The organism is Paraburkholderia sp. GAS82 (genome assembly GCF_050436285.1).
GTDB classification, from domain to species: Bacteria; Pseudomonadota; Gammaproteobacteria; order Burkholderiales; family Burkholderiaceae; genus Paraburkholderia; species Paraburkholderia phenazinium_B.
In genome coordinates, this window is sequence record NZ_JBNDLX010000002.1 from 692060 (window position 1) to 807402 (window position 115343).

Below are 115343 nucleotides of genomic sequence, written 5' to 3' on the forward strand. Positions count from 1 at the left end.
TTACCTCGCCGTCAGTTCGCGCTTCTTCAAGCCGATTGTCGAGCACCTCGGTAAAGCTGGCCTGCTCAAGGAAGGCGACGACGGCAAAGGCTTCCGTCGCATTGTGATCGAGAAGCCGTTCGGTACGGATCTTGCGTCGGCTCGCGATCTGAATGAACATATCCTGAGTAATGCGAAGGAAGAGCAGGTCTATCGTATCGACCACTTTCTCGGCAAGGACACCGTGCAGAGCATCATGGCCGTGCGCTTCGCGAATGCCTTGTTCGAACCGATCTGGCGGCGCGAGTACATCGACTGCGTGCAGATCACGGCGTCCGAGACGATCGGCGTGGAAGGGCGTGGCTCGTTCTACGAACAGACCGGCGCGTTTCGCGACATGTTGCCGAACCATCTGTTCCAACTGCTCGGCATGGTGGCCATGGAGCCGCCCAATTCCTTCGACGCCGAAGCAGTGCGCGACAAGAAAGCCGATATTTTCGACGCTATCCAGCCTGTAAAACCGGATGACGTGGTCTTCGGACAGTACGAGAAGGGACCGGCAGGGCCGGGCTATCGGCAGGAGCCTGATGTGGCGCCCGACAGCCAGACGGAGACGTATGCCGCGGCGCGCGTGCTCATCGAAAACTGGCGCTGGTCCGGCGTGCCGTTCTATCTGCGTACCGGCAAGCGGCTTGCGGCGCGTCGCACGGAGATATCGGTGCAACTGAAGACGGTGCCGTTCCGGCTGTTTCGCGACACTCCTGTGGATGCGCTGACGCCTAACGTGCTGACCTTGCGCATCGATCCGACGCATGGCACGAGTTTCGATTTCAACGTGAAGGCGCCGGGGCCAATCATGCAGATGGGCGCTGTGCAGTCGTCCTTTAACTACGGCGACTTTTTCGATGAACAGCCGAACGTCGGCTACGAAACGCTGTTGTACGACTGCATGCTCGGCGACGAGACGCTGTTTCAGCGTGCCGACAGCATCGAAACGAGCTGGGCCGCGGTGGACGACGTGTTGCATCCGAAGGGCAGTCCGCTTCCAGTGCACGGCTACCCCGCGGGCAGTCAGGGTCCGGCCGAGTCGGATGCGCTGCTGGCGCGCAGCGGCCATGCATGGCGGCCTTTAAGCAAGGACAAGGACGCGGACGCGAAGAAGTAAGGCTCAACATCACACTAACAGGGGACCACCGTGGCGACACGTAAGACCAACGTCAAAGGTAACGTCAAGAGCAGCACCGGCAGCACCGGCAGCACCGTTAAAACCGCTGCTAAACGTGCGGCGAAGAAGACCGCGGTGAAAGCCGCGGCTAAGCCCGCTGCCAGGACTGCGGCCAAACCCGCGGCTAAAAGTGCCGTCAGGCACGGCGGAGGGTACATCCTCTCCATCGATGTGGGCGGTACCGGTCTGAAGGCCGCGATCATCGACACGCACGGCAAGATGGTTACCGAGCGTCTGCGCGTGGCGACGCCGCATCCTTGCACGCCAGATCAACTCGTCGATACGCTGGTGAAGCTGGTCGAGCCGCTGATTGCAGAGCATGCCCCTTCGCGCATCTCGATTGGCTTTCCGGGTTTCGTGCGTAACAACCGGGTGCTCACGGCACCGCATTTCGGCGACGAAGGCTGGCACGACATTCCGCTTGCGGATTCGCTGGCCAAGCGGCTCGGCGGCTTGCCGGTGCGCATGATCAACGACGCCGAGGTGCAGGGCTTTGCAGCAATCGAAGGTCATGGCATCGAGTTCGTGCTGACGCTTGGCACGGGTGCGGGCACGGCGCTGTTTCGCGACGGTGAACTGATGCCGCACCTTGAGCTTGCGCATCACCCGGTCAGCAAGAACCGCGCATACGACGAATATATCGGCGACGCAGCGCGCATGCAGGCGGGCAACAAACGCTGGAATCACCGCGTGGAGAAAGTGATCGGGATTCTGGCTTCGCTCGTGAACTACGACAAGCTGTGGATAGGCGGCGGCAACGCCGCGCGCCTGAACTTCAAGCTGCCCGCGAATGTGGCGGTTGTGTCCAACGATGCGGGTATCGAAGGCGGGGCCAAGCTCTGGCATCCGCGCTCATTGCGTGATACACGGCAGTTGCCGGAAGCGACCCAGCGTACCGGCATTTTCGAGTAATCGATGTGCGAGATGCGATTGCCGGTTGGCAATCGCATCGCCGCTTATGCGCTTTAGGACCTTTAGGCCACTTTGGCCGTTTAGCGTGCCGCGTCACCCCAACGATATTCGTGCGTCACATCGTCAAGTTGCGCTTTCAGTTCGGCATTCAGTGTTAGATCTATCGCGCTGAGTGTGTCCGTCAATTGATCAGGATTGCTTGCGCCGATGATCGCCGATGTGATGTGCGGATTCGCAAGCACCCAGGCGAGCGACGCTTTCGTCAGCGACACGCCGGCGTCCGCTGCGATGCCCTTCAGCTTTTCGATGGTGTCGAATTCGCGCTTATGCCAGTAGCGTTCCTGATACGTCGCCCCCGCTTTGCCCACCGTTTCGGTGAAGCGGCCGGCCTCAGGCTGCGCATCGTGGCGGTGCTTGCCGGTCAGCAGGCCGCCTGCCAGCGGGTTATACGGAATCACCGCCAGCTGTTCCTCTCCGCAGAGCGGTAGCAACTCGCGTTCGATCTGCCGGAACAGCAGGTTGTAACGCGGCTGAACGGAGACGAAGCGCGCCACACGCAGCACATCCGCGCGTCCCAATGCGCGCGCCAGCCGGTAAGCCAGAAAGTTCGATACGCCCACGTAGCGCGCCTTGCCCGAGCGCACGATGATGTCGAGTGCTTCCAGCGTTTCGTCGAGCGGCGTTTCGTGATCGTCGGAGTGCAGCTGGTACAGGTCGACGTAGTCGGTGCCGAGGCGTCGAAGAGACGTGTCGATGGCATCGAGCAGGTGCTTGCGCGACGCACCTTGATCCCATGACGACGGCCCAACCTTGCCCACTGCTTTAGTGGCAAGGATGAAGCGATCGCGCTTTCCCCTCAGCCAGCGGCCGACGATCTCTTCGGTGCGTCCCGCGAGATCTTCGCCGCCGCCCAGCGGATAGACGTCCGCGGTATCGATGAAGTTGACGCCGGCTTCCGCGGCCTTGTCGAGGATGCGGTGCGAGACCGCCTCTTCGGTTTGCAAGCCGAATGTCATCGTGCCAAGACATAGACGTGAAACGCTCAGGCCAGTGCGGCCGAATTTACGGTATTGCATGGTGGACTCCGCGAGAGGAACAGGTTGCCGGTTGCGTGAAACAAAAAGCATAGCGCTTATCGGCAATCTGCGTCCGCGGCGGCGGCAAGCCCGGCAACCTGCGGCTGCTTGCTAAAACGTAAGGCTACAGCCGCAAGGCAAGCCGCCGCGACGCAGCCAAGCACGATGAAGACATCGCTGGTGGACAGCAGACTCGTCAGTACGGCACCCACGCATGGCGCGACGAATTGCACGAACATGCCCGCGGATTGCAGTGCGGCACTGGCGCTCGCCACCTCATCTGCGAGACGCCGGGCGATAAACAGCCGGCACTCAACCCTGAAGCGCGCACTCATGAGGCCGGTCGCGAAGAACGCGAGCGCGAGCAGCCATTCGGCCGGACGCAACGGCAACCGGAAGATGCCGCCAATGGCGATGAACACGGCACACGACACGAACGCTGGCGCAAGCAGTGGTCCGAGGCCGGCCCGCTCGGCATTGCGTCCCATGGGCAGCAGACTGCCGAGCATGCCGCCTAGCGCAGCACAAGAGACCACAATGCCGAGCGCCGATTTGTCGAACCCCTGGTTTCTTAGCATGAGCGGAAACTGATTGTTGACGGCCGCCGCCAGCGCGAAGTAAATGCCGGTGCAAAGCAGCAGCGGCAGGATGGCACCGGTCCAGCGCGTACGCGGTGCAGCCTTTGCGTCAGGTGCAGCGGCAACGGGTAGCACGGCCTTAGCGGCCGGCGCGGCCAGCAGCATCATCACGATGGCTGCGGCGATGAACACGATCGAGACGAGCATCGTGTGATTGTCGCCGGCCCATGCGCCGACGATTCCACCGGCAGCGGGTGCGCAGATCTTCGCCATGCTTTGAGCCAGACTGAGTAAGCGGAACGCGCGGCTTTGCTGCGCCTCGTCGACACTGGTGGTGACATACACGGTTTCGGCAGGATCGGTGAAGCCGAGGGCCGCCGACTTGAACGCGACCACCAGCAGAAAGGCGACGAAGTGGCCGACCCAAAGCAGGGCGGCTGTTGTGCCGAGCGTGATCGCCAATGCGCCGACAAGGACACGTGTGCTGGCATAGCGGTCGCAAACCTGGCTGATGATCCGCGTGAGCAGAATGGGCGGCACCAGCAATGCGGCACTCAGGATCACCAGATCGAATGGGGTCGCGTTGAATCGATAGGTTGCGATGTTCAGTATCGCGAGAAAGTTAATCCATCCACCGAAGCTGGCAAAGAAACTGCCGATCAGAAACATATGGAAGCGGCGATTACCGGACATGTTCATCCTTAATGCATCCTGGTTCTGGATGTCGTAGCGTTTCGATCGCGCGACGGCAGGACGCAACAACGCCTTCGATGCGAGTCGAATAATTAAATAAGGAATGCTAAAAAGGCAGGGCGAAACAATGCGAACCTTTGATGATTCAAAGGTTCAACACTTGCTAACGGGTATGACGGCTAACGCGGATCTTACCGATCGTCGATGCGCCGGCGCCTAGAACAACGCCGGCTGTTGGGCGTTCACCATGGGTACGACGTTGAGTTCGTCGAGCCGCAGGCGCGCCTTCGCGAGATCGTGAAGCACTTGCCTTTGCAACCAGGTTTCCGCGCCGCCGCCGAACGCCTTGTCGAGGCGCAGGGCCATCTCCGGTGAGATACCTGCCTTGCCGCTCAACAGATTCGTTAAAGCCTGGCGACTGACGCCCAGAACCAGCGCACCTTCGGTGACGGTCAAATTGAACCGCTCGAGGCAGTTCTGCCGGACAGTGACGCCGGGATGGATGAATTCTGAATCGGCCATGGACCGAACAATATCGATGAATTGATTGCTCGTCAACTGACAAGCGCTTCTTGTCATGCGGGTCTTTGAGCATTCACGGCGCGTGTTTGAGAATGTATTTACCGCTGCCGATGAAAAATCTGCGGCACGTTGCTTGCTGAAAACGGAACTCAGGCATCCCGCATGGCGAAGCGCCGGAAGTGCACATATCGCTTTCCGGTCTAGCTGCTACAATCCACGCATTTTCCTCGTCGTAGACTGCATCATGGGCTTTGAACAACTCGCGGCACTGAAAGAACAGCTGGCGAAACAGGCTGAAGAGAAACGCGCAGCCAGGCACGCAAAGCACGCCAGGCCGGCGAGGCCAGCGAAGCCGGCTGAGGCAGCAAAGCAGGCCGCGGTAGCGAAGCACGCTAACGGGGGCCGTAACACGCCCGACGCGGCGCGCACCGCACCTGAGCAAAAAGCGGCCGCACATAAGTCATCTGCACCGAAGCAGTCCGCGCAGAAATCGCCGGCGCAAAAGTCAAAGCCGGTAGATCCGGTGGTGCTCTCTATCGGCAAGCTTCAGAAGCGATTCCCGAAGGCGTTCCCCAAAAATCCGGCTCCGAAGGTGCCGCTCAAGGTAGGCATCTTCAAGGATCTGCTCGAGCACTCCGAAGAACTCGGCTTAAACGAAGCGGCTTTGCGCGACGCCATCAAGGTGTGGTGCTGGGGTAGCCGTTACTGGGCATGCGTCACCGAAAACGCCATGCGCGTCGACCTGAACGGTCAGGATGCCGGTCAGGTGCTGCCGGCGGAAGCCGCGCGTGCGCGCGGCTTGCAGGCCAAGCGGCAAAAAGCCAGGAACGCTGCGCAAGGCGCTTCCGCTCCGCAGGGTGCGGCGGCTGCGCAAGAAGGCGCGGTTCAGCAGGAGAGTGGCGCGCCGGAACAAGGCGCGGTTCAGCAAGACGGTAGTGCGTCGGAACAAGGCGCGGCTCCGCAAGACAGCGCAGCCTCGCAACAAGATGCAGCTCCGCAAGAGGCTGCGGTTCAGCAGGCTAACAACGCTGAGCAAAACGTCTCCGCTCAACCGGACCACTCCGCCGCTCAGGAAGGCAGCGCAGCCCCGCAAGGCAGCGCCGTCGAATAAGCGCGCGTCGCCATCGCGCCCTTGTCGTGCCTGCTATCGGGCGGGCAACGGTCGCGATGCAGACAGGAACAGCGCCATCGGCGTGCTCGTACTTAACTGAGTCTTGTCGTCCACCCGCGTGAAGCCCATCGCACTGTAGAACTCCACCGCGTTGGGCGCTGCATTGACCCTCACATAGGGCCGCTCGTTGCGGGCCACACACTGTCTGATCGCTTCCTCAATCAGGCTTCGACCGATGCCGCGCCGATGGTCACTCGGCTCCACAAATAGACTGCACAGATTCCAGAAATTCTTGACCAGCACCGCGCCGGCAATGCGCCCGTCCACGACGCATTTCAGGTGTACGCATTGGTGTGCATGATCGAACGCCCAGTGCATATTTGCGAGAACGTTGGTGATCACGGCGGCCATCTCGTCCGCTTCAATCCGGACACTCGTCCGGATGGTTCTCAACATCATCGACGCTAGCGCGGCTTCGTCGCTGGACTGGACTGCTTCTATTTTCATTCGGTGTCCACTGGAAACCTGTTGAGCGCGACGTTAGCGGATAGCGGTGCGCGCCGGCTTCCAGCCGCTGCCGCGGAATGGCGATGTAGTTCGGCGTCCCCACCATAACCAGATCAACACCGCGGTGATAAGGAGCATTGGGAAGATCAGCAGGCTGCCCTCCGGACCGGTTTTGCCGCCGCTCATCAGGATGTTGCCGAGCGGATGCGCCGTAAAGAGCCGGGTATCTACCAGCGTGCCACTATCGGATGTGCCGTAGAAGTACGACTCACCCCAGTCCCACGCCGCATGAAACCCGATTGCCCAGAATAGCGATCCTGTGTACCAGAGACTCAGGCAGATCACGATCCCGAAGCCGCCGGCGGAGATCAGTCCGATGGGCGTCTCTCCGGGATTGGAGCCATGCAAACCGCCGAACAGGATCGAGAGCAGCAGCACGCCCCACCAGAAGCCGATGCCTCGCGTCAGCGTGTATTGCAGATATCCGCGCAAGGTCGACTCTTCGAAGATCCCGACCAGCAGAAAGAAGCCGGCCCATGCGACCGCGCGCGTCCAGACTGTTACACCGTGGTCCGTGGGCGGGTCGAGCACCAGCAGATGCATTTGCACGAGGACAAGCACCATCAGACTGATTGCGCCGAATCCGCACAGGAGGCCGCCTCCGAAACGCGTCCAGGCGGCGGAATCCCGCAAGCCAAAAGACAGCATTGAGCGTCGCTCGATGGCCGCCACTACGGCCAATGCAGCTATCAGGCCGGCAAGCTGAAACGTCTCGCCTAGATAGGCAACCGGCAGAGTAAACAGGGTGATGGGGTGGTGATGGTGCCCGAAATGCGCCCGCACCGCGGCAATGCCGAAGACGACCGCCACAAACGTCGCGATAAAAACCGCGACGCCCCAGCCGGCCCGCATTCCGTTGCGACCGGTGAATACCCAGCGCACTCTTCGTTTGAAGCGGCTTCCGCGTGTTGCGCTCTTTGTTTGTTCTTCAGGCTGCGTGAGTGAGTCGTCCAAGAAGGCCTCCGTTCGAATGACGACGAGGGAATGCGCGAACCGTGCTTTCCGTTGTTATGCTTTTTCGATAGCACGACGGCCTCAAGGATGTCTGGCGTATAACGCTCGTCGAGCTAAGCGCATTACTTTAACTTCGTTTCATGCGCTCGCCAACGTTGTAAAAAATCATCTCTTTCGGGCGGGGCGACGCGGCTGCAACACCCTTACTCTCCGAGCTTGCGCAACGCCCGCCCATCCATCAGATTTCGTTCGATCTGCTCGAGCGAAACGCCCTTCGTTTCCGGCACGAGCCATAGCGTCAGGAATATAAATGCAGCGTTCATTACCGCGTACAGCCAGAACGTTTGTGCATGACCCAGCGTGTTAAGCAAGGTGAGGAACGTTGCGCCGGCAATCGTGTTGGCCACCCAGTTGACGAAGGTCGAAGCTGCGATGCCGAAATCGCGACCCTTCATAGGCTGGATTTCCGCGCAGAGAATCCAGATCATCGGTCCCGCCGACATCGCGAAGCCCGCGATAAACACCAGCAACATCACCACCGCCGCGATCTGGCTAGCGCCGCTCGTCACGCCTATATGCAGTAGTGCGCCGAGCGTAGCGAGCGCAAGTGCCATCACGGTGAAGCCGGTGTAGAGAATCGGCTTGCGGCCCCAGCGGTCCACCAGACCAATAGCGATAAAGGTTGCCGCCACGTTCACAGCGCCCACGATTACCGTGCCCCACAGCTGGTCGTGCGAGGTGCCGTAGCCGGCGAGCCCGAAAATGCGCGGTGCGTAATACATCACCACGTTGATGCCGGTCAATTGCTGCATTACCTGCAGCATGATGCCGAGCCCCACAGTACGACGAAAGTTCGGATTGCTACGGAATAGTCCCCATCCCTGGAATTCTACTTTGAGCTGATCTGCGATCTCGCTCATTTCGGTTTCTATGCTCTTGCGGTCGCTGCGCAGCTTTTCCAGCACGCGCTCAGCTTCCTCGTTGCGGCCACGGCTCATCAGCCAGCGCGGGCTGCGCGGCAGGAACAGCAAACCGAATAGCAAGGCGAGCGCCGGAAAGGCGATCACGCCGAGCATCCAGCGCCAGTCTCCTGTGCCGCTAAAGGCGGTGTTGGAGAGGAAAGCCGCCAGAATGCCGACTGTCACCATCAACTGATGCAGGGAGATCATGGCGCCGCGCATGGTACGGGGAGCGATTTCGGACAGATAAAGCGGTGCGGTAAAAGAAGCGATCCCGACTGCTACGCCAAGAAAAACGCGTCCGGTAATCAGCATCTCCGGGCTCCATGCGAATGCGCACACGCCCGACGCGCAAGCGAACAACGCTGCGCCGATCATCAACGAGTATTTGCGGCCGATGGCTTTGGCCATCCACCCTGAGCCGAGCGCGCCGAGCGCCGCACCGACCATCATCGAACTGACAATCCATTCCTGCATCTGGTCGCCGACATGAAACTGTCGCGCGATAAACGGCAATGCGCCTGAGATCACGCCGATATCGAGGCCAAACAATAAGCCGGCCAGCGCGGCGATTACGCTGGTCAGCACGACGTGAAAGCGGTTATGCGGGTGCGCAGCGGCGTTCGCTGCCAGCCCATGAGGTGTGGCGGACATGGCTTTTCCTTTTAAGAGGCCAGCGGTACGCCATGGGATGCCTGTGCAGATAGCGCGCAAACGTAGAAGTGCGCGATCTGCGGCTACGCGCTTCTCTCATGGCGGACTGCGGCGCGGCTTGTTTTCTTCAGGGGACATAGCATCCGCCGTGCCCGATCCAGCCATCCGTCCACCGTGCGCAAGGGTCTTTAAACCAGCAGTGAAATGATTCCCCCGATGGTGAGTCCGGCCGCCAGCCATCTGCCCGCAGTGTAGAAAGGGTTGTGATTGTCCTGCGATTGATCGGGGCGCTCCAGCCCCAAGGTGCCGTAGGTAAACGATTTGAGCGGCGAGGCGTTGGTGGTGCCGCCGGAGGTGTCACTATTGCCAGCGGTGCCGGTTGTGCTGGCGTCGCTGGTGCTGTCCGTTGCGCTGGGGTCGCTAGCCGAGTCAGCGTTACTGGCGTCTGTCGTGCCGCCCGCAGTGTTTGACGGCGCTGCGCTCTGCGTCGTCGCGTCGCTCTGGGTGCTGCTCGCGTCCTGCGCGGCAATCGCGGCGCCTTCTGGCGAGATGGTAACGGCCGAGTCCTGGCTCGGACTCGCAGCGGTCGAGCTAACCGATGTCGTTGGCACATCGCTGGTGGCAGACACCGGGGGCGAGTTCGATGCTGTGCTCCCGCTGGCACCCGTTTGCGTCAGCGTAGATGACGCCGCGGCGTTGCTAACTTGCATGGCAATCCTTTCTCATCCGTGTATCCATCTGGGACGGTCTGGTCTCGGGCGACCAGACGCCCATTCAGCGTTGCCGCGGGCCGCCGGAGACGAGAGGCCTTCTCCGCGGCGGGCAGCCGGCACGCAGTGCGATGTCGCCTTGCCTGACTTTTCGACCGCGCAGAAACTTATCTTTAGGGTTGGTAAGGCGATGTAAGGACGCGCGATGCATAAGGGCCGGCAGGGTGGCCTTAGGCGCACCGGGGTATCATGCGGCTCCGGCGGGCATAGGCGCTCACCGGTCAGCGGGCCTGCACGGCGGGTCAGCGAAGACACAAAAAATTCACTGCGCGATATTCGAAGCCACCCATCCGCAGTCATAGCGGGCAGACCCAACACATCATGGTTCACATCAATCTCTCCGACGGCGTTTTGGGCCCCGCTCTGCAGACGCTCGATCCGTACGCGCTAGTCGGTATCCTCGCCGCGTTGTTATTGGGCGGCATGGTCAAAGGGGTGGTTAGCATCGGCGTGCCATTGGTGGCGATGCCGATTCTTAGCCACTTTCTGCCGATCAAGCAGGCGGTGCTGCTACTGTCGATGCCGATCATTCTCGGCAATATCCCGCAGGCGCTCGAAGGTGGCGAGATGCTTGCCACCGTGCGCCGGATCGCGGCGCCGCTGGTCGGCACGGTGCTCGGCAACATCGTCGGGGTGACGATGCTGATTTCGCTTGCGCCTCATCGCGCGCAGGCCGCCGCCGGGATTGCCCTGATCGTCGCGGCGTTGCTGCTGTTCGCTTCGCCCCGGCTCACGCTATCGCCGGGTTTCGCCAAACCCGTGGGGCTGGTGCTCGGTTTCGGGGCGGCCGTGATGGAGAGCATTGCCTCCGTGCCGGGACCGCTACTGGCCATGTACCTGATTGCAACCGGAGCCACCGGCAAGGCCTTTACCAAGCAGATTGCCATCATCCTGGTGGTCTCGATCGTTTCGCTGATCGCCGCGTTTAGCGGCGGCGCCCACGCCAGCTGGGTCGATCTCGCCATCTCGGCCGCCGCGAGCATCCCGGTGATCGCCGGCATGCTGATCGTGCGTCCGCTGCGTGACAAACTGCCGCCGGCGGTCTTCCGCAAGCTCGTGCTGCTGTTCGTTCTCGTGGCGGCCGCGCAGATGATCTGGAAGTCCGGCGTTCTGTAGACATCGCCCTTGGCGCAACGCCGTTTCAGGCGGAGACGTCGACCAGCACGCCCACGGGTTGCCAGTTCAGGCTGCTGGCGGTGTCCGAGAGCCCGTCGAGCACATCGGACAGCGTCACCGTCGCGCCGGGGTCCTGGTCGAGCGCGGCAACGTGCGCCTGCAATGCGTTGCTCAGGTTCGACATGGCGGTGTCGAGCGGATCCTCACCGTCGGCCGCTTCGGCTTCCTCGGGTTCGGAAATCTCTTCTACGTCGTCGACTTCAACGTCCCATTCCCCTGCGTCGGTATCGGCATCGGTATCGTCGACTGCCGGACGCGATGCGGTCGACAGATCCGCAATACGTGAACCCATGTCGCGATAGGCGCTCACACCGCCACCCGAGGTCGCCGCATCGTTAAAGCTGGCAATCGCGTTTGCCGAGCTATCGCCGGATGACGTGGCCCCGTTGCTCGACGCGATCGACTGTTGAAGCGCTAGCGCCTGATAGAGCGCGGCAAGGAATTGCGCGCCTGTGCTGGCCGGGTCGCTGCTGGTCGCGCTGACGGTGATCGTCGTAGTGCCATCGGCGCCGTCTGTGCCGCTAGCGGCGTCCGTACCGCTGGTGGCGTCTGTCGTGAGTGAGCCGGATGGCATGTTGTAGCCGAGCCGCGACAGGGTTTGCTGAAGCGCGGCCATCAGCGGGTCGGTGCTTGCGGTCGAAGTCGACGCCGACGATTCCGTCGAAGTGGAATGCTTCTTCGCGGGCACGGCTTCCACCGACGACGCGGGCGGCGCGGCGGGCGTCGGCAGCGACGCCATCGTCATACCGAACGAATCGATCGACATGGTCCATTTCCTCCAGGTAAACACGTTGGATAGCGCAGGGGCCGGTGACATCGAAGAGCGAACTCACTTCGTCATCACGAGCCTGATCGAACGGTTTATCGGAGGGACGGGTCCAGAGGTTGATGGTTTGTAAGGCCAGGAAAGAGCAATGCGCCGTTCACGCCGCTCGGCAGCGTGAAGCGGGTACCAGGGCGGAACGAGTCCGTGGAGAAGAGAATGTCTACGATTCGCTGCGCGCGAACGATGAGAACTGACCCGGATCGGGAAAGCCGCGCGTCCTGTAGCGCGCCGGATACATGGGTTCTTCTTCGAGCAGGCTGCCCACCAGCGGCGTGATCTGTTGCCACGGGACGATTCGTGTCTCGCCCGTTTCGGGACGCACCAGCACGACCCGATCGGCCTGCGGCAACAAGGATTCGACGCCGGCGGTCCACGTTGCGGCCGAGAACATTTCCCCCGCATCGTCCTTGGTGCCATAGAGCAGATAGTTCGCAACGAACACGTCGCTGCCTTCCTGCTTATGCAGACGATCGAGCGCGGCCTTTTGCGAGTCGTAGTCCTCCTTGTGATAGCGCAAGACCAGCTGTGCGAGGCGGCGTACCACGTGGCCCTGGCGCGGCGTAAAACGTCGCAGGCCTTCGTGGTAGCAGTACATGAACGGCGAAACAGGGCGGCCGCTGTGCGCGGCTTCGCGGCTCAGCTCGACCATGCGCGCGATGCCGCCGTCGTCCTTGTCGCTGGTGACGAGCAGCACGTCGCGCGTGGGGATCATAAAGACAGGAACGCCATGCACCGGCGCGCGGTGCAGCAGGTCGGGAAGCAGCGCACGGCTCGCATCGTAGCCATCGCGCCAGTTGCCGCGATATACGCCGCGGGCCACTTCGACGAACGAGTCGGTGGTGATGTCACGCAGGTTGTCGCGCGCAATCGCGAGCGCGTCATCGAGCGAAATGCCCCACGATTCCACGGGTCCGCTCATAAGCGTCGAGGTGGACTCGGGATAGTCGAGTGCAAGAAGGACGGCACAGTCGTCGCCGAACGGTCGCCACGCGGGTGCGAATGAGGCCTCCCTACCGCTGGTGCGTAACTGATGCAGGCGTACGTCTTCGAGCACACCCCGGCCGCGGATCAGCGGCCGCAACATTGCCCGCGCCTCGGACAGGCGTTCGGGGGCGGCTCGATGACTCGCGCATAGTGTCGCGACGAACCCTTCCATCGCAGCCTCGCGGAATGCCCTGTCGCTACCGCAATAGGCGCGGTATGCGTGATGCAGGTTAAAGACCGCGTTGTCGCCGTACTCAAGCCGGAATTCGTCGGCGTTGTAGTTCAGCGAGGCATCGAAGCCCCGATGTTGGACGGCTTCAATGAACAGGGCGGCGAACGCATCCGGTGAGGGTTTGCGTCCTAACAGCGCATTGAGAAATCCCATGTTGATCAGTCGTTACGAATCGCACCGGTTGGATTGCCCAGTTTTGGAGCATGTAAGGATTAACGGCCTCGTTCCGCAATTCTTGAAGGTTTCGTGTGAGGGATGTTCGAGGCGGCCGTGCGCCGGGTGGCTGCGGCTTATGGGCCGGGGCTGGGGCGTTTTTACCCCTCACCAGCAGGGCGTGGCGGGGTTGGCTAGAATAGTTTGAAGCAGGGTGCCAGCCGGCGCGTAGATCCTGGCCCATGTGGCGCAGATGATTGGAGATGCTATTCGCATGAATGACACCCCGATGAACGAAACGGTCAACGAGATCGATGCAGTATTGAAGTCGCGGCGTTCGATCCGCGCGTTTTTGCCGACGCCGGTTGCGCGTGAAGAGATCGAAGCGATTCTCGAGGCGGCGAGCCGCGCGCCCTCAGGCACCAACACGCAGCCGTGGAAAGTCTATGTGGTGACGGGTGAAGCGCTCGAAAGGCTTTCACAGGCATTGCTCGCCGCGTACGACGATCCGCAGCGCGACAGCCTGTATCAGGAAGACTACCGGTACTATCCGCGTCAATGGGTGTCGCCGTATATCGATCGCCGCCGCAAGATTGGCTGGGATCTGTACGGATTACTAGGCATCGCAAAGGGCGAAAAAGACAAAATGCATGCGCAGCACGCGCGCAACTATGCGTTTTTCGGCGCGCCAGTGGGACTGTTCTTCACGATCGACCGGATTCTCGAGCGGGGTAGCTGGCTCGACTACGGTATGTTCCTCGAAGCCGTCATGATCTCCGCACGCGGACACGGTCTCGACACGTGCCCTCAGGCAGCGTTCGTGCCGTTTCATCGCGTGATCGCGAGCCATCTCGGTCTACCGGATGAAGAGCAACTGGTCTGCGGCATGTCGCTCGGCTGGGCCGATCAGGACGCGCTCGTCAACCAGTTGAGTACCGAGCGTGAGCCTGTCGAGCGGTTTGCGAAGTTCTTCGAATGACGCGAGTACTCGCGTACCCGCTGCCTCGGCAAGATCAGATCACTTGCCGAACACTTCGAGCTTGAGCTGATGCGAATGACCAATCCACATGGCACGGTCACGATGATCGCGTAAATCGTCGCCGGTATTCGGGTGCAGGAAAACGTCGAGCTCGCCGTGATTGAGCGTCAGCCATTCCACGATCTCGGCAAACTGCGTGGGAGAAAACGCAAGCTGATATGACCATTTTGGATGCGGTCCTACCGGGCGCTCGTGAAAACGGCCCAACTCCAGTTGGTTCGCGAAACGCGCCTCAATCTGTTCGCGCAGAGCCCATGCGACGTCGCGATGATCGCCATCGAAATACACGTGAGCATGCCAGCTATGAACGACGCGTGCGGGTACGACTGAATGGGTCATGTGCTGAAGGTGCTTGAGTCAGGTATTTGGCCCACTCGTGGGCCGCGAGGCAGTGTGCTCTGCCTCGCGCCGCGTGTCAAACTTACCGGCCTATTTCCCGAGCTCGTAACCGATCGCGCCGCCGACTACAGCGCCGCCCACGGTACCCGCTGTGCTGTGATTGGTCGCTTCGTTGCCGACTACACCGCCTGCCGCCGCGCCGCCTAGTGTGCAACCGGTCGCGAGGGAGGCTAAAACCACGAGAGTCAGGATTCCTGTCCACCTGGATCGAATCTTCATTTTCAACCTCGTTTTACGCCTTGATACCTGCTTTGACAGCAAGGCGCGTGCCGTAACAGCGTTTTGCACTGCGGCTCTAGGGCAAGCGACGTTAAGCAAAGGCTGAAGTATCTCGACGTGTTTGCGTCGATCCAGCGGCGCTTGTAGACTGCCTTCGCCAATCGTGCGCAAGACTGCGCATATCCACCGATCGGAGTTCCTCATGGCCTACATGCTGTTCATCGTCGAACCCACTAACCAGCGTAACGAACGCACCGAGCAGGAAGGGCAGGTGCTCTACGAGCGTATGTCGAACTACGCCGACGATCTGCGCGAGCGCGGCTTGCTGCTCGCGTGCGAATCGCTGAAGTCCACGCGAGATGCCGTGCGTGTGGAGGTGCGCGGCGGCCAGCCAAGGCTGCTTGACGGACCCTTCGCCGAGGCCAAGGAAATGGTCGGCGGTTTCCTGCTGCTCAATGTCGATACGCGTGAAGAAGCGGTGGCGATTGCGACGGGCTGTCCGGCCGCGCAATGGTGCACTGTCGAAGTTCGCGAGGTGGGTCCCTGCTATCAATGATGCGGGGTGGGGTGCGTGCCGGGCACTGGCCGCGGCGCGGAGTGTAGTAGGCGCCAGGGTTTTCCCCAGTTAGCGAAATTCGTGTCGATTCAGCGATGAATCGTGCGTCGTGTGAATGAAGAGCCTCCCATGCACTCAAGCAGGCTCGATATCCACGACGACAAGGAGCGATGAAATGCGATTCATGATCATGGTGAAAGCGACCGCGATGAGCGAATCCGGCGCCAGGCCGGACGAATCCCTGATGGCCGTGATGGGCGCGTATCACGAGGAACTGGCGAAGGCCGGCGTGTTACTCGACGCAACCGGATTGCAGCCGACGTCGAAGGGTTGGCGTATCCATTATTCGCAGGGAAAGCGCACCGTAATTGACGGTCCGTTCGCCGAAACAAAGGAACTGTTGGCGGGCTATACGCTAATTCAGGTGCGCTCGCGCGAAGAGGCAATGGAATGGGCGCGCCGCTTTCCGGCACCGTTCGGAGAAGACGCCGACGGCGAGATCGAAGTGCGGCAACTGTTCGAATGGGACGACTTCGAGCCGGGGCCTTCCGTGGACCGCTTTCGCGAACTGGATGAGGGACGGCGCTAGGCCATGTTGTCAGGATGCCGAATCATGTACAAGCCTATTGATCCCGATGGGAAAGCTTGCGCATTGAGCCTCTCGGACGCATGCGAGCGTGCAATGAAAAGCGGTGAACTGAAGTGGCGGTGAACCCGGCGGCGACCCATCGCGCGATCGAAGCGGTGTGGCGCATCGAGTCCGCGAAGGTTATCGCCTGCGTTGCGCGCATGGTGCGCGATGTGAGCGTCGCGGAGGAACTGGCGCAGGATGCATTGGTTGCTGCGCTCGAACACTGGCCCGAACGCGGTGTGCCTGACAATCCTGGAGCCTGGTTGATGGCCACTGCCAAAAACCGCGCGCTCGACCGCTTGCGCCAGGAAGTGCTGCACGCACGCAAGCGCGAGGAGCTCGGTCGTGACCTGGACGCACAGGAGGCCCACCTCGTGCCCGACTTTGTCGATGCGCTCGATGCCGCGCGCCAGGATGACATCGGCGACGATCTGTTGCGTCTCGTCTTCACGGCGTGTCATCCGGTGCTTTCCACCGATGCACGCGTGGCGCTCACGCTGCGCCTGCTCGGCGGTTTGACGACTGACGAGATCGCGCGAGCCTTTCTCGTGCCCGAGCCGACCATCGCGCAACGGATCGTGCGCGCCAAACGCACGCTGACTGCCGCCAAGGTGCCGTTCGAAGTGCCGCAAACGGATGCACGGGTTGCGCGGCTCGCGTCGGTGCTCGAAGTGATTTACCTGGTTTTCAACGAAGGCTATTCGGCCACCGCCGGCGACGACTGGATGCGTCCGGCCTTGTGCGAGGAAGCGCTGCGGCTCGGGCGCGTGCTGGCTGGCCTCGTGTCTGACGAAAGCGAGGTGCATGGCCTCGTCGCGCTGATGGAAATTCAGGCTTCGCGTACGCCTGCGCGAGTCGACGCGCAGGGCCGTCCCGTGCTGCTGCTCGATCAGGACCGCAGCCGCTGGGATACGCTGCTGATCCGGCGCGGCTTCGCCGCGCTTGAGCGCGCCCAGTCACTCGGCGGCGCCAGCGGCCCCTATGCGTTGCAGGCGGCGCTGGCCGCATGTCATGCGCGTGCGCATACCGCTGATCAGACCGATTGGGTGCAGATCGTCGCTTTGTACGACGCACTCGCGCAGATCAGTCCGTCACCCGTAGTGGAGTTGAACCGGGCGGTTGCCGTCGGTATGGCGTTTGGTCCGGCGGCGGCGCTCGAGATTGTCGACCTGCTGGCCGCTGATGCCGCGCTCGCGAACTACCACTGGCTGCCTAGCGTGCGCGCAGATTTGCTGGCTAAGCTTGGAAGAGGCGAGGAGGCACGCGCGGAATTCGAGCGTGCCGCCGCGATGACGCGCAATGCGCGCGAGCGCGAGCTCTTGCTGGAACGGGCTCGCTCGGTCTCCGCTTAAATGGACAGAAACGCTGCCGCACCAAACAGAAGGCCGGCCGCGGCGACGCCTATCGAAAGATTACGCAACCACTTCTTGCGCGTGAGCAAGGTGATTGCGGTCAGCGCGATCGAGATCTGGATCAGCGTGGTGGCCTGCGCCCAACGGTGATGACCGTGCATCAGCGTTTCGCTGCGCGCGTCGTTATCGTTGACCTGCTTTTCGATCGCTTCGGCATTGGCGCGAATCGGCTCTTTCTGCTGCTTGTACTTGTCGACATCGGCGACGAACTTCGCATGTGCGTCGCTGCCCGGCGTCGACAACGAAGCGCCCAGTTCCGCGAGGTTTTCTTTCTCGCCCTTTGCCTGGTAGTACGACCATTGATTGGCGGCCTCGGTCTTCTTGATGGCCGCTTCGTTCTTGTAGTACAGCGCGAGATTTTCGCTGGTGCCGCTCTGATAGGCGTAGATCGCGCCTATGGTCGCGAGAATGGCCGTCATCACTGCCATGCGGCTCGCGAACGGATCGGCGTCCGCGTGAGCGCTATGTCCCTCACCAACGTGCTCTACAGCATGATCGTGCAGACCATGCACTTCATATTCATCAGACATCCAACACTCCCGCGACTAGCGTATTGAGTTTTTATGAAGAATCGTAGCGGCGCAGCGATCTGCGCGGCCCTGCGCGAGCCAGCACCCGTTGGCCGAGGTGCACACTCGCGCGAGGCTCAATCTTAGCGTGTTTGCGTTGAGGGTCGCTTGGCGTTGCGATCAGCGAGTTGCTCGACCAGAAATTCCACGAAGCAGCGCACGCGGGCCGACAGAAGCCGCCCATGCGGATAGAGAAGCACGAACGGTCGCGTGGCGCCGCCGAAGTCCCGCATCACCTCGACGAGATTGCCTTCGCGCAGATCGCGCTCAACCACGAAGCGGTAGGTCTGAAACAGGCCCGCGCCGTGACGCGCGAGCGTCGCTCCGCCAAGGACATCACCGCCGATCGTATAGCCGCTGTCGGTGTTGAAATCGACGAAATCGCCGTCTTTGGCGAGCGTCCACGGAATGCGCCGGCCCGTGCTGGGAAGGTCGAACTGGATGCATTCGTGGTGCTGCAGATCGTCGATCGAGCGCGGCGTACCGGCTTGCGCAAGATAGGCCGGCGTCGCCACGACGACCAGTTCGGCATCTTCGAGTTTGCGTGCGATCAGGTTGGAGTCGGCCGGTGCGCGGCCGCGGATGGCCAGATCGTAGCTGTCCTCAGCGAAATCGATGTTGCTGTTGCTGATGTGCGCGTCGACCCGCACAAGCGGATAGCGTTCGCGAAACAGCGGCAGCAAAGGCAGCACCCGATAGTGCGCATACGGCGTGGGCATACTGATGCGCAGCAAGCCGGATGGCGTCGCTTGCTGTCCGGTGACGAGACGTTCCGCGTCCACCAGTTGTGCGAGTGCACCGCTGCATTGTTCGAAATAGAGACGGCCGGCTTCGGTCAGCCGGATTTGCCGGGTTGTACGGACGAACAGCCGGACGCCCAGCCTTTCCTCGAGACGCGACACCGAGCGGCTGACCGCCGCGGGCGTGACGCCGGCTGCCGTCGCGGCGGCTGTGAAACTCGCCAGCTCCGCGGCGGCGCAGAACAACTCGATGCTGCCGAGCAGCAGATCGTCGAATTGCCGCTTGGTATTCATTGGAAGATGTATGGACTGAGATGCATGAGGGCCAACTTGCCGTCTCAAAGGGCATCAGTATAGTCCGCACCCGGCCCACTGGACGGCCAGGGCTACTGCAGCCCTAGTTCACGCTAAAACCGAGCAGCGTGCGCAGCAGCGGAATCAGATGCTCGCCGCCGAGCATGCCCAGAAGTCCGACCAGCGCGATGGTGGGCGGCGCCGGAGATTTCACGTTGACGACGCTGTAGAACAGGCCGACCACAAGGCCCACTACGAGGGAAACGAAATACGCTTTCATGATGGATCACCCATTAGCCAATTAGCCATTAACCATGGCGGGCGGCGGGTATCCGGACCCACCGCCCGAATCGGACTCACATCGTGATGACGACGCGCCCACGGGTGCCCGCGGTGACCGCCTCATACGCCTCGCGGGTATGCTCGAGTGGGAAGCGCTGCGCGATCGCCGGCGGCTGGAATGCACCGCTCTCGAAGCCTTCGACCAGCGCTGTCATCAGGCGGGCCGACTCGGCGACCCCCAGCTTGGCGCTGTCGACGCCGAGCAGTTGAGTCTCGTTATGGTAGAAGTCGATCATGTCGAACTCGACGCGGCGCTTGCCCGTCGCGCTGATCTCGACCACCCGGCCACGCCGCTTGACGAGGCTCAACGCGGTTTCGAACACCACGCCGCCGACCGCGTCGTAGACCACATCCACGCCACCGTTGGTCAAGGCCTTGACGCGCTCTGCCGCGTGCTCGTCGATTTGCACGAACTCGTCGATCAGACGACCCGCCGGCGAATCCGGCAGCGGCGCATGACGGTCGACACCAATCACGCGGCAACCGCGCGATTTGGCGATCTGCACCACTGCGCCGCCTACGCCGCCGCTGGCGCCGATCACAGCAATCGTCTCGCCGGCCTTCAGTTGTGCATATTCCACCGTGCCGAGCCATGCGACCACGAAGTTCACGCCAATCGCGGCGGCCTGTTCGTGACTCAGCGTTTTCGGCTTGCGCGACAACGCGGCAAGCGGAATCTTGATGAACTCGGAATGCGTACCGTCACGCGTAAAACCGATGTCGCCGCCGGTGCCCCACACGTCGGCGCCGATCCATTCCGCAGGACCGTCCACGACCACGCCGCTGAAGTCGCGGCCCGGCGTGCGCGGCAAAACGGTGTGCTCGAAGTGGCCGGAAACGTTCTTCACGTCGCTCGGATTCACCGAGGCGCTTTTGATCTGCACAACGGCGTTTTCGGCATCGGCTTTCGGTGTCGGGACCTCGACGTATTCCAGTACATCGGGGCTGCCAAACGACTTGAACTGAATGGTTTTCATCGAAACTCTCCTGAGTGGATTGGGCCGCGTGGTGCAGCGTTGAAGCCATTCTAGGTGTCCGCGATGGCCTTGTTGAGACAAGGACTTTCGAGTTTCGGACAGGGCTGAAACTGCTGGTTGGGCTCTGCCCGAACCGGTCACGACGCAATTCCGCGACGGCTCCCACCTGGTCCTGCTGCGTACGCTTCGCTGTTTAGCCGCCGGCGGGCGCGCGCGATTCCTCGCGCCCCGTGCTGAGCGTTTCCTGTGGATCGAATTCGGTGGGTGGGGCGCCGAGTTCACGGCGGAACATATCGCTGAAGCTGCTGGGCAGATAACCGAGCGAGCGTGCGATGCTGCTGACCGAGCGGCCTTCCGCCAGCCCGGAGACGGCCACGGCTAGTTGCACCTGACGCCGCCATTCGGAAAAGCCGATGCCGAGTTCGCGCGTAAACAGCCGCGCGAGCGTCCGCACGCTGGCGCCGACCGAGGCGGCGTGCTGTTCGAAGCTGACCGCAATCGAGGGATTGTCGATCACCGCGCGGCACAGCGCGTCGAGCCGGCGATCCGACGCGTCAGGGAGCGGAATGCGCAGCGAAGAGCGGGGCGCGTGCCCCAGTTCCAGCATGGCGAGCTTGTAGGCCGTTTCCATATACGCGTTGTCGCGTGCGTGGTTGTGTTCGTATTCGGCGATGGTTGTGATCAGCTCGCGCAGCAAACCGTTGATTTCGAAGACGTCGCACTGTTTGCTGAGGTGCTGGACGTTGCGCTTGTGCAGATAGATATTGCGCATCTCGACCTCGCTCATCATATGGATCGAGTGCACGGTGCCGGCGGGTAGCCAGACAGCGCGTTGCGGTGGCACCACCAGCGCCTCGCGGCCGACTTCGACCCACATCACCCCGGCCACCGCGTACAGCACCTGTGCCCAGGTGTGCGAGTGGGGCTCGATGTGCAGCCCGCGCGGGTAACGCCGGGCGAGCGAGTGAGCGTCGTCGTCTTCGGGAAGTTCAGGAGGGCGGGCTTGGGACACGGCGTCGTCAGGTCGGAATGGCTTTGTGGGATCAGGCGCATAAGCATAACGCCGCGAGCGGTTTGGTGCGTGTAGAAGGGGGCAGACGGGGTCGGCGCCGAAGATTGGATGCACATAGAGCGGTTGACGAGACCAAATAAAAGACCTATTATTTATGCTTACATAAGGTCTTTTAATCCACGCGATTTGGCCTGTAGCGCTTGAGGAATCACCATGGAAAGCATTCTTGCCCGCGCCTCAATCGGTATCAGCGAGCTCAAGGTCAACCCGACCGCAGCAATTGAGCAAGCAGACGGTCCGATCGCGGTGCTGAACCGTAACAAACCGGTCGCGTATCTGATCCCGGCTCAAGAGTGGGAAGCGATCTGCAACAGACTTGAAGATATCGAGCTGGCAGAAATCGTCAGGGCGCGAAGCGGCGAAAAAGCTGTGAGCGTGCGACTTGAAGACCTATGACCTGCAGTTTTTAGAAGTCGCTCTTAAAGAGTGGAAGAAGCTGGACAGCACGGTGCGTGAGCAGTTCAAGCGCAAACTGGCTGAGAGGTTGGCAAATCCACGTGTCGAATCGGCGCGTCTTGGTACGCTTCCTGATTGCTACAAGATCAAATTGACCGCCTCGGGATATCGACTGGTGTATCGCGTCGTCGATAGCAAAGTCACTGTGATCGTAGTGGCAGTAGGAAAGCGGGAGCGTAGCGCCGTCTATTCTTCGGCCATGGCTCGACTGAAGTAAAAGCCCGCTTCGGCGGGCTTTTTCACAAAAGCGCGTCAACCCGCGACGGATTTCCCCCGCAGCCGCGTTTAAGACAAAACGGAGCCAATCCGCTTTCCTTAAACCTACGGGAGCCTTACATGAAATCCAGAACCCTCACACGCCTGCTGGTCGCCGCCACGGTGACGCTGTCGGCCTCCGCCGCCTTCGCGCAAGCGATCGTCGTCGCCCCGCCAGCACCGCGCGTCGAAGTCGTGCCCGCACCGCGCGATGGCTATGTCTGGGATCACGGACACTGGCGCTGGGACCACGGCCGATACGTGTGGATAGCAGGTCACTGGCAGCCGGTCCGGGTCGGTTATCACTGGGTGCCGGGCCATTGGGCACAGCGTGGCCCGAACTGGCTGTGGGTGGAAGGTCACTGGGCGTAAGCCGCCAGGGCTAGCCTTCTGATTCCTGTTGCCGGACGCCGCGGGGCGCGCTTGCAAGCGCCGCTCGCTTCGCGGCCCCGGCGCTCTACCCAAACCAGCAGAGTTTTATGAAAACGCTTTTGATTCTGGCACTGGCGGCGGCAACGCTGACCGGTTGCATCGTAGTGCCGGCGCGGCCGGCGTATTACCATCCTGCCGTCGTCGTATATTGAGGACTCGGTCGTCGCGATTGACGAGCTTCAGGACCGGGTCACCCAGTCCTGAACCAGATGCGACAGAAGGTTGATAACAAGCCTGAAACAGGCGCAAAGCGCCCCCTCTCGGAGCAACGGCAAGTGAGAAACGCTCGTGTCGCGACACGATATGTCCGGGTGCAACGGCAACCGCGGCTCACGCCGCCGCGCATGCCGTGGATATCACGGGACCGCGCGCCTTGAGCGAACGCGATCCCGACGCGGACCTCGTCGCACGGGTCGGCAAGCAGGATCCGGCAGCGGTGCGCACGCTCGTGTCGCGTAAGCTGCCGCGTTTGCTCGCGCTCGCGACGCGCATGTTGGGAGACCGTATGGAAGCGGAAGACGTAGCACAAGAGGCCTTTGTGCGGATCTGGAAGCAGGCGCCGCACTGGAAAGAGGGCGAGGCCCGGTTCGACACGTGGATTCATCGCGTGGCGCTGAACCTCTGTTACGACCGCTTGCGAGGGCGGCGCGAAGACCCCGTCGCCGATCTGCCGGACGAAGCCGATCCCCAACCCATGCCTGACATGCAACTTGAAGCCCGTGTGCGCGACGAACGTGTGCGTACGGCGCTTGCTGCGCTGCCGGTAAGGCAGCGCGAAGCCCTGGTGCTCAATTACTACCAGGAGCTATCGAATATCGAAGCTGCCGCCTTGATGGGTATTACCGTCGATGCCCTCGAAAGTTTGCTCGCGCGTGCGCGTCGCAATCTGCGCGCACAACTGGCCGACAGTGGCTTTAGCAAGGATCTGCCATGACACCTGAGAGATTTCGTACCATCGTCGACGCTTACGGCGCCGATCCGCGCCGCTGGCCGGATAAGGAGCGCGCGGCGGCCGAAAGCTGGGCCGATCTTCACCGGATCGAGGCCGATGCCGTGCTGGCCGAATCGGCCAACCTCGATGCATGGCTCGCAGACCATACGGTCGCGCCGCCGGAGCGCGCATTGATCGAGCGAGTTGTTGCGGTGGCGCCCAACCGGCGCCCGGCGAAGCATCGCGTGCGGCTCTGGTGGCAGGGTGCTGCGTTTGCCGGTATCGGGCTCGCAGGTGGGCTGGCAGGTGCCTTTGCGGTGTCGTTTTTTGTCATGACTGGCCAGCCGCCGCAGACGCATGATTCGCCGTCCTATCTGGCCTCGAGCTTCGACGGTTCAGGCGCCGACTGGAGCGGCGAATGACTGATCGTACATGGAAGCTTTTGCTGGCTGGCTCGTTCGTGGTCAACGTCTTTCTGCTGGGCGGCATTGCGGGCGGTGCGTACGAATGGTTCACCACGCACGACAACGTCGCCAAGGCGCCGCAGCAACGTACGGCGCTGCGCTTCGCGACGGATGGGCTTTCGTCCGAGCGTCAGAAGCAGTTCCTCGATGGACTGAAGGAGGCGCGCCGTGACGCTAAGGACTACGCGCGCGAAGCCCGCGAAGGGCGTCATGAAGTGCTGGCGCTGCTGGCCGCGCCGCAATTCGACCGCACCGCGCTCGACGCCGCGTTACAGCGCACGCGCGCAGCCGATATCGCGCAACGTACCGAAGTCGAAAGCAGCGTGGCCGACTTTGCGACAACGCTCACGCCCGACGAGCGCGTGAAGTTTGCCGAAGGCCTGAAGCAGGCGGGCAACTGGCGTGAACCGCCACCTCCGCCACCAAAGGAAAAGCGGCCACCGAATCAATGAGCGAGACGATCTTCGTCTCGCTCGAATAAAAACTTCCGCCAGTAGCGACGGAAACCGCGGCGCCGAACGTTTAAAGAAGGTACGCAACGTTCGAAGGAGCGCGCATGATTCCGTCACCCAACGACAATGCCGCGGCAATTGCGTTGAACCGCTTCGGTCTCGGCGCTCGCCCGGAAGACACGCCGCCCGCCGATCCGAAGCGATGGCTGCTTTCGCAATTCGATCAATATCAGCCTCTGCCCGCGGCATGGGCGGGCCAGCCGGGTGCGGTCGCGCTCGCGACCCAGTTGGGCGAGCAGCGCATGCAGAATGCGAATGCCAACGCGAATGCCGGTCCCGCTTCTGATGCGACCGTCAATCCTGCAGACAAGCAAGCCGCAAAGCAGGCCGCGAACAAGGCGATGCGCGCTGAAATCCGCGATGTTTACCGTACGGCGGTGAATGTGCGCGTCAATAGCGCGCTGACGAGTTCCACACCGTTCATCGACCGGCTCGTCCATTTCTGGGCGAATCATTTCGCGGTGTCCACTGAAAAGCCGCAAGTCGCGGCGCTGGCTGGCGCGTTCGAAATGGAAGCAATCCGCCCGCACGTGCTGGGCCGCTTCGACGACATGCTGGTAGCGGTAGAGCAGCATCCTGCGATGCAGATCTTTCTCGATCAGACGCGCTCGGTCGGTCCCGACAGCATGGCGGCGATGCGTGCGGAGCAACGCAATCCCGACAACAAGCGCGGTCTCAATGAGAACCTCGCACGCGAAATCATGGAGCTGCATACGCTGGGCGTGCGCAGCGGTTATACGCAAGCCGACGTGACGGAGTTTGCACGCGCACTGACCGGCTGGAGTGTAGCCGGCGTGAGGGGGCCGCAGCCAAATGGCGCCGCGCCCGGCAGTTTTGTGTTTCGCGAGCAATTGCATGAGCCCGGCTCGCGGACCATCCTGGGGCGCCGTTACGATCAGCAGGGCGAGGATCAGGCGCTGGCGGTCCTGCATGACTTCGCAGCGTCGCCCGCTACCGCGCAACATATCGCGAGCAAGCTGGCACGTCATTTTGTTTCGGACAACCCACCACCCGCGGTTACCGAACGGCTCGCCAATGCGTTCGAGCGCAGCGGTGGCGACCTGCCCACGGTCTATCGCGCGTTGATCGATTCGCCGGAGGCCTGGTCTCCGGTGGCGGTGAAATTCAAAACGCCGTGGGAATGGACCATATCTTCGATGCGCGGCCTCGGCTGGCAAGACGTCGGCAACCTGCAGGGCGCGCCGCTTCTCACGCAACTCGGCGAGCCGGTCTGGCGACCAGGGTCGCCCGCCGGCTACGACGATATCGCCGCGAGCTGGGCCGCGCCCGATGCGCTGGTGCGCCGCGTCGAAGTCGCCCAACGCTTCGCTGCGCGTGTTGGCGACCAGCTCGACCCTCGCACTCTCGGACAGACCTTACTGGTCGGCTCCATCAGTGCGCCGACCGCGACTGCAGTGTCACGCGCTGAGAGCGCTTCGACGGCGATAGCGCTGCTGCTCGTGTCGCCCGATTTTCAACGGAGATGAACGCCATGATGTCCCGTCGCCAGTTTCTCAACTTCGCCGCAGCCGGTGCCGGCGCGATTCTCGTCTCGCCGCACATGGCCTTCGCCAGGGTCGAAACGGACCGCCGCTTCGTCTTCGTGATCCAGCGAGGTGCCGCCGATGGCCTGAACATCGTGGTGCCGTACGCCGAGCCTTCGTATGCGAGCTTGCGTGGCGCGCTCGCCATCGATCCGGCCACGGCGACCAAACTCAATGGCACGTTCGCGCTGCATCCTTCGCTCGCCGAAACCGCGAAGATGTACGCATCGGGCCAGGCGCTGTTCGTGCATGCAGTGGCCTCGCCGTATCGCGATCGCTCGCATTTCGACGGTCAGAACGTGCTGGAGACGGGCGGCACTTCGGCGTACCAGGTGAAGGACGGTTGGCTCAACCGTCTGGTTGCGATGATGCCCGCCACGCACGAAAACGCCATCGCGTTTGCGCCGACCGTGCCGATGGCACTGCGCGGCAAGGCCGACGTGACATCGTACGCACCCTCGGGTTTACCGCAGGCGCCCGACGATCTGCTCATGCGGGTATCGGACCTTTACAACCAGGACGCGCAACTCAGGCCGTTATGGGAATCCGCCATGACGGCGCGCGGCCTCGCTGGCGACGCCGGAGCGCGTCAGGACCCCGCCAGCCTTGGCAAACTCGCCGCGAGTTTTCTGTCACGCGACGACGGCCCACGCATTGCGATGATCGAAACGGGCGGCTGGGACACGCACAGCGCGCAGAACCCGCGTCTCGCGAATCAGTTGAAGGCGCTCGACACGATGCTCGCTTCCTTGCGCGACGGTCTCGGCCCGCTGTGGGGCAAGACGACGGTGCTGGTGGCTACTGAGTTTGGCCGCACCGCTGCCGCCAACGGCACGGGGGGCACGGACCATGGACAAGGATCGGTCGCGATGGTGGTGGGCGGCGCCGTGAACGGTGGACGGGTGATCGCCGACTGGCCGGGACTGAAACCCAACGAGCTGTATCAGGGACGCGATCTCAGACCCACGACCGGACTCGATGCGGTGATCGCGGGTGCTGCGAGCGAAAGTCTCGGCCTCGATCCGCATCGAACCGCGGCGGCCCTTTTTGCGCAAGCGGGCTCCACGCAGCCCATGACAGGTTTGATCCGTAGCTAGCGCGACGTCTATGCCACGGATGTGTAGTTGCAGTTCTAAAAACGGGAGAGTTATATGACAAAACGATCGACCTTCACTGCTGCCTTGCTTTCTTGCGTGTGCGCTTCATTACTTAGCGCATGTGTCGTTGAGCCGGCGCGGCCACCCGAACCTGCGCCGCTGGTCGAAGTGATGCCGGCCGCGCCCGCGCCCGGCTATCACTGGATGAAGGGTCATTACCGCTGGGAAGGCGACCACTGGGTATGGGTGCACGGGCACTGGGTCCCGAACTGATCAGCCAGGCTGTTGGAGAGCGCGCGCCGCGCGCTCTTCGCGTGCGTAAACGGGCAGATCGGTAACAGGCGCCTTGACCGGAATCTGACAAAACATATCCGCGACAAATCCCCGGTGATATGTCGTGTGATTGACGACATGCAGCACCATCTCACTACGCGTCATGGCGCCTTCGCCGCCACCCACGAACCTGAAGTGCACCGTTTCCTCCGCGTCGTGCGGCGTGAAGGCGTCGCTGCGCGCGATATACCAGTTGTCAATTTCCTGCTGCATTTCGCGCAACTTCGCTAGCGGCATGGGTTCGCTGAAATTGCGGCTCGAGAAACCGTGCTCCCGCCCTTCGAGGTGGGCACGAAAGATTTCGCCGACGACATAGCAATGGCTCAACGTATGGACGATGTTGCCAAACACCGTTTCGCGACGCTTGAGTGCTTCATCGTCCGGCAGCGCGGCGACTGCGTCGAAGATGCGCTGGTTGGCCCAGCGGTTGTAGCGGGTCAGCATACCGAGAGTGCTTTCGCTCATTTCACAAAATCTCCATGCAAGGCTCTCATAATCAAAGAAGGCACTTCTGCCTTTGAACCTGATATTACGTCCGCTTTCGTTTCTGTGTGTTGGCGCCGGTTCATTTACGTTTTGCATACGACTTGCCTGCAAATACGGCAGCGTATTTTAAAAAGATCGTTTGGGAGACGATACCTGGTTGATCGGAGTATTGCGGCGGGTTAAGGTCGAACGCGTCCAGAGACGCGTGTGACGGAATCCCCTTAAGTGCGGGACGAATTCCGCGCACGGCGTCAATAACTAATTGCCATTCCCTACGCTATCAAGCTCGATGGAGCTGGCCGGAGCATTCATGAAGACGCTGTTTTTGCAGGCCCCGTCGTATGACGGTTTCGATGGCGGTGCGGGATCGCGCTATCAGGCGAAGCGTGAGATCCGTTCGTTCTGGTATCCGACATGGCTCGCGCAGCCCGCGGCGCTGGTGCCGGATAGCCGCGTGCTCGACGCGCCGGCGGATGGTCTTTCGGTGGAGGCTTCGCTCGATATCGCGCAGCAGTATGAGCTCGTCATCATTCATACGAGCACGCCGTCGTTTCCTACGGATGCGATGTTTGCGCAGGATCTGAAGAAGCGCAAAGCGTCGGTGATGATCGGCATGGTGGGTGCGAAAGTAGCCGTCGATCCGCACAACTCGCTGACCGCAAGCGAAGCGATCGATTTCGTCTGCCGTGAAGAATTCGATTTCACCTGCCAGGAAGTGGCGGCGGGCAAACCGCTCGCGCAGATCCAGGGTTTGAGCTATCGCGCTGCGGACGGCTCGATCGAGCACAACGAGGCGCGCCCGATCCTCGAGAACATGGATGAGCTGCCGTTCGTGGCGCCCGTCTACAAGCGTGACCTGAAGATTGATAACTACTTCATCGGCTATCTGAAGCATCCGTACGTGTCGATCTACACGGGCCGCGGCTGCCGCTCGAAATGCACGTTCTGCCTGTGGCCGCAAACGGTGGGCGGTCACCGCTACCGCACGCGCTCGGTAGAGAACGTGCTGGAAGAAGTGAAGTGGATCCGTGACAACATGCCCGAAGTCAAGGAGATCATGTTCGACGACGACACCTTCACCGACTTCAAGCCACGCGTCGAAGAGATCGCACGCGGGCTGGGCAAGCTCGGCGTGACATGGTCCTGCAACGCGAAAGCGAACGTGCCGTATGCGACGCTGAAGATCATGAAGGAAAACGGCCTGCGTCTGCTGCTGGTGGGCTATGAATCGGGCGACGACCAGATCCTGCTGAACATCAAGAAGGGCCTGCGTACGGATATCGCACGACGCTTCAGCGAAGACTGCCGCAAGCTGGACATCAAGATTCACGGCACTTTTATCCTGGGGCTGCCGGGCGAGACGCAGGAGACGATCGAAAAGACGATCGAGTACGCGAAGGAAATCAACCCGCACACGATCCAGGTGTCGCTCGCGGCACCCTATCCGGGCACGACGCTCTACAACCAGGCCGTAGAAAACGGCTGGCTGCAGGAGAACAAGGTCATCAACCTGGTGAGCAAGGAAGGGGTGCAGCTCGCGGCAATCGGCTATCCGCATCTGTCACGCGAAGAGATCTATCACCACGTCGAGAGCTTCTACAAGCGCTTCTATTTCCGGCCCTCGAAGATCTGGGAGATCGTGCGCGAGATGCTGCTGAGCTGGGACATGATGAAGCGGCGTCTGCGCGAAGGCGTGGAGTTTTTCCGCTTCCTGCGCGCTCACGAAGCATAACGGGCATGTGCCTCTTCCGTCGTTCCGCGCGGAGGGACCAGGCATGAAACGCCTCGCCTGGCTTGTGTGTCCGATTGCCGTGCTGCTTGCGATCGGGCTTGTCGATTTCGAAGGGCCCGGGCGCGCAGTGCATCTGATGCTCTCCGCGCTGGCGCTGCTGTGTGGCATGGGTGCTGTGTTCGGTATTGTGTACACGCTGCTGGCCGGCGCGTTGATCCGACGTTTCTTTGCTCGTACTCCTTCGCAACCCACCAGCTTTCCGCCGGTCACCATCGTCAAGCCATTACATGGCGACGAGTGGACCTTGCTCAGCAACCTGTCGAGCTTCTGCCATCAGGACTATCCGGGTCAGCTGCAATTCCTGTTCGGCGTGCACGACTCGGAAGATCCTGCGCTGCAGACCGTAGAACAACTGCGTTTGCTGCATCCCGAAGCGCACATAACGGTTGTGGCCGATGCGCGCCTGTATGGGCCAAACCGCAAGATGAGCAACATCCTCAACATGCTGCCGGAGGCGCAGCATGATGTGTTGGTCTTTGCGGACAGCGACGTGAGCGTTGGCCCGAGTTATCTGCGCAATGTAATCGGCGAGTTGCAGAAACCTGGTGTGGGACTGGTCACCTGTGTCTATCGTGGTCAACCGGATCCGGGCTTTTGGCCGCGTCTTTCGGCGAAAGCCACCAACTACCAGTTCCTGCCTAGCGTCGTGACGGGCCTGGCGTTTGGAATGGCGCGGCCGTGCTTCGGACAGACCATAGCCATGCGGCGCGAGACGCTCGAGAAGATCGGCGGCTTCGCGCAGTTCGTGCATCATCTCGCGGAAGATCATGCGATCGGCGAAGCAGTGCGGATGATCGGCGAAAAAGTCGTGATTCCGCCATTCACTGTGTCGCATGCCTGTGTGGAAAGCAGTGCCGCCAAGCTGATTGCGCACGAACTGCGCTGGAGCCGAACAATTCGCATCATCGATCCGATTGGGCACCTTGGCTCGGCACTGATTCATCCGCTAGCGTTTGCCTGGCTGACCGTGGCGTTTTCTGGCGGTGCAGCATGGGCATGGCCGCTTGCTGCGGTGGCGCTGCTCGCGCGCCTTGCGCTTAAAATCCAGTCCGATCACGCATTGCGGCAAGCGCATCGCGATCTGTGGCTACTACCGTTCTGGGATATCGTATCGTTTTTGATCTTCGTGGCGAGCTTCTTCTCGACACGGGTGATCTGGCGAGGCTTCAGTTTCAAGGTGGACGGCGATGGTTTGCTGTCGCCGGTTCAGGACGAGTCAAGGTAATGCGGATTTCTTTGAAAGGTTGCGTGGGACTGGCGCTCGACGAGCCGCGCATAGCGGCTACGTGATGAAGCATCTTGGCCGTATTGCCGCGCTGGCGGGACTGCTTGCGTCGCTGTGGTTAGTTCTGCATGACAACCCCGGCGCAGTGCTTGGGCTGATGCGTGCCGCAGGCGCCGGGTTGGTGCTGGCGGGGCTGGCCCATGTCCTGCCGATGCTTGCGAACGCGCGCGACTGGCAAAGCCTGATCCGCGGCGCAAACCGCCCGAGCGTTGCGGGCATGTTGCAGCTGGTCTGGATCCGCGAATCGGTCAACAGCATGTTGCCGGTGGCGCGCATCGGCGGCGAGGTGGTGTCGTTCCGCATGATGCGGCGGCGTGGCTTGCGTGGCTCGACCGCGGCGGCGAGTCTCGTCGTCGACATGCAACTCACGCTGATCAGCCAGTTGATGTTCACGATGGTGGGCATCGGCTTTCTGTTCGCGCATGCGGCATCCGGCACGCTACGTCTTGCGGCCGATCTGGCATGGGGCATTGTCGCGCTCACACCGCTACTGGTGCTGTTTTCGCTGGTGCAGCATGCAAGCCCGTTCGAACGCATCACCCGTGTGCTCAACCGCGCAACCAGCGGCAAGCTGGCCGCGCTCGTCGGTCAGTCAGCGCAGATCGATCAGTCGATCAAACTGATCTGGCGCCGCCGTGGCGTGGTGCTGCGTTACCTCTTCTTCTGGCAACCGTTGCAGTGCGTATTGACCGCGCTGGAGATCTGGCTCGCGCTGCATTTTCTTGGCGCGCAGGTGAGCTTTGTCGAGGCGATAGTGATCGAATCGCTGATCCAGGCGGTTAGCAGTGCGGCCTTTTTTGTGCCCGGAGGCCTAGGGGTGCAGGAAGGCGGTTTCATCCTGATCGGCGGCGCACTTGGTCTCGATCCTTCAACCTGCCTCGCACTCGCGGGCGCGCGGCGGATTCGCGATCTGCTGATCTTTGTACCGGGATTGTTTGCCTGGCAGATTGCCGAGTCTTCCGGTGAGGCGCACGTCGGCCTGGTCAGCGCGCTGTCTTCGACTACGAGGACGACAGCTGCAGCCGGCCGGGGCCACGAAGTCAAGAAGTCCTGATGGATGGATCAGCCGCGCGGCATATACAGCAACAGCAGGGACAGCGTCACGAGTGAGCCTAGCGTCGAGAGAAGTATTGTCCGTGACGTGATGTGCGCCTCCCGCCGATAAAACTCCGCGAGCATGAACGGCCCGGTGCCTGTGGGCAGCGCGGCCAGCACGACCGACATCTCCACCAGCATGGGCGATAGCGCGAACACGCGCGCGGCCAGCCACCACGTCAAAGCCGGTTGCAGCAGCAATTTGGCGCCCGTCAGTGCCCAGGACGCGACGTGGTTCGACGTCGAGGGTGCGGAGGACCTGTCTGCAGGCGTCCGTTTTTCAGCAAGGAACAATCCGAGGCTGACCAGCGCGCAGGGGCTTGCCGCACCGCCCAGCAGCTTCAGGAATGTCTCCGCGCTTTGCGGCAACGTCACGTGAACGCTGGCGACCAGCACGCCGACGATCGGCGACACGATCAGCGGATTGCGCGCCAAGGACCGCACTACCTTGAACGCCAGCCGATGTGGCGCGCGTTCGGTCTGCAGTCCCACTTCAATCAGGACGATCGCGATCGCAAACAACACGCAGGCGACGAGGATCGTGGCGATCGTGGTCGGCGTCTGGCTGGCTTGTCCGAATGCGATCAGGCACAGCGGAAAGCCAATGTAGCCGGTGTTCGGATACGATCCTGCAATGGCATCGACGCTGGCATCGGCGAGCGGCCGGCCACTCAGCAGACGGACCACGAGAATCAGCACGAATACGACGGAACAGGAGAGCGCGAAGGTGGCGACAAACGCCGGCTGATAAAGCTGATGCCAGGTAGCGTGCGCCATGATGTCGAACAGCAGCGCAGGCAAGGCGAGCCAGACGACAAAACGGTTCAGCTCCGACGCCGCCGTGGGGCCCAGCAGGCCCCGCTTGCGGCACACGAACCCCGCGAAAATCAGGCCAAATACGGGAAGCAGGATCTCAAGGGTCGATAACATCGGTGTGGCAGGCTGGCGGCTGGAAAAGACAATGCGCCAGAGTAGTGGTTCGGGTTGATACAATCAAATACCGTTTTAGGCGTTCAACAATACCTTTTTTGCATCGTGATCGACGTCAAACCGCTGCGCTATTTCGTGACGCTTGCCGAGACCCGCCATTTTGGCCGGGCTGCGGCACGGCTCAATCTGTCGCAACCGCCGTTGAGCCGCCAACTGGCGGCGCTCGAGGCGAGTTTGGGCGTTACGTTGATCGAGCGCAGTCCGCGCAGCGTCACGCTGACGGCGGCGGGCGAGCGCTTCTATGTGGATGCCAAGGCCATTCTCAGCGCGATTGAACAGGCCGCGCGCAATGCGCAGGCCGCCGCGCATGGCGATGCCGGCACGCTGGCGATTGGCTTCACAATGTGCGCGGCGTATAGCGTGGTGCCGGGCTACGCGCGGACCTTCGGTGCTGCGTATCCGGAGGTGACGCTGAATCTGCGCGAGGTGGTGTCGAACGATCTGGCGGCACAGGTGCTGGCCGGCCAGATCGACGCGGCGATCATGTTTCCGAGCGTGCCGAACAGGGGGCTCGAGGCGCGCACGATTGTCCGTGAACCGCTCTGCGTGGCACTGTCGCGCGCGCATCCGCGTGCCCGGGCGCGGCAGTTGAAAATTGGGCAACTGGCGGGCGAGCCGTTCGTGTTGGCCTCGGAGGAGGTGGCGCCTACGTTGCGGGCCACCATTCTCGAGCATTGCCGCTCAGGTGGTTTCGAGCCCGACATCCGTTTCGAAGTGCAATTGCAGCAGACCGTGCTCAGTCTTGTCGACGAAGGCGTCGGCGTTGCGCTGGTGCCTGCGTCGATGCGTAAAGCGCAGCTTGCGGGTGTGGTGTTCCGGCCGCTGGCGGATGCGCCGATGATTGAGCAGGTGCTGGTGTGGTCGCCGGCGAACCGGAATCCGTGTCTGGTGCGGTTTTTGGAGCTGGCTTAGCGAGGGACGTTAGTGCTGTGCGACGCATTGTGCGGCCCACTGACCAAACGTTCGGCATCCTGCTTGATACGTCGTCGATACCAGAACGTCCACAACATAAGGGCGCCATAAAAACTGTAGCGCACGACATTCGACACCAGCGCCGCATGAGGACTACTCTCGGCGTCCCAAACAATCGACGTGCGTATCACGTTCTCCGCTACAAGACCGATACCCCACACCAGCGTCATGACGCGGACTCTCGAGGCCAGTGTGGGACTCTCCCGCCAGTCCCGTTCGAATTCGCTCGCGTTTTGCATACTCTCGCGAGCCATGGTGGATCGCGCCAGGTAGAACACGATCGGACGCGGCAGCAACAGCGAAACAAGAAAGGCGACGCCGATCATGCCCGACACCATCGGCTCTTCAATCGTCAGCTCTTGCGGAACGCCAGTCACAGTGACCGTCGCCAGCGACAGCAGGATGCCGATCAGAACGATGCTGCTCAAGGCGTCGAAATGACGGTGACGTACCAGGTCCCAGGTCATCCACGCGATGAGCGGCAAGGCCGAAGCGAGCAGGGCACCCGCTTGCCCCCAATGCGGATGGGCGAGGCGGTAAGCGAGCCACGGCAGCGCGAAGTTGATGAAAACGGCGGACAGGTATCTGAGTCGAAGCTTCATGCGCTGTGCTCCGAGTGGGCGCTTATGCTTCTTGCGGGCGTGCGCTCATGCAGGTCAGAGCGGATCGCGCGGACCATTTTATGCCCAAAATCTGCGATCATCCCATCCACCCCTCAACCTTCTTCCTCCTCCCTATGACCGAGTTAAGCACGCTCCTCGAGACCGATCGCCTGATCATGCGTCCCCACGTCCGCGCGGATTTCGACGATAGCTTCGCGATGTGGTCCGATCCCGAGGTGACGCGCTTTATCGGCGGCCAGCCGTCCACCCGCGAGGAGACCTGGTCGCGTCTGCTGCGCTATGTGGGACATTGGACGATGCTGGGCTTCGGGTACTGGGCGGTGCGCGACAAAGTGAGTGGCACGTTCATCGGAGAAATTGGTTTTGCCAATTTCGAGCGGCAGACCGAGCCGTCGCTCGGCGGCATGCCCGAAGTCGGCTGGGCGCTGACGCCCGTCGCACAGGGGCATGGCTATGCGACCGAAGGCGTGCGCGCGGCCCTGAAGTGGGCCGATGCAAAATGGCCCGCCGCCGACACCGCCTGCATTATCGCGCCGGAGAACGCGCCGTCCCTGCGTGTGGCGCAGAAGTGCGGCTACGTGGAGTGGACCCGCGGAACCTACAAGGGCAAACCGCAGATCCATCTACGTCGCGCCGCAGGGGCCGCCTGAGACGCGTGCGTCAGGGCTCGAGCCTCGACGCACCGAACTCAGGCGCCCGCCTCGCCCGCTACCGCTCGCCGCCGTGCAATCAGATCCGCAAGCTTTTCGCGCTGATTACCCTCGGCGTCGAAATTGCTCTGCTCGAGCCATTGCGCGAAACCCTCGCGTACCGCCGGATATTCACTGTCGATGACGGAAAACCAAGCGGTATCGCGATTGCGTCCACGGGTGACGATCGCCTGGCGGAAGATTCCTTCGAACTTGAAGCCGTACCGTAGCGCCGCTGCTCGCGATGGTGCGTTGAGCGAATCGCACTTCCATTCGAAACGCCGGTAGCCAAGGTCCTCGAACACGTAGGTCATCAACAGCGCCATCGCGTCGCTGGCGATACGGGTTCTCTTCAGACGCGGCGAGTAGGTGACGTGGCCGACTTCGATCACGCCATTGGGCGCGTCGATGCGCATCAAGGCTAATGTGCCGACGGCCTTGCCGGTTGCGAGATCGATCACTGCATGGTGCATCGGATCGGCCAGCGTCGCGGCCTTCGTCAGGTGTTCGCGATACGCTTCGAGGCTCTGGAACGGCCCCACGGCCAGATAGGTCCAGTCGCGACCGTCCGTGGCGGTGCTATAGGCTTCGTAGAGGTCTTCGACATGCCGCTCCACATCCACCCGCTCGATCCGGCAATAGCGTCCGACGAGCGGCTCACGCCCGGGTAGCTGAGCGCCCTTCCAGTCTGGTAAGTCAAAGCCGATTGGCTGCTTGTATTCGTTGAGGCGTGGTTCCACTTTTTTCTCCTGGCTTGCTTGCATTCAGGAGAGACAATACGGCAAACGTGGTATGTTAAAAAGATCCACGATAGCAGTATTTGATAGGTCCACAGGGTAGGTCGATACACGATGATCGAAATCATAGGGCCGTTGGCGCATGACGCCGTCACGCCGGCCGGCAAGCCTGTGCCGCTGCAGAAGCAGTTGATCGGGCGTCTGCAGCAGGCGATTCTGGCCGGGCGGCTGCCGGCAGGCGCCTTGTTGCCGTCGTCGAGGCTGCTCGCGGCAGAACTCGGCGTCTCGCGCAACACGGTGCTGATCGCGTACGACCATCTGGTCGCAGAGGGCTATGTGCTCGCCGATCGCAAGGGCACGCGCGTGAATCCGCTATCCAGCCCTGCATCGCGCGTCGACGCGCGCCCGGATATGGCGACCGCCGAGGTTGCCTACGCGGCGCGGCTCGAGCCGTTCGCCGCGCTCCGGCCGCATCCGGGCGGGATGGCTGTTTTGATGCCGGGCACCCCGGCGCTCGATCGCTTTCCGCTAGGTGCCTGGCGCCGTTCGCTCGAGCGCGCCATGGAGCGTGCGTTGCCGCATTTGCTCGGCTACGGCGACCCCGCCGGCGAGCCGGCCTTGCGCGACGCCATTGCCGCGCATCTGCGCGTGGCGCGTGGCGTCAGTTGCGACGGCTCTCAGGTGGTTATCACCGAGGGCGCGCAGGAAGCGTTGAACCTGTGTGTGAGGCTGCTCACCAATCCCGGCGATATCGCATGGGTCGAAGATCCCGGCTATCGCGGCGCCAAAGCGGCCTTCAACCTGGGTGATCTGAAAACCGTGCCGATCCGTGTCGATCAGGAAGGCATGGACGTGCCGGCGGATGCGTGGCGCGTCAGCCCACCCAGACTGATTTATACGTCGCCTGCGCATCAGTATCCGACGGGCGCCGTGCTCTCGGTGGCGCGGCGGCTCGAACTGATCGCGCAGGCGCGGCGTGCGGGCGCCTGGCTGATCGAGGATGACTACGACGGCGAGTTCCGTCACACCGGCGAGCCGATCGCCAGCATGCAGGGGCTCGTGCCCGACGCGCCGGTTTTGTATGTCGGGTCGTTCAGCAAGACGATGTTTCCGGCGCTGCGGATCGGCTTTGTCGTGCTACCGCGCAGCATGGTGGCGCAGACGCGCACACCGTTGCAGGAAATGCTGCGCGGCGGTCATCGGCTTGAGCAGTGGGCGTTGGCGAACTTTATCGAAAGCGGCGAATTTGGCCGCCATCTGGGGCGGATGCGGCGGCTTTACCGTGAGCGGCAACAGGCGTTGCGCGAGGCGCTGGCTACGCACTTCGAACCGGCGCAGGTTCTCGGCGGCAATTGCGGCATGCATCTGACGCTCAGACTGCCGCCGCACATATCGGATCGCGCGGTCGTCGATCTTGCGCAGCAGCAACAGATTAGCGCGCGTGCGCTTTCCGGGTTCACGTTACAGCCGCAAGACGAAGACAACGGGCTTGTGATCGGCTATGGGAATACGTCGGCGGAGCAGATTGAGACGGCGGTCCGTTCGCTGGCGCGATGTGCAAGCGAGGTGGCGGGCACGGTGCGTCCGAGACGGCGTGTTGCAGGTGCGAAGACCTGGAGACCTAAAGACCTGAACGCGTGAACGCGCGAGCATGCCCACGGCCTCGCGTCGTGTAAGTTTTACTTTTGTTGAAACGCTCGGCGCGTTGTCTTTACGCGATCTCAGAACGCTTGAAGCTCGCCTGCACGCTGTCCCGGCTTTGCGATGTCCATGCCACCGCTTATCCCACCGGACTCACACCTCACTGGCCGTATTCGGCATTGCCTCGGGCATGAAGAATGCCTTATGTTCTCTCGTGACGAACCTTCGTTCATTCAGAGAGGACATGATGGATATTCGACCGACCGCGTGGTTTCCGCTGGACCGTTATACGCCCGTCCGTGACGGCTGGTACGAGGTTCAGCTAGTGAGCGGCGATACGGCGTTTGCGAAGTTCGGCGAGAGCGAGTGGAGCGAAAAGCCGCTGCTCGTATTCACGCATTGGAGAGGGCTTTCCTCCGATCCGGCCCGCTCCGGCGAAAGCGAGTCGTTCAGCGCCGAGGCAACCGCAGCCGAAGGCGTTCGCGCGGCGTGGAATGCGTTCTTTCCGGGGCTTGGTGGGGAGCAGCACAAACCGCTGGAACCTGAGCACGGCGAGAAGAGCTAATTCACGTGCGGCCGTGATGCGCCATCCACGGATTGCGATGGCGCATCTCGACAGCAAACCGGTGACGCACCGCGTCACTCAACTTTCATCGTGTCTACGCTTCGGGCACGACCTCCACACGTCTGTCGTCGACGGCGAGTTCCCCCAGCCTTCCTTCGATACCCAATTCGTCTTTTAGCCACGCCCAGCCTTGCGGCGTCACCTGTACCGCACGCGTTGCCTTGACCCGCCGCAACCAGCCCTTCGCGCACAGCAGCTTCATCCATTGCACGCCGAGCGGCCCAGCCAGATGATGCTGCCGCTCCGACCAGTCCAGGCACTGGCGCGCGAGACCTCGGCGCGTGGGTTGCAAATCAGGCACGTTCAACCCCATCCGGGCGAACCAGTCCATTCCAGCGGGGCTGACCTCGAACTGCTTGTCGGTTGCCGCTACGATCACACCGCGCCGCTCCAACGCCTGAGTGACCGCAACGCCGAGTTGTCCGGCCAGATGATCGTAACAGCAGCGTGCAAAGCGCAACTTCCTGGCGTCCGCGCTGAGCGGCTTGATACGAGGGCGGCTCGGCGGCGTGATCGACGCGAGGTTTTCCAGCAGCAATGCCACGTGCGACCCGCCGAGCCGGTAATAGCGGTGTCGGCCCTGCGCTTCCACTTCGACGAGTCCCCCGGCCAGCAGCTTCGCCAGATGCGTGCTGGCGGTCTGCGCGGTCACGCCGGCCGCATAGGCGAGCTCGCCGGCGGGCAGTGCCCGTCCGTCGACCAGCGCCATCAGCATGCTGGCGCGGGCTGGGTCGGCGATCAGGAAGGCGGTGGACGCGATATTCGGTTGGGCACACATGGTCGATCTCCTGTCGATCGGCGCCGGCGCTTTAGCGCGCGACTCCGATCCCATGCAACCTAGTGGCTGCGATGTTTCCATCATAGGGGCTCGCGGAGGCCGCACGCTTCGATGCGTATCGAAACGTTGTGGCGCCGCTGGACACGGGCGACCCACGTCTTGGCTAGAATGCCATCTGGCTCGGATTCGATACGCAGACACGCCGCACGAACCGATGAACTGTTCGCACGATGAAGGCAGATATGAAAGGCACGAGAGAAGCAGTTGAACTATCGCGGGCGACCCAGTTACTGAATCACGGTCCAGTCACCGTGATCACCAGCGCGCACGCCGGACGTACGAACGTCATGGCGGCGTCGTGGGCCATGCCGCTCGATTTCAATCCGCCGAAAATCGTAGTGGTGGTCGACAGCCGCACGCTCACGCGGCAACTGATCGAAGCGAGCGGCGTGTTCGGCCTGCAACTGCCGAGCCGCGGATTCGCCCGGCAAACGCTTGCGGTCGGTTCGACGCCAGGCAACGATCTCGACAAGTTCGCTGCATTCGGTCTGGAGACGTTTCCGGGTGAGCGCATCGACGTGCCGATGCTAGCCGGCTGCATCACGTGGATGGAATGCAAGGTGATTCCCGACGACAGCCAGCGCCACGATCTGATTATCGGCGAAGTGGTGGCGGCGTACGCCGATAGCCGTGTCTATTCGAAGAACCGCTGGCATTTCGGTGACGATCCGGATCTGCGCACCTGTCACTACGTGGCAGGCGGGACTTTTTTCGCCACCGGCGAGGCGTTTGAAGTGGAGCCTGCGATAAGCGGGGCGGCAAGCAATTCCGAAAGTGTCGATTGACGTTTCACCAACAGATCGTTTATTGTCGACTCATGGACCTCTTTTCGTTCTCCTTCGCGCCTGTCACCACCACGACGACCACCCTCATGGGCGGGTCGTCTGGAGGTTGCGCGCGCTAGAGCAACAAGCTGCTGCAAACCCCCAAGGGCCCCGCCGGAGACGGACGGGGCTCTTGGCGTTTACGGCCTTCCGTCGATGGCTCACATCAAACGGAGCGTACTGTGAACGACCTCGATCATCGTGTATTGGGCAACAGGCTGGACCTTTTCCACCAACAGGAGGAAGGCCCCGGCATGGTCTTCTGGCATCCGCGCGGTTGGGAGTTATACCGCGTGCTGGAGGACTACATTCGCCAGCGAATGCGGCGCGCGGGTTTCCGCGAAATCCGCACGCCGCAACTGCTCGCCCGCTCGTTGTGGGAACGCAGCGGGCATTGGGAAAAATTCGGCTCGAACATGTATTCGTTCTCCGAAGGACACGAAACGGGCGGTGAAGAAAGCGCCTCCGAAGCGCGTGCGCTCTGTCTCAAACCGATGAGCTGCCCTTGTCACGTGCAGGTGTTCAATCAGCGCGTGCGTTCGTACCGCGAGTTGCCGGTACGTTATAGTGAGTTTGGCGCCTGTCATCGCGATGAACCCTCCGGCTCGCTGGAAGGGCTCAAGCGTACGCGCGCATTCGTGCAGGACGATGCCCACGTGTTCTGTATGGAAGCGCAAATCGAAGCTGAAGTCGGACGCTTTTGCGATCTGTTGCGGCACGTCTATGCTGACCTCGGATTCCCTGCATTTTCAGTGGCGCTGGCGACGCGTCCCGATGTGCGTGCGGGCTCGGATGAAGTATGGGATCGAGCCGAAGCAGCGCTTGCGCAAGCCGCTTTCGCGGCTGGACTCCAGTTCGAGGTGCGCGAGGGAGAGGGGGCGTTTTACGGCCCCAAACTGGAATTCCATCTGATCGATAGCCGCGAGCGTAGCTGGCAATGCGGCACGGTTCAACTCGACTTCGTCCTGCCGGAGCGGCTCGATGCGCTCTATGTCAACGAGCGCAACGAACGCGAGCGTCCCGTGATGATCCATCACGCGGTGCTCGGCAGTATGGAGCGTTTCATTGGCCTGCTGCTCGAGCATCACGAAGGCCGGCTGCCTATGTGGCTGGCACCGGACCAGGTTGCGGTAGCGACGATCAACGATGCAAGCGCCGCGTATGCTTCGCAGGTCGTGCGGGCGCTTGAGGAGGCCGGCGTGAGAGTTGTCCTCGACGACCGGCCGGAACGGCTCGAAAAGAAGATCTACGACGCGCGCGAAATGCAGGTGCCGATCTTCGTCGCAGTCGGGCCGCGCGACGAACGCGACCAGACGATCAGCATCCGCGAACGGGACGGGCAACAGGTGGTGCTTGCAATTGCCGAAGGTGTTGAGCGTTTGCGACACGCAGGCACGCCGCCCGCGAAATAGCAGGGCTCACTGCGGATATCCAGGCGGGTGCAGCCGGGATTTCGTCACTCGGCAGCCGCCTCCGCATGAGCGTTGTTCTGTTGCCCGTTGGCGCGTAGCAACGAAGCGCCGAACAGCGCCGCCACTGCTGCAAAAACCGCTCCGGTCAGAAAGGCGAGGTGGTAGCCGCTGTTCAGTGCGGCCACCGTTCCTTGAGATGCCTGCAGCGCATCCGTGCGCGCCGCGGCAACGCTCGCGAGCACCGCGAGACCCACGGCACCGCCCATCATGAACGCGGTATTGACAATGCCCGACGCGAGACCGGATTCGCTCGGCTCCACGTCGCTCATCGCTGCCAGCAAAACCGGGTTGAACGCGATACCTGCGCCGAGCCCAAGCAGTGTCATGCCGGGCAACACGTCGAGTATAAAGCTGCCGTCAACCGGCGCCCGTGCGAAGCACGCAAGTCCAGCGGCGGCCAGCAGCAAGCCGACGCCGAGCGGCAAGCGCAAGCCGAAACGCATCACGAGCCGCGCGGACAAGCCAAGCGAAAACAGCGCCATGATGAGGTTGGCAGGCAGGAAAGCGAGCCCGACCTGCATGGGCCGGTAACCGAGCACGCGCTGCAGATAAAGCGCCGAGATAAAGAACCATGCGAACATCGCCGCCGCCCACAGCACGCCGACGACATTCGCCACGGCGACGTTGCGCAGCTTGAACAGACCAAGCGGCATCAGCGGATGCTGCACGCGCGCTTCGATGCGCAGGAACAGGAGCAGCAGCGCCAGCGCGGCGACCAGCATGCCGATGGTCTGCAGCGACAGCCATCCCGCTTCGTTGCCATTGACGATCGCGTACACAGCGAGCATCAGCGAAACGGTAATCGTCGCCGCGCCTGCTACGTCGAGTCGTTCGCCGTGCGCGCTGCCGCGGCCATTGGGCAACAGCGCGATACACATGGCGTAAACGGCGATGCCGATCGGCAGATTGACCAGGAAGATCCAATGCCAGCTCAAGAGGTTGGTCAGAAGACCGCCTGCCAGCACGCCGATGCTGCCGCCACCGGCACACACGAAGCCATAAACCCCCATCGCCTTGGCGCGCTCGCCCGGTTCGGTGAACAGATTCATGATCAACGACAGCGAAACAGCCGACACGACCGCACCACCGAAGCCCTGCACCGCGCGCGCACAAACCAGCAGCACCTGCGAATTCGCCATGCCGCAGGCGAGCGACGCCACGGTGAAGAGAGTGATGCCGCCCAGAAACAGCTTGCGATGGCCGTACAGGTCGCCCAGCCTGCCGCCGAGCAGCAGGAAGCCGCCGAACGTCAGCATATAGGCGTTGACGACCCAAACCAGCGAGGTCTCGGAGAAGCCGAGATCCGCGGCGATCGACGGCAGCGCGACGTTCACGATCGTCGAGTCGAGCACGATCATCAGCACGCCGAGGCACAGGACCATCAGGGCCAGCCAGCGTTTGCGCGCGTCGATGTTATGGGTCATGCGGTGTGTCTCCGTAGTCGGGTTGCAGCGTCCGTCGGCGAGCGTTCGCGCCGGCGGGGGCGCTCAACTCAGCAGGTCATATTTGCCGCCACGTTCCAGCGCACGCTGATACGCCGGCCGCGCGTGGATGCGGTCCAGAAAACCGCGAATCGCGGCAATGTTGTCAACTCCGCCGCGCGCGGCGCCGGCTTCGAGCGGGAAGCTCATCTGCACGTCTGCGGCGCTGAACTCGTTGCCGACGAACCAGCCGGTCGGCGTGAGTGCGTCGTTGATATAGCCAAGGTGCAGCTTGATCTGCGGATCGACGAAGCTCGATTGCAGCGTCGAGGCGATCTTGCGGGCAATCGGCTTGGCGAAGAACGGCATCGGTGCGCTGCCGATCCGCGTTGCCACCAGCTTGAGCAGCAGAGGCGGCATCACCGATCCTTCCGCGTAGTGCAGCCAGTATGTATAGCGCAAACGCTCAGGCGTGCCAACTGCCGGTGCGAAGCGGCCCTGGCCGTAACGGTCCACCAGATACTCGATGATAGCGCCCGATTCGGCGATCGTGAGGCCTTCATCGGTGATAACCGGCGACTTGCCGAGCGGGTGGACCGCGCGCAATTCGGGCGGCGCCAGCATGGTCTTGGGGTCGCGCTCGTAGCGTTTGATCTCGTACGGCACGCCGAGCTCTTCAAGCAGCCACAGGACTCGTTGCGAGCGGGAGTTGTTCAGATGATGGACTGTCAGCATAGGGGATCCGGGCCTGTGGAGTGCCACATGATAGCTCTGTTGGACGGGGCGCTTTTAGAACCCACGGTCGGCTTCCAGGCGGTTCGTGTCCGGGAAGAAGCAAAAGCACAGGCTTCATGCATCGAATTCACGGCGCCGGATATCAGGCGATGGGTTTGACTCATCTGCACGTGAGCTCTGCCCTACCCGCGCTTTATTGTGGTTTTTTGGTTTAACGATTGCGGTCGTCACAATCAATATTGAAAGTGGCTCTATCCCAGGTGCCGCGCTTTAGTGAATAATCTGCCCGGGAGATTTGCGTTAGAAACTGGCAACTGGATATTGAAACCTGCGCACCCGCTGCAATACGCGGAGGTGATTGGTGTGTCCATGAAAGCCATTAATGCAGCTGGAATAGATTTATGGGACGCGACGAAGAAGCGCCGGTTTTCGGCTGTACCCGTTAATGATAAAAAAACCTTCGTTTTAATCTAAAGGATGCATTGAGCATGAAAAAAATCGTTTTGCCGTTACTGCTGGCTGCATTTTCGATGGCGGCTCACGCAGCCGGTTGCGCCAAGCCCCGCAATGCATTTGACCAGGTGTATTGCTCGAGCACGCAGTTCTCCCAGTCCGACCGCGACCTGAACCAGGAATACGACCGCGTGAAGCAGGCCTTGCACCCGGCGGAACAGGCGACGCTCAAGCACGGACAACTCGCATGGCTCAGCCAGCGCGATGCCCGATGCAGCCTTGAAAAGGACGAGGGCTACTTCGTCAATCTCGAGTGCGCAACGGACATGACGCAGCAGCGCATTGCCTTTCTGCGCGAGCGTGAACGTGAATGCAGCAGCACGGGATGCGTCGACGCGAAGCTGGGCGAATAACCGGCTGAAGTTGCTTCTACCGCGTCCGCGTCAGGCACCGGCAGCACGAGCACGAATCGAGCAGCAATAAAACTAGCGCTAACAAAAGCAAGAGGAAACGGGGATAAGAAGCCGCAAGCTTATCCTTGATGAGGGAAGCATGGATATTCTGCGATTTCTGTTCGTTCTGCCGCTGCGTCTGGTGCGCGGCCTGTTCCGCCTTATCGCGAAGATTACGCGGCCGGTCTTCGGCAGTGTCTCGTGGTCGGCTCCCGCATGGGCGCCGGCCACGGGCGCCGCGATCCGCCGCCGCCCCCGGCACTTCGCCGGCGGCTTGCTCGGCGCCATCGTGCTGGTGGTCGCGGCAGCGGCCGGCTGGCATTGGTATTCGCATCGTCCGAAAGCCCCTGAACCAGAACGGATTACCTTCCAGGCCAAGGTGCCCGCTGTCACGGATTATGTGCAGGCGGATGGCACGCCCAAGATTACGATTCATCCGCTGGAAGTGGACTTCTCGCGCTCGGCCGCGCCGATCGAACTGGTCGGCAAGACAGTCACCAAAGGCATCACCATGACGCCGGCGCTGAAGGGCGAGTGGAGCTGGGCAGACGATCGCACACTGCGTTTCGTGCCCGCGGCGGACTGGCCGGTTGGTGCGCATATCGAACTGGCGTTCGATATCAAGCAGGCTTTCGCCCCGCACGTGCTGATGGCCGACGACCATCTGGCCTTCGACATCGCACCGTTCATCGCCAAGGCGGGTGCCGCCGAGTTCTATCAGGATCCGCAAAACGCGGCGGCGAAAAAGACCATCATGCCGGTGAGCTTCAACTACCCGGTCGACACGGCGCAATTCGAAAAGCGCATCTCGCTGGCGCTCGCCGGTAGCGACGGCAAGTTCAACACGCCGCTCAAATTCACCGTGATCTACGACACGGCCAAACTGAACGCGTGGGTGCACTCGCAGCCGCTCGACCTGCCGCGCGACGACGGCGCGGTGCAACTCACGCTCGATAGCGGCGTGCGCAGCTCGCGCGGCGGTGGGGGCACCAAAGACCCTTTGAAGTCGGTGGTGCGGGTGCCGGGTCTTTACAGTCTCGCCGTCAACAGTGTGACTCCGACGCTGGTCGACAACGACCGCTACGAGCCGGAGCAGGTCCTCGTCACCGAACTCAGCGGCGCCGTGCGCGGCAGCGATATGAGCGGCGTGATCAAGGCCTGGGTGCTACCCAAACGCAAGCCGGACGTGGACCAGAAGGACGACGATCCGCCGTATGAGTGGGACCCCGCGGACGTGAGCGAGAGTGTATTGCGTCAGTCGCAGCCGCTCAAACTCGAACTGGTGCCGACGGAAAACGAATTCGCGGAACTGCAAAGCTTCAAGTTCCACGCCGACCCGGGACAGCGCGTCTATGTGCGGATTGCTTCCGGGCTGAAGTCGTTCGGCGGTTACATGCTCGGCAAGCCTTCGGTTCAGGCCTTCACGGTGCCCGACTATCCGAAGCTGTTGCACTTCATGGCGGATGGCTCGCTGTTGTCGCTGAGCGGCAGCAAACGGATTTCCGTGGTGTCACGCAATTTGCCCGGCATGAAGGTGGAGATCGGTCGCGTATTGCCGGACCAGTTGCAGCATCTGGTGAGCTTCAATCAAGGTACCTATACCAAGCCGGAACTCGGCTACAACTTCAGCGAGGACCATATCGTCGATCGCTTCGAGGAGAAGCGGGCGTTTCCGAAGGCCGGTCCGGGTCAGGCGCATTACGAAGGAGTGGACCTCGGTCAATATCTGAAGGACGGCAAGCGCGGCGTGTTCCTGCTGCATCTGTCAGCCTACGATCCGGTCGCCGAGAAGAAGGCGGCTGAAAAAGCCGCCAAGGAAAAGAGTCAAGATTCCAGCGGCGACGCCAGTTCGAGTGACGACTCCGGCAATGACAACGGCGACGCCAACAGCGACTCGAGCGACGACAGCAGCAACGGCGACGACCAGTCGCCGACCGATACGCGCATGATCGTGGTCACGGATCTCGGCATGCTCGTCAAGCGCGCGCTCGACGGAAGCCAGGATGTCTTCGTGCAGTCGATCCACACCGGGCAACCGGTCGCTGGTGCGACGGTGTCGGTGCTGGCGCTCAATGGTCAGACGCTGTACACCCAGGACACCACCGCGGATGGCATGGTGCACTTCCCGACCTTCAAGGGACTGGACCACGAGAAGCGGCCGACGCTATACGTCGTGAAGAAGGAAGATGACCTGTCGTTCCTGCCGGTGGGCGGCCAGGACCGCCAGCTCGACTTCTCGCGCTTCGACGTGGGCGGCGAGCGCAACCCGACCAGCGAAGGTCAACTGTCTGCCTATCTGTTTTCGGACCGCGGCATTTACCGGCCGGGCGATCTGTTCCATATCGGCCTGATCGTACGCGCGGCGAGCTGGGCGCGTAGCCCGGCCGGCGTGCCGTTACAGGCCGAGATCGTCGATCCGCGCGGCATCACGGTTCAGCGCATGCCGATTAGCATCGACAACTCCGGTTTTAGCGAGCTGGCGTATACGCCTTCCGAAACGGCGCCGACCGGCGCGTGGACGGTGAACCTGTATATCGTCAAGGATGGCAAGGCGACGGATCAGCCGATCGGCTCGACCACGGTGCAAGTGAAGGAGTTTCTGCCGGACCGCATGAAGGTCGAAGCCAAGCTCTCGTCGCAGGTGGCCGAAGGGTGGGTCAAGCCGGATCAGTTGAAGGGTATCGTCGACGCGCAGAATCTGTTCGGCACGCCGGCGGCTGACCGGCGCGTCGAGGCTTCGTTGACGCTGCGTCCGGTATGGCCGGAATTCCGCAGCTGGCAGGACTATCATTTCTTCGACGTCCGACGCGCCCAGGAGGGTTACACCACCAATCTGCAGGACGGCAAGACCGATGACAAGGGACACGCCGAGTTCGATCTCGACCTCAAGAAATACGCGGATGCGACTTATCAGCTGTATTTCCTGACCAAAGCGTATGAGGCGGACGGTGGCCGCAGCGTGGCCGCGAACGTACAGACGCTTGTGTCTAGCGACGACTGGCTGGTCGGCTACAAGTCGGTCGACGATCTCTCCTACGTGAAGCGCAGCAGTCCGCGTACGGTGCATCTGGTCGCGATCAATCCGCAGGCCAAATCGATCGATCTGAAGGACCTGAAGGCGCAACTGGTCGAGCGGCGCTATGTATCGGTGCTGACCAAGCAGGATTCGGGTGTCTACAAGTACGACTCGCGTCTGAAGGAAGTGCCGATCAGCGAAAATCCGCTGACGATTCCGGCCGCGGGTCTCGACTACACGCTGCCGACCGACAAGCCGGGCAACTACGCGCTGATTATCCGGAGTGCTGATCGAACGGAAGTGAATCGCGTCGAATATTCGGTGGCGGGCGACGCGAACGTGTCGCGTTCGCTGGACCGCAATGCAGAGTTGCAGATCAACCTGAGCAAGCATGACTATGCCCAGGGCGAGCCAGTGGAGATTGCGATTCGCGCGCCGTATGCGGGTAGCGGTTTGATTACGATCGAACGCGACAAGGTCTACGCGCACGCGTGGTTCCATGCCGATACCACCAGCTCGGTGCAACATATCACCGTGCCGCCGGGCTTCGAGGGCAACGGCTATATCAACGTGCAGTACATCCGCGACCCGTCGTCGGACGAGATCTTCATGAGCCCGCTGAGCTATGGCGTCGTGCCGTTCTCGGTGAACATGGACGCGCGCCGTAACGCGCTCACGCTCGATGCGCCGCCGCTGGTCAAGCCAGGACAGACGGCGACGTTCAAGCTGCACGCGGCGCATCCTACGAAGGTCGTGGTGTTTGCGGTCGATGAAGGCATCCTGCAGGTCGCCCGCTATAAGCTCGGGGATCCGCTCAAGTTCTTCTTCCGCAAGCGCATGCTCGAAGTGGGCACCTCGCAGATTCTCGATCTGATCTTGCCGGACTTCGAGAAGCTGGTGGCGATGGCGGCGCCCGGCGGCGATGCGGACGATGCTATCGGCAGTCAGCTCAACCCGTTCAAGCGCAAACGCGACAAGCCGGTGGTGTATTGGTCGGGGATCGTCGATGTGGATGGCGAGAAGGACGTCAGCTATACCGTGCCCGATTACTTCAACGGCAAGCTGCGGGTGATGGCGGTGTCGGTATCGCCGGATCTGGTGGGCACTGTTGAAGCGGCCACCACGGTGCGCGGCGACTTCGTGCTGTCGCCGAACGTGCCCAATATGCTGGCGCCGGGAGACGAAGCCGAGGTCAGCGTGGGTGTGGCCAACAATCTCACGGGCCTCGGCGACAAGCCGGTACCTGTGACGGTGACGCTGAAGACCGGTCCGCAGTTGAAGGTGCTCGGCAATGCATCGCAGAACCTGAGCCTCGCGCAGATGCATGAGGGCGTGGCGCTGTTCCGCGTTAAGGCGACCGATACGCTGGGCTCGGGCAACCTCACTTTTACGGCGAGCTACGCAGGCAAGTCGGCGGCGCAGAGTCTCGATCTGTCTGTGCGGCCGGCTGCCGCGTATCGTTCGCAGGTCGATATTGCCCGCGTCGGCGCTAACAGCAACGCGGATCTGCCAGGCTTGCGCAAGATGTACGACGCGTATGCATCGCGCGATGCGAGCATCTCTACGGTGCCGGTGGTGTTGTCGGAAGGTTTGACGTCGTGGCTCGTCAACGTGCAGAACTACTGCAGCGAGCAGATCGTTAGCGCGGCGATGCCGCGGCTGATTGCGTCGAAGTGGCCGTCGGTACCAGCACTGACACACGCGCTGCAACCCGCTAACGGCGACCCGCAAGTCACCAACGACCAGGCGCTGGCGCAAGCGCTCGACGTGCTGCGTACGCGTCAAAACAGTCAAGGCGGGTTTGGACTGTGGTCAGCGACACCAGATGCTGAGCCGTTTATATCGGCGTACGCGATGCACTTCCTGCTGGAGGCGCGCGATCGGGGTGTCGCAGTGCCGGGCGACGTGCTCGACGCAGGCAACCAGTATCTGCATCAGCTCGCGAGCGACGATAGTCTGGATACGCTCGACTTGCTGCGCCAGCGTGCCTATGCGGTCTACTTGCTGACCCGCCAGGGGAATGTGACGACCAACGATCTGGCAGCGGTGCAGAAACGTTTGCAGGAAGCGTTCCCGAACGACTGGAAGAACGATCTTGCTGCTGCGTGGCTGGCTGCGTCCTACGAACTGCTCAAGCAGGACAAGGAGGCGAACACGCTGATCGCAGGTCCGCAGCGCGAACTGGAACGCAAGCAGGATCCCGCAAAGTTCGAGTATGGTTACTACACCGATCCGCTGACACGCGATGCGAGCGTGCTGTATCTCCTGTCGAAGTACTTCCCTGACCGGGCGAAGGGGCTCTCGCCGCAGGTGATGGAGAACATCGCCGGGCCGCTGGCGCGCAATCAGTTCAATACGTTGTCGTCGTCCATGACGGTGCTCGCGCTCGATGCGTACGGCAGTTTGAACGCAACCGGTGTCGACAAGCTGGTGATCGACGAGGTCCACGCCGACGGCAGCGTCAAGGCGATCTCGACGCTGCAGGGCAACCTGTTGCAATCGGGTAGCTGGAGTGCGGCGGCTACGAAGCTGCGTTTCGTCAACGGTAGCAGCTTGCCGGCGTGGCGCGTCAGCAGTCAGACGGGCTACGACCGTGGCGTGCCGGACAAGGCGATCAAGAATGGTCTCGAGATCGTGCGCGACTACACCGATACCAACGGCAAACCGCTCGACAAGATCACACTGGGCGAGGAGATCGAGGTTCACGTGAAGATTCGCGCGACGGGCGACGAGGGCGTGGGTAACGTGGCGATTGTCGATCTGCTGCCGGGCGGTTTTGAGCCGGTCATCGAGCCTCCGCCTGCTGCGGACAGCCAGACGGACGACAGCAACGCGCAGAGCGGTCAGGGCGATCAGTCCAGCCAGGGGGATCAAGGCGATCAGGCCAACCAGGGCGATAACAACAGCAGCGATAGCGACAACAACAACGGCGACAATAACAGTGACAGCAGCGACGCGAAGGCTGCGCCGTACCGCTCGCCGATCGGTCTGTCGAGCTCGACCTGGCAGCCCGAGTACGCGGATATCCGCGAAGACCGCGTCGTGATCTACGGAACCGCGACGCCGGACGTCAAGGAGTTCGTATATCGCATCAAGGCCAGCAATGCCGGCACCTTCATCGTGCCGCCGGCTTTCGGCGAGTCGATGTACGATCGCCGGATCCAGGCCCGTTCGCCAGGAGGCGCTACGCTAACGGTGGTACGCACACCGTAATCCCGCGGCCACACGTCTGAAGCTAAAGCCGATGACGTGTGGCCCGGCAAGCGACGCTGTTCCAGCTTTCTGCGAATCTCATCATCGTGTCTTTACTTCGTTCCTTGCTGCATGCGTGTGGCCGCTGGCTGCACCGCTGGCAGAACTGGCTGGTCGGCGCGCTGCTCGTCGTGGGCGTGCTGGCGGGTTGCCGTCTCTGGCCGCATCCTTCGCTGCAGGGATGGAAACCGTCCTCCACTGCCTTCTACGACGATCACGGCCGCCTGTTGCGTTTGACGCTGGCGAGCGACGATCGCTATCGCCTGTGGGTGCCGCTCAAGGATATGTCGCCGCAACTGGTTGACGCAGTGCTGTTGCACGAAGACCGCTGGTATCGCTGGCACCCCGGTTTCAATCCGTACGGCCTCGCGCGCGGCGCGTGGGTGACCTACGTGCGGCACGGCAACCCGCAGGGTGGCTCGACCATCACCATGCAACTGGCGCGCTCGCTATGGCAACTGAATACGCGCACGCCATGGGGCAAGCTGAAGCAGGTGGGGCGCGCGATCCAGCTCGAGCTGTTCTATTCGAAGCAGCAGATTCTCGAGGCGTATCTGAACGATGCGCCGTATGGCCGAAACGTCGAGGGGGCCGGCGCGGCCAGCATCGCGTATTTCAACAAGTCGGTGGGCGCGTTGAGCTTGCCGGAAGCATTGACGCTGGCAGTGATTCCGCAGGACCCGGCGCGCCGTTTGCCGCGTGTGCCGACGCGAGGGCCGGCGGGTGCCGATGGCGTGATCAACCCGCAGCTCACGACTTCACGCAACCGCCTGTACGCGCGTTGGCTGGCGGGCCATCCGCAGGATGCTTCGCTCAAACCGCTGTTTGCGTTGCCATTGAATATCCGGCCGTTGTCGCGCCTGCCGTTCGAGGCGCCGCATGCGGTGGAGCAACTGCTGGCGGCGCGACAGATCGACGGCGAAGATCACGAATCGCGTCTGCGGACGACGATCGACCTGGATCTGCAGCACATCCTCGAGCGGCAGATTACCCGCTACGTTGCACGTAACAACGGGATCGGGATTCGCAACGCGTCCGCCATGCTGGTGGATACGCGCGACATGGGCATCAAGGCGATGGTTGGTTCGGCTGATTATTTCAACCGCTCGATACAAGGTCAGGTGAACGGAACGTTGGCGCGGCGCTCGCCGGGGTCGACGCTTAAACCGTTTATCTATGCACTCGGTTTCGACCAGGGCGTGCTGCATCCGCAGACCGTGCTGCGCGACGTGCCGTCCTCGTTCGGCCCGTACACGCCGGAGAATTTCGACGGCCATTTCCTCGGGCCGATTACCGCTACCGATGCACTGAACCGCAGCCGCAATATTCCGGCGGTTTGGGTGGCGTCGCAATTGCATCAGCCCGATCTGTATCAGTTCCTGCAGCAGGCCGGCATTGGGCATCTGGCGAGCGAGCAGCACTATGGGCTCGCGCTGGTGCTCGGCGGTGGCGAGGTGACCATGCAGGATCTGGCCGGCCTCTATGCGATGCTCGCCAATCGCGGCGAACTGAAACCGCTGCGCCTGCTCGCCAGCGATCCTCAGGTACCGGGTACGCGCATGCTGAGCGACGAGGCGAGCTTCATGGTCATGGATATGCTGCGTCAGCATCTGCGGCCGGACGAAACCACCGGGGCGCAGCCATCGCATTTGCCGGTGTACTGGAAGACTGGCACGTCATGGGCGTTTCGCGATGCGTGGACCGCAGGCGTGTTTGGTCCTTATGTGCTGATCGTCTGGGTGGGCAATTTCGACAGCACGAGCAATCAGGCATTCGTTGGCGTGGATGCAGCTGCGCCGCTGTTTTTCCAGATCGTCGATGGGCTTGAAGCCGAACGTCCGCAGCTTGCCGAGCCATTCCGGCCCAGGCCGGGTAACGTCAAACGCGTGCAGATCTGCCTTGCCAGCGGCGAGCTGCCGAATCAATGGTGTCCAGAGAAGGGTTGGACGTGGTTTATTCCAGGCAAGTCGCCGATCCGCGTGAGCAATGTGCATCGTCCGGTGGTGATCGATGATGCGAGCGGTCTGCCGGCGTGCCCGCCTTATACGGGCAAGCGCACGCACGAAGAAGTGTATGAATTCTGGCCGTCCGATCTGCAGCAGGTTTTTGCGCAAGCAGGTATCCCGCGCCGCAAGCCACCGCAAAATCCGGAGTGCCGTAATGCGGGCACGCCGGATGGCGATCCGCCGCAGATCACTTCACCCGTGCGTGGCAGTGTCTATGCGATGCGTCTGAAACAGCTTGGCCAGGAGCGTATCGCCTTCAATGCCACCACGGATGCCGATGCGCATGCGCTGTACTGGTTCGTCAACGACGCGTATGTGGGCCGTAGCGATCCGGGCACGGCGCTTTACTGGCAACCGCGCACGGCGGGTAGTTACAGCGTGCGGGCGATCGACGATCATGGGCGGATCGATCAGCGCACGCTTGAGGTCGGGTTGGTGGATTGAGCGCGCTGCTTTTGCGCGCTATGCCCCTTACGCCTTTGCCTTCGCGCCCATGAGCTGATTCGACGGCAACGTCTCATCAAGCAGCTTGCGCGCGCTCTCGATACCCGCCACCGGCAGCCCTGCCGGATCGATCAGCCCCACCTGCACGAGTACCGACGCCTGATCCCAGTAGATATGCTCGTTGTACAGCTTGTCGCCGCGGAAGCACACCACAGCCAGCATCGGCACTTCGAAATACTTGCCGGTGGGCGCGACACCCGGCAGCAGCCAGTCGATCTCGCATGTATGCGTGCAGCTGAAAACGAATTCGTCGACGATGCGGTCCGCGCCGATCGTCCGTGATATCGGAATCAGCTTCGTATCCTCAGGGTTCGAATGAACGAAGTGATGCGTGTAGAAGCGCTTGAGGTTGTCGTGGCCTACGCCGCCCGTCATCGTCGGAACGTGATTGACGTACGGTTGTGCAACCATGGTCGGCATGACCGCGTCCACGTCGCGCGTGGCGAACTCGTAGTAGCAGTGCTGTTCCCACAGCGTATTCAGGTCGTACACCGGCCCCAGCACCTTGCGCAGAAGCGTGAGGGTGCGCGAGTACGCCATCATCGTGGCGGGCTTGTCGTAGCTCTTGCGTGAGGGATTGGCGAAGGCGTGATCGCATCCCGCGTAGACGTATTGCTCGATCTGTGGCCGGGTCTTCAGCGCGCTGCCGATGCGCTCGCGAACCTCGGGCGGGCAGTGCGCATCCTGTTCAGGGAAGTGAAACACCATCGGACATCGGATGGCGGGCACTTCGTCCAGATAGGCTTCGAGCCCGGCGCCGTAATAACTGACTGCGCAGTCCACGTCGGTACGGGCTGCGCTTAGCATGGCGAGCTTGCCGCCCAGACAGTAGCCGATTGTGCCGACCTTGCCTGCCTGCTCCGGCAGCGCGCGTAACGCGCCGATGGTTGCTTCGATGTCGCCTATCGCGCGGTCAATGTCGAAGCGTTGCAGGTAACCGAGCGCGGTTTGCATATCGGCATCGCCGTAGCCGAGCACGACGCCTGGCTGGATCCGCCAGAACAGGTCGGGCACCAGCACCACGTACCCCTCTTCTGCAAAGCGGTCGGCCATCGACTTCATAAAGTCGTTGATGCCGAAGATTTCCTGCAGCAGCACGAGTCCTGGCCCCGAGCCTTGCGCGGGACGCGCCACGTAAGCGTTGAAACGGCCGCCATCGTGGGCGGTGACTTCGATGAATGACGCGGACATGCCTGTCTCCTGTTGACCAGAGTTCGCGCTTCAGCGCGCTACATCGGTCCCATGCAACACGGTTGCGGAAGGAAGAACGTGAGGCTACATCGTATTACAGGGTGCGCAGGGCGAACCGTTTGAGCTTGCCCGTTTCGGTGCGCGGCAGTGAATCGACGAAAGTAATCAGGCGCGGATATTTGTACGGCGCAACGCTATTCTTCACGAAATCCTGCAATTGCGCGACCAGATTGTCGTCTCCGGTATAGCCGGGATTGAGGACGATAAACGCTTTGACGACCTGGCCACGCGTTTCGTCCGGTGCACCGATTACGCCGCATTCCGCCACCGCATCGTGTTGCAGCAGCACGCTTTCCACTTCCGGACCGGAGATGTTATAGCCGGCGGAGACGATCATATCGTCGGCGCGTGCCTGGTAGAACACGTAACCGTCGGCGTCCAGATAGACAGAGTCGCCAGGCAGGTTCCAGCCGTCGCGCACGAACTTCGCTTGCCGTTCGTCGGCCAGATAGCGGCAACCGGTCGGTCCGCGCACGGCAAGCTTTCCGATGGTGCCGGGTGGCACGGGCCGCATGGCATCGTCGACGGCTTGCACGACATATCCGGGGACGGCGCGTCCGATTGCATGTGCCCGGGTCTCCGCGCCCGCGGCTGAAATGAAAATATGGATCAACTCGGTCCCGCCGATACCATCGATCATTTCAATGCCGCTTGCCTCGCGCCATAGCCGCCGTGTCGAATCGGGCAGCGCTTCGCCAGCGGAGACGGTCTTCTTGAGGCTCGAGATATCGAAGCGCGGTATCAGCGGCGCCATCTGCCGATAGAAGGTCGGCGCCGTGAACATGATCGTGGCGCGAAAGCGTTCGACGGTTTGCAGTAACGTCTCCGGTGTGAGCTTCTCGATCAGCACCGTAGAAGCGCCGACGCGAAGCGGGAAGGACAGCAGACCACCGAGTCCGAACGTGAAGGCCAGTGGGGGCGTGCCGCAGAACACGTCGCTAGCGGTGGGCTTGAGTACGTGGCGCGGGAACAGGTCGCACATCATCAGGACGTCGCGATGAAAGTGCATGCAGCCTTTGGGTAAGCCTGTTGTGCCGCTGGTGAAGGCGATCAGGCAGACGTCGTCGCTTGCGGTATCGCAGGCGCTGAAGTGTTCTGGTTTGCTCGCGGCAAGTGTTTCCAGGGAGTCCGGAGCATCGTCGTGGAACAGGCGGATCTGCTGCAGATCCGGACAAAAATACTCGTCTTGTGGATTACGGCAACGCTCGAGTTCCTCGGTCAGACGTGTGTCGCACAAGGCGGCACTGATCTGCGCCTTATCGATGATCTGCTTGAGTTCCTTGGCACGCAGCAGCGGCATCGTAGGCACCAGCACAAGTCCCGCCTTGAGCGCGGCCAATGCGGCGACTGCCATCTGCAAGGTATTCGGCCCGCGCAGCAAGACGCGGTTGCCCGGTTGCAGCCCCATCTCATCGACCAGCACATGTGCGCTACGATTCACCAGCGTAAGCAGTTCGCGATAGGTAGTCGCTTGAGGCACGCCATTTACGTCCGACCAGATCGCGGGACGCTCGCCGTGTCCAGCCTCGATCGTGCGGTCAAGCAACTCAGTCGCGCAGTTAAAACGCGCCGGGTACGCGATGTCGGGATTGTCGAGCAGAAACACCGGCCACTGATCCTGCGGCGGCAGATGATCGCGGGCAAAGGTATCGACGTGAGCTGACGGTTCCATGAGGTTCTCCCGGACGGTTAGCTGGCTTCGTGGGGGATCACTGCAGTGGCTTCGATTTCGACCTTGGCTTCGTCTTCGATCAGCGCGACGACCTGCACCGCGCTCATGGCGATGTCGTAGTCGCCGATCAGCTCGCGAAACGCGCGGCCGATGTCCTTCAGCGCCGCGAGGTATTCGCGCTTGTCGGTCACATACCAGGTCAGGCGCACCAGGTGTTCCGGCTTGCCACCGGCCTCGTTGAGCACGGCGACGATGTTGCGCAAGGCTTGAATAGCCTGAGCCGCGAAGTCGTTTGACGTGAAGCGCGCCTCGGCATCCCAGCCGATCTGCCCGGCGATGAAGACTTGCGTCCCGACGGCCGCGACGCCGTTTGCGTAGCCGCGCGGTTTGACCCAGCTGGCGGGGAGAAGAGGTTTTTTCATGAGCGTGGCTCGTCGATGAGGGCAGGCGGTGGAGCGAAGGACGCGAGCGCGCTCGCGATGTCGTCGGGAATATCGATGGACTGGCCGGTCTCGAGCGAAGTGGTTACCAGCACCTGATGCGCGCGAAAGCGCACTTCGTCATGGCAATGGCCAACAATGCCGATCCGGATCGAACGGCGGCCGATTGAGTTCACCGTCAACGTGAGCATGACTGTCTCGCCCATGCGGCTGGGCCGCGAAAACTCGCAATCAAGCTTGACGATCGGCAAGCCGATGCGGCGCTGGCCGATCATATGCGCGTACTCGATTTTCAGGCGCTCGGTGAACCAGTCTTCCACCAGTGCATTCGTCAGCACGAGATATTGCGGAAAGAACACGATGCCGGCCGGATCGCAATGCGCGAAACGGATGCGTACGGGCATGTCGAACGTGGCGCTCATGGCTTGCTCTTGCTGTCCTGTTGGGCGGCAGCGTGTGCCTTCAGCAGGTCACGGCCCACGATCAGCTGCTGCACTTCGGTTGCGCCTTCGTAGATGCGTAAAGCGCGAATTTCGCGATAGAGCATTTCGACAGCGGTGCCGCTTTGCACACCCATACCACCCCACAGTTGAACCGCTGCGTCGATCACTTGCTGCGCGCCTTCGCTGGCGTGCCACTTTGCCATTGCGGCTTCGCGTGTGACGCTTTCGCCCTGGTCACGCAACCAGGCTGCGCGATAGACGAGCAGGGCGCTGCTGTCGATGGTCAGCGCCATCTGCGCGAGCTTCGCCTGGGTCAGTTGAAAATCGCCGAGCGTCTGGCCGAACATTTTGCGCGAGGCTGCACGCGTGAGACCCTCGGCCATGGCATGGCGCGCAAAGCCGAGCGATGCCGCTGCTACCGAGGTGCGGAAAATATCGAGCGTGCGCATGGCCAGTTTGAAGCCTTCGCCGGGTTCGCCCAGCATCTGGCTGCGCGGCACGCGTGCGCCGGCAAAATGCAGGCGCGCGAGCGGATGCGGTGCGATCACGTCGATGCGCTCGGCGATTTCAAGGCCCGGCGTGTCGGCATCGACAATAAACGCGCTGATGCCGCGTGCGCCAGGCGCCTCGCCGGTTCTGGCAAACACGACATAGAAGTCGGCGATTCCGCCGTTGGATATCCAGGTCTTGTCGCCTTCCAGCACATAGGCGTCTCCGTCTTCTCGCGCGGATAATGCCATCGCGGCGACGTCCGAGCCTGCTTCCGGTTCCGACAGTGCGAATGCGGCAATGGCCGTGCCGTTCGCGACCCGCGGCAAATATCGCTGCTTCTGTTCGTGCGTGCCGCCGAGCGAGATCGCTCCCGAGCCGAGCCCTTGCATGGCAAGCGCGAAGTCGGCGAGACCAGAATGCCTGGCAAGCGTTTCGCGCAACAGGCAGACGGCGCGGGTGTCGATGGTGTCGCCGTGCCCACCATATGCAGTGCCGCCGACGCCGTATTTCAGCCAGCCCGCAGCACCCAGTTGGCGCACGAGACGACGGCAGGTTGCGTCGACATCGCCGCCATGTTCCGCGTCAGCGAGATGCTCGCTGCACCACGCTTCGATGCCAGCCGCGAGTTCGCGATGACGGTCTTCGAAGAATGGCCACGCCAGCGCGCTATGGAGATCGGTCTTGCCGGAAGAGCTCAATTCAGTCTCCTTCGAACACAGGACGCGTCTTTGCCGCGAACGCACGGTAAGCACGTTCGAAATCATGCGTGCTCATGCAGATGGCCTGCGCTTGCGCCTCGGATTCGATTGCTTCGTCGATGCTCATGCTCCATTCCTGGTGCAGCATCTTCTTGGTGATGCCGTGCGCAAAAGTCGGCCCGGCGACGAGCTCGGCGGCGAGTTTGGCGGCTTCGTCGAGCAGCGCATCGGGTTCGCACAGACGGTTATAGAAGCCCCAGGCGTAGCCTTCGTCACCGCTTGCCGAGCGGCCGGTGAACAGCAATTCCGACGCGCGTCCCTGACCGATGATGCGCGGCAGGATCGAGCACGCACCCATATCGCAGCCGGCCAGACCCACACGCGAAAACAGGAACGCGAGCTTGCTACGCGCGGTGCCGAGACGCAAGTCGGAGGCCATCGCGAGAATGGCCCCTGCACCCGCGCAGACGCCGTCGACGGCGGCGATCACAGGTTGCGGGCAGTGGCGCATCGCCTTCACGAGATCGCCGGTCATACGCGTGAACAGCAGCAACTCCGGCATCGGCAGATCGATCAGCGGCGCGATGATGTCGTGCACGTCGCCGCCCGAGCAGAAGTTGCCGCCCGCGCCGTGAATCACGACTGCCTTCACATCGGTTGCGTATGCCAGCTGGCGAAACAGGTCGCGCAACTCGGCATACGATTCGAAGGTCAACGGGTTCTTGCGTTCGGGACGGTTCAACGTGATGGTCGCGACCTTCGCGTTCACCGACCAGCCGAAGTGTTTGGCTTCGTAGCCCGCCAGCGTTACGCGATTGCCGTCTAGCAATGCGTCGACGTGGGATCGTGTCATGGATATCTCCTCCAGTTCGGTGCCGCTCAACCCTTGAGGTTGTCGAGCAGATGTTTCTTGAGCTTGCCCAGACGCTGATGCGTGCGCGACTTCTCATCGAGGCTGAGGCCGCCGAACATCTCGACGACCCATTGTTCATGCGCCACGGCCATGCGGTCGAACAGCTTGCGGCCTTCAGGTGTCAGGCGCACGCTGATCGAGCGGCGATCGTTTGGATCCGCATCGCGTACCACGAGGCCTTCCTGTTCGAGCTGATCGGTAATGCCGGTGACGTTGCCGCCTGTGACCATCAACCGGCGCGAGAGTTCGGTCATCTTCAGGCCGTCCGGATGACGTTCGAGTTGGGCCATCAGATCGAAGCGGGGCAGCGTGGTGTCGAATTCGCTGCGCAGGCGTTTACGTAGTTCGGCTTGCACGAGGTTGGTCGTGGTGAGCATGCGCAGCCATAGACGCAGGCCCATATGGCTGTCGACGCCCGTGCTCATTTCCATGTCGACGACGTTTTCCGCAGGCTTCGCGACGCCTTTGCGTACCGCGGGCTTTGCTTCTGCGGATGCCGCCTTTTTAGCGCTAGCTGAACGGGTCATGTGACTTCTCCCCCCGAGACGGAAATGGATTGACCGGTTATCGCTGCCGAGCCCGGCATGCATAGCCACAGGGCGGCGTTGGCGACTTCGTCCGGTGCAACAAAGCGTTGTTGCGGGTTATTGCGCAACAGGATGCTGCGTGCTTCTTTCTCGCTACGTGACGTCTTGCTGGTGATCTGGTCGAGCGAAGCGCGCAGCAGTTCGGTCTCGGTATAGCCGGGGCAGACGGCGTTGACGGTAATGCCTTTGGTCGCGACTTCGAGTGCGAGCGAACGCGTCAGCCCGATCACACCATGCTTTGCCGCGCAATAAGCGGCGACGTAGGCGTAGCCGATCTGTCCAGCAGTGCTGGCGATATTGACGATGCGGCCATAGCCGCGCTCGAGCATGCCCGGCAGTACCGCGCGCGTGCAAAGGAATACGCCAGTGAGATTGACGTCGAGCATGCGCTGCCAGAGCGCCATGTCGGTCTGTGTGAACGGGGAGGCTTGTGCCTGGCCCGCGTTATTGATCAGGACGTCTACAGGACCGGCTTGCTCGAATGCGGCAATGACGGCGGCTTCTTGCGCCACGTCCAGCGTGATACACGCGAGTTCGTCTGCTGCACCGCTTGGGCTTATCGCAATTAACGCGTCCCGTTGCGCGGCTAGACGCGCGGCGTCGCGGCCCATCAACGTGACGCGCGCCCCGGCGCGCACCAGCGCCGCAGCGGTGGCAGCGCCGATGCCACTTCCGCCGCCGGTTACGACCGCGTGTTTTCCGACCAGTCCGGAGAGTTCTGTGTTCACACCGTTCCTTCTGCGCGTTGTGCGCGTTCTTGCGGCGAGAGGCCTGCGTTTGCCGCGGCCTGAGCGCGCTCGCGCTCGAGATTGCGTTCGAGTTGCGACTTCGCTGCCGTGTATTGCTTGGGCCACATCACATCGAAATAGCCAATTTTTGCGGCTTCGTTGAGCGTCCAGGAAGGATTCGCCAGATGCGGCCTTGCTATCGCGCACAGATCCGCGCGGCCGGCGGCGATGATGCTGTTCACGTGATCCGCTTCGGAGATCGCACCGACGGCGATTGTCGCAATACCGGCTTCGTTGCGGATGCGGTCGGCGAACGGCGTCTGGAACATGCGGCCGTAGACGGGCTTTTCTTCTTTGCTAACCTGGCCTGAAGATACGTCGATCATGTCCGCGCCTGCTGCCTTGAAAGCGCGGGCGATTTCTACCGCGTCGTCCGGCGTGGTGCCGCCGTCTACCCAGTCGTGAGCGGAAATGCGTACGGAGATAGGTTTGTCTTGCGGCCAGACTTTGCGGATCGCAGCGAACACTTCCAACGGATAACGCAGGCGGTTCTGCAGCGAGCCACCGTATTCGTCGCTACGCTGATTGGTTAGCGGCGAGAGGAAGCTCGACAGGAAATAGCCGTGGGCGCAGTGCAGTTCGAGCCAGTCGAAGTCCGCTTCCGCGGCCATTTCCGTTGAGCGGACGAATTGCGCTTCGATTTCGCGCAGATCGTCGAGGCTTGCTTCGCGCGACCATTGGCTGACGCCGCGCAGATACTGTTGCGGCGAAGCCGACACGAGAGACCAGTTGCCGTCGGGCAGCGGCTGATCGATGCCCTCCCAACTCACACGTGTCGATGCTTTGGCGCCTGCATGCCCTAGCTGCATGCCCATCTTTGCATCCGACTGCTGATGTACGAGTTCAACGATGCGCTTCCACGCGGCGAGATGTTCCGGTGCGTACATGCCGGGGCATCCCGGCGTAATGCGCGCCTCAGGCGACACGCAGGTCATTTCCGTCATCACAAGTGCGGCGCCACCCATGGCGCGCGCGGCCAGATGCATGAGGTGATAGTCGCCGGCGACACCGTCTACGGCGGAGTACTGCGCCATCGGCGAGACCACCACACGGTTCTTGAGCGTCACGCCGCGCAGCTTGAACGGTGTGAACATTGGCGGGACGGAGTGTTTTGCCGGCGCGCGTTCTATACCGGAGCGTGATGCAAGCCAGTCTTCGAACCCGGACACGTAGCCCGCATCGCGCTCACGCAGATTTTCATGCGAGATGCGCTGTGAGCGCGTCAGCAGCGAATACGCGAACTGCTCCGGTTCGAACGCGGTATAGCGGTCGACGTGCTCGAACCACTCCGTCGAATTACGTGCCGCGTTTTGAATGCGCAGCACGCCGACGCTGCGCACTTCGGTGTAGTGCTTGAGCGCGGCGGCCAGATCGCCGGGATGCGCGTCGATGCTGTTGGCGAGTTCAATCGAATCTTCCAGCGCGAGTTTGGTGCCCGAGCCGATTGAAAAGTGGGCCGTGTGAGCGGCGTCGCCCATCAGCACGACCGGTGTGTCCGGGGTGCCGTTGGCATTGCTGCGCCAGTGCACCCATTCCCGATTGACCACGCGTGGAAAGCGAATCCATTGCGATGAGCCGCGCAGATGCGCGGCGTTCGAGAGCAACGCATTGCCGTCCAGATACTTGGCGAACAGCTTCTCGCAGAAGGCGATGCTGTCTTCCTTGCTCATCTCGTCGAGGCCGGCAGCACGCCAGACGCGCTCGGGTGTTTCGACGATGAACGTGGAGGTCTGATCGTCGAACCGATAGGCATGGGCCTGAAACCAGCCCCATTCGGTTTCTTCGAAAGCGAACGTGAATGCTTCGAAAAGTTTTTTCGTGCCTAGCCAGACGAAGCGACAGTCGCGCATGTCGATGTCGGGCTGGTAGGTCGCGGCATACTTCTGACGAATGGCGCTGTTCGCGCCGTCGCAGGCGATGATCAGATCGGCCTCGTAAGCGTCGTCGTCCGTTACCTGGGTTTCGAACACGAGTTTGACGCCGAGTGCTTCGCACCGCGCTTGCAGGATATTCAACAGGCGCTTGCGGCCGATGCCGCAAAAGCCATGGCCGGACGAGCGGATCTTTTCGCCGCGGAAATTGATCTCGATGTCGTCCCAGTGATTGAAGGCGTCGAGTATGGCGTCCGCGCTGGGTGCGTCCGCTGCGCGGAGGTTGCCGAGCGTCTGGTCTGAGAACACCACGCCCCAGCCGAACGTGTCGTAGGGCCGGTTGCGTTCGATGACCGTGACCTCATGCGCCGGGTTGCGGCCCTTCATCAACAGCCCAAAGTACAGGCCGGCCGGTCCTCCTCCAATACAGACGATGCGCATGCTGATGCTCCAGTTGCAATCTGGAATGTAATTTAGTCCTCGATATTTTAGATGTCAAGTAAATCGTGGGGGAGATGACTACAGGGGGAGGCCTGCAGAACTCATGTCCGGACCGCGAGTTCGCTTTCAAAAAGCGCCCTCGCGGTCTCCATTCCACTCAAACCTGCGCCATGCCCCCGTCAACAAAGAATTCAGCGCCAGCGATGAAACTCGCTTCATCCGAGGCAAGGAAGAGTACCGCGTTGGCGATTTCCTCAGGGTTGCCAACGCGACCGAGAGGCACCTGTGCCGCCATGTGATCAAGAAGCCCCTGTTGCTGCGCTGGGTCATTGCCCGCAAGTTCGACAAGCCCCGGCGTCTTGATCGGCCCCGGGCTCACCACGTTGACACGGATACCGCGATCCTTGAGATCGAGCGTCCAGCTGCGAGCGAGATTGCGCACGGCGGCCTTCGATGCACTGTAGATGCTGAAAGCGGCTGTCCCGGTCGATCCCGTAACGGATCCCGCCAAAATAATGGACGCTCCATCCCGAAGCAGCGGAAGCGCCTTCTGGACCGTGAAGACAACCGCTTTCACGTTGCGTCCGAAGGTGTCGTCGTAGTGCTCTTCGGTGATCGATCCAAGCGGCAGCATCGAACCGCCGCCCGCGTTAGTGAAGAGCACATCGATATGAGAATGCTTTTGCTGAACCGCGTCGTACAGACGATCGATGTCTTCAAGCTTCGACATATCGGCACGCACACCGGTCACGCGGCCACCGATCTTTCTGGTCGCGGCATCCAGTTCCTGCTGGCGACGGCCGGTGATAAAAACCGAAGCCCCTTCGGCCGCGAATCGGGTGGCTGTCGCAAGGCCAATGCCACTGGTGCCGCCGGTTACAACCACGACCCTGCTATCAAATTTGCCAGTCATTTCAGTTCTCCTTGAGTTCCAGCGAACAGCTCGCTGCGTTGGAAACATCATGCCGGTGGGACAAAGCTGGCGGTAGACGGTTAAAATGGACATGATTGTTCCAAAAATGGGTCAATGAGCATGAAAGACGTCAACGACTACGTGCTTTTCGCGGAGGTGGTCACGCATGGCGGGTTTGCTGCGGCCAGTCGCGTTCTGCGCACGCCCAAGTCCACGGTCAGCAGGCGCATCGCGGCGTTAGAGCAACGGCTTGGGGTAAGGTTGATTGAGCGTTCGACCCGTCGGTTCAGGGTGACCGACGTTGGACAGACGTTCTACGAGCGCTGCCGGACCATCCTGCTCGACGTGCAGCAGGCCGACGCGGTCGCTTCAGAGGCATTGGGCGAGCCGCAAGGCGTCGTGCGATGCAGCTGCCCGCTAGGACTGGTGGAAGTGCTATCGACGTCATTCGCATCGTTTCTGTCGCGTTTCCCAAAGGCCACGCTACAGGTGGTGGCGGCGGACCGTGCAGTTGACCTGATCGAAGAAAGGATCGACGTTGCGATTCGTGTGCGTGTGAAGCTCGACTCGGATGCGTCGCTGATCATGCGTACGCTCGGCTATTCCTCGCGTATCCTGGTTGCCGCGCCGAAAGTGGCCTCGCTGTGCGCGGGCGGCGACATTGCGATCCTGAACGAGGTGGCAACGCTCGCAACCACAGACCAGATGGGGGAAATTGTGTGGGAGTTTCGTGGTCCGAAGGATGAGTCCTTTGCGCTTCGACATCAACCCCGTATGACCTGTGTGGACTTCGCCGCACTGCGCGATGCCGCCGTTGCCGGACTTGGCGTGGCGCTATTGCCTGACCATGCCTGCCGTGACGCACTTGATGACGGAAAGCTTGTCCACGTATTTCCGCATTGGACGACTCCGGTCGGCATCATTCATCTGGTTTTTACAACGCGCCGAGGCTTGCCACCCGCTGTGCGTTCGTTTATCGATCACCTGGCTTCGACCTTCAGTGATGGAACACCTCGGTGATAAAGTCAAAGCCGCTCCGGATTCAGAAGGCTTTTATCCATGGTGACCGGTACCGGTGGTGTGGTATCCGAAGAGCTATTGCAAATTGTATGGATTGCTAAGGAAATGTAGAGAAGATCGGACGGTGATATGGCAGGAAGAGCAGATTGATTTGTGATCCAGGTATATTGGTTCAGTTACGATGGCGGTTGCCTGGATTCCGCAAGCGATCATTTTTAAACCGCACTTTTGTTATTGGTCCATGAATAGACGACTAGAGCATCCTTACTGCGAGGTTCTGCGTTTCACGGGTTTAATCGGAGTCGCCGCCTTGATGGCCGCCGTCCTTAGCCAGGCAGTTGCCGCTGCGCCAACCGACACGCCCGCCGATCGTGCCGCTTCCGTTGTCGCCCAACTGCGGGATGCATCTTCCGTCAATCACGCCACAGGTTGCGCTGCGCGTATTGCCGAGGGCGATATCGAATCCGGTGGACTGAAAGGACGCTTCCTGATCGCGACGGATCCCGGTATGCAAACCGGCATCATCAAAACGACGAACCTGGGGCTCCTCGATTTTTCCATCGGCGTTACGAAAACGGGTGTCTGGGTTCGGGACGGAAATGCGACGATACGCGACGCCGATTTCCCAGGCTTCCGCGCCGGCCTCGTGAGCGAGATCTACTGGGCAAGCGGCGGCCTTGCCAATGCATGCTGGCCTGCCGAAGTGCGATACGTTGGCGAGGAGCCACAAGGCGCAGACGTGGCGGACATTCTCGAGGTCGTGCCTCACGGCGGCAAGGTCACAAAGGTATGGGTTTCGCGCGAGTCGCATTTGCCGCTCAAATGGACGCGCCGTGACGAACCGGCTGTGGCGACTACATCATACGCAGCGTATGGGAGTGGTACGTCATACGGGATCCCCCTTGAGCAGACATTCGTCGATCGTGACGGCACGCGTTGGGTGTTGCATACGAAGCGGGTACGCCGGTCAGTCCCGCCGTCTGACGTGGCCGCCCTTTCTACAAAACCTCAAACCCGCTTGACCGACTACGGAATCGACTCGGCAACCACTACAACCGTGCCGATGCGGATCGAAGGCCAGCTTTACGTCGACGTGTTCCTCGACGGCAAGGGGCCGTTCAACTTCATGGTCGATACAGGTGCTACGCTGCAGTTATCCTCGAAGACCATCGCCCAGCTCGGTCTAAAAGCCTTAGGAGAAGGGAGCGACACCGACATCGATGGAAATGCTTTTGTTGAGCGTATTGTGAAGCTCCCGGAGTTTCGTCTTGGCGATGCTCACATACGTGGCTTGTATGCGAAGGAGGCTGATTTGGGCGGCGGCGCCAGCGGCGGACCCAGGCCGCTGGATGGCGTTATCGGCACCGAGCTATTGGACCGGTTCGTGACCACTTTCGACTATCCACACCATTCGCTGACGCTCGCACTTCACCCAAACCTGGGTGCTGCCGATGACGCGCGGTTTAGCATTCCGTTTATGCTGGACCACACCTTGCCGGTGACGACGGGTCAGATCAATGGCATACCCGCTCAATTCTGGATCGATACCGGGTTGAATACGGCAGTGGTTGTCAACGTGCCATTTGCTTTGTTTCATGCGGGACAGATGCCGAGCCGCAGGTATGATGGCGGGTCGATCCACGGTGCGTCCGGCAAGGGATCGCCTGTATTTCTGGGCCGGCTCGCATCAATCGAGGTCGGTCAGCTAACCGTACCGAAACCTGTCGCGCTGTTCCCTACTTTGAACGTGGGGCTGGTAAGCGACACAGAGACCGCTGGCGATCTCGGTGACGCTTTGTTCATGACGTCAGCTTTGACGTTCGACTATCAGGATCGCAAGGCGTGGGTCGTTCCCGACGCGACGGCGGCGCCCTCTGCGTCGAAAAACGTTCAAACCGGTATGAGAGTGGAAGTCGATTCGACCGGCGACGCCGTGGTCGGAGCGATTTACAAGGATTCGCCCGCGTGGGAGGCTGGACTCAGGAAGGGCGACCAGATCACAGCGATCGACGGGAATGCGGTGTCGCAGGATCTGGTGAATGCTACGAGGCAGAAGATCTCTTCCGGTGAACTGAAGTCGGTGCGGTTGTCGGTGCTTCGCGACAAGGCCAGCTTTGACGTCGTCGTGCGACCGCGCGATTACATCCAATGATCCGGACCACGCTCGGCGCACAGGCCCGCAGCGCGCCTCATGGCTCGTTAAATCACGTAACGCAGGGTAATCAAGCTCAAGATGCAATCGAAATCTGTCCGATCTACACTGATGCTCCTCTTAAAGTAGGACCGAAAATGCTCAAGAAAGGGGTAATCTGCGCCGCGCTGCTGTCCATGTCGATGACGGCATTGGCGGAGAACTGGAAGGTATTTCAATGGAACAACGATACTACGCTCAGGTACGACACCGAGTCGATCACGCATAAGGGCAAAATCACTGCCACGTGGGTTTCCGCCACTTACGCGCAGCCTGCCGTACGCCCCGGGTACAGCGTCCCGCTCACCAGGCAGGTGTCGCATTGGATCTTCAACTGCGCCGACAAGACGACTGCCATCGGCCAGGTCGTGTCTTACGGTGCAGACGGTAACCAGGTGGATTCAAACCCCGGCGATCCAAACGACTTCCGTAGCGTAACGCCGCACTCGGTTGCCGATGCGATGATGAACACGGTGTGCCCACGCTGAACGAGGCGTGGCAAAAACTGGCTAGACGTGTATCGCACAACGGGCGGCACAGCGGCTCCCCGCCGCCGCACCGCCCGTCGCTATAGCCGTCATTCAAGTCGCAGCGCAGGCGTGATCTGTCGTGGATCCGTACGCAACTCGAGCAAAGCGGGAATACCGGCCGCCTGCGCCCGAGCGAAAGCCGCGGGAAAATCCTCAGTACGCTCGACCACTTCACCGAAGGCCCCAAACGCGTGAGCCAGCGCGACGAACCCGGGATTCTGCAAGCTGGTGCTGGAGATCCGTCCAGGATACTCACGCTCCTGATGCATACGGATTGTTCCGAGCATGCCGTTATTCACCACGATCACGATAACAGCCGCGCCGTACTGTACTGCTGTCGCGAGTTCTTGCGGATACATCATGAAGCAACCGTCGCCGGCAAAGCACACTACCTGACGTTGCGGGTGCTTCAGCTTGGCGGCGACCGCCGCAGGCAACCCGTAACCCATCGCACCGCTAGTCGGTGCCAGTTCCGTTGCATGCCGGCGATAGCGATAGAAGCGATGAACCCACACGGTGTAGTTGCCCGCACCGTTGCTGACCAAAGCATCGTCAGGCAACACGTCGTTCAGATGGGCCACTACCTGCGCCAGATCCACACCGCTGTGGTCGGGGTGTGGCGGTTGCGGCGTCGAGTGCGCGAGGTAAGCGTCGCGGGCGGCCCGAGTCCACGCGGACCAGTTCACGTCGACACCGGGCAGCGCGTCTAGCGCCTTCGCAAAGTGGCGCATGCCGGCATTGATGGCTAGCCGTGCCTGATACACCCGGCCCAGTTCGTTTGCATCGGCATGGACGTGAACCAGCTTTTGCTTCGGCACAGGGCTCTGCACCAGCGTATAGCCGCCGGAACTGACTTCGCTCAGGCGCGTGCCGACGGCGATCAGCAGGTCGGCCGCCTTGACGCGTTCAGCCAGTTGCGGCGAAATTCCGAGTCCGATCTGCCCTACGTAGTTGTCCGTACGATTATCGAGCAGATCCTGACGTCTGAAGGAGGCCGCCACGGGCAATCCGTAGCGTCGCGCAAAGCCCAGCAAGTGCGCACAGGCCTGCTCGTCCCAGCCGGATCCGCCTACCACCACCAGCGGCTGACGCGCTTCGCCTAGCAGCGTCTGCAAGGCGTCCATGTCTTCGGCGGTGGGCGCGGCCTGGACCGCCTGCGAGGGATGGGCATCACCCACTACGCCTGAACCGAACAGGATATCTTCGGGTAGCGCGATCACCACCGGGCCTGGCCGTCCTGACATCGCGACACTGAAAGCGCGTGCCAGTACTTCGGGAATGCGCGCCAGGTCTTCAATCTCCGTCACCCACTTTGCGATGCCGCCGAACATGCGCCGATAGTCCACCTCCTGGAAGGCCTCGCGCCCCAGAAAGCCGCGTTCGACTTGCCCGACAAACAGAATCATCGGCGTCGAATCCTGGCTGGCGGTGTGCACCCCGATGCTGGCATGCGTCGCGCCTGGCCCGCGTGTCACAAAACAGATGCCCGGACGGCCCGTCAATTTGCCATAGGCATCGGCCATATTGGCAGCGGCCCCTTCGTGACGGGCCACATAGGTGCGGATTGCAGTCGCATCGCGCAGGGCATCGAGTACCGGCAGATAGCTCTCACCAGGCACACAATAGACGCTGTCCACACCATTGAGGACCAACGCGTCGACCAGGATGCGACCACCGGTTCGGCCAGGCTGCGGAGTCAAGTCAGACATGTAATTCAAGCTCCTTGTTGCGGGTTTCGGGCATGGCCAGCGCGGCGATAAAAACCACCGCGTACGCGGCGGCGGCCCAGGCGCCTATCGAAGCGCCCAGACCGTATCCGGCACTGGTGATGCCGACCGCAGCCGGCACCAGTGACCCGGACGCGCGGCCAAAGTTATAGGAGAAGCCCCCCGCGCTAGCGCGAATCTGCGCGGGAAACAGTTCGGAAAAGCAGGCGCCCATGCCGGAGACGATGCCCGACTGGAACATGCCGACCAGAAAGCCCAGGAGCAGCATGGTCAGGCCCATGACAGGCAGGTAGGTGTAGCTGAGAATCGCCAGCGTGGCGCCGAGTGCGGACAGCACGAACGTCCTGCGGCGTCCGAGCAGATCGCTCAGATAGGCCGCACCGACATAGCCGCAAAACGAGCCGAGGATATTGATCGCGAGGTAGGTCGTGGTGTTGCCCACCGACATGCTGTGCGTTTGCCGCAGATACGTCACCAGCCAGGTTAGGATCGTATAGTTCCCACCTAGCGCTCCAGCAGCCAGCATCGAAGCGGTCAAGGTGCGGCCAATCATATTGCGCGAAAACATCAGGCTGAGATTGGTGAAGATGCTGGTTTTCTCGCGCACGTCCGCGGTTGCCTTAAACGCTTCGGACTCCGGTACATTGCGGCGCATCCAGACCACGGAGAGGGCCGGCAGCACGCCGACAAGAAACAGCCAACGCCACGCCATTTCAGCAGGCAACAGGCTGAAGATGATGAAATAGGCGAGCGCAGCCAACGCATACCCGATGGGCCAGCCGGCCTGTACCGTGCCGACTGCACGTCCGCGAATGCGCTTGTCGACCGCTTCGCCGATCAATACCGCGCCCGCTGCCCATTCGCCGCCGAATCCCAGCCCTTGTAGACTTCTCGTCAGCAGCAACTGATGGAAGGAGTTCGTGAAAGCCGACAAGCCGGTAAACACGGCGAACCATACGATGGTGATCTGCAGCACCCGCACCCGGCCGATGCGGTCGGCCAACAGTCCTGCAATCACGCCGCCGACGGCCGACGTGATCAGGGCCGCTGTGCCGACGATACCCGCCTGCGATTTGGTCATGCCCCACACCGTGATCAACGTTGGAATCACGAAGGCAAATAATTGGACATCCATGGCGTCCAGCGCCCAACCCATCAGACATCCCCAGAACGTTTGCCGTTGCGGGCGAGTCATGCTGCGGTACCACGCTGTCATTGTGTCTCCTGGTGTTTTTAGCTTTTTTATTGCGGCGCGGTTTCTGCGGGCGCTACTTCTGCGCTATCGACATGATGCCGCTGCAAGGACGCCGCCACGAAACCGGAGGACTTCATTTCCTCGACGAATTGCGTGAGATAGCGCGTCGCCTCGGGCCGGTTGCGGGGCGTGGCCATGGCCTGGCGGATCACCATGAAATTCCCGTCCAGCAGACGCAGTCCTGGCAGACGTGCGACGTCCGCCGCGAGCCGCTGTTTGACGCCTGCCGCGACTTCATAGTGCTGCGTGAGCATCATGTCGGTCACCAGTGACGGAGCCGGCGCCCGCACAAGCTGTGCGTTCTTGATGCGTCGCGAGAGATACAGATCGTAGACACTGCCACCGCTGATAGCGATGCGCACGCCGGCCCGGTCCACATCGGCGTTGGTGTTGATCTTCGAATCCTGAGGCACCATATAGACGCCCTGGATAATCACGTACGGCGGCGTGTAGTCCATATACTCTGCCCGCTCGGGATCGATGCCGACGAATCCAACGTCCCACTGCTGTGCCTGGACACCTGCCGTGACCTTACCGGCCGCGTTGTAGATGACGAAGCTAACCGGCACGCCCAAACGCTTGGCCAGCTCGCGCGCCAGATCGACCGAGATGCCCTCGGGTTGGCCGGTAGTGGTATTCATTGTGGCCAACACGGGGTTGCCGACGTTGATTGCGGCGCGCATCGTACCGGACGGTGCAAGCTCCGACACCACCTGGGCAGACGGGCGGCTGGCCTGTGGCGAGATTGTGCAGGCAGCCAGCGCGGCAACGCAGGCCATACAGACAAGCGCACCGCGCCGCGAAGCCATCCACGCACTGCTGCGCCGAAGTGCCGAGTACCGCCGTTGGCCCACCGTGTCATTCGGTGTCTTAAGTTCCATAGATCCTTGCATCATGAGTAGCGGTCCATATCAATGGTGAAATGCGTATGCGCACAACGCGGCGCAGTCGCCCCGGTGAGTCAACCAGACGACTGAAAAATGGTTACGCCGCTTCAAGACTGGCTCGCCGAGATTTCCGTATGAATGCGATCGTCGTACGGACTCGCCAGAAACGGGAAAATCCGGGTGCGGTAATCGCGAATCGCTTGAGAAGCGTTATGTGCATCGTAAGCCGCGCGGTCGTCCCATGTCTCTACTACGGTGAAGTGATTGTCCGTGCCGACCTGCAACAGAAGTTCGACATTGCGGATGCCGTGTTCCTGGCGCGTGGTCGCGAGATACCCCCGCATGATCGGCAGCGCCTGGCTCACCTGGGGACGGACGATGTCCAGATGCACCACGACAACCACAGGGCCATTGGCCGTATCGCTTGTCGCATCGGCCAGCGCCATATTGGCGCCACCCGCGCAGAAACAGCTCACCATCACCAGTATGACCACGCGAATCAAACGCTTCATTGCGCCTCCATCTTTTGAAGTATCGAAGAAAACTGCTTAGCCTTGCCACCTGAAGTCTTGCTTACGAAGTGCCTGAATGGTCCCGCTCGAACGTGTCTTCAGAATGAATGACGCATACCGAGCTGAAAGCCGGTTTCACCCTGTCCAGTCCCTGGCGTCAGGAAGGTGCCCGTCGTGGTTGCCGCATCGCCCATTTTGAACTGTGCGGTATGCGAGTTGTTGATCCGCGATGCAACCGCGTAAAGCGTCGTGCTCTTGGACAGCGAGTAGGTCGTAATCAGGCTGAACTCCTCGGCGTTGTTATGCAGCGAAGAGTCGTCCTGGATATACGCGTAGCCGGCACCTACTGTTAGTGCAGGATTGAACTGGTAGTCGGCAGAAAGGCTGTAGGTGTTGTGGTAGTTCCCCGGCGTATTGCTGACTGCACCCACAGCCGGATCGAACTTGCCGCCGGGGCTGCCGAGTGCGTTGCCCGTGGTGGCGGAAACCACGTCATTGGTGCGGAAGAAGCCCACATAGACTTTGCCCGATCCGTAGTTGTAGTTGCCGCCCGCCATCAACTGCTGGACGCGGTTGGTTTGCGTGGCATTCACCGCGTTCAGGTACGCCACAGCGACGTACACCGGTCCCTGCCAGCTTTGCACTGCCGCCTGGAAGATCCCGTTGCCGCCGGTATTGCCCGCCAGGCCGCCGAGCGAATAGTGGACTTCGACCTGGGTATGGAAGAAGGTTGGCGCAAAATAGGCGATGTCGTTATCGACCCGTGCCTGCCACTGCGCGAAATTATTGAAGCCCGAACCATAGGTGGCCGCGCCGAACGCATCCATATTGCCGCTGTAGAACCACATCGCGGTTTCCTGGCGGCCCACGCGGAAGCTACCGAAGCGGTCATCCGACAATCCAACCCAGGCCTGACGATCGAACATGCGAAACGAGTTCTGTTGTGCACCGGTGCTGGGATCGAAGCCGCCCTCAATGTCGAAGTTGGCCTTCATGCCGCCACCAAGATCTTCGACCCCCTTCAGGCCGTAGCGGCTGGTGGACAGACCGTTGCTACCCAACACCGTTAGCGATGTGCTCTTGCCTCCGACGGTGGACGATTGGTAGCCAATGTAGTTATCCAGCACACCGTAGAGCGTTACGGAAGATTGCGCGAATGCCTGGGGCGACGCGACCACACCTAGCAATGCACCGGCGGCACCGATCCTGATCAGCTTTTTCATTGGGTCTCCTTGAATACTATTATTTTGTTAGTCATGTTTAGTATCGGATCTAACGCCGATTTATATTTGTCTTCTCATGCGGGCCGCGCGCATCGCCGTATTGGCTGGCTGAATTCTTCCCGAACGGGTATGCGCTAGCAATACGTTTGACGCATAGCAGTTATGAAATTTTGCGGGGTGTGGCTTGTGCGCCCGATTGGCCATACCGGGTAAATACCCGTATATGGCAACACGTTGGCGAGCACGCCGGGCAGCAGGGTCGCGCGGTATCAGACCAGTGTCGCGCCGGCCCAGGCACCGCTATTCACGAGATGCACGATCTGTTGGCGCACCGTCTCCAGCACCTGGCGCTGGCTAGGGATGGGCGGTCTGTTGCGTGCGGAGATGATGGCGACGTCCCGGATGATCTCGGGATTGATGAGCGGCACGGCTTGCAACGTGCCTTTGCGCATTTCCTCTTGCACCGATACGAGTGGCAGGATCGTGCAGCCGCAGTTTTCCGCCACCAGTTGCTTGGTGATGTAGACGGAAGCGTCGCACTCCATGCTGAGATTGACGGACCTGGAAAAGCGGGCCGTCAGCGATTCCGCGAGAACCCTGAGTCCGTGGGGATGCGCGGGCAGAACCAAGGGCACGCTGGCGAGACGTTCAACCGGAAAGCCTTTGCCGATCGGGCCGAATTCGGGCGGCGCCACAAAATACAACTGCTCGCGCAGAATGACATCCGCGCCTAGCGACGCGTGATTTTCCGGCAGATACACGATGGCCGCGTCGATCTCGCCGTTCGCGATCCACTCCCGGATATAGCCGCCCAGGCCCTCCTTGAAGCGCATCTTGATGCCGGGATACTCCTGTTTCAAAGCCTTGCCGATCGATCCAAACAGGATCTTGGCAATGGTGGGCTGCGCGGCCAGCACGATGCTCGACGGCCCTTGATGCTCCGGCGAAGACAGATCGGCAGTGGCATGCTCGAGTAATTCCTTGACCTCGGTCGCGTATTTGACCAGACGATGCCCCGGCTCCGTTAGCACGACGCCGCGGCCGCTGCGATAGAACAGACGGATATTCAACTCCGCCTCAAGGGTCGAGATTTTCCGGCTCAAAGCCGATTGCGACAGGCCGACTTCAATGGCCGCTCGCGAGAAATTGCCGCTGGTCGCCACGCTGAGAAACATCAATAGATCTTCGGAGGTCATCTTGCAGTCCCGGTCAAACGCATGCCTTCCACCTGCTTCCTCCTGCTGGTGCGCGCGTGTCGGTGTGTGCGCTTAGGCGTCGTGGGACATAGTTGCATGATCGTGGAAATCTCACACTTAGCTTTCACCCGATATGATGCGGCGGGGCGACGGTAGCCCTAAGGGTTTGCGCCAGGTCTTAGGTCAACGAAGGGAATATATGGCGGCTTTGCCATTCCAGTGACAGCTGGCCGCCATGAATGCTGCGCCGCCCACGCGTCATTTGCAAAGCGTGCGTATTATCATCGACTCGCGATCGCGGTTCGCGATCGGACCTGCTGGGGAAACAGAACAACCGAAGGGAATTCTGCTCATGATCAACGTCATTCGGACGGCAGTTTTCATCGTGCTTGCGATGCTCACGCTCGACGCATTTGCGGCGCCGCTGGTTCAAACCCAAAGCGGCGAATTGAGCGGCGCCACGGAGGGGCATGTCCTCTCCTTCAAGGGCATTCCTTACGCTGCGCCACCGGTTGGCCCGCTGCGTTGGACTCCACCCGCGCCGCCGACGGCCTGGCAGGGTGTGCGCGATGCCACGAAGTTCGGCGCCAGTTGCGAACAGCCGCGGCGCAATTCGAAAGCGGTCATTCCCTGGACTGCGGAATATCTCGCCGATCCGCCGTTTAGCGAGGACTGTCTGTTCCTGAACGTCTGGACTCCCACGCTGCATCCTGCGGGCAAGCTGCCGGTCATGGTATGGATTCACGGCGGCGGCTTTTCGGAAGGCTCGGGCGCAGTGCCGGTTTACCGGGGCGATCATCTTGCGCAAAAGGGCGTTGTGGTTGTCACGATCAACTATCGGATGGGCCTGTTCGGCTTTCTCGCGGATAAATTGCTCGATGCCGAGCAAGGCAGTTCGGGCGAGTACGGCATGATGGATCAGGTCGCCGCGTTGCAATGGGTCAAGGCCAATATCGCGAGCTTCGGCGGCGATCCGGCCCAGGTGACGATAGAAGGGCAGTCGGCCGGCGCGATCTCGGTCCATCATCTGCTCGCCGCGCCGTCGGCCGAAGGGCTGTTTGCGCGCGCGATTGCAGAAAGCAACTCGTGGGGCGATACGACGCTCATCCCGCGTGAGCGCGCCGAAGCGGTTGGCGACAAACTCTCTGGCCTGAGCGGCGCAACGACGCTCGAGGCGCTGCGCGCGCTCTCTGCGGATCAGCTTCTCGCATTGCAGACGGATCCGCGTCTGGGCGATCACGTGCGCTTCTTCCCTGTCGACGATGGCAAATTCATTCCTGAAGGGACGAAGGAGCGGACTGATGTGCCGGTACTGCTCGGGTCTAACCATGACGAAGCTAGCGCCTTTAGCCCGACGTGGCAGATCAGCACGACCCAGGCTTACCAGGCAATGCTTGGCGATCGTTTCGCACCGGTGTCTGCGCGTTTTGCTGCGCTGTATCCAGTGAAAAGCGATGCGGACGTATCGGCGACGGTGCGGCGGTTATTGGCGGATTCTGCTTCGGCAGGGGTGATTGCATGGTCGCAGGGGCGCGACGGCCAGGCGGCACCCGCGTATGGCTATCGCTACACGCATCCAGAACCGGGCCCGCTTGCCAAGCGCTTTGCGACGTTTCATAGCTCAGAAGTGCCGTACGTATTCGGCACGCTGGAGTATGGTCATCGGCCGTTCACTGCGAAGGACCGGGAGATTTCGCATCAACTTCAGTCTTATTGGGTCAACTTCATTCGCACCGGCAATCCGAACGGGCCGGGTCTGATGACCTGGCCGCAGCTCGATAGCGGCAACTTCATGCAGTTGGGTGACAAGCAGGCGGTCACACCGTTGCTGTCGAAGGAGCAGCGTGATGCGTTTAGCGACTGGCTAGCGGCGGGTGGGCGGATAGGCTTGTTCTAAAGAGGACCGCCGTTAGCGCCGTTCGGTCACGTCGTGATCAACGGGCGCAACTGGCGGATGTTGTCCAGCGTCTCCAGCCTGTTGATCCGCTCGATGAGCTGTTCCGTTCTGGCAGCCCCGAGGACCGGAACCATCAGGTCACGCGCTTTCGCGCTAACGGCCTCGGTGCTGAGCGGATTCTCCTTGGTGCCGGGCGGGAACCTGGTGAAATGCTCGACGGTTCGTCCGACGGTCGTCGTGACCTGAACGATTCCGCCACGCGGTGCGGCCGGGTCCATCAGAGCAGCATCCGGCACAACGGTGATTTTCGAACGTTGCGCAAGAATGCGCGGATCGTGCATCAGCGCGACATCGTGGCTGTCGGCAAACGAGACCGCGCCCTTAACGAGCGCGACTGCAACCAGATGCTGGCAATTAACGTCTGGCATGGCACTTTCACCTACGATGCCCTCAGCATCGGTAGGAATCTTGACGACAATGCTGCGGACATTGTCCGGGGTAAGACCGTATTGCTTGCGCAACGTGAGGAATGCATCCAACGGCGACTGGATCGGATAGCCCACCGAATAGGTCTTGATTGCCGTCTCGGTGACGTAAAACCGGCTACCGAGTCCGTCGAGCATCGCTTCCGGCTTGGGATCGGTGGATAGCGCGATGAAGAGGTTATTCGTGCCGTCGAGCACATCGTTGACGCCCGTCATGCCTGCCTGCACCATCGTGACCGCTGTGACGCCATTGCGTGCGCCCATGCCGGCAAAGTCGAATGCCTTCTCGATGTGGTCCTTGTCCTTCACCCAACTCCAGAGTCCGGACACCTGCTGGGACGAATAGGAAATGGCATAGCGCATACCTTGCTCGTCGAGCTGCGCGAGAGATGCGGCGGCGCCGAGCGCCCCGAAAGTGGAGGCCGTGCCCTCGGCGCTGCGATGCGAGCCGCGCACCAGATCGGGTCCAAGCGCCATCAACAGGCGGCATGCAAGGTCGTACCCGAGCGCCACCGCGCGAATCAGATCCTGGCCACTACGGCCCTCGTATTCACCCATTGCTAGGGCGGCAGGAACGACCGAGCTGCCGGGGTGCGCCTTGGTGACGGGCTCGAAGTCGTCGGTCTCGTCGGAGTGCGCGCACATCGCATTGGCGAGTGCCGCGTTGACCGTCGTCGTGCGAAAGCGTGCGCCAATCACGGATGCTTGCGGTGTGCCCCCTAGTTCCTGCACGTACTTCACGGCCAACTCGCCCGGCCTCATGCGCGAGCCGGACACCATTGCGCCGAAGGTGTCGAGGATACGGTGCTTGCATTCCACCACGACCTGCTCAGGCAGCGCATTGTCGCGAGCCGCAGTCATATAGCGCGCAAGCCGGCCCGTTATATCAGCGTCTTCTGCCGCAAACAGGCGCACGGGAGATACCGCCATTGCGGCGACGGCACCGGCGTATTGAAGCACGCGCCGGCGCGTCACCGTTCGATCTTCTGACATGCAGTCCTCACTTCATCGTCGTGGCCGGCAAATCGTTTTGGCAAGCCGGCTGATTGATTTATTGCATCGAGGCCCAGAAGGCGCAGTGATGCTCGTTGCTGTAAGCGTCGCCCGATACGATTTCAGTAGCACCGCCCGCTAACAGACCGAGCCGTTGCGTTTTGGTCGTATCGTAGCGAGGCCAGTTCGGTTGTGACGCCGTGTTGGGATCACCGGCTCGCGCAAAGCTGGCCCAGTAATTCATCATCATGTGCGACAGCTTTGTTTGCGCGCTGGTAAGCGGCAGATAACCGCTCGACTGCCCCGCGGAGACTGGCGTGGACGCATCGCCGCGCCAGATGTACTGGAGTTCGGACGAGTGCGCGGCGCCAATCTCAAACGACGGCGTGATCACCATGTAGGGTGTATGCGGTGCCGTTTCGTCGCGGAACTCATAGGTGTAAGTGGGCACCCAGGCCGACAGCGCGTCTTCGACCGGAACCGAACCGCATGCAAAGCGCGAATCGGTTTGCACCGCGGCGAGCGCGACCCCTGGCGCCGGATACGCGGAGAGCGGATACTCGTTGAGCACGCGGTCTGCCTTGTCGCCTTCCATAGTGCGCACGTTCGACACATAGGTTTCAGGCGTTACCGGTTGGCGGATCATGTCATTGCCTTCGTAGACAAACACGCGGGTCTCGTGGCGCACATTGCCGACGAGCACGGGTACGCGATTGAATTTACCCGAGTGGAACGCATCGAGTACCGGCACAGGCTGAGCCTCCCCTCCGACTACGGGGCGCCAGTTCAGATTGGTTTTCGCTTGTGCGTCGATGATCTGAGCCGGCGTCTTCTGCCGTAGACAGGCTAGCTGGCTTGCTGCATCCGCGCAGCCGATCGCTTCGGCAAACGACTTGCCATGCGCAGCAGCGGTGTCATGGCTGATGATCGCGCAGTCGCCGATGCTCTCGATGACCGCCCGGTTGAATAGGCCCGCAGCGGCAGGCGACGCGAGCAGCCAGCAGACTGAGCCTGCGCCAGCCGATTGCCCCCCGATCGTGACATTGTTGGCGTCGCCGCCGAATGCGCCGATGTTTTGCTTGACCCATTGCAACGCGCGGATTTTGTCGAGATCGCCATAGTCGCCGCTCGATTGACCATCCGAGGATTCCGTGTCGAGCGCGGGCAGCGAGAGATAGCCGAGTGCGCCAAGCCGGTAGTCGACCGTTACGACGATATTTCCGTGCGACACGATCTGTACGGGTTGCATGTCGGTGCTTGCCCCGTTGATCCATCCGCCGCCGTGGAACCAGACGATTACGGGCAGACGCGCATCCACATGACGCGGTTTCCAGACGTTCAGGTAGAGACAGTCTTCATTCCAGCTCGCCGCGTTGCCGGGGCGCCAGAACACGGCCGCCTGTACGCATGCATTGCCAGGTTGGGTGGCGTCGCGAACGCCGGTCCATGCGATCGCGGGTTGCGGTGCGCGCCATCGCATATCGCCGACCGGCGGCGCTGCGTAAGGAATCCCTTGATAGACATCGACGATGCCATGCGTGCTGCCGCGCAGGGCGCCTTCGCTGGTTTTGATCACCACAGCTTCGGCGGTCGCCGTGCTGTTGCCGGCAGCTTGCGTGGCCGTGGCGGCCAGCATCAGCGTGCAGGCAACGCAGGCCACGCAGGCAACGTGGCTCACGATGGCGACACACCGGGTCAGGAAATTTCCAAGCGGACCGCGACTGTTCGAACTCAGGCGCGCACGAAAAGCGTTAGTGTCATTCGACATGCTGAATCGTCTCCTCTGAAGGTCGTTCCTCGGGCATGCGGTGTGCCGCGTGGTGGGCGTCTTCGCGATTCGCTGCCTTCGTGCCCACGTCGTTCTCGTTGATTCCTCAGTTGAATGATACCCGGACCGTGAAAAAGCGGCGGCCGGACGAACAGGCGGGACCTTCGCCCAGCGTTGCGCGGACTGTTCGGCCCAGGTGTCTGTCAACGGCGCACTGTTGTCACCCTCCCTGTCTGGCCATGAACAACACCCCGCTCAACGCTGCCCGCCTGGACCGAGGCCGGGACAACGTGGCCTTTCCCTTGTTCGGCAAGGCGCTGGGGCCCAATTGCACATGTCGGCTGCTCGCCTGGCACACCCTATGCATTAGCTGGTGTGAGCGCGACACCCGATGCTCACTTAACGTAACCCGCATAACACTTTAGGAGTATTAACCATGAAATCGACTCTCATGATCAAGGATCTGCCGATCGCCGAAGAACTCGACAGCAAGGCAATGTCAGCCGTGCGTGGCGGTAGCGCAATCTCTATCGTCGGCGGCAATGGCCAGAACGTGGTCGGCGGCGGCGGCTTTGCCAGCCCGACGACGGGCATCCAGGTTGGACCGGCCGTCAACACGGTCGATGCAAGCTCGCATCTCAACCTGAGCCTCCCCACCATCCAGAATTTCGGTGGCACCCAGCTGGTTGTCTAAACAATGTGCGTGCCAACCCCACGACGGGGTGGCCACATCAATCTTTTCTCCAAGGAGTTAATCATGCACTCGAACCTCATGATCAAAGATCTGCCCATCGCCGAAGAACTCGACAGCAAGGCAATGTCAGCCGTACGTGGCGGCAGCGCCATCGCTGTGGTCGGCGGCAATACCCAGAACGTGGTTGGCGGCGGCGGCTTTGCCAGCCCGACGACGGGCCTGCAGATCGGGCCGGCCGTCAACACGACCGACGCGAGTTCGCATCTCAACCTGAGCATCCCCACGGTCCAGAACTTTGGCGGCTTGCAAGGCGTATTGCTGTAACAGGTGCGCGCGTCACCCTTCGCGGAGGGTGACGCCCGTCCGCTCAACTCCAGGAGTCAGTCATGCAATCGACCCTTATGATCAGAGATCTGCCCGTTAGCGAACAACTTGACCGCAAGGGCATGTCCGCTATTCGCGGTGGCAGCGCACTCGCCGGCGTCGGCGGAAACTACGGCAACGTGTTCGGCGGCGGCGGCTTTGCCAGCCCCACCATCGGTATCCAGGTTGGGCCGATCGTGACGACCACCGACGCGAGCCAGCACGTCAACGTTAGCATTCCGAACATCCAGAATTTCGGCGGCTATCAGCTAAACGCGCTGTAATGTTCCGCGGTATCACCTTCCGGGGAGGGTGGTGCTGCACACTTCAAGCGTTGGGACCACACGCGCTTTATTCCGCCCAGAGCAGGTCGGCGTTCGCGTAGCACTCTGCAAGCGCCGCTGTGCGGGACACATAAAACTGCACGATCCAGTCCGAGTACAACGCCTCGATGAGACTGGAGCTTTCGGGGTGGCGGCGAAGCTGTGCCGCCATTGATGCCGCGCGGGCGCCGGATTCGACAGCGAATCGGAATCCGTCGCCCGTGGCGGGATCGAGTTGCACGGCGGCGTCCCCGCATACGAAGTAGCCGGGGCCGGCTGCCTGCTGAAGGCAACGCCAACGGCGGCAATCACGCCATCGCCTGCCGATGGGCCACACGCCATCCGGCCATTGAACGGCGGTCTCACGCTGGGTTGACAGGGACGTCCAGATGGTCTGCGTGGCGGTCGCCTTGATCCACAGCCAGCCTTGCTGCGCGATTTCCCAGTGATTTTGCGGCGCTTGGGAGCTTGCTGCTGCTAGTCCACGCTCTAGCCACAATGCTGGGGAACCGATCGACTCTTCGAGTTGCATGGCACGCCGAAGCCAGCCGTTTGATCCGCTGGCGTCGATCACAATGGGGCTCGTGACCGACAATTCTCCCCAGCACACGCCGGAAATTCTGCCTTGCGCAACGTGCGGCTCGAGTCGGCCGGTAACGAGCGGAACGTATCGCACGCCTGTCTCGACAGCTTCGATCCTGAAGCATTGATCGAACTTGTCGCGCATCAGTGCGCGACCGGACTGCGGTAAGGGTTCTGGGTCGAGCCAGATGTCGGCCGCGTGCGAAAGACGCGGAGCAAGAGCAGCAAGCAGCGTTACAGAGGCGTGTGAAAGGTATTCCGGTGCGCCGCTCGAACGGCCGCGTCCGAGCATGACGACCTCCAGTCCCGCACGCGCGGCTGTGATGGCCGCAGCGCAAGCAGCGGGTCCGTCGCCAATGACGACAACATCTGCGTCGCTGTTCATTGCATGTCGCTAGCTAGCGGATGGCGCGACGCGCGTCGCGCGTCAAGCGCCTCATAGATAAAGCGCCAGTGCTGCAGCACCTGGCGCGGCGGTGCGAACCTGGTTCAGCAGCGCGGTGGCGGTCGAATCGCAACACAGGGCCTGCGCATACGGCACGCGCAAGCGGCCTGGTGTAGTTTGCACCGGCTTTGGAGCATGGTCGACCGGAAGCACAAACAGGAAGCGGTAAGCGGTTTGCGCCCCCGGCGCCCGGTCGTCGACGCGCCGCGCCGAGACCAGCCACAAGCGGGTATGGGCGGGTGTCTGTCCAGGATCGCAGGCAGCCACGGCGTGACGTAGTGCCCTGATGCGCCGGATCAGCTCGGCAGCATCGACGTGCTGCAAGGAACCAAACAACATATTTCCAGCAAGCGCATTCGCTACGTAATCCGAACGATAGATGTCGGCGTATTCTGCCATACCGTCTGGCGTCAGATAAGGGCCATACTCACCGTCCCATCCGCGACAGTCCACGGCCATGCCCTTGACCACCAGCGGATGCGAAGGATGCAGGCCAATCTCCTCATCCAGCATCGGGATGGCGGTTGGAGCATCGGCACGATTGAAGGTGCGAGAAGCGTCCGGACTGAGCGCGGGCCAGAAGCTGTTCGAGGCCGCGCATAGCTTGACGTCTTCGGCGAACGGACTGCCGAGTCCATGCGTCGCGAGAAAGATGCCGCCGCGATCGCCCGAATACGTCACGTCCCAGCCGGGTGCAAATACATTGGACGAAGCATCCGACAGGAACGACACCATTCTCACGCTGGAAGCCACTGGTCCTGTGTGATGGTCGGTGCGGGCCGCGAGGCTGAATGCGACGGAGATCGTGGTGTCCCTGGAGGTGAATGCCGGCGCGCCGGTGAGCGGATCGCTATGGTCCGGATTGGCAGTCAACCGTTCGCCGCTGAGCGACGACGGACCGCCATTTCTGAACTGCGATTTAGGATCGGTGTGCGTTTGCCGAAACCAGCGTTCCAGCTCGACCTGGTCGGCATACGGATAGAAATCGGGCGCGGCGACGATCGAATAGGCGGGAAGAACGGGCAACGCAGATGGTCCGCCGAGCGCGACGCTAACCACGCCCTCGGCGCAATGGTCGATGAAGAACCGGGTGTCGTATCCGCCGTCTTTGACCTCGTCCAGAAATTTCACCCGGTTGTCCGGGTGCATGCACATGTTCAGCGGCGCCGCGCTTCCAGGTCCTGCGGGGTGACGGATGTTGATGAACTCCGGCGCGTTGCGCGGCTCGGGGTAGCGGAGCCAGTTCGGCGCGAAGTGTGGGAAGTAGAGTTGTCGCACTTCATCGACCCCCGCGAGAAACACCCGGAACAGGGAATTGACGATGCGCATCGTGGTATAGCGCCGATTGACGATCTCGAGCAGCCACGGCCACTGGCGTGGCACTTTAAAGCTATATATTGGCGCGCTATCGGCCTGCACGGACTCGATAAGCGGCAGAGGTTTGGGCATCACCAGCACGGCGGAACCGGATCGCACCAACGCCACTGCATCTCCAGCCTGGCCGCTGCTCGTCATGGTGAACGGCGGTGCGTCGAGGTTTGCCGAGCGCGGCACCTTAACGCCCCATGTCGCCTGCGCCGCGCGTTTGAGCTTGTCGCCGACATGGTGTTGCATGAAGGAGAGCGAAACAGAGATTCCGGGAATACATTCCGGGCCTTCGAACAGCTTGTAGACAGGCGTCACGAAGTCCCGCTCGTGATCACGCATTTGCTCGCCTTCGATTAGCGCTAGCGCGTGCGGTCCCTTTTGGCGACGCACAAGGAACGCGCCGAAACGTGCCGGTAGCACGCGGACGTGTGCCACGTCTCCGGCATTGGGCGAAAAGCCGCGACCAAGCGGATCGAACAGAGCTTCGACGTCGCCATTGCGGGCAATACCCAGGCGTGAAAACACCATGTCGGCGTGTACCTGGTGGCCGGTGCGGCGGGCCGGCCGATACTGGTAGGCAAGCACTGCGACGTTCAGCTCCGGCCAGTCGCTGGGCGGCCCTGCTAGTGAATAAACGTAGTTCTCCAATAGATCCAGTTCGTCGAGCGAGATGCTTTCACCCACGGACTGCTCCGCGGGACGCGCGAGCACGTGATAAAGCAGGCTACGTGCCGGGTCTCCGGGTTCGATGGCCCGGTACGTGGTGCGGCATAAGTCGCAGACAAGCGGATCTGTCCAGTCGATCTTCAGCGCACGGGCGAGTTCGCTCACGGTGTCCGTTGCGCGAAGATTGAGGCCGTGACGCGCGAACGCCGCTTCCCAGCCAGGGGCGATGCGATTCAGTAAATCGCGTACAAGATCAACGAGCATCGGCGACCTCCGCGTGGCGTTGCTATGCGAACTCTGCTTCTGGCGTGCGATGCGTTGACGGTCTCTTGCCTGGTATGAATGCCGGTTTCGGCGCGTTACTGCCCAGACTAATATAGGTGATTCGTGTGCTTGCGGTACTAGCGGATGTCCCTGGTCGTATCGCAGTGTTCCTGTTTGCAGGAAGCGTTGTTCTTTTCAAAACGATCTGGAGTCCGTTATTTCAATTGCGCGCAAGCGCGCGCGTTCTTCTATTGATGGTCGGTAGACGCCAGCCGACGCGGCAACAGGACTGATCGACGATGAACTACCGGCTCCCAGCCCTCTCATGCTAACGCGCAGAACCTTCCTGATCGGTGGTCTCAGCGTCGCCGGCGCCCTGGTCGTGGGGTGGTCGGCGTTACCGCTGCGCCAGCGTCTGGCAGGCTCCGCGCCATTGCCGGTACAGGGTGCGCAGGTGCCGCTCAACGGCTGGGTCAAGGTTTCGTCGGACAACAGCGTGACAGTGATGATGTGCAAAGCGGAAATGGGCCAGGGCATCTATACCGGAGCGGCCATGCTGCTCGCAGACGAGATGGATGCCGATTGGGCGCGGGTGAAGGTCGAGCAGTCGCCGATCGACAAGATCTACAACAATCTGGATAACATCATTGGCGATCTTCCGTTTCGCCCCGACGATCACGGTGTCTTCGAAGAGTTGACCGTCTGGATGTTACGCAAGGCTTCGCGTGATTTCTTCGGCACGATGATCACGGGCGGCTCCACGAGCATCAACGACCTGTGGCAGCCGATGCGCGAAGCCGGCGCAAGCGCGCGCATGATGTTGTGCGGCGCGGCAGCCGAACAATGGCACGTACCGGCGGGCGAATGCCGCGCCGAGAACAGCCGCGTGCTGCATCCGTCGGGACGTTCGGCAAGTTTCGGCGAGTTGGCCGAACTCGCGGGCCAGCAATCGCTGCAGACGCACGTCGTGCTGAAGACCCCAGCGCAGTTCAGGCTGATCGGCAAACCGGTCAAGCGTATCGATGGGCCGTCCAAGCTCGATGGGAGTGCGAAGTTCGGTATCGACGCGTTGCCGGACGGGTTGTTGTACGCGAGCGTGCTGATGTGTCCGACACTGGGAGGAACGCTCAAGGATTGCGACGACTCGGTGGCCCGCGCGTTACCAGGTGTCGTCAAGGTGCTGAAGGTCGATGCCTATAACGGCGGCACCGGCGGTGTAGCGGTGATTGCGGAGAATGTCTTCATTGCGATGTACGCGCTCGATGCCGTTGCCGCCTTGGGGATTGAATGGAACCATGGTGCAGCGGCCGAAGTTTCGGATTCCGACGTGGTTCGCAGCCTCACGGATGCCCTGGAGCATTCGGAAGGGCATGCTTACTATAGCCGGGGCGATGTCGACGGCGCCCTGAAAACAGCTGCCCGGGTGGTGAGCGCCGAATACCGTGCGCCGTATCTCGCGCACGCGCCTCTTGAACCCATGAACTGCACGGTACAGGTCACGGCCGACGGCGCCAAAGTCTGGGTCTCCACTCAGGTCCCGGCACTCGTGCGGAAGCAGGTGGCGAAGGTGTTGCACATGGATACCGACAAGGTGGAGGTGCAGGTGTTACTCCTCGGTGGAGGGTTCGGCAGGCGCCTGGAAGTGGACTACGTATCGCAGGCGGCCGCCATCGCGAGTGAGGCTGACGGCAGGCCGGTGCAGACGATCTGGAGCCGTCCGCAAGACATGACGCACGACTTCTACAGACCCGCCTGCGTGTCCCGCTTCAAGGCCGGGCTGAACCACGCAGGCGAGCTGGTGGCGTGGCGCAACCTGTCGGCCAGCCAGTCGGCCGTTGCTGCATCGCTCAAGCGCAACTATGGCATCCCCGACCCGCTGCGCGATCGCACCACGGTGGAGGGCGCGTTCGACCAACCCTACGAGTGGCCCAATCTGCGGGTTGCGCAAACCACGGTCGAACTGCCGGTTCCGGTCGGATTCTGGCGTTCTGTGGGGCATTCGCATCAGGCATTTTTTGTCGAGAGCTTCATGGACGAACTGGCCGCGGCCGCAGGCAAGGATCCGGTGGAGTTCCGGGCGGCTTTGCTCGAGCATCATCCACGGCATCTTGCGGTGTTGCGGCGTGCCGCTGCGCTTTCGAACTGGGGGCGTCCGCTTGCGCGAACCTCTGACGGCGCTGCCTGCGCGCGCGGCATTGCGCTGCATGAGGCGTTTGGCAGCATCGTCGCGCAGGTGGCGGAGGTTTCGGTCGGCGCGAACAAAACCGTGTGTGTGCGGCGGGTGGTCTGTGTGCTCGACTGCGGTACGCCCGTAAACCCGAACCTGATATGCCAGCAGGTGGAAAGCGGCATCGTGTTCGGCCTGTCGGCGGCATTGTACGAAGCCATAACGATCGACCACGGGCAGGTGCAGCAGCAGTACTACAGCGACTTCCCAATCGTGCATATGGACGACTGCCCCGTCATCGACACCGAGATCATGTCGAGTGAAGCCGAGCCTCAAGGCGTGGGCGAAATTGCCACGCCACCCGTAGCGGCGGCCGTGGCCAATGCGATTTTTTCGCTGACTGGGCAGCGCCTGCGTACGCTGCCATTGCAACTCGCGTAAGTGGTGGGAGAGAACATGCTAACGCTCGACATCAACGGCAAGAAGGTGATGGTGAAATCGGACCCGGCTACACCGCTGCTTTGGGTGCTGCGGTGCGAACTCGGTATGACGGGCACCAAGTTCGGCTGCGGGATTGGTGTGTGCGGAGCCTGCACGGTACATCTGGATGGTGCGGCCCAGGTGTCGTGCCAGGCTGTCATCTCCACGCTGGGCGACAGCAGAATCACCACGATAGAAGGGCTCGGAGGCGCCGAGGCCGTCGCGCTCAAGGCAGCGTGGAGCAACATCGACGTGGTGCAATGCGGTTATTGCCAGAGCGCGCAACTGATGGCGGCCTCGGCACTTCTGAAGCAGAAGCCAACGCCGAGCGACAAGGACATCAACGACGCGATGTCGAACGTGGTGTGCCGTTGCGGCACCTATCCGCGTATCCGGGCGGCCATTCACGAGGCCGCTCGAAAGAAGACCGGGTAAAGCGTTAGTGCTTGTTCGTGTCTATGTCTGACTATGATTTGGCGGTTGGAACGGGTTGACGCATGGATGAAAAGCCTTGCGGATATTCGACGAGACGGGTTGGGTTTGGTGCTGGTTGCAGAAGCGAGCCGTACTGTGCGCCGCTTCGCGCGCCACCTACGATGGCTGTCATGGCCTGCCTGTCGAGTTCGACGCTGTCTGGAAGATCCTTGATTGCGATGATAGCCATGGTTGTTCCTTATGTCGTGATCGCCTGGTTGAGTGGAATGAAGGTAGAGCTCTTCGGAATGTGACGGAGCAGCGGGAAATCCATAAAGGACGGCTTCGAATCAGTATAGTCAATGCATCGCTCGCACGTGTTTTGCTCTGCACGGATGCGCCTCACGCGATGACTGGGAAGTGATGGGCTGAAACCAACACAATAGGGCGATGCTGTTAGAAGCGGCACAACACCTGTGTATTGCAGGACGCTCTTGTGACATTGTTGTGTAATCCTGAATTGCGGAAGGCATGGGTGCGGACTAGTATCGATCGTGAGCATGTAACTTCTTACGACAGGTTGATTACGGTTTATCGGGAGCTGCGTGGCTTTAAAAAAATGGCAAACCTTGCGCACGCGATTAGCGAATTCCAGAACGGCGAGCTGTCGCAAGATGACTTCATCGCACAGCTCGACAGCACGCTGACGAAGGACAGTGTTGGTTCGGCACGGCTACTGGAGATATTGGGTGAAGCACATACACACATGCCGCTGCCTCCGGAGGTGTACGCGGAAGTTCAGCGCAGGATCGAGCGGCTGAGCGGCACCAACCTGACACTGGGCGGCGGCGAGACGCGTGTGCAGACAACGCCGCGATATTCCGCGTCCCTTGCGGGCAGTCCAGCGCAATCTGCAAGCGGCGCAGGACAATCGAGACAATCGGTGCAACCCGGACAAGCGGGTGCGCCTTCTGATGCTCAGCCCGCCACCAGTTCCGAGGCTGTCAAAGGCGTTGGCGACACGCTCAATAACCGCTTCGTGCTGGAAGAATGCCTCGGCGTCGGTGGCATGGGCACGGTGTACAAGGCACTTGACCTGCGCAAGCTGGAAGCATCCGACCGCAAGCCCTACGTCGCCATCAAGGTCCTCAACGTACAGTTCCGCGGCAATCCCCAGTCGCTGATCGCGCTGCAACGTGAAGCCAAGAAAGCTCAGGTGCTGGCGCACCGCAATATCGTCACCGTCTACGACTTCGACCGGGACGGTGCGGTCGTCTATCTGACGATGGAATATCTGTCTGGCAAGCCGCTCAGCCGTCTGTTGCGCAACAAGAATTTCAAGGGGATGCCATACGACGCGGCGCTGCCGATCGTCAAAGGCATGGCCAGCGCGCTCGCCTATGCTCACGAGCATGGTTTCGTACACTGCGACTTCAAGCCAGGCAATGTGTTGCTGACGGACAAGAGCGACGTCAAGGTGATCGACTTCGGTATCGCCCGGGCGTTTCAGCGGCCTGATGAGGAGAGCGATGCAACCGTGTTCGATCCGGGCACGCTCGGCGCGCTGACGCCTGCTTATGCGAGTCCCGAGATGCTCGAGCATCTTGAGCCCGATCCGCGTGACGACGTGTATGCGCTCGGTTGCATTGTCTATGAGTTGCTGACGGGACATCACCCGTTCGGCCGGCTAGCGGCCACCCAGGCCCGCAGTGCTGATCTCAAGCCGCAGCGTCCCGAAGGTTTGGGTACGCGCCCGTGGCGGGCCTTGCGCGGCGCTCTCTCCTTCGATCGCCGTACGCGCATGCCGACCGTCAACCGGTTCGTCAGCGAATTCTCGGCCCAGCCGCGCATCACAAGGCAACGCATGCTGATTGCCGGGGGCGCTGCGCTCGCAGGGCTGAGCGTGGCTGCCCTCGGAGTCCTTTGGTACCGGATGCCTGGCAATTCTAACGGTGCGCCGAGTACAGCTTCAGCGCCACTGATTGCGGCGGCGCCGGCAACGCCGAAAGCGTTGACCGACCGCGTGCAAACGCCAGCGCCGCAAGCTGCATTGGCGTCAGGGGTGGCGTCGTCGTTAGCCGCGGTGTCGGCGCCGCTTCCACCTACGCTCGCATCGGTCGCCACATTGCTTGCGCACATGCCGTGTTCCGCGCTCGCCGCCTCGGTACAGAGCCATGCGGTAAAAGTGCATGGTTTCGTGCCGCAGGCAAACGGTATCGCCACGCTCAAGGATCGCCTGAGTGCGCTGCCGGGTGTGAGCACACTGAATGTCGACGTGACACCGGTTGCAGCGGACAAATGCGATGTCATTCAGTTCGTAGCGCCATACTGGACCCGCAACTGGCAGGCTGGCCACCCCGCCGCGCTTCAGGTGAAAGCGACTGACGGGCAACTTGCGGAGGGCGATCCTCTGGTGGTCAGCTTGACGACGCCGGACTATGAGTCGTACGTGAATATCGACTACTACCAGTTAGACGGCAGTGTCGTGCATATGGTGCCCAGTCCGCGCGCGCCAGATAATCAGGCACCGGCGAATTACGCAGCGACCGTCGGCGGCGCGGGGGACTGGGTGATTGCCAAACCGTTCGGAACCGAACTGGTGGTGCTGATGGTCACGCCGGCACCGCTCTTCAACGCACTCCGGCCGGAAAGCGAAGCGCGCGCGGAGTATCTGCGCGCACTGGACACACGTCTCGCACAGATCGCGGGCAAGTATGGTCCGGATCACATCGTGGCCGACGTTACTCAGATCAACACCCAACCTCGCAAGCAGTGAGGGCCGCGCAGCGCGGCCCCCTTCGACATCGCGGCTCATCTCCACTGGTTCGCTTACTTCAGATCTTTGACAACCCGGAAGCCGTTCTGCGACTGTCGCACGCTTTCGCTGTACTTAAAGCGCGTCGAAGCAAGCATGTAGTCGGCGCCTTCGAGCCACGAGCCGCCACGAATGACGCGCATGTTGCAACCGGACGCATCCCAGATACGACCGTCTGCCGGGGCGTCCTTGTACGAGCTGTGCCAGCAGTCACTCACCCACTGCCAGACGTTGCCACCCATGTCATACAGACCATAGGGGTTTGCCGCGAACGTTCCGACGTTTTCCGGTCCCGTTTCGTGCCACGGGTCTCCGCAGCCCTTGCAGTTCGCGTTGCCCTTGCGCATCTGATCGCCCCACCAGTATGGCGTCGAGGTGCCGCCCCGTGCGGCGTATTCCCATTCTGCTTCGGTGGGCAGGCGATAGGGTTTGCCGGTCACTTTGCTGAGCCACTTGATGTACTGCTGGACGTCGTCCCAGCTGAGATCGCGAGCGGGAGCTTTCGTGCCCGTTGCGTTTTCGCTCGACAGCTTCGGGCAGGCATTAGCCGTTACGCAGGCATTCCATTGTTCGACAGTCACGGGGTATTTGCCGATCGCAAACGGCGCGCCGACCGTAACGTGATGCGGTGGCCGCTCCGAGATGTCGCCTGCATTGCTGCCCATCGTGAACGAGCCGGCGGGTAGCGGCACCATCACTGGGCAAGCTGCGCAGTCCTTGCTCTCGCCAGCGGCTGGAGTGTTGGCCGCGGGATTAGCGGGCGCCTTGGGAGCAGCGGCGATAGGCGCGGGCGGCGGCGCAGGGGCAGGTGCGGGACTACTCGCCACAACCGCGTGACCTGGTTGCGCCACGGAGGCCTGAGCTTTTGATGCGGGAGGTGGCGCGGGCGACGCAGTTGCCGGCGCGGTGCCGCCCGGCGTCGGCGCTGACGCGGCGGCCTGCAAGCGCTCGATCCGTGCTTTCGCAAGCGCTGCAAAGCGGCCGTCAGGATAAGCCTTCAGGTAGGCCTGGTAATCGCTCGCGTAGTTGCTGTTCTTGATCGAGTCCCAGAACGTCAGTTCGTATTGTTCGCTGCTGTCCTTCGGCATGATGCCGCGGCTGCGCATGGAGACAATCGCTGCGCTGGCAAGCTCCGGGTTTTCCTGGCTTGCCACAGCGCCACCCGGATAGCGTGCGAAGCGAAAGGTGCCGGCAAGCGACGACACTGACCAGGGTCTTTGCTTATCGCCGGTATCGGCGCGTACGCTTCGTTCGACCCCACGGATGATCCCGTCGATGTCGCGTTCCGGCGCATTGCCGAGCGCACGCAGTAGCGCGCGTGTGTAGACGCCGTGGCTGCGACCGTCGGCGGCAAAGCCGCCTGGGGCTGCAGCGTAGGCGATAAAAGTCTGCTGTGGCAGCGCTAAGCCGGGCTTCTGGGTATCGGCGGAATGGAATGGATTTTCCAGGCAGGTATCGAGTATGACCACATTGGTCTTGCGCACTCGGGGTGCTGACATTGCGGCGAGCACATTGCTCAGGCCGATTCCATTGACGAGAAGAGAGGCGGGGGAGCGGGTGTCGACACCTGCCGGTACCAAGATCGTTTCGTTGCCGACCTGCAGACCATGTCCAGCAAAATAGAAGAGGCCGACACCACCGCTCGCAAGACGTGTGCGAAACGCGGCGAGCGCCTGTTGGATCTGTTGCGGCGTCCCATCCGTGAGGACGCTCACCTCGAAGCCTAGCGAAGCCAGCAGCGCGCCCATGCTGCGGGCGTCGTTGGTCGCACTGCCAGGCGGAGTGGCTACGCTGTCGCTATTGCCGATGACAAGCGCGACGCGCCGCTCGGCCGTGCTTTCCACGGCTCGCTTTGTCGTCTGAAGAATCGCGTTGCTGCCAGATCGAGTGACCGCATTGGCATCCGTCCACGACACGTGTAGGGCCCCGGCTATGCATACGAGCAGGAATTTTCGCCACATATTCAAATCCTGGTTGTCCGTACCGAACCTGCTTCCCGATGAAACAACGATAGCACGCGCCACATGCGTCACAAGGTTAACGAATGGTTCGTTTCTTTTTGTGAAGTTACGTTCTAAGCTAAAGGACGAAATACGAGCTCCGCACTCCCAAAGGAGGCGCAACATGCCAGTAAGAACAGCGCTCAGTGTTCTGGCCGTGATCTGCCTGACGGCCGCGGCGCCAGTCCCGCACCAGTCGCCGTCGCCGCCCGGCGCCGAGGAGTACATCATCTGGCCACCCGACGGCACCGTGATTCACGGCGGCAAGCTCTGGGTGCGAATGGGCTTGCGCGGCATGGGCATCTGTCCGAAGGGTGTCAGCTTTCCCAATAGCGGGCATCATCATCTGCTGATCGATACCGATCTTCCGCCGCTCGACCAGCAGATCCCCTCCGACCGCAATCATCTGCACTACGGTGCGGGCGAAACCGACGCGCGCGTCGAACTCGCGCCGGGTACCCACACCCTGCAGCTTCTGCTCGGGGATGAGAACCACGTGCCGCAGGTTCCCGCGGTGTATTCGAAAAAGATCACCATTTACGTACGTTAGGACCGCTTTGTATGCTTCGGTCCGGGAAGACGGGGGGCACGCACGATGAAGAAGATAATCGCTCTCGCTGCATTGGCTGCCATGGTCTGGCTGAGTGCTGCCTTTGCGGCCGGCACGCCGTCGCCGCCCGGCGCATTCTGCTATATCGGCTATCCGAACGAAGGACAGACGATGCCTGCGGGCAAACCGTTTCGCGTGTGGTTCGGCCTGCGTAACATGGGCGTGGCACCCAAAGGCGTCAATTACCCGAACACTGGCCACCACCACTTGCTGATCGATACCAGCCTGCCCCCGCTCGATCAGGAGATTCCTTCCGATCGTAACCATCTGCATTTCGGCGCGGGCGAAACCGAAACGACGTTGGTGCTGCCGCCCGGGAAACACACGCTTCAGCTATTGATGGGCGACTACATGCATATGCCGCACGATCCGCCGGTCTACTCGAAGAAGATCACGATCTACGTCAAGTAACTACATCAATGCTGTGTCGGGCATTGTCTGTTGGTGTGGCGCCAACGGTGTGAATGGATCGTGTTGGAACGCGGCAATCACATGGCGGCTTGCCTATCCTGGCGGTGCAAGAGGCTACGTCTTTCGATTTGCTGAGCAGCGGCGTGATTTCAGGCGATTGGGTGCTTTTGAGCGGGCAGCAGCGGGGTTATGGCACGACCTGTGCATAAGATGGGTGCGAGCAGACACGAGATGCTTCCACCCTCGACACCGGAGAACCGCAATGAACACGCTCATGATTTCAGATCTGGCCGTCACAGATGAACTCGACCGCAAGACGATGCGCGCGGTGCGCGGCGGTCTGACGGCAGGTGGCCTGATGTCCTTGTTTCCCTCCCTTAGCCAGTTCAAATTCGGCAATGGCATCACGATCGGCGCTTCGCAACTGATCAATCAAGGCCTGAACATCGACAACGTCAATGGCATGGACACGGCCTTCGCGACTGGCATGTCTTCGACGATCACGCCGCATCAGTCCGCCAATAACAGCATCACGCTGATCTGACAGCTGCGCGCCGGCTACAGGACGCAATCAAAACGCGCCTGCAACTGATCGTTCTGTCCATACAGCTGCGCTTACTGGAGAAAATCGTGTCTGCCTTGTTCTGTCTGGCAGCGGGTCATCGCACGCCGGTTGCGGCAGCGACGCAAGAAAGTACCTGCAGCCGTGTGCACGTCGAGCATCGAAGCTCAGCGCTATGGGTGCTGGGGGCCATGACGCTGTGTGCAGTACTGCTATGTGGTTGCGTCGACGTCAGCATGCCCGCCTATCAGCGCCCCGATACGCCGGCGAAGGAATCGTGGTCGAACGGGAGCGTGGCCGTATCCGCCGCCGCAACCATCGAGCCCGACTGGTGGAAAACCTTCCAGGACCCGTATCTGAACACTTTGATTGCGAAAGCGATAGCAGGCAATTTCGACATCAAGATCCTTGCCGCACGTATTCAGGTGGCGGGCGCCCAGATCGGCGAGGCGCAGGCGGGCGCCCTGCCTACCCTGGACGCAGGCGCTGGCGGTAACTTCCAGAAGAGCACAGGCGTGCCGTTCCAGCAGCAGTACATGCTGGGGACCCAGGTCAACTGGGACATCGACATCTGGGGCAAGGTCGAGAAGGGCGTGCAGGCACAGAAAGCCGAATTTCACGCGACGGAAGCGGATTGGCGCGCGGGGTACCTGGAACTGGTTTCCAACGTCTCCGTGACCTATTTCCAGATTCTTCAGTACGACGATCAGATTACGCAGCAGGAGAAGACGCTGGCTACCAACCGGCAGATACTCACGATCTACGATGGTCAAAGCCGCAGCGGCCTGATTCCTCAAACCGTCGTTATGCGCCAACAGGCCGAAATCAACCGGTTGACGAACGAGTTGCTGGAACTGCGCCGCTCGCGCGATCTCGCGAACAATGCGCTTGCCACGCTGGTCGGCGTGCCGGCGGGCGAATTCCAGCTGCCGGACGGGCACTTGCAGCAACGCGTCCAGTTGCCTCCGGTCCCCGCGGGACTGCCCGCCCAGTTACTGGCGCGGCGGCCGGATATCGTGGCTGCGGAATTCCGTGTGCTCGAAGCCTACGACCTCGTCGGGCAGGCGAAGCTGGCCCAATTGCCCACCATCAGTCTGACGGGGCACGCCGGCACCGCGAGCTTTGCGCTGTCCTCCCTGCTGAAGGCGTTTACGTACGGCCTGATGCCCAGCATCGACTTTCCGATTTTCGATCCCGGCGTGCGCGCCCACGTGAAGACGAGCAAGGCACAAGGCGATCTTGCCGAGCAGCAGTATCGCCGCACGGTGATGGGTGCATTCGAAGAGGTCGAGAACGCGCTCGTCAATCTAGACTCGCATCGCAAGCAACGTGTGGAACTGCAACAGGAAGTAGCGCGGTTGCGCCTCGTTGCCGATCAGATCGAAGCGCAGTTGAAGGAAGGCGTGGTGTCGCAGCTTGAAGTGTTCGAGACGGAGCGCACGCTGCTCGAGGCGCAACTCGCGCTGCTGGCCAATCATCAGCAGATTCTCTCGGACACCGTGCTGCTCTACAAGGCGCTTGGCGGTGGCTGGCCCGCACTCGATGTGCAGGCTGAAGTGAAGGAAAACTAAGGGAATACTGAGGTAAAGCGTAGGCGCACGCAGACAACATCAAGGCAAAGGCAACACCAGGGACAAACGGATAATTGACTCCCGCAATGCGTGTCTTACAATTTGATTGTCATCGCCCGTCCGACGGTTCGTCGCGCCAAAGCATTCGCGCCGCGGGTTTCGCCGGCCTTTCGCTGAGTCATTCGTGGCGGCAGCGGATCAACGCTTCGTGATGAAGACAAATGAATCCCGGCGAGGCTCCAATTGCAGAGTTGAGGGTGACCCACGAGCGCGAGTTCGATGTGGTGCTTTCGCCTGTCTCGAACCCGGAGCTGGGGACGATCCGTATCGGCGATTGCCTGTTTGCGGTCGGCCGCGGTGAGTCTCCTTTTACCGGCTATCCTGACGAATTAATCTCTGCGTTGTCGCGCAGGCATGCCAGAGTCTTCGTCGAGCACGGTGTCGCTTATGTCGCCGATCTCGATAGCAAGAACGGCACGGCGGTCAACGGCACAAGCGTACGGCAGACGCCACACCGCCTGCGCGACGGGGACGAAGTCTGCTTTGGCGGTACGTTGTGCTATCGCGTGGGCATTCAATCACGTGCGCAGGTCGAGGCCTATACGGCACAGCCCGTCACCCTCACGCTCGTTCCCGAGCGCGGCGACCTTGGGCTTCAGCCTATCGAAGTCCACACCTTCCCGTTTCTCGTCAGCAAGATCGACGAACTGTTCTCACGCTACAAAACGCGCTATCCGCATCAGGTCAATTACATATCGCGGCGTCACGCTCACATTTTTCTGAACGCTGGCGTTCCCTGCATCGAGGATCTCGGCAGTACGAACGGTACCTTCATCGCCGGAAAGCGGCTCGAGGCATCGGCAGTTTCCCTACATGACGGCGATGTCCTTGCATTCGGCGGGGACCACTTCGTCTACAAGGTGCAATTGCAAAAGGCGTCCGACCTCGAGGCTACCGTGACCGCGATATCCGTTTCCGACCCTACCCAGTGTGAGCTGCTCGATACCGACAAGACCACCTTCGTCGGCGCCGCACATTCATTTCTCGAGATCTTTTGCGTCGATCAGGTCGCGCAGCGAGAGGATGAGGTCAACGAGGCGGTCTCCCACGTTCCACACGCAGCGGATCACGACGCACGAGCCGCGGACAGCCCGCGCAAATGGCGCGTGTTCGCTGCCGAGTGGATGCGCGTGTTCTCGGGCGGCGATCGCACCGCAATCCGACGCGGCGCGGCGTGGGGAATCGCGGGCCTGGTGCTGCTGCTGGTCGTGGCGATTACGCTCTATATGAGAGGCGCGTCGCAACGCGAGGTGAAGGCGCTGCTGGCGGAAGGCAACTATTCCAATGCCGTCAGGCTGGCGAACAAGGATCTCGAGCGTCATCCTGCCGATGCGCCGATGGAAGCTCTTGCAAGCGAAGCGCTGATGAAGGCCTCTGTGCCCGTATGGCTTTCGGCATTGCGCAGAGGTAATTTCGATCAGGCGGCGGCGACGCTCGCCGGTGCAAAGGACCAGGCCAGGCCCAACCCCGACGCGAGGCCGCTCGTCGATGAACTGGCATGGGTGGGGGATCTGGAACAGTTCGTCGTAGGCAGAGGGGGCTCGCAAGCGCCTATCCGGATGAATGCGGATGAGGACCGCATCACCCAACTCCTTGAGCGCTGGAACGCCGACCCGCAGGCACATCAACACGCGCTGGACCGTATTTCGTCATACGTGCCCGAATTCGCTGAGCCGTACGCGCTGGCGATGAGTCACCTGCGTGCGCTGCAGCGCGACAACTCTGTGTATCTGCCGGCGATCGCACGACTGAACGCGGCCATCGCCACTGAGTTGCCGCAAGGCAACTTCGACGCGCTGCGAGCGATGTTTAGCAACTACGCCGAGAAATACCCGCGTCTTGCCGGTCTTGATGCACTGCGAGCGGATCTTCAGCGATACGCCGCCCTCGCCGACGAGGCGCGTGCGCGCAAGCTCGGTCCCCTGCTGGCGCTGATGAAATCCGCGCACTTTGCGACGCCGCCGTTCCAGCAACAGTACCGGTCGTTCGCCGTGACGCAGCTTCCTTCTGATGCGGTGATACGTCAGCACGACCTCGTCGCCGCGGCGTGGCAGCGCGGCGACGGGCGGCAGGCGCTCGCCGGCTTGCAGTCGATGCCGCCTTCGCCATGGTCCGACGTACTCGCCCAGGAGCAGGCGCACAAGCAGGCTGTGTTCGATCAATTCGGTGCGCTGCAAAAAACGCGCGGCACGAAGGACTACGATCAGCAACTGCTGACCTTCTACGGCGCGCTGGACGCCACCGACGACGCCTGGTTCGTGCAGGCAATCGGCACCGACGTGTCTTCGATCCGCGACAAGGCGCTGGCCCGCGCGCAAGACGGGCTCACGCATGCGCAGGCCCTGTGGCGTCAATATCGTGAGAACGGTGCGATCGGGGGTACCCAGCGGCTCGAGTCAGGCATCTCCGCACAGTTTCGTAACCAGGCCAGAACGCTATCTGAAGCACAGTCGGTGGCTCAACAAGGAATGCGCATCTATACGCAGTTGCGCGCCGATCATTCCGGCGACTGGGACAGCCTGCTCGCCGCCATCAACGCCGAGGTGGAATTGCAGCGCCGTTCGCTGCAGGAGTTGCGCATGGTACTGGACCCGGATCTGTTGCGCGCAAAGCTCGCCCTGATCGGAGGCACCGGCAGTGAAGCGGGAAATTCACCTTAAACCGCTTGCCGAGGCGCTGGAAGATCACAGCGCCGAAGGCATCGCGATCCTGACCGCCGAGCCGGTGCGGTTGGCACGCGCGCTCGTGCTCCTCATGGTCGGGCTCGTGATCGCCGGTCTGCTCTGGTCGTTTTTCGGGCGCGCCGACGTGATCGTGAATGCGCAAGGCACGCTTGCGCCCGAGTCGGAGGTACGCCGCTTCTACGCGCCCATCGACGGCGAACTCGCGGACCTCTATGTGGCTGAAGGTCAACCGGTCTCGAAGGGGGACGTGCTGGCGCGCCTGAACGCCCGTGGTGCGATCGAGGCGGCGAGCAACGCCCTGCAGGCACAACTCAAACTCGAGGAAGCCGAGCGCGAGTGGCGCGAATTTCCCGAGAAGAAGGCGCTGATGGAGCGCAAGGCTGCGGCATTGAAGGAACAGATGGAAGTGGAGTCCAATCTGCACCAGAACCGCATGTCGGAGGGGACGACCAAGCTCGCCGAAGGGCAGCGGGCGCTGCTCGAAGAGGCGCGCAGCAATCTCGACAACGCGCGGCACGCACGCGATGCGGCACGCGACGAACAGGATAAATATGTGCGCCTGTTTGCGCAGCCGGGTGGTGGCGGTGTCGCGGAACTCCAGGTCGAAGCGAAGAAAAACGCCTATCAGGAGGCGGAAAACGCCTACCGTGTGGCGCAATCGAAACTCTCCGAGCTGGACTTCCAGTTGAGCCACGAATATGCACAGGCCAATGCACAACTCGCCACGAGCGGCGAGCAAGCCACCGACCTGCAGATTCAATACGATTCCGCGGTACGCGATATCGCCACGGCCGAGGACAAGGTGCGGCTGGAACTGCAGAGTGCCCGTCTCGTGGCGGACGCAGCCGCGCGGATTCGCTTCGAGAATATCGACAAGGACAACTTTCTTTTGATCGTCGCGCCGGTCTCTGGCGTCGTCACGGATGTGACCTCGACGCAACCCGGCGACAAGGTACAGGCCAACACGCCGCTCGGCGCGATCGCACCGCAGGATGCAAGGCCGGTGCTGAAGGTTGAGATTGCCGAACGCGATAGGGCCTTTCTGCATGAGGGTCAGTCCGTCAAGCTGAAGTTCAATGCGTTTCCGTATCAGCGCTATGGGTTGATCAACGGCACCCTGGAGTACATCTCGCCGGCGACGAAACCTTCCGCACAGGATAAACAACCGGTCTACGAAGGGCGGGTTGCACTCGAACAGAACTACTACCAGGTAGCAGGCAGCCGATACGCGTTGCGTTACGGCATGACCGCCAATGCCGAAATCGTCGTGCGCGAGCGGCGTCTGATCGATCTCGGCCTCGACCCGTTCAGGCAACTGGCCGGATGACGCATGTGCGGCACGCAGGCCCTTTCTTCAAGGAGCGGATGAGATGACCGCGATAGTGCGAATCGATGACGAAGTCGTGGACGTCGCCGAGTTCATACGTCTACTGAAACTGACCGGACAGTTCGAGAGCCTGATTGAAGGCGTCGTGCGAGAGAAGCTGACCGTCCACGCGGCGAGAAAGCAGGGCGTCCGGCTATCCGAGGACGAAATACAGCAGCGTGCCGATCAGTTTCGCCGGGTACGCGGCCTGCATCGAGCGACCGACATGAATCACTACCTCGACGCGCTTGGGGTGAGTCTCGACGAGTTCGAGCGCTTCATCACCGACGGCCTCTACCAGGAGAAGATGCTCGCCACGATCGGAGACCGGGTCGCAGTGGAAGAGTACTTCTCATTGAATTCGCCAAGGTTCGACGCGATCGAAGTCAGCCATGTCGTGCTGGACAGCGAGGGCAAAGCGCGCGAAATGATCTCAGTGCTGCGCGACGATCCCGACAGCTTCGCCGAGATGGCGCGCGAACACTCGATTGCCGAGACGCGAGAGCGCGGCGGCGTAATCGGCAAAGTGCTGCGCGGCTCGCTGAAGCCCGAGATCGAAGCGAAGATTTTCAATGCCGAAGCGGGTGACCTACTGGGGCCATTTGCGTCGCCTGACGGCTCCTGCTACGAGATTTTCGCGGTGACGGCGAAACATCCCGCAACGCTCGACGAGGATGTCGAGGCTGAAATCCAGCGCCTGCTGCGCGAAGAGTGGCTGATGGCGCGCGCCCAGGAACACGTGATCGAAGTGCGTTAGGCCCTGCGCTGGCAAGGTCGAGGTTCGCAAGCATATGGATGCACCACAGACAGCTTCGCCCGCGGTCGACTTCCTCTCGACGGTCGAGATTCTCTCGCCATTTTCGCGGGACGAACTCGAACGGCTGGCCGCGCACGCCGAGTCCCGGCATTTCGCGTTCGGCGAAACCGTATGCAATGCCGGCGAACCCGCGGACGGACTGTTTGTGATCAAGTCCGGCTCGGTGCGCATCTTTACCGAGGAACGGGGTAAAGAGATCAGCATGGGAGTACGCAAGACCGGCGAGATTTTTGCGGACATCGCGATGCTGCGCGACTATCTGCACGAGTCGTCGGTGCGTGCATCGGCGAAGACTGAACTGCTGTTTATTCCGCGTATCGCCATCGAGCCTGTGATCGCCGCCAACCCGGACGCGTTGGCGTTCGTGACGAGCTACGTCGCAATCAGCTCAGCCGGCGGATTTGTCACGCAACTGTTCGACTTACGCAGCAAACTGAACAAGGCCGAACTCGAAGAATGTGTGCGTAGCGTCGGTGCGAAACGGATGGGCGCGGACAAGGAGATCCTCAAGCAGGGCGCGCGGGAAGACCGCCGGCTCTATGTGGTCCGTCAGGGCGAGGTGCGCCTTGTGCGGCACGAAGAGGGCCGCGATTACGTGCTGGCGACGCTTCGGCAAGGCGAGATCTTCGGTGAGAAGGCCTGTTTGCTGCGCCAGGAGCAGATGGTCTCGGTCATTGCCAACACCGAGACCCGGCTTCTCGTCATCCCCGAGAAAACGGTGCACTTCATTCTGGAGCGCAACCCGAAGCTGCGCGAAGCGCTCGAAGAACGGATCCGCTTTGCGGAACGGGAGCTGGAAAGACAAAAGCGCGTCGAGCAGCGACGCAAGCACCCCGTGGTGCTCGACCTTCATACGAAACCGGAGTCCGGCGAAAAGGTGATCCGGCGTTTTCCGCTGGTCGAGCAGGCCGAGGAGATGGATTGCGGCGCGGCCTGTCTTGCGATGATCTGCAGGCACTACGGCATCTCGATGACGCTCGGCAAGCTGCGCGATCTGGCCAATGTGACGACCATGGGCGCGACACTGGACAGTCTGGCACGGGCTGGCGAATCGCTAGGATTTACCACACGGGGCGTTCAGTGCATCTATGAGTCGCTACGTAGCTTCGAGCTGCCCTTCATCGTGCATTGGGAGGGGTATCACTACATTGTCGTGTACGGAACCTCGAAGGAATGGGTGTGGATAGCCGACCCGGCGCTCGGCTTCAGGAAGCTGAGTGTGGAAGACTTCGAGCGCGGCTGGAGCGGCACCTGTCTGCTGTTTACGCCCGGACCCAACCTGGTGCAGATGGCGGCGTCACGTTCGCCGTGGATCCGCTTTGTCGGGTACCTGACTCCGTACCGGAAAATTCTCGCGCATCTCTTTCTGGCGACCTTCGTGATCCAGGTGCTCGGCGTAATTCCGCCTCTCATCATCCAGAACATTCTCGACGGTGTCGTCGTACACCAGAACGTCAGCCTGCTTGAACTGCTGATCGTAGGGCTGATCGTCTCCAGTGTGTTTTCACAACTCATGGCGACGGTGCGCGCCTATCTGGCGAATTTCATGGTGCGCAACATGGACTTCGCGATGATGTCGCAGTTCTTCAAGCATACGATGTCGCTGCCGTTTTCCTTCTTCGCCAGCCGCAAGACCGGCGACATCTTCGCGCGCTTTCAGGAGAACCAGACCATTCGCGCGTTCCTGACCGAATCGACGGTGACGACCGCGCTGAATCTGCTGATGGTGTTCATCTACTTTACGATCATGTTTGTCTACAACGTGAAGATGACGCTGGTTCTGATTGGCTTCGTCATTCCCATCGTTGCGCTGACCGCGCTCGCCACGCCGAAGATCAAACGTTACGCGCGCGAAGTATTCGCCGCATCGACGGATTCCAAAGCATTCCTGATGGAAGCGCTCGCCGGCGTCGAGACGATCAAGGGCATGGGTATGGAGCGTCCGGTTCGTCTCAGGTGGGAAAAGAAATACGCGAAGGCACTCGAAGTGCAGTACCGGTCGCAGGCGTTCAACATTCTGGTGGGCCTTGGCAGCCAGTTGCTGAACGCGGCAACGACCATCGCGATCCTGTGGGTAGGTGCGAATCTCGTGCTCGCTCGTGAACTGACCATCGGTCAGTTGATCGCCTTCAATGCGTTCATGGGCAGTGTGCTAGGCCCATTGATGGGCCTGGTCAGCCTGTGGAGCATGCTCAACGACGCGGGCGTCGCCATGGAACGGCTAGGCGATGTGCTCGATATCGAGCCCGAACAGAAGCCTGAAGATCTGGCCGCGCGTGTGATCCTGCCTGATCTCCAGGGCGAAATCAGCCTGAGCGGTGTGTATTTCCGCTACGGTGGCAGCGAAAACGAATACGTGCTCGAGAACATCAGCTTCGATATCAAGCCGGGCGAGCTCGTGGCGATCGTCGGCCGCAGCGGCTCGGGCAAGACGACGCTCGCCAAGCTGCTGGTCGGTTTTTACGGCCCCAACGAGGGCAAGATGACGGTCGACGGCTACGACCTCAACGTGATCGACAAGGTGTGTTATCGCGGGCAGATCGGCTATGTTATGCAGACCAATCTGCTGTTTTCCGGGACGATCGCAGACAACATCGCGAGCGGCGACGATGCGCCAGACCGGCGCCGCATCGAGGAGGTCGCAAAGATGGCGGACGCGCACGCGTTCATCAGCAAGATGCCGCTCGGCTACGAACAGGTGGTGGGCGAGCGCGGTATCGGACTGTCGGGCGGCCAGATCCAGCGCTTGTGCATTGCGCGGGCGCTTTACCACGACCCGAAACTGCTAGTGTTCGACGAAGCCACCTCGGCGCTCGATACGCAGTCCGAAAGCAATATTCTCGGCAATATGCACGACATTCTGAAAGGGCGTACCGCGGTCATCATCGCGCACCGCCTGAGTACGATCATGCGCGCCGACAAGATTCTCGTGCTGTACGAAGGCGCTATCGCCGAGCAGGGGCGTCACGAGGAACTGGTTCAGCGCAAGGGGATGTACTACCAGCTCGTACAGAAACAGTTGAGTGCCGGATGAAGATACTTGACCAGACCGAAGACCCGAGTCCCGCCATCTCTTACGCCGGCTTGATCGAGAAGATCGAAATCCTGCGTTCGATGTTGCGCTGGGCATCCAGGCTCGAGCGCGCCGACATCGAAAAAGTGCTCCGGCAGGCGAGCGTACTGCGTGACGAGGTGATGCAGCTGTCGCACAAGGAGCGCTTCGTGCAGGCCGTGGCGGAGCCCGCGCGCGTTGAACTGTCGCGCGGCGCACGGCGCGAGGCGTTGCTGGCGCGCAGCTTCATTTTCGAGGGGACATTCGGCGACAATCCACAACTGCTCGAAGCGCTCGAAATCGCGGAGAAGGCGGCACCCACTGAGTTACCCGTGTTGATCGACGGCGAGAGCGGTACCGGCAAGGAACTGATGGCGAAGGTGATTCACGCAAACGGCAGCCGTGCGGACAAGCCGTTTATCTCGGTCAATTGCGGTGCGATTCCCGAGAACCTGCTGGAGTCCGAACTGTTTGGTCATCGGAAAGGGGCGTTTACAGGTGCGTCGAGCGACCGGAAGGGCAAGTTCGAAAGCGCGCACACGGGGACGATTTTTCTCGACGAGATTGGCGAGTTGCCGCTGGCGGGCCAGGTCAAGCTGTTGCGCGTGCTGGAAGCGCATGAAATCCAACGCGTGGGTTCGGACGAGACGATTGCGGTCGACACGCGCATTGTCGCGGCGACCAACCGCAACCTGCGGCGCCTGAGCGAAGAAGGCAAATTTCGCGAGGACCTGTTTTACCGGCTCAGCGTGATACACATCACCTTGCCGCCCCTGCGCGAACGGCGCGACGAGATCCCGCTGCTGCTTGCGTACTTCAGCGACGAAGCGGCCGGCATCCTGAAGCGCCGTCCAGTTCGAATGACACCACGGTTGCGCGATTTCCTGCTGACCTATCCCTATCCCGGCAATATTCGCGAACTGCGCAACGTCATCTACCGGATCTCGTGCCTCGCAGGCGATACGGCGGATGTCGAGCATCTGCCAGTGGATGTACGACCCAGTTCAGCGTCGCCCTCCGCATCCGCCGTAAGCGTGGTGCCGAATCTGATGTCGCTCGGTGATGCCAAACGTGCAGCCAGCGACGAGGCGGAGAAAGTATTCCTCGAACGCGGTCTTCAGGAAGTGGGCGGCACCGTTGCCGAACTGGCGCGGCGCGTCGACATGAACCGCTCTCATCTGCAAATGCTGCTCAAGAAGCACGGACTGCATTCAAAAGACTTCCGTCATCGCAACGGCCAGACGCATGACAAGGAGCCGGGCAGCAGTTGAGCAGCAACGGCCTCAAGGTTGCACGCTAGGGTGTGGGATTCAGGAGGGTTTTGTCGGCGGCGGAGGGGTCTTCGGCACGGACCACGACAGCGGTGATGTTGTCGCGGCCGCCGCGCGTAAGGGCAGCTGCAATCAAGGCCTCGCAGGCAGCGTCGCAATCGGCCGCGATCAACGCGGCCTGCATCTGCTGCGCACTCAATTCGTTACTTAACCCATCGCTGCACAGCAGGAACATGTCACCGTCGGCTACGGCCAGCGTGTTGGTGTCGAATTCGAGCTGATCGGTGGCGCCCACCGCGCGGGTGATCACGTGCTGGGCCGGATGATTGACCGCTTCTTCCTCAGTGAGAAGTCCAAGCGCCTTGAGCTCCTCAATCTGGCTATGATCCCGGGTCAGTTGCCGCAAATGGCCATCGCGGTACAGATACAGCCGGCTGTCGCCCGCCCACAGATAGCCGCAGTAGCTATCGCATGCGAACAGCGCAACGACTGTACTGCCGATCACGGATACCTGCCGTCTTGCGGCTTCCTGCCTCAGCCGTTGATTGACCGTCAGCAGGCGTTTGCGCGCGTCCGCGAGGTAGCGGGCAATCGTATCGGGCGCAGACAGACGGCTTAGCGCGTCGACGATCAAGCCGCTCGCGAGGTCGCCGACGGCATGGCCTCCCATGCCATCGGCGACTGCCCAGCAGGCGCGCTCCGGCTGCTGCAGGCAGGCGTCCTCATTGTGTTCGCGGACCCGGCCCACATCCGAGCGGGCCGCCGATACCCATCTGAATTGACTGGTACACGTCACGGTATTTACGCCGCATGGTTCGTGCTGCGTTCGTCGGGAGAAGCATTGATGTTCGCACCCGTTCCGGTGTTGTTGACATTGATTGACTGGAACTGGTTGATCATCTGTCCAGCATAGAAGTTGTTGGTGGTCTGGTACAGGTTGGCGACAACCGGGCCGGCGCTCGGCGTACTTGGCGTGAACGGCTGTATCCAGCCGTATAGCCACGGGGCGCCGTCTCCGCCGCGGATCATCGCCATTGCCTTGTGGTCAAGCGCGAAGCTGTCTGGAAGGTCGTGGATCGTAATGGAAGCCATGTCGAGTCTCCGGAGTGGTCGCCGACTCGCGACCGCGGTTCATGGGGCAGATGACCGATACGGTGCAAGTAACGTGCTAGCTTTGCGGCGCTTTGTGCGCATGCCGGTAAGCCTTTGATTGCGCGGGAATTGTTCGTTAGTCCTCGCGTGGTGCGGAGCGCGCGGCACAGCGAAATGTGGGGGCCTCGCCAACACCGGTGGATGCAGCTGTGTCGGCGACCCAACACATCGGGCGGACGCTGTGGAATGCTTCGGGCTCCTGATATGGCGGGCAGCCTCCAACAGTTCGGCACGACGAGTGTTGGCCAGACGCTGACATAGTAACCTCGGTCACTTTCGAAAATTCTCCGATTCCGTAGGGAAATCAATGGCTTGAATGCTCTGGTCCGGTTGATGCAAGAGAGCTTGCAACAGTGTTGGATATGTGTGCAAGCGTCGCTTGCGGGAACCCGGAAACACAGAGGCGAGCCATGAACAGCAAACAACAAGACGTCCGTAGCGAACGGCAACGCGTAATGCGTAGCGCGGCTGGCGCCTCGTCGGACCTTCCGTTCGTTGACGAATGCGACATACCGCTTGGCGCGCATCTCGTGACGAGCCGTGGTGGCTACGAACACCACGGCATCTACGCAGGCGCAGGCAAGGTCGTTCACTACGCGGGGTTTGCCGCCGGCCACTGCCGCGGGCCCGTCGTCGAAGTCACGCTGGACCGTTTTGCCGCCGGTAGCGCGATTGCAATCCGCCTTCATCCCTGTGCGCAATACATGGGCGCGGAGGCCGTTTTGCGGGCCCGTTCGCGCCTGGGCGAAAACCGCTATCGCCTGTTGACGAACAATTGCGAGCACTTTTGTGCGTGGTGCCTGTCCGGCGAGAGTCGCAGCCAGCAGGTCGAGACTTGCCTCACGCATCCGCGTGCGGGGCTGCATGTATTGGCGAGCCTTTTCAAGGCCCTCGTCGCAGCCGAATTGAAGGGTGCCTATTCGGGCGCCCGTGTCGCCTGATGACCGTTCCGTTCACAGAACTTAGGGTTGCGAACGACGGGCTGTAGGGCCTCAAGCTTCGAAGGAGAATGACATGTATGCCGCCGAAAAGTCTTTGCGTTGGATCGTCGATAAGTGGCTCGCACCCACCCCCACGATGCCGGCACGCGTCACCCGTCTTTGTCGTGCGGGTTCGCGTCGTGGGTGTGTGGTGTGCGTCGAGACATCGCGTCCCGGAGGTGTACTCTCGATCGTCTTCTTTCGTCATGACGACGGTTCGTGGAATGTGTTTCCTCCAGTGGCCGAGCGTCCGGCGATGAACGGCTACAGGCGGGCTGCGTGAGCTTCAGCGCTGCTGTCGAAAAATCCATTCACGAATCGGCTCAATCGTGTATGCGATACGCCAGGTGTTTCGATGTCCGCTGGCCCCTGCCGACGACTCGCCCGGCGGAATGACGGTGCCTTTGCGGAACGTCACGTAATTGATTGAGCTACCTTCGGCGTCGATCTTTTCAAAAGCGGCCTGAAATTCCTGAGCCGTCCACGTTCCATCCCACACCGCGCGGCTAATCCTGGCGCCGTTCTTCTTCAGTTCCTCAGTGATGGCGTTTTGCCCCGGGTACGCTTTGTCGTCGTCCTGTGAGACCAGAATCCAAAGCTTCTGTCGGGCCATCGGCTTCACGCGCGCGGGATCCCATTGGCCGGCAACGAGGAACGAGGCAGCAAAGAATTCGGGGTACTTGATATCCATCGCGATGGACATCATGCAACCACCCGACTGGCCGGTGGTGTAGAGCCGCTTGCGATCGATGCTGTACTGACTCGCCAACGACTTGATGAGATCGATGGTGGTGTCGAGCATGCTGGACGTACGCGAATCGTCGTCGGCGATGATTTCGGCAAACTGCGGCGCCAGCACGAAACAAGGACGCGTGGCCTGATCCTCGGGGCTTGCCCACGAGACGGCACCCAGTCCTTGGAACAGCGTGGTACGCGTGACGTCGCTAGTTGCGCCTGCATCGTGCATGAAGAGCACCAGCGGATAGGATTTGCTCGCGTCATAGTCCTTCGGCACAAACAGGTTGTACCGGAGCATCTTGCCGGTGTTCGGGTCGTGGAATTCCCTTTGATGGAAGTCGTCGACGATCAGGTTCTTGACCTTTGTCGTTGCCAGCGAGCGCCCGCCTGACATCATGATCGATGCCTCGGCGCGCTTGTAAACGGTGTCGTAGTGCGGGATATCGCCGGCCTTTCCTGGACCGCCACCACCGGGACCGCCACCGCTGCCGCCAATCGGTGGTGGCATAACGCCTTCTCCTTGAACCTTCTCGGCGAGGGTGGCATTTGTGTCGTCGGGCGAAAGAGTCACGATAGCGAAACGGCCGGTCTCTACACGGTCTGCCGGATCGGCGCTCGTGCTGGTGAACACGCCTGTAACGGTTCGGCCTTCGACGCGGAAGTCCGCAGCGGACAGGTCCGCACCCTTGACCGGTGTGTCATATTCCACCGCAACTGCGCTTAGACGAATACCGTCGCCGAAAACCTGCGTGATCGCCGTAGCGCGCCTCGCATGCGGCGCGCTGTTGCTTGCAACAGCCGGTACGCTGACTGCGAGAATCACTCCCACACCTGCAGTCATGATCAGAAAGTCTCTACGTGTTTGCAACTTCATGCTCCTTCAACACCCTATGCGCTGCATACACCCCAGCCTGCCGACGATCGCTCACTCGACCTTCAACGCGAGTTCCGTGCCGCGCTTGATCGGCAGCGTGATGGAGATGAAACCGTTCTTCGGGTCGCGGATATAGTCGAGGAAATCCGGCTCGGCGTTATCGTTCAGGATATAACCGCCGACCCGCAACTGCGGTGCGACGAGTTCGACGACCTGACGGGCGAGCGAAGGGCCTTCGGCAACAGGCCAGCCATCGATCAGCGCGAAGTCGATCGGTCCGCCGAGGTCGCGCAGCGTCTCGCGTGCGTCGCCGACGCGGATATCGGCGTATTCGGCCAACCCCGCATCGTCGAGATTGCGACGCGCGACTTCCACCTTCGCCGGAACAAACTCCGAACCGATGACGAGGCCGCCACCGTTATCGCGCACGGCTGCCGCAAAATAGATAGCGGACATGCCGATTGACGTGGCGAAGTCCACCACCCGCTTTGCGCCGAGGCCTCTGCACAGCAGGTAGATCAGATCGCCCTGGTCGGGGTGGATGGAAAACCCATAATCCGCGAACGCTTCGGGGTCCTTGCCGACCGGACCGTCGAAGGCCTCGCGTGGCGGGAAACGGCGCGAAGCGTTCATACGCGCAATGACTTCAAGGACGCGAGGATCCCGGATGGGACTCGGTCCGGTTGCTTGAGGAACGGTGACCTGTGCCATGCTTACTCTCCTTGCTAGTTCGAACGACATTTCGGTACTATCAGAGTACCATATATAAACGACACGGTTGTTTCAATGGAAAGGCAGGAGAAGGAAGTGGAAATCACCAAAGAGAAACCGTCTGCGAGACGCGGGCGGCCGAAGGTGATCGGGGAGACGCAGCGGCGCCAGTCCATCGTGACGGCAGCGCATGAGGCCTTCGTCGAACTGGGGTTCGCACGAACGACGACGGCCGTCGTTGCGACGAGGGCCAAAGTGTCAAAGCGCTCCATCTACGAGGTCTTCCGTGACAAGACCGAACTGTTTGCGGCCGTTGTCGGCGCGAACCAGCATCTGATCCTCGATCTGCCGAGGCCTCAGGATGAGACCTTGCCGATCCTCGAAACGCTGATCAAAATTTTCCGTCTGGACATCGACGACGAAGCCGAACGTGCGCGGGAGGCGATTCTTAACCTGATCGTTCGGGAGTCCGTGCAGTTTCCGGAACTATCTGACTACCTGTACGAACATAAGATCATTCGTTCGCGCGAAAAGTTGATCGAATGGCTGCAACGGGAGGCTGAGCGCGGACGGATGACGATCGCGGATCCGCTGCTGTGTGCAGGCATGCTGATGGACATCGTCTTCGGTGCGCTTCTGCCTCGCAGACGGTTGTTGCAGGCGGTGGACAGGGCGCGCAGAACGCAGGACATCAAGAAGCGGCTTGAGATATTCCTGCGCGGCATTGGATTCGATGCGCCGTAGGCTTACGGTAATCACAGTGTTCCATCAACCGCCGACCGTCTTGTGAAATAGCCCGCAAGCGGCACCGTCTCCGCTGACCTTCGCCATACCCGGGTGGGGCGCACAAGCCCACGGCGCGCGCGTCCCGCCTTCCTCGGCCCATCAACAAAAGTGCCATTGAATCTGATTTTTGTGTAGGGACGCGGGGCTCATCCTCCCATATTCTCACCCCATCGAGACGATCCGTCCGGCGCTGGAGCCTTCATTCAGCTGTCTGCGACGATCAATCCGCAAATGTCTTTGCATGGGACCGGACCAAGCGCTGAAGCGCCAACTCCGGCCGAAACATTGGAGAGGAAGTTGACCAGAAAAGTCCCGCTCAAGATCGCTATCGCTGAGCACCCGCACACGTCGGCCATCCGTAACGGATCCATTCCCATTGAGGGCGTGGACGCCGAGTTCATCACCGTTCAGCCGCAAATTGGCGCTTTCCGCCGCATGGTGCGCGACGTCGAATTCGACGTCTGCGAACTGGCGCCGACTACTTACATCATCGCTCGTGCCTATGGCGCGCCGTTTGTCGGCTTGCCGATCTTTGTGGTGCGGCGCTTTCACCATGGCGGGCTGCTAGTACGACCCGATGCAGGGATCAACACCCCCATGGACCTGGAAGGAAAGAAGGTCGGCGTACGCGCCTACTCGGTCACGACCGGCGTGTGGACGCGTCAGGTGCTGATCGATGAATTCGGCCTCGATTCATCCAAGGTGACCTGGGTGGTCGACGACGAAGAGCATGTCACGCAGCTCAAGTTGCCGTCGAATGTGATCCATGCTCCTGCGGGCAGCTCGCTGGCGGAAATGATGGCTTCGGGTGAATTGTCGGCGGGTTTTGCCGCCGCCGCGGGTATCGGCCGCACCGGTGCCCCCACGGGTGGATGGAAGGAAGTCGAGGCTGACTACCCGGATCTGCTGCCCAATGCGACCGAGCTCGAGACCGAGTACTACGCTCGCACGGGGGTTTATCCGATGCACGGCACGATCGTCGTCAAGGACTCGGTGCTTGCCGAGAATCCGTGGATCGCCAGGTCGATTTACGACGCTTTCGCTCAGGCGAAAAAGGAATGGCTGGCGCGACTCGACTCGGGCGACGCCACGAGCGCCAGCGACAAGAAGTACCTTCAACTGCGCAAGATCGTCGGACACGATCCGCTGCCGTACGGTCTGCAAGAAAACCTCAAGACGATCGAAACGCTGGAGGCCACCGCGTTCAAGCAAGGTCTCACGCCACGCCGCATGTCCATCAACGAACTGTTTGTGGACCCGCTGGCTCGTTGACCTCAAGACCCGAACGGAAAAAACATGATCATCGATTGCCACGGTCACTTCACAACCGTACCCGCATCATTTCGCGCCTGGCGCGCCAGGCAGGTCGAGTTTGCCAACAACCCGGCCAACGCCCCGTCGCGTGACGGCGCTTTTGTCAGCGACGACGAGATTCGCGAAGCGATCGGCAATGGCCAGCTCAAGCTGCAACGCGAACGCGGCAGCGACCTGACGCTGTTTTCGCCGATCGCCGGTTTGATGAGCCACCATCTCGGCAACGAGCGCACCAGTCTGGAGTGGGCCGAGGTATCGAACGACCTCGTGTATCGCGTGACCGAACTCTACCCGGACAACTTCGCGCCGGTATGCCAGTTGCCGCAATCGCCGGGTGCTGCGCCCGCGAATTCGATTCCCGAGTTGCGCCGTTGCGTCGAGCAACTGGGCTTCGTTGGCTGCAATCTGAATCCCGATCCGACCGGCGGCTACTGGACCGGCAAGCCGATGACCGATCGCGAGTGGTACCCACTTTACGAAGCGCTCGTCGATCTGGATGTGCCCGCAATGATCCACGTGGCCGCTTCGTGCAATCCGTGCTTCCATGGCACGGGCGCGCATTACCTGAATGCGGATACGTCGGTGTTTATGCAGATCCTGCAATCCGATCTGTTCAAGGACTTCCCGACGCTGCGTCTGGTGATTCCGCATGGCGGCGGCGCAGTGCCGTATCACTGGGGCCGTTATCGCGGCATGTCGCTCGAGATGCGCGATCGTCCACTCGAAGGACTGCTCCACAACATCTTCTTCGACTCATGCGTGTATCACAAGCCCGGTGTCGAGTTGCTGACCAAGGTGATTCCCGCCGACAACGTGCTGTTCGGTTCGGAAATGATCGGCGCAGTGCGTGGCAAGGATCCGGCAACCGATCAGTACTTCGACGACACCAAGCGCTACATCGACGCTTGCACGGCGCTGTCGGACGAGGACCGCTACAAGATCTTCGAAGGCAATGCGCGTCGCGTTTATCCGCGTCTCGATGCACGCCTTAAAGCGCGCGGCAAGTGACACCGGCGCGAGCCGTATGCAATGAGCAGAGTACAGAGGCAATCATGACTTCCATTGTTGATATTCACCCACACATCATTTCCGACGACGAAACCCGCTATCCGCCTGCGCCGCTGTTCGGCAAGCGCTCGGACTGGTCGCAGGAACGTCCCACGACCGTTGAAACCTTGATCGCGGCCATGGACGAAGCCGGCGTCGCCAAGGCTGCTGTGGTGCATTCTTCTACCACTTACGGTTTCGATAACAGCTACGTTGTAGACGGTTGCGCGAAGTATGCGGACCGCCTGGTGGCCATCGGCTCCGTTGACGTCTTGCAACCGGACGCACCGGGGCGCATCCGGGAATGGGTCGGGCGCGGTCTCGCGGGTCTGCGTCTCTTTACCGGCGGCAGCACCAAGGAGTTCGACCCGAGCGAGCTCGACGATCCGCGCTCATTTCCCGCATGGGAGCTGTGCGGTGACCTGGGCTTGCCGATGTGCATCCAGACCGGCCCGATCGGCCTGCCGCAAGTCACGGCGATGGCGAAGCGCTTCCCGAACGTCGCGATCGTCCTCGATCACCTGGGACGACCGGAGGTTGCCGACGGCGCACCCTATGCGGCAGCGCAAAGCCTGTTCGACCTTGCGCCGCTTTCGAACATCTACCTGAAGCTCACGCCGCGCATCTTTGGCGACGTGAAGAAGGAGAAGGCCAGCGCCGAAACGTTCTTCCCGCGTGTGGTGGAAGCCTTCGGCGCAAAGCGGATGGCTTGGGGCTCGAATTATCCGACTTCGACGGGCACGCTGCCGGAAATCCTCGCGAAGGCCCAGGCGGGTCTGGCGTGCCTGAGCGACGAAGATCGTGCGTGGATCTTCGGCAGGACTGCGCAGCAACTGTATCCGGCCCTGGCCTGAGGCTGCTTCGCATCTGTGCGGGCTACCCGTGATGTTCAAGGCCAGATCGGTTAGTGCGCACGCAGAACCAATCACACTAAAGAGAAACAAGCAGATGGAGACAAGCAAACCTGCACGCCCCGGGACCGCGAATCGCTGGGCCATACTCGCGCTCCTTGCGATCGGTGTTCTGATTTCTTTTGTCGATCGCACCAGCATTTCTTCCACGCTGGCGGACGCAGGCTTCGTTCAACATTTTGCGCTGACCGATGTCGATCGCGGCTGGATCAACTCGGCCTTCTTCTGGTCGTATGGTGTGTTTCAGGTGCCGATGGGCTGGGTCGCCGACCGCTACGGCGTGAAATGGCCGTACGCGGTCAGCTTCGCGCTGTGGTGCCTCGCCACCGCGTTGATGGGTGCGGTGACGGCGCTCGCGAGTCTGGTGGTCATGCGTCTGATCATTGGCATGGCCGAGGCCATAGTGATTCCTGCGAGCTACCGCTGGATTCGCAACAACTTCGGTGAGAGCCAGAACGGTCTTGCGGTAGGCATTCTGGCGATGGGAAACAAGTTCGGTCCCGCACTCGGTGCGCCGGTCGGCGCGTGGTTCCTCGTCAACTATTCCTGGCAGGTCATGTTTATAGCGACCGGTCTGGTTGGCCTGCTATGGCTGGCTCCGTGGTTGTTGATGGTCCGCAACGACCTGCCATCGAAAGCAGAACTGACCGTGGCGAATCGCAGTGCGCGCACGGTTGGCCTTAGCAGCATTCTGGCCAGCCCAGTCGTGTGGGGCGGCATGATCACCAATTTTTGCTACGGCTACTTCACGTTTTATTGCATGACGTGGATGCCTGCTTATCTGGTCGAGCAACGCAGCCTGTCGATTTCGCGCTCCGGACTCTTCACATTCTTTAGCTTCGCCGGGATTGCGATTGTCGCGGCAGTCGCGGGGTGGGCAGCGGACCGGATCATCGCCCGTGGCGGCAACCCGATTCGGGTGCGCAAGGCGTTCACCATTGCGGGCTTCGGCGGCGGATGCACGGTGCTGCTTGGCGCCTATGCGCACACGCTGAATATGGCGCTTTTCTGGAATGTGCTCTCGCTATCGCTGCTTGGACTCGCCACTGCGAACAACCTTGTCTTGTCGCGCCTGACCTTGATTCCCAGGCAGGCAATCGGCCTGGTGACTGGCGTGCAACAGGTCGCTACCAGTCTCGCGGGCGGTGTAGCGGCAAGCTTGTCGGGCTGGCTTCTCCATGTCAGCGGAAGTTATGACCTGCCGATGCTGGTGATCCTGGTCTTCCTGCTGATCGGCGCGTTGGCCACGGCGACTCTGTTTCGTCCCGAGTGGGCGCCCAAGGTAACCGAAGCGCACGGATCGCTGCGGCGAGCCTAGAAATCAAGGTGCGGCCGCAACAGCAGAAATAGCCGGCTTTGTTGAACACATTAATTTACTGAGAAATCCTAAATGGCGAAGATTGTATTCGGGATGGCGGTGCCGCATAGCGGCATGCTGGGTCAGGCGCCGGAGGACTGGCTCAAGAACGGGGAACGCGACCGCAACAATCCGGAATTGTGGTTTCGCAATCAGACCTGGACTTATCCTGAGCTGGAAGCGCACCGCGGAGCAGCGTTCGAGAAATTCCTGACGCTTGAGGAACGTACTGCGCGCGCCGCACGCTGCCGTAGCGCGCTTGACGAGATGGCTGCTGCTTATCGCGACGCCAATATCGATGTCGCGATCATCCTGGGCAAGGACCAGAAGGAGATCTTCACGGACTTCTCCCCTTCGATCGCCATCTACAGTGGCGAAGAAGTGCACAACGGTCCGCCGCAGCGCGCCGTCTACGCTCCGGATCATCACGTCACGCACAAGTGTCATCCGAAGCTGGCCGCCTATCTGATTGAACACTTCCAGGGCGAAGGTTTCGATCTGACCGATCTCTTTGCATGGCCGGACAACGTGTGGATGAAGCCGTTGCCCGAATATCCGGTGGTGCCGCATGCGTACAGCTTCGTGTATCACCAGATCATGGGAGATAACCCGCCGCCGCACGTGCCGATCATCATGAATTGCTTCTATCCGCCAACGCAGCCGTCCATGTCGCGCTGCATCGAATTTGGCCGGGTACTGCGCGATGCAATTACGGCGTGGCCTGAGGATGTACGGGTCGGCA

General features: G+C 61.4%; 106 protein-coding genes and 1 pseudogene (2 of these 107 running past the window's edge). 56 read left to right on the top strand and 51 right to left on the bottom strand.

What is annotated here, in order from left to right:
• On the top strand, nt 1-1144 hold the 3' portion of the coding sequence (gene zwf / locus P3T17_RS09525) for a glucose-6-phosphate dehydrogenase (RefSeq protein ID WP_074267128.1). Its footprint begins 443 nt before the window's first position; the window shows 1144 of its 1587 coding nt (coding positions 444-1587); the start codon falls outside the window, past its left edge; its stop codon occupies nt 1142-1144.
• 216 nt (nt 1145-1360) lie between these two features.
• Complete coding sequence (locus P3T17_RS09530; protein ID WP_074269280.1) at nt 1361-2116, top strand: ROK family protein; 756 nt, start codon at nt 1361-1363, stop codon at nt 2114-2116.
• Between the two features lie 80 nt (nt 2117-2196).
• Here the strand turns inward: P3T17_RS09530 and P3T17_RS09535 are convergent, their stop codons facing one another.
• The 3 genes from P3T17_RS09535 to P3T17_RS09545 form a co-directional block, all read right to left on the bottom strand.
• Nucleotides 2197-3192, bottom strand: coding sequence for an aldo/keto reductase (locus tag P3T17_RS09535; protein WP_074267129.1), 996 nt, complete (start codon nt 3190-3192; stop codon nt 2197-2199).
• Nucleotides 3193-3248: 56 nt separating this feature from the next.
• Nucleotides 3249-4463 carry an MFS transporter gene (locus P3T17_RS09540; RefSeq protein WP_429406235.1) on the bottom strand — a complete coding sequence of 405 codons (1215 nt, stop codon included), beginning with the start codon at nt 4461-4463 and terminating at the stop codon, nt 3249-3251.
• Between the two features lie 216 nt (nt 4464-4679).
• Nucleotides 4680-4985 carry a HigA family addiction module antitoxin gene (locus tag P3T17_RS09545; protein ID WP_074267131.1) on the bottom strand — a complete coding sequence of 102 codons (306 nt, stop codon included), beginning with the start codon at nt 4983-4985 and terminating at the stop codon, nt 4680-4682.
• A 244-nt stretch (nt 4986-5229) separates the two neighbouring features.
• On the opposite strand from P3T17_RS09545, the gene P3T17_RS09550 reads away from it, so the two are divergent.
• Nucleotides 5230-6096: a ProQ/FinO family protein gene (locus P3T17_RS09550; protein ID WP_429406237.1), complete on the top strand. Its 867-nt coding sequence runs from the start codon at nt 5230-5232 to the stop codon at nt 6094-6096.
• A gap of 33 nt (nt 6097-6129) precedes the next feature.
• Here P3T17_RS09550 and P3T17_RS09555 read toward each other — a convergent pair whose 3' ends face one another.
• The 4 genes from P3T17_RS09555 to P3T17_RS09570 form a co-directional block, all read right to left on the bottom strand.
• Nucleotides 6130-6603, bottom strand: coding sequence for a GNAT family N-acetyltransferase (locus P3T17_RS09555; RefSeq protein WP_429406238.1), 474 nt, complete (start codon nt 6601-6603; stop codon nt 6130-6132).
• A 33-nt stretch (nt 6604-6636) separates the two neighbouring features.
• On the bottom strand, nt 6637-7617 hold the full coding sequence (locus tag P3T17_RS09560; RefSeq protein ID WP_429287262.1) for a CPBP family intramembrane glutamic endopeptidase: 981 nt from the start codon (nt 7615-7617) through the stop codon (nt 6637-6639).
• Between the two features lie 203 nt (nt 7618-7820).
• Complete coding sequence (locus tag P3T17_RS09565) at nt 7821-9230, bottom strand: sugar porter family MFS transporter (RefSeq protein WP_074267135.1); 1410 nt, start codon at nt 9228-9230, stop codon at nt 7821-7823.
• Between the two features lie 188 nt (nt 9231-9418).
• A complete protein-coding gene (locus P3T17_RS09570; RefSeq protein WP_429287260.1) occupies nt 9419-9940 on the bottom strand; it encodes a hypothetical protein in 522 nt (173 codons plus the stop codon).
• Between the two features lie 381 nt (nt 9941-10321).
• On the opposite strand from P3T17_RS09570, the gene P3T17_RS09575 reads away from it, so the two are divergent.
• The gene (locus P3T17_RS09575; protein ID WP_429287259.1) at nt 10322-11116 is read left to right on the top strand and encodes a sulfite exporter TauE/SafE family protein; all 795 of its coding nucleotides are present in this window, start codon (nt 10322-10324) and stop codon (nt 11114-11116) included.
• Nucleotides 11117-11141: 25 nt separating this feature from the next.
• On the opposite strand, the gene P3T17_RS09580 is transcribed toward P3T17_RS09575, so the two are convergent.
• Entirely contained in the window at nt 11142-11942 is an 801-nt protein-coding gene (locus P3T17_RS09580) for a hypothetical protein (protein WP_429406240.1), read from the bottom strand.
• Nucleotides 11943-12162: 220 nt separating this feature from the next.
• On the bottom strand, nt 12163-13371 hold the full coding sequence (locus tag P3T17_RS09585; protein WP_429406242.1) for a hypothetical protein: 1209 nt from the start codon (nt 13369-13371) through the stop codon (nt 12163-12165).
• A gap of 274 nt (nt 13372-13645) precedes the next feature.
• Here P3T17_RS09585 and P3T17_RS09590 point away from each other — a divergent pair, with 274 nt between their 5' ends.
• Nucleotides 13646-14350: a nitroreductase gene (locus P3T17_RS09590; RefSeq protein ID WP_429287256.1), complete on the top strand. Its 705-nt coding sequence runs from the start codon at nt 13646-13648 to the stop codon at nt 14348-14350.
• Nucleotides 14351-14389: 39 nt separating this feature from the next.
• Here the strand turns inward: P3T17_RS09590 and P3T17_RS09595 are convergent, their stop codons facing one another.
• Both P3T17_RS09595 and P3T17_RS09600 read right to left on the bottom strand, forming a co-directional pair.
• Complete coding sequence (locus tag P3T17_RS09595) at nt 14390-14749, bottom strand: DOPA 4,5-dioxygenase family protein (RefSeq protein ID WP_429406243.1); 360 nt, start codon at nt 14747-14749, stop codon at nt 14390-14392.
• Between the two features lie 90 nt (nt 14750-14839).
• Entirely contained in the window at nt 14840-15028 is a 189-nt protein-coding gene (locus P3T17_RS09600) for a glycine zipper 2TM domain-containing protein (protein WP_074267140.1), read from the bottom strand.
• 202 nt (nt 15029-15230) lie between these two features.
• Here P3T17_RS09600 and P3T17_RS09605 point away from each other — a divergent pair, with 202 nt between their 5' ends.
• The 3 genes from P3T17_RS09605 (at nt 15231) to P3T17_RS09615 (ending at nt 17567) form a co-directional block, all read left to right on the top strand.
• On the top strand, nt 15231-15584 hold the full coding sequence (locus tag P3T17_RS09605) for a YciI family protein (protein WP_074267141.1): 354 nt from the start codon (nt 15231-15233) through the stop codon (nt 15582-15584).
• Nucleotides 15585-15759: 175 nt separating this feature from the next.
• Nucleotides 15760-16173, top strand: coding sequence for a YciI family protein (locus P3T17_RS09610; RefSeq protein WP_429406245.1), 414 nt, complete (start codon nt 15760-15762; stop codon nt 16171-16173).
• Nucleotides 16174-16292: 119 nt separating this feature from the next.
• Nucleotides 16293-17567 carry an RNA polymerase sigma factor gene (locus P3T17_RS09615; RefSeq protein WP_429406482.1) on the top strand — a complete coding sequence of 425 codons (1275 nt, stop codon included), beginning with the start codon at nt 16293-16295 and terminating at the stop codon, nt 17565-17567.
• Here P3T17_RS09615 and P3T17_RS09620 read toward each other — a convergent pair.
• The 5 genes from P3T17_RS09620 to P3T17_RS09640 form a co-directional block, all read right to left on the bottom strand.
• Nucleotides 17564-18157: a DUF4337 domain-containing protein gene (locus P3T17_RS09620; protein WP_074267143.1), complete on the bottom strand. Its 594-nt coding sequence runs from the start codon at nt 18155-18157 to the stop codon at nt 17564-17566. The genes P3T17_RS09615 and P3T17_RS09620 overlap by 4 nt on opposite strands.
• Before the next feature lie 122 nt (nt 18158-18279).
• A complete protein-coding gene (locus tag P3T17_RS09625) occupies nt 18280-19230 on the bottom strand; it encodes a LysR substrate-binding domain-containing protein (RefSeq protein WP_429406247.1) in 951 nt (316 codons plus the stop codon).
• Between the two features lie 103 nt (nt 19231-19333).
• Complete coding sequence (locus P3T17_RS09630; RefSeq protein ID WP_074267145.1) at nt 19334-19510, bottom strand: DUF1427 family protein; 177 nt, start codon at nt 19508-19510, stop codon at nt 19334-19336.
• Between the two features lie 76 nt (nt 19511-19586).
• Nucleotides 19587-20549: a quinone oxidoreductase family protein gene (locus P3T17_RS09635; RefSeq protein ID WP_429406251.1), complete on the bottom strand. Its 963-nt coding sequence runs from the start codon at nt 20547-20549 to the stop codon at nt 19587-19589.
• A 193-nt stretch (nt 20550-20742) separates the two neighbouring features.
• Entirely contained in the window at nt 20743-21561 is an 819-nt protein-coding gene (locus tag P3T17_RS09640; protein ID WP_429287249.1) for an AraC family transcriptional regulator, read from the bottom strand.
• A gap of 213 nt (nt 21562-21774) precedes the next feature.
• On the opposite strand from P3T17_RS09640, the gene P3T17_RS09645 reads away from it, so the two are divergent.
• The 9 genes from P3T17_RS09645 to P3T17_RS09685 all read left to right on the top strand — a co-directional run bounded on the left by P3T17_RS09645 (nt 21775) and on the right by P3T17_RS09685 (nt 27585).
• Complete coding sequence (locus P3T17_RS09645; protein WP_074267148.1) at nt 21775-22017, top strand: type II toxin-antitoxin system Phd/YefM family antitoxin; 243 nt, start codon at nt 21775-21777, stop codon at nt 22015-22017.
• Entirely contained in the window at nt 22004-22294 is a 291-nt protein-coding gene (locus P3T17_RS09650; protein WP_074267149.1) for a type II toxin-antitoxin system RelE family toxin, read from the top strand. The genes P3T17_RS09645 and P3T17_RS09650 overlap by 14 nt, the downstream gene beginning before the upstream one ends.
• A 119-nt stretch (nt 22295-22413) precedes the next feature.
• On the top strand, nt 22414-22704 hold the full coding sequence (locus P3T17_RS09655; protein ID WP_429406253.1) for a YXWGXW repeat-containing protein: 291 nt from the start codon (nt 22414-22416) through the stop codon (nt 22702-22704).
• Nucleotides 22705-23137: 433 nt separating this feature from the next.
• Nucleotides 23138-23698 (top strand): RNA polymerase sigma factor, encoded by a 561-nt coding sequence (locus tag P3T17_RS09660; protein WP_429287247.1) that lies wholly within the window; start codon nt 23138-23140, stop codon nt 23696-23698.
• Complete coding sequence (locus P3T17_RS09665) at nt 23695-24117, top strand: hypothetical protein (RefSeq protein WP_429406255.1); 423 nt, start codon at nt 23695-23697, stop codon at nt 24115-24117. Before P3T17_RS09660 ends, P3T17_RS09665 begins: the two co-directional genes overlap by 4 nt.
• Nucleotides 24114-24611 carry a periplasmic heavy metal sensor gene (locus tag P3T17_RS09670; protein WP_429406256.1) on the top strand — a complete coding sequence of 166 codons (498 nt, stop codon included), beginning with the start codon at nt 24114-24116 and terminating at the stop codon, nt 24609-24611. Before P3T17_RS09665 ends, P3T17_RS09670 begins: the two co-directional genes overlap by 4 nt.
• Nucleotides 24612-24715: 104 nt before the next feature.
• Nucleotides 24716-26158: a DUF1800 domain-containing protein gene (locus P3T17_RS09675; RefSeq protein ID WP_429406258.1), complete on the top strand. Its 1443-nt coding sequence runs from the start codon at nt 24716-24718 to the stop codon at nt 26156-26158.
• 5 nt (nt 26159-26163) lie between these two features.
• Complete coding sequence (locus tag P3T17_RS09680; RefSeq protein WP_429406260.1) at nt 26164-27312, top strand: DUF1501 domain-containing protein; 1149 nt, start codon at nt 26164-26166, stop codon at nt 27310-27312.
• A 54-nt stretch (nt 27313-27366) separates the two neighbouring features.
• Nucleotides 27367-27585, top strand: a complete 219-nt coding sequence (locus P3T17_RS09685; protein ID WP_074267155.1) for a YXWGXW repeat-containing protein — start codon at nt 27367-27369, stop codon at nt 27583-27585.
• Here P3T17_RS09685 and P3T17_RS09690 read toward each other — a convergent pair whose 3' ends face one another.
• Nucleotides 27586-28110, bottom strand: coding sequence for a DinB family protein (locus P3T17_RS09690; protein WP_429406262.1), 525 nt, complete (start codon nt 28108-28110; stop codon nt 27586-27588). It abuts the gene before it with no gap.
• A gap of 310 nt (nt 28111-28420) precedes the next feature.
• On the opposite strand from P3T17_RS09690, the gene hpnJ reads away from it, so the two are divergent.
• The 3 genes from hpnJ (at nt 28421) to P3T17_RS09705 (ending at nt 32262) form a co-directional block, all read left to right on the top strand.
• A complete protein-coding gene (hpnJ, locus tag P3T17_RS09695) occupies nt 28421-29863 on the top strand; it encodes a hopanoid biosynthesis associated radical SAM protein HpnJ (RefSeq protein ID WP_429406483.1) in 1443 nt (480 codons plus the stop codon).
• Nucleotides 29864-29906: 43 nt separating this feature from the next.
• A complete protein-coding gene (gene hpnI / locus P3T17_RS09700; protein WP_429406264.1) occupies nt 29907-31148 on the top strand; it encodes a bacteriohopanetetrol glucosamine biosynthesis glycosyltransferase HpnI in 1242 nt (413 codons plus the stop codon).
• Between the two features lie 64 nt (nt 31149-31212).
• Nucleotides 31213-32262 (top strand): lysylphosphatidylglycerol synthase domain-containing protein, encoded by a 1050-nt coding sequence (locus P3T17_RS09705; protein ID WP_429406485.1) that lies wholly within the window; start codon nt 31213-31215, stop codon nt 32260-32262.
• Nucleotides 32263-32270: 8 nt separating this feature from the next.
• Here P3T17_RS09705 and P3T17_RS09710 read toward each other — a convergent pair whose 3' ends face one another.
• Nucleotides 32271-33233 carry an AEC family transporter gene (locus P3T17_RS09710; RefSeq protein ID WP_429287241.1) on the bottom strand — a complete coding sequence of 321 codons (963 nt, stop codon included), beginning with the start codon at nt 33231-33233 and terminating at the stop codon, nt 32271-32273.
• Nucleotides 33234-33338: 105 nt separating this feature from the next.
• On the opposite strand from P3T17_RS09710, the gene P3T17_RS09715 reads away from it, so the two are divergent.
• Nucleotides 33339-34205 (top strand): LysR family transcriptional regulator, encoded by an 867-nt coding sequence (locus tag P3T17_RS09715; RefSeq protein ID WP_429287240.1) that lies wholly within the window; start codon nt 33339-33341, stop codon nt 34203-34205.
• Here P3T17_RS09715 and P3T17_RS09720 read toward each other — a convergent pair.
• Nucleotides 34202-34867 (bottom strand): VC0807 family protein, encoded by a 666-nt coding sequence (locus tag P3T17_RS09720; protein ID WP_429406266.1) that lies wholly within the window; start codon nt 34865-34867, stop codon nt 34202-34204. The genes P3T17_RS09715 and P3T17_RS09720 overlap by 4 nt on opposite strands.
• Before the next feature lie 134 nt (nt 34868-35001).
• Here P3T17_RS09720 and P3T17_RS09725 point away from each other — a divergent pair, with 134 nt between their 5' ends.
• Nucleotides 35002-35538, top strand: a complete 537-nt coding sequence (locus P3T17_RS09725; protein WP_429406487.1) for a GNAT family N-acetyltransferase — start codon at nt 35002-35004, stop codon at nt 35536-35538.
• A 38-nt stretch (nt 35539-35576) separates the two neighbouring features.
• Here the strand turns inward: P3T17_RS09725 and P3T17_RS09730 are convergent, their stop codons facing one another.
• Nucleotides 35577-36317, bottom strand: a complete 741-nt coding sequence (locus P3T17_RS09730; protein ID WP_429406267.1) for a GNAT family N-acetyltransferase — start codon at nt 36315-36317, stop codon at nt 35577-35579.
• A gap of 111 nt (nt 36318-36428) precedes the next feature.
• Here P3T17_RS09730 and P3T17_RS09735 point away from each other — a divergent pair, with 111 nt between their 5' ends.
• Nucleotides 36429-37955 (top strand): PLP-dependent aminotransferase family protein, encoded by a 1527-nt coding sequence (locus P3T17_RS09735; RefSeq protein WP_429406270.1) that lies wholly within the window; start codon nt 36429-36431, stop codon nt 37953-37955.
• 244 nt (nt 37956-38199) lie between these two features.
• On the top strand, nt 38200-38520 hold the full coding sequence (locus tag P3T17_RS09740) for a hypothetical protein (RefSeq protein WP_429406272.1): 321 nt from the start codon (nt 38200-38202) through the stop codon (nt 38518-38520).
• A gap of 94 nt (nt 38521-38614) precedes the next feature.
• Here the strand turns inward: P3T17_RS09740 and P3T17_RS09745 are convergent, their stop codons facing one another.
• The gene (locus tag P3T17_RS09745; RefSeq protein ID WP_074267164.1) at nt 38615-39358 is read right to left on the bottom strand and encodes an ArsR/SmtB family transcription factor; all 744 of its coding nucleotides are present in this window, start codon (nt 39356-39358) and stop codon (nt 38615-38617) included.
• A 242-nt stretch (nt 39359-39600) separates the two neighbouring features.
• Here P3T17_RS09745 and P3T17_RS09750 point away from each other — a divergent pair, with 242 nt between their 5' ends.
• Complete coding sequence (locus tag P3T17_RS09750; RefSeq protein ID WP_429287237.1) at nt 39601-40203, top strand: flavin reductase family protein; 603 nt, start codon at nt 39601-39603, stop codon at nt 40201-40203.
• 221 nt (nt 40204-40424) lie between these two features.
• Entirely contained in the window at nt 40425-41654 is a 1230-nt protein-coding gene (gene thrS / locus P3T17_RS09755) for a threonine--tRNA ligase (protein ID WP_429406274.1), read from the top strand.
• A 44-nt stretch (nt 41655-41698) separates the two neighbouring features.
• On the opposite strand, the gene P3T17_RS09760 is transcribed toward thrS, so the two are convergent.
• Entirely contained in the window at nt 41699-43138 is a 1440-nt protein-coding gene (locus tag P3T17_RS09760; protein ID WP_429287235.1) for a DHA2 family efflux MFS transporter permease subunit, read from the bottom strand.
• A gap of 63 nt (nt 43139-43201) precedes the next feature.
• Nucleotides 43202-43870 (bottom strand): glutathione S-transferase family protein, encoded by a 669-nt coding sequence (locus tag P3T17_RS09765; protein ID WP_429287234.1) that lies wholly within the window; start codon nt 43868-43870, stop codon nt 43202-43204.
• A 488-nt stretch (nt 43871-44358) separates the two neighbouring features.
• Between P3T17_RS09765 and P3T17_RS09770 the strand changes: the two genes are divergently transcribed.
• From P3T17_RS09770 to pbpC, 3 genes are all read left to right on the top strand, one after another.
• Complete coding sequence (locus P3T17_RS09770) at nt 44359-44736, top strand: lysozyme inhibitor LprI family protein (RefSeq protein WP_429406275.1); 378 nt, start codon at nt 44359-44361, stop codon at nt 44734-44736.
• Nucleotides 44737-44875: 139 nt separating this feature from the next.
• A complete protein-coding gene (locus tag P3T17_RS09775) occupies nt 44876-51004 on the top strand; it encodes an alpha-2-macroglobulin (RefSeq protein ID WP_429406277.1) in 6129 nt (2042 codons plus the stop codon).
• An 86-nt stretch (nt 51005-51090) separates the two neighbouring features.
• Nucleotides 51091-53493 carry a penicillin-binding protein 1C gene (pbpC, locus tag P3T17_RS09780; protein ID WP_429406278.1) on the top strand — a complete coding sequence of 801 codons (2403 nt, stop codon included), beginning with the start codon at nt 51091-51093 and terminating at the stop codon, nt 53491-53493.
• Between the two features lie 27 nt (nt 53494-53520).
• Here the strand turns inward: pbpC and P3T17_RS09785 are convergent, their stop codons facing one another.
• The 10 genes from P3T17_RS09785 to P3T17_RS09830 form a co-directional block, all read right to left on the bottom strand.
• Nucleotides 53521-54744 carry a dienelactone hydrolase family protein gene (locus P3T17_RS09785; protein WP_429287231.1) on the bottom strand — a complete coding sequence of 408 codons (1224 nt, stop codon included), beginning with the start codon at nt 54742-54744 and terminating at the stop codon, nt 53521-53523.
• Between the two features lie 94 nt (nt 54745-54838).
• Nucleotides 54839-56476 carry an AMP-binding protein gene (locus P3T17_RS09790; RefSeq protein ID WP_429406280.1) on the bottom strand — a complete coding sequence of 546 codons (1638 nt, stop codon included), beginning with the start codon at nt 56474-56476 and terminating at the stop codon, nt 54839-54841.
• Nucleotides 56477-56493: 17 nt separating this feature from the next.
• A complete protein-coding gene (locus tag P3T17_RS09795; RefSeq protein ID WP_429406281.1) occupies nt 56494-56898 on the bottom strand; it encodes a RidA family protein in 405 nt (134 codons plus the stop codon).
• Complete coding sequence (locus P3T17_RS09800; RefSeq protein WP_429406283.1) at nt 56895-57338, bottom strand: acyl-CoA thioesterase; 444 nt, start codon at nt 57336-57338, stop codon at nt 56895-56897. The genes P3T17_RS09795 and P3T17_RS09800 overlap by 4 nt, the downstream gene beginning before the upstream one ends.
• Nucleotides 57335-58549 carry an acyl-CoA dehydrogenase family protein gene (locus P3T17_RS09805; RefSeq protein WP_429406285.1) on the bottom strand — a complete coding sequence of 405 codons (1215 nt, stop codon included), beginning with the start codon at nt 58547-58549 and terminating at the stop codon, nt 57335-57337. The genes P3T17_RS09800 and P3T17_RS09805 overlap by 4 nt, the downstream gene beginning before the upstream one ends.
• A gap of 1 nt (nt 58550) precedes the next feature.
• Nucleotides 58551-59402 (bottom strand): enoyl-CoA hydratase family protein, encoded by an 852-nt coding sequence (locus tag P3T17_RS09810; RefSeq protein WP_429406287.1) that lies wholly within the window; start codon nt 59400-59402, stop codon nt 58551-58553.
• Nucleotides 59403-59428: 26 nt separating this feature from the next.
• Nucleotides 59429-59989, bottom strand: coding sequence for a MarR family winged helix-turn-helix transcriptional regulator (locus P3T17_RS09815; RefSeq protein WP_429406289.1), 561 nt, complete (start codon nt 59987-59989; stop codon nt 59429-59431).
• Nucleotides 59986-60777, bottom strand: a complete 792-nt coding sequence (locus P3T17_RS09820) for an SDR family NAD(P)-dependent oxidoreductase (RefSeq protein ID WP_429406291.1) — start codon at nt 60775-60777, stop codon at nt 59986-59988. The genes P3T17_RS09815 and P3T17_RS09820 overlap by 4 nt, the downstream gene beginning before the upstream one ends.
• A complete protein-coding gene (locus P3T17_RS09825) occupies nt 60774-63149 on the bottom strand; it encodes a bifunctional salicylyl-CoA 5-hydroxylase/oxidoreductase (protein ID WP_429406293.1) in 2376 nt (791 codons plus the stop codon). Before P3T17_RS09825 ends, P3T17_RS09820 begins: the two co-directional genes overlap by 4 nt.
• A gap of 157 nt (nt 63150-63306) precedes the next feature.
• On the bottom strand, nt 63307-64062 hold the full coding sequence (locus P3T17_RS09830) for an SDR family NAD(P)-dependent oxidoreductase (protein WP_429406489.1): 756 nt from the start codon (nt 64060-64062) through the stop codon (nt 63307-63309).
• Between the two features lie 114 nt (nt 64063-64176).
• Between P3T17_RS09830 and P3T17_RS09835 the strand changes: the two genes are divergently transcribed.
• Nucleotides 64177-65082, top strand: a complete 906-nt coding sequence (locus tag P3T17_RS09835; RefSeq protein ID WP_429406295.1) for a LysR family transcriptional regulator — start codon at nt 64177-64179, stop codon at nt 65080-65082.
• Nucleotides 65083-65374: 292 nt separating this feature from the next.
• On the opposite strand, the gene P3T17_RS09840 is transcribed toward P3T17_RS09835, so the two are convergent.
• Nucleotides 65375-65812 (bottom strand): hypothetical protein, encoded by a 438-nt coding sequence (locus tag P3T17_RS09840; protein WP_429406297.1) that lies wholly within the window; start codon nt 65810-65812, stop codon nt 65375-65377.
• Nucleotides 65813-66067: 255 nt separating this feature from the next.
• Here P3T17_RS09840 and P3T17_RS09845 point away from each other — a divergent pair, with 255 nt between their 5' ends.
• A complete protein-coding gene (locus P3T17_RS09845; protein ID WP_429406298.1) occupies nt 66068-67234 on the top strand; it encodes an aspartyl protease family protein in 1167 nt (388 codons plus the stop codon).
• A 137-nt stretch (nt 67235-67371) separates the two neighbouring features.
• Complete coding sequence (locus P3T17_RS09850) at nt 67372-67761, top strand: surface-adhesin E family protein (RefSeq protein WP_074267183.1); 390 nt, start codon at nt 67372-67374, stop codon at nt 67759-67761.
• Nucleotides 67762-67850: 89 nt separating this feature from the next.
• Here the strand turns inward: P3T17_RS09850 and P3T17_RS09855 are convergent, their stop codons facing one another.
• The 6 genes from P3T17_RS09855 to P3T17_RS09880 form a co-directional block, all read right to left on the bottom strand.
• Entirely contained in the window at nt 67851-69512 is a 1662-nt protein-coding gene (locus tag P3T17_RS09855) for a thiamine pyrophosphate-binding protein (RefSeq protein ID WP_429406300.1), read from the bottom strand.
• Entirely contained in the window at nt 69505-70746 is a 1242-nt protein-coding gene (locus P3T17_RS09860) for an MFS transporter (protein WP_074267185.1), read from the bottom strand. The genes P3T17_RS09855 and P3T17_RS09860 overlap by 8 nt, the downstream gene beginning before the upstream one ends.
• 26 nt (nt 70747-70772) lie before the next feature.
• On the bottom strand, nt 70773-71666 hold the full coding sequence (locus tag P3T17_RS09865) for an ABC transporter substrate-binding protein (RefSeq protein ID WP_429406302.1): 894 nt from the start codon (nt 71664-71666) through the stop codon (nt 70773-70775).
• A 113-nt stretch (nt 71667-71779) separates the two neighbouring features.
• Complete coding sequence (locus tag P3T17_RS09870) at nt 71780-72184, bottom strand: putative quinol monooxygenase (protein ID WP_429406303.1); 405 nt, start codon at nt 72182-72184, stop codon at nt 71780-71782.
• Between the two features lie 98 nt (nt 72185-72282).
• Nucleotides 72283-73407 carry a porin gene (locus P3T17_RS09875; RefSeq protein ID WP_429406305.1) on the bottom strand — a complete coding sequence of 375 codons (1125 nt, stop codon included), beginning with the start codon at nt 73405-73407 and terminating at the stop codon, nt 72283-72285.
• Between the two features lie 269 nt (nt 73408-73676).
• Nucleotides 73677-74603 (bottom strand): LysR family transcriptional regulator, encoded by a 927-nt coding sequence (locus P3T17_RS09880; protein ID WP_429406307.1) that lies wholly within the window; start codon nt 74601-74603, stop codon nt 73677-73679.
• 352 nt (nt 74604-74955) lie between these two features.
• On the opposite strand from P3T17_RS09880, the gene P3T17_RS09885 reads away from it, so the two are divergent.
• Nucleotides 74956-76500 carry a carboxylesterase/lipase family protein gene (locus P3T17_RS09885; protein ID WP_429406309.1) on the top strand — a complete coding sequence of 515 codons (1545 nt, stop codon included), beginning with the start codon at nt 74956-74958 and terminating at the stop codon, nt 76498-76500.
• A 26-nt stretch (nt 76501-76526) separates the two neighbouring features.
• Here P3T17_RS09885 and P3T17_RS09890 read toward each other — a convergent pair whose 3' ends face one another.
• Both P3T17_RS09890 and P3T17_RS09895 read right to left on the bottom strand, forming a co-directional pair.
• Nucleotides 76527-77978, bottom strand: a complete 1452-nt coding sequence (locus P3T17_RS09890; protein ID WP_429406311.1) for an MmgE/PrpD family protein — start codon at nt 77976-77978, stop codon at nt 76527-76529.
• 58 nt (nt 77979-78036) lie between these two features.
• Nucleotides 78037-79746: a carboxylesterase/lipase family protein gene (locus P3T17_RS09895; RefSeq protein WP_429406312.1), complete on the bottom strand. Its 1710-nt coding sequence runs from the start codon at nt 79744-79746 to the stop codon at nt 78037-78039.
• A 436-nt stretch (nt 79747-80182) separates the two neighbouring features.
• Between P3T17_RS09895 and P3T17_RS09900 the strand changes: the two genes are divergently transcribed.
• The 3 genes from P3T17_RS09900 (at nt 80183) to P3T17_RS09910 (ending at nt 81087) form a co-directional block, all read left to right on the top strand.
• A complete protein-coding gene (locus P3T17_RS09900; protein WP_074267190.1) occupies nt 80183-80440 on the top strand; it encodes a hypothetical protein in 258 nt (85 codons plus the stop codon).
• A 63-nt stretch (nt 80441-80503) separates the two neighbouring features.
• Entirely contained in the window at nt 80504-80764 is a 261-nt protein-coding gene (locus P3T17_RS09905) for a hypothetical protein (protein ID WP_074267191.1), read from the top strand.
• Nucleotides 80765-80826: 62 nt separating this feature from the next.
• Nucleotides 80827-81087: a hypothetical protein gene (locus P3T17_RS09910; protein WP_074267192.1), complete on the top strand. Its 261-nt coding sequence runs from the start codon at nt 80827-80829 to the stop codon at nt 81085-81087.
• A gap of 67 nt (nt 81088-81154) precedes the next feature.
• On the opposite strand, the gene P3T17_RS09915 is transcribed toward P3T17_RS09910, so the two are convergent.
• Nucleotides 81155-82093, bottom strand: a complete 939-nt coding sequence (locus P3T17_RS09915) for an NAD(P)/FAD-dependent oxidoreductase (protein ID WP_429287214.1) — start codon at nt 82091-82093, stop codon at nt 81155-81157.
• Nucleotides 82094-82144: 51 nt separating this feature from the next.
• Complete coding sequence (locus P3T17_RS09920; protein ID WP_429406313.1) at nt 82145-84451, bottom strand: hypothetical protein; 2307 nt, start codon at nt 84449-84451, stop codon at nt 82145-82147.
• A gap of 325 nt (nt 84452-84776) precedes the next feature.
• Between P3T17_RS09920 and P3T17_RS09925 the strand changes: the two genes are divergently transcribed.
• Both P3T17_RS09925 and P3T17_RS09930 read left to right on the top strand, forming a co-directional pair.
• A complete protein-coding gene (locus P3T17_RS09925) occupies nt 84777-87059 on the top strand; it encodes a molybdopterin cofactor-binding domain-containing protein (protein WP_429406315.1) in 2283 nt (760 codons plus the stop codon).
• A gap of 15 nt (nt 87060-87074) precedes the next feature.
• Nucleotides 87075-87533 (top strand): (2Fe-2S)-binding protein, encoded by a 459-nt coding sequence (locus P3T17_RS09930; RefSeq protein ID WP_429287211.1) that lies wholly within the window; start codon nt 87075-87077, stop codon nt 87531-87533.
• Between the two features lie 31 nt (nt 87534-87564).
• On the opposite strand, the gene P3T17_RS09935 is transcribed toward P3T17_RS09930, so the two are convergent.
• Nucleotides 87565-87762 (bottom strand): hypothetical protein, encoded by a 198-nt coding sequence (locus tag P3T17_RS09935; RefSeq protein ID WP_074267197.1) that lies wholly within the window; start codon nt 87760-87762, stop codon nt 87565-87567.
• Nucleotides 87763-88131: 369 nt separating this feature from the next.
• Here P3T17_RS09935 and P3T17_RS09940 point away from each other — a divergent pair, with 369 nt between their 5' ends.
• Nucleotides 88132-90288 carry a protein kinase domain-containing protein gene (locus P3T17_RS09940; protein WP_429406317.1) on the top strand — a complete coding sequence of 719 codons (2157 nt, stop codon included), beginning with the start codon at nt 88132-88134 and terminating at the stop codon, nt 90286-90288.
• Between the two features lie 53 nt (nt 90289-90341).
• Here the strand turns inward: P3T17_RS09940 and P3T17_RS09945 are convergent, their stop codons facing one another.
• Complete coding sequence (locus P3T17_RS09945) at nt 90342-91433, bottom strand: formylglycine-generating enzyme family protein (protein ID WP_429406491.1); 1092 nt, start codon at nt 91431-91433, stop codon at nt 90342-90344.
• A gap of 90 nt (nt 91434-91523) precedes the next feature.
• A pseudogene (locus tag P3T17_RS09950) lies at nt 91524-92558 on the bottom strand (caspase family protein); the annotation flags it as partial.
• Between P3T17_RS09950 and P3T17_RS09955 the strand changes: the two are divergent.
• The 9 genes from P3T17_RS09955 (at nt 92452) to P3T17_RS09995 (ending at nt 104731) form a co-directional block, all read left to right on the top strand.
• Nucleotides 92452-92877 (top strand): DUF4399 domain-containing protein, encoded by a 426-nt coding sequence (locus P3T17_RS09955; protein ID WP_083611596.1) that lies wholly within the window; start codon nt 92452-92454, stop codon nt 92875-92877. The pseudogene P3T17_RS09950 and the gene P3T17_RS09955 sit on opposite strands and share 107 nt — an antisense overlap.
• Before the next feature lie 45 nt (nt 92878-92922).
• On the top strand, nt 92923-93348 hold the full coding sequence (locus P3T17_RS09960) for a DUF4399 domain-containing protein (protein WP_074267200.1): 426 nt from the start codon (nt 92923-92925) through the stop codon (nt 93346-93348).
• Between the two features lie 262 nt (nt 93349-93610).
• The gene (locus tag P3T17_RS09965; RefSeq protein WP_429406320.1) at nt 93611-93892 is read left to right on the top strand and encodes a hypothetical protein; all 282 of its coding nucleotides are present in this window, start codon (nt 93611-93613) and stop codon (nt 93890-93892) included.
• 209 nt (nt 93893-94101) lie between these two features.
• Entirely contained in the window at nt 94102-95481 is a 1380-nt protein-coding gene (locus tag P3T17_RS09970; RefSeq protein ID WP_429406493.1) for an efflux transporter outer membrane subunit, read from the top strand.
• 221 nt (nt 95482-95702) lie between these two features.
• Complete coding sequence (locus P3T17_RS09975; protein WP_429406321.1) at nt 95703-98201, top strand: FHA domain-containing protein; 2499 nt, start codon at nt 95703-95705, stop codon at nt 98199-98201.
• Nucleotides 98179-99552, top strand: coding sequence for an HlyD family efflux transporter periplasmic adaptor subunit (locus P3T17_RS09980; protein ID WP_074267203.1), 1374 nt, complete (start codon nt 98179-98181; stop codon nt 99550-99552). The genes P3T17_RS09975 and P3T17_RS09980 overlap by 23 nt, the downstream gene beginning before the upstream one ends.
• Before the next feature lie 43 nt (nt 99553-99595).
• Complete coding sequence (locus P3T17_RS09985) at nt 99596-100348, top strand: peptidylprolyl isomerase (protein ID WP_429287204.1); 753 nt, start codon at nt 99596-99598, stop codon at nt 100346-100348.
• A gap of 34 nt (nt 100349-100382) precedes the next feature.
• Nucleotides 100383-103442 carry a peptidase domain-containing ABC transporter gene (locus P3T17_RS09990; RefSeq protein WP_429406323.1) on the top strand — a complete coding sequence of 1020 codons (3060 nt, stop codon included), beginning with the start codon at nt 100383-100385 and terminating at the stop codon, nt 103440-103442.
• Nucleotides 103439-104731, top strand: coding sequence for a sigma-54 interaction domain-containing protein (locus P3T17_RS09995; protein WP_429406325.1), 1293 nt, complete (start codon nt 103439-103441; stop codon nt 104729-104731). The genes P3T17_RS09990 and P3T17_RS09995 overlap by 4 nt, the downstream gene beginning before the upstream one ends.
• Nucleotides 104732-104756: 25 nt before the next feature.
• On the opposite strand, the gene P3T17_RS10000 is transcribed toward P3T17_RS09995, so the two are convergent.
• Nucleotides 104757-105527, bottom strand: coding sequence for a PP2C family protein-serine/threonine phosphatase (locus tag P3T17_RS10000; protein WP_074267207.1), 771 nt, complete (start codon nt 105525-105527; stop codon nt 104757-104759).
• A gap of 5 nt (nt 105528-105532) precedes the next feature.
• Nucleotides 105533-105823: a hypothetical protein gene (locus P3T17_RS10005; protein WP_074267208.1), complete on the bottom strand. Its 291-nt coding sequence runs from the start codon at nt 105821-105823 to the stop codon at nt 105533-105535.
• 470 nt (nt 105824-106293) lie between these two features.
• Here P3T17_RS10005 and P3T17_RS10010 point away from each other — a divergent pair, with 470 nt between their 5' ends.
• Both P3T17_RS10010 and P3T17_RS10015 read left to right on the top strand, forming a co-directional pair.
• Nucleotides 106294-106824 carry a lecithin retinol acyltransferase family protein gene (locus tag P3T17_RS10010; protein ID WP_429287202.1) on the top strand — a complete coding sequence of 177 codons (531 nt, stop codon included), beginning with the start codon at nt 106294-106296 and terminating at the stop codon, nt 106822-106824.
• 73 nt (nt 106825-106897) lie between these two features.
• Nucleotides 106898-107146 carry a hypothetical protein gene (locus tag P3T17_RS10015; RefSeq protein ID WP_429406327.1) on the top strand — a complete coding sequence of 83 codons (249 nt, stop codon included), beginning with the start codon at nt 106898-106900 and terminating at the stop codon, nt 107144-107146.
• 3 nt (nt 107147-107149) lie between these two features.
• Here the strand turns inward: P3T17_RS10015 and P3T17_RS10020 are convergent, their stop codons facing one another.
• The gene (locus P3T17_RS10020) at nt 107150-108469 is read right to left on the bottom strand and encodes a peptidase (protein ID WP_429406328.1); all 1320 of its coding nucleotides are present in this window, start codon (nt 108467-108469) and stop codon (nt 107150-107152) included.
• Between the two features lie 57 nt (nt 108470-108526).
• Nucleotides 108527-109186, bottom strand: a complete 660-nt coding sequence (locus tag P3T17_RS10025) for an O-methyltransferase (protein WP_429406330.1) — start codon at nt 109184-109186, stop codon at nt 108527-108529.
• A gap of 96 nt (nt 109187-109282) precedes the next feature.
• Between P3T17_RS10025 and P3T17_RS10030 the strand changes: the two genes are divergently transcribed.
• From P3T17_RS10030 to P3T17_RS10055, 6 genes are all read left to right on the top strand, one after another.
• The gene (locus P3T17_RS10030) at nt 109283-109930 is read left to right on the top strand and encodes a TetR/AcrR family transcriptional regulator (RefSeq protein ID WP_429406332.1); all 648 of its coding nucleotides are present in this window, start codon (nt 109283-109285) and stop codon (nt 109928-109930) included.
• Nucleotides 109931-110269: 339 nt separating this feature from the next.
• Nucleotides 110270-111244 (top strand): ABC transporter substrate-binding protein, encoded by a 975-nt coding sequence (locus P3T17_RS10035; RefSeq protein WP_429406333.1) that lies wholly within the window; start codon nt 110270-110272, stop codon nt 111242-111244.
• 24 nt (nt 111245-111268) lie between these two features.
• Complete coding sequence (locus tag P3T17_RS10040; RefSeq protein WP_074267214.1) at nt 111269-112294, top strand: amidohydrolase family protein; 1026 nt, start codon at nt 111269-111271, stop codon at nt 112292-112294.
• Nucleotides 112295-112338: 44 nt separating this feature from the next.
• Complete coding sequence (locus P3T17_RS10045) at nt 112339-113187, top strand: amidohydrolase family protein (protein ID WP_429406335.1); 849 nt, start codon at nt 112339-112341, stop codon at nt 113185-113187.
• 94 nt (nt 113188-113281) lie between these two features.
• Nucleotides 113282-114562, top strand: coding sequence for an MFS transporter (locus P3T17_RS10050; RefSeq protein WP_429406337.1), 1281 nt, complete (start codon nt 113282-113284; stop codon nt 114560-114562).
• 72 nt (nt 114563-114634) lie between these two features.
• On the top strand, nt 114635-115343 hold the 5' portion of the coding sequence (locus P3T17_RS10055; RefSeq protein WP_429287193.1) for a protocatechuate 3,4-dioxygenase. Its footprint extends 278 nt past the window's final position; only the first 709 of its 987 coding nucleotides appear in the window; it begins with the start codon at nt 114635-114637; its stop codon lies off the right edge, out of view.

Excerpts from the sequence above, each read along its gene's own strand:
- P3T17_RS09720 (WP_429406266.1), bottom strand. The coding sequence starts at position 34,867 with ATGAAGCTTCGACTCAGATACCTGTCCGCCGTTTTCATCAACTTCGCG.
- P3T17_RS09975 (WP_429406321.1), top strand. The coding sequence starts at position 95,703 with ATGAATCCCGGCGAGGCTCCAATTGCAGAGTTGAGGGTGACCCACGAG.
- P3T17_RS09990 (WP_429406323.1), top strand. The coding sequence starts at position 100,383 with ATGGATGCACCACAGACAGCTTCGCCCGCGGTCGACTTCCTCTCGACG.
- P3T17_RS09825 (WP_429406293.1), bottom strand. The coding sequence starts at position 63,149 with ATGCGCATCGTCTGTATTGGAGGAGGACCGGCCGGCCTGTACTTTGGG.
- hpnI (WP_429406264.1), top strand. The coding sequence starts at position 29,907 with ATGAAACGCCTCGCCTGGCTTGTGTGTCCGATTGCCGTGCTGCTTGCG.
- P3T17_RS09940 (WP_429406317.1), top strand. The coding sequence starts at position 88,132 with ATGGCAAACCTTGCGCACGCGATTAGCGAATTCCAGAACGGCGAGCTG.
- P3T17_RS09815 (WP_429406289.1), bottom strand. The coding sequence starts at position 59,989 with ATGACCCGTTCAGCTAGCGCTAAAAAGGCGGCATCCGCAGAAGCAAAG.
- P3T17_RS10050 (WP_429406337.1), top strand. The coding sequence starts at position 113,282 with ATGGAGACAAGCAAACCTGCACGCCCCGGGACCGCGAATCGCTGGGCC.
- P3T17_RS09775 (WP_429406277.1), top strand. The coding sequence starts at position 44,876 with ATGGATATTCTGCGATTTCTGTTCGTTCTGCCGCTGCGTCTGGTGCGC.
- P3T17_RS09625 (WP_429406247.1), bottom strand. The coding sequence starts at position 19,230 with ATGAATACCAAGCGGCAATTCGACGATCTGCTGCTCGGCAGCATCGAG.
- P3T17_RS09550 (WP_429406237.1), top strand. The coding sequence starts at position 5,230 with ATGGGCTTTGAACAACTCGCGGCACTGAAAGAACAGCTGGCGAAACAG.
- P3T17_RS10010 (WP_429287202.1), top strand. The coding sequence starts at position 106,294 with ATGAACAGCAAACAACAAGACGTCCGTAGCGAACGGCAACGCGTAATG.
- P3T17_RS09925 (WP_429406315.1), top strand. The coding sequence starts at position 84,777 with ATGCTAACGCGCAGAACCTTCCTGATCGGTGGTCTCAGCGTCGCCGGC.
- P3T17_RS09885 (WP_429406309.1), top strand. The coding sequence starts at position 74,956 with ATGATCAACGTCATTCGGACGGCAGTTTTCATCGTGCTTGCGATGCTC.
- P3T17_RS09630 (WP_074267145.1), bottom strand. The coding sequence starts at position 19,510 with ATGAAAGCGTATTTCGTTTCCCTCGTAGTGGGCCTTGTGGTCGGCCTG.
- P3T17_RS09995 (WP_429406325.1), top strand. The coding sequence starts at position 103,439 with ATGAAGATACTTGACCAGACCGAAGACCCGAGTCCCGCCATCTCTTAC.
- P3T17_RS09985 (WP_429287204.1), top strand. The coding sequence starts at position 99,596 with ATGACCGCGATAGTGCGAATCGATGACGAAGTCGTGGACGTCGCCGAG.
- P3T17_RS09655 (WP_429406253.1), top strand. The coding sequence starts at position 22,414 with ATGAAATCCAGAACCCTCACACGCCTGCTGGTCGCCGCCACGGTGACG.
- P3T17_RS09945 (WP_429406491.1), bottom strand. The coding sequence starts at position 91,433 with ATGCGCAGCCGCGGCATCATGCCGAAGGACAGCAGCGAACAATACGAA.
- P3T17_RS10040 (WP_074267214.1), top strand. The coding sequence starts at position 111,269 with ATGATCATCGATTGCCACGGTCACTTCACAACCGTACCCGCATCATTT.
- P3T17_RS09690 (WP_429406262.1), bottom strand. The coding sequence starts at position 28,110 with ATGAGCGAAAGCACTCTCGGTATGCTGACCCGCTACAACCGCTGGGCC.
- P3T17_RS09915 (WP_429287214.1), bottom strand. The coding sequence starts at position 82,093 with ATGAACAGCGACGCAGATGTTGTCGTCATTGGCGACGGACCCGCTGCT.
- P3T17_RS09620 (WP_074267143.1), bottom strand. The coding sequence starts at position 18,157 with ATGTCTGATGAATATGAAGTGCATGGTCTGCACGATCATGCTGTAGAG.
- P3T17_RS09680 (WP_429406260.1), top strand. The coding sequence starts at position 26,164 with ATGATGTCCCGTCGCCAGTTTCTCAACTTCGCCGCAGCCGGTGCCGGC.
- P3T17_RS09860 (WP_074267185.1), bottom strand. The coding sequence starts at position 70,746 with ATGACAGCGTGGTACCGCAGCATGACTCGCCCGCAACGGCAAACGTTC.
- P3T17_RS09955 (WP_083611596.1), top strand. The coding sequence starts at position 92,452 with ATGCCAGTAAGAACAGCGCTCAGTGTTCTGGCCGTGATCTGCCTGACG.
- P3T17_RS09835 (WP_429406295.1), top strand. The coding sequence starts at position 64,177 with ATGAGCATGAAAGACGTCAACGACTACGTGCTTTTCGCGGAGGTGGTC.
- P3T17_RS09600 (WP_074267140.1), bottom strand. The coding sequence starts at position 15,028 with ATGAAGATTCGATCCAGGTGGACAGGAATCCTGACTCTCGTGGTTTTA.
- P3T17_RS09970 (WP_429406493.1), top strand. The coding sequence starts at position 94,102 with ATGACGCTGTGTGCAGTACTGCTATGTGGTTGCGTCGACGTCAGCATG.
- P3T17_RS09895 (WP_429406312.1), bottom strand. The coding sequence starts at position 79,746 with ATGTCGAATGACACTAACGCTTTTCGTGCGCGCCTGAGTTCGAACAGT.
- P3T17_RS09890 (WP_429406311.1), bottom strand. The coding sequence starts at position 77,978 with ATGTCAGAAGATCGAACGGTGACGCGCCGGCGCGTGCTTCAATACGCC.
- P3T17_RS09760 (WP_429287235.1), bottom strand. The coding sequence starts at position 43,138 with ATGACCCATAACATCGACGCGCGCAAACGCTGGCTGGCCCTGATGGTC.
- P3T17_RS09645 (WP_074267148.1), top strand. The coding sequence starts at position 21,775 with ATGGAAAGCATTCTTGCCCGCGCCTCAATCGGTATCAGCGAGCTCAAG.
- P3T17_RS09740 (WP_429406272.1), top strand. The coding sequence starts at position 38,200 with ATGATGGATATTCGACCGACCGCGTGGTTTCCGCTGGACCGTTATACG.
- P3T17_RS09595 (WP_429406243.1), bottom strand. The coding sequence starts at position 14,749 with ATGACCCATTCAGTCGTACCCGCACGCGTCGTTCATAGCTGGCATGCT.
- hpnJ (WP_429406483.1), top strand. The coding sequence starts at position 28,421 with ATGGAGCTGGCCGGAGCATTCATGAAGACGCTGTTTTTGCAGGCCCCG.
- P3T17_RS09750 (WP_429287237.1), top strand. The coding sequence starts at position 39,601 with ATGAAAGGCACGAGAGAAGCAGTTGAACTATCGCGGGCGACCCAGTTA.
- P3T17_RS09545 (WP_074267131.1), bottom strand. The coding sequence starts at position 4,985 with ATGGCCGATTCAGAATTCATCCATCCCGGCGTCACTGTCCGGCAGAAC.
- P3T17_RS09735 (WP_429406270.1), top strand. The coding sequence starts at position 36,429 with ATGATCGAAATCATAGGGCCGTTGGCGCATGACGCCGTCACGCCGGCC.
- P3T17_RS09565 (WP_074267135.1), bottom strand. The coding sequence starts at position 9,230 with ATGTCCGCCACACCTCATGGGCTGGCAGCGAACGCCGCTGCGCACCCG.
- P3T17_RS09610 (WP_429406245.1), top strand. The coding sequence starts at position 15,760 with ATGCGATTCATGATCATGGTGAAAGCGACCGCGATGAGCGAATCCGGC.
- P3T17_RS09580 (WP_429406240.1), bottom strand. The coding sequence starts at position 11,942 with ATGTCGATCGATTCGTTCGGTATGACGATGGCGTCGCTGCCGACGCCC.
- P3T17_RS09870 (WP_429406303.1), bottom strand. The coding sequence starts at position 72,184 with ATGAAGCGTTTGATTCGCGTGGTCATACTGGTGATGGTGAGCTGTTTC.
- P3T17_RS10005 (WP_074267208.1), bottom strand. The coding sequence starts at position 105,823 with ATGGCTTCCATTACGATCCACGACCTTCCAGACAGCTTCGCGCTTGAC.
- P3T17_RS09710 (WP_429287241.1), bottom strand. The coding sequence starts at position 33,233 with ATGTTATCGACCCTTGAGATCCTGCTTCCCGTATTTGGCCTGATTTTC.
- P3T17_RS09745 (WP_074267164.1), bottom strand. The coding sequence starts at position 39,358 with ATGTGTGCCCAACCGAATATCGCGTCCACCGCCTTCCTGATCGCCGAC.
- P3T17_RS09585 (WP_429406242.1), bottom strand. The coding sequence starts at position 13,371 with ATGGGATTTCTCAATGCGCTGTTAGGACGCAAACCCTCACCGGATGCG.
- P3T17_RS09575 (WP_429287259.1), top strand. The coding sequence starts at position 10,322 with ATGGTTCACATCAATCTCTCCGACGGCGTTTTGGGCCCCGCTCTGCAG.
- P3T17_RS09555 (WP_429406238.1), bottom strand. The coding sequence starts at position 6,603 with ATGAAAATAGAAGCAGTCCAGTCCAGCGACGAAGCCGCGCTAGCGTCG.
- P3T17_RS09850 (WP_074267183.1), top strand. The coding sequence starts at position 67,372 with ATGCTCAAGAAAGGGGTAATCTGCGCCGCGCTGCTGTCCATGTCGATG.
- P3T17_RS09685 (WP_074267155.1), top strand. The coding sequence starts at position 27,367 with ATGACAAAACGATCGACCTTCACTGCTGCCTTGCTTTCTTGCGTGTGC.
- P3T17_RS09790 (WP_429406280.1), bottom strand. The coding sequence starts at position 56,476 with ATGGAACCGTCAGCTCACGTCGATACCTTTGCCCGCGATCATCTGCCG.
- P3T17_RS09960 (WP_074267200.1), top strand. The coding sequence starts at position 92,923 with ATGAAGAAGATAATCGCTCTCGCTGCATTGGCTGCCATGGTCTGGCTG.
- P3T17_RS09670 (WP_429406256.1), top strand. The coding sequence starts at position 24,114 with ATGACTGATCGTACATGGAAGCTTTTGCTGGCTGGCTCGTTCGTGGTC.
- P3T17_RS10025 (WP_429406330.1), bottom strand. The coding sequence starts at position 109,186 with ATGGCACAGGTCACCGTTCCTCAAGCAACCGGACCGAGTCCCATCCGG.
- P3T17_RS09855 (WP_429406300.1), bottom strand. The coding sequence starts at position 69,512 with ATGTCTGACTTGACTCCGCAGCCTGGCCGAACCGGTGGTCGCATCCTG.
- P3T17_RS09935 (WP_074267197.1), bottom strand. The coding sequence starts at position 87,762 with ATGGCTATCATCGCAATCAAGGATCTTCCAGACAGCGTCGAACTCGAC.
- P3T17_RS09725 (WP_429406487.1), top strand. The coding sequence starts at position 35,002 with ATGACCGAGTTAAGCACGCTCCTCGAGACCGATCGCCTGATCATGCGT.
- P3T17_RS09930 (WP_429287211.1), top strand. The coding sequence starts at position 87,075 with ATGCTAACGCTCGACATCAACGGCAAGAAGGTGATGGTGAAATCGGAC.
- P3T17_RS09665 (WP_429406255.1), top strand. The coding sequence starts at position 23,695 with ATGACACCTGAGAGATTTCGTACCATCGTCGACGCTTACGGCGCCGAT.
- P3T17_RS09770 (WP_429406275.1), top strand. The coding sequence starts at position 44,359 with ATGAAAAAAATCGTTTTGCCGTTACTGCTGGCTGCATTTTCGATGGCG.
- P3T17_RS09965 (WP_429406320.1), top strand. The coding sequence starts at position 93,611 with ATGAACACGCTCATGATTTCAGATCTGGCCGTCACAGATGAACTCGAC.
- P3T17_RS09910 (WP_074267192.1), top strand. The coding sequence starts at position 80,827 with ATGCAATCGACCCTTATGATCAGAGATCTGCCCGTTAGCGAACAACTT.
- P3T17_RS09875 (WP_429406305.1), bottom strand. The coding sequence starts at position 73,407 with ATGAAAAAGCTGATCAGGATCGGTGCCGCCGGTGCATTGCTAGGTGTG.
- P3T17_RS09705 (WP_429406485.1), top strand. The coding sequence starts at position 31,213 with ATGAAGCATCTTGGCCGTATTGCCGCGCTGGCGGGACTGCTTGCGTCG.
- P3T17_RS09675 (WP_429406258.1), top strand. The coding sequence starts at position 24,716 with ATGATTCCGTCACCCAACGACAATGCCGCGGCAATTGCGTTGAACCGC.
- P3T17_RS09830 (WP_429406489.1), bottom strand. The coding sequence starts at position 64,062 with ATGACTGGCAAATTTGATAGCAGGGTCGTGGTTGTAACCGGCGGCACC.
- P3T17_RS09905 (WP_074267191.1), top strand. The coding sequence starts at position 80,504 with ATGCACTCGAACCTCATGATCAAAGATCTGCCCATCGCCGAAGAACTC.
- P3T17_RS10015 (WP_429406327.1), top strand. The coding sequence starts at position 106,898 with ATGTATGCCGCCGAAAAGTCTTTGCGTTGGATCGTCGATAAGTGGCTC.
- P3T17_RS09570 (WP_429287260.1), bottom strand. The coding sequence starts at position 9,940 with ATGCAAGTTAGCAACGCCGCGGCGTCATCTACGCTGACGCAAACGGGT.
- P3T17_RS09765 (WP_429287234.1), bottom strand. The coding sequence starts at position 43,870 with ATGCTGACAGTCCATCATCTGAACAACTCCCGCTCGCAACGAGTCCTG.
- P3T17_RS09635 (WP_429406251.1), bottom strand. The coding sequence starts at position 20,549 with ATGAAAACCATTCAGTTCAAGTCGTTTGGCAGCCCCGATGTACTGGAA.
- P3T17_RS09865 (WP_429406302.1), bottom strand. The coding sequence starts at position 71,666 with ATGGAACTTAAGACACCGAATGACACGGTGGGCCAACGGCGGTACTCG.
- P3T17_RS09800 (WP_429406283.1), bottom strand. The coding sequence starts at position 57,338 with ATGAGCGCCACGTTCGACATGCCCGTACGCATCCGTTTCGCGCATTGC.
- P3T17_RS09795 (WP_429406281.1), bottom strand. The coding sequence starts at position 56,898 with ATGAAAAAACCTCTTCTCCCCGCCAGCTGGGTCAAACCGCGCGGCTAC.
- P3T17_RS09810 (WP_429406287.1), bottom strand. The coding sequence starts at position 59,402 with ATGACACGATCCCACGTCGACGCATTGCTAGACGGCAATCGCGTAACG.
- P3T17_RS09920 (WP_429406313.1), bottom strand. The coding sequence starts at position 84,451 with ATGCTCGTTGATCTTGTACGCGATTTACTGAATCGCATCGCCCCTGGC.
- P3T17_RS09605 (WP_074267141.1), top strand. The coding sequence starts at position 15,231 with ATGGCCTACATGCTGTTCATCGTCGAACCCACTAACCAGCGTAACGAA.
- P3T17_RS09590 (WP_429287256.1), top strand. The coding sequence starts at position 13,646 with ATGAATGACACCCCGATGAACGAAACGGTCAACGAGATCGATGCAGTA.
- P3T17_RS09900 (WP_074267190.1), top strand. The coding sequence starts at position 80,183 with ATGAAATCGACTCTCATGATCAAGGATCTGCCGATCGCCGAAGAACTC.
- P3T17_RS09540 (WP_429406235.1), bottom strand. The coding sequence starts at position 4,463 with ATGTCCGGTAATCGCCGCTTCCATATGTTTCTGATCGGCAGTTTCTTT.
- P3T17_RS10045 (WP_429406335.1), top strand. The coding sequence starts at position 112,339 with ATGACTTCCATTGTTGATATTCACCCACACATCATTTCCGACGACGAA.
- P3T17_RS09880 (WP_429406307.1), bottom strand. The coding sequence starts at position 74,603 with ATGACCTCCGAAGATCTATTGATGTTTCTCAGCGTGGCGACCAGCGGC.
- P3T17_RS09785 (WP_429287231.1), bottom strand. The coding sequence starts at position 54,744 with ATGTCCGCGTCATTCATCGAAGTCACCGCCCACGATGGCGGCCGTTTC.
- P3T17_RS09535 (WP_074267129.1), bottom strand. The coding sequence starts at position 3,192 with ATGCAATACCGTAAATTCGGCCGCACTGGCCTGAGCGTTTCACGTCTA.